The organism is Fibrobacter sp. UWH4 (assembly GCF_900142475.1).
Classification (GTDB): Bacteria; Fibrobacterota; Fibrobacteria; order Fibrobacterales; family Fibrobacteraceae; genus Fibrobacter.
Map to the genome: position 1 here is coordinate 57,672 of NZ_FRAY01000003.1, position 115,343 is coordinate 173,014.

Consider the following 115,343-nt stretch of genomic DNA (forward strand, 5'->3'; position numbering starts at 1 on the left):
TTTAAACTGCTTTTTATCGGCTGAAATTGCCGAAAATCAAGAAAATGAAAAAAACGACTCGCAAAACGAGTCGAGTTAGCGAGGCCGAGGTCGCATCTTGCAAATCTCGATTTGGGAACCTCTAAATTACCTGCATCAGGCGTTTTTTGGCGGGGCCTTCGGGCAATTCCAGGAACAGTTCCTTTGCAAAAGCCTTGGTGAGCATGGCACGGGCCTTGTCGGAGGGAATTCCGCGGCTCGTCAAGTAGAACATCTGATCCTTGTCGAGTTCGCCCACGGTATTGCCATGCGTGCATTCCACGTCGTCGTGGTAAATCTTGAGCACCGGCTTCACCGAAACGCTCGGGCCGTCGCTCAAAAGAATCGTATTTACCAGCTGGCTCGAATTCACCTTGCTGCAACTGTTGCCCACGACCACATGGCCGTCGTAACTGGCGTAAGCGTTTTCGTCAAGAATGTTACGAACAAATTGCGTGCTCACCGTTTCTGGGGCGTTATGCAAAATCGTCAGGCGTTGGTGTTTTGAAGCCGTACCCTTCAGAATGTTCAGGCTGCGGTAATCGAAGTTGGCGCCTTCGCCGTTCAATTCGACGCATGCACTGATGCGGCCAATGCCTGCGTCTTGCAAGACGTTCGCGAAATGCACCGTAGAATGCGCGGCCTGCTTGATGTCGAAATGCCTAAAGGTCAGCGGCAAGTCGTTTGCGGGGTTTGCAAAAAAGATTTCGAGCTCGGCGCCTTCGGCAACATTGATGTCGAAGCGCTCGGCGCAAATTTCGTGCATCACCTTGTTGTCAAGGATTTCGATGCTTGCCTTCGCATTCTTGCCGATGTTCAAGACCGTGCGGCCGAAGTCGTTGTTGCACTTGAGCATCGCCATTTCGTTTTCGCCGTCATCAATCGTCTTCACGAGCTCACGGGCGTTGCATACAATCGGCAAAAGGGCGGCAAAGTCTTCTTCGTATGTGAAGTCTTCGTTGCTGGAGCATACGTCTGCGATGCGGCAATTCTCGTCCGCACTCAGAATGTTCGGAATCTTGTTGACCGGGAAAAACGTCCACAATTCGTTATTGCGACGCGGCATTCCCAATTGTTTAATGCGGGTAATGGCGTCCATTAGTTTTCCTCGATCCAGTCGTAGCCTTGTTCTTCGAGCTTAAGCGCGAGTTCCGGGCCGCCACTCAGGATGATTTTACCGTGGCGAAGCACGTGCACGTAAGTCGGCTTGATGTAGTCCAGAAGTCTCTGGTAGTGCGTCACCAGAATCACCGCCTTTTCGGGCGACATAATCTGGTTGATACCGTGAGCCACAATGCGGAGAGCGTCAATGTCGAGGCCCGAGTCCGTTTCGTCGAGGAACGATACCTTCGGGTCCAGAATCGCCATCTGCAAAATTTCGTTGCGCTTCTTTTCGCCGCCGCTAAAGCCGTCGTTCACGCCGCGGTCGCGGTAACGGTCGTCCATTTCGAGCATGGCCATCTTTTCTTCGCAAAGCTTCTTGAAGTCGGCGTCGGCGAGCGGTTCAAGCCCCTGGTAAGCGCGCTTGGAGTTGAGCGCCATCTGCAAGAATTCCACGTTGTTCACGCCCGGAATTTCGGTGGGGTACTGCGTGCTGATGAAGAGACCCGAATTGGCGCGGTCGCAGATTTCCATCGAGAGCAGGTCCTTGCCGTCGAGAGTCACGGAACCTTCGTTCACGGTATAGGCGGGGTGGCCTGCGATTACCTTTGAAAGCGTACTCTTGCCAGACCCGTTCGGGCCCATGATGGCGTGAACTTCACCCGGTTTGACTTCCAGGTTGATACCCTTCAAAATTTGGGTTCCGTCTTCGATACTTGCTTTCAGGTTCTTGATGGACAGCATATTACCTCCGGCGCTTTTTGCGCTAGAATCAATTTTTACGGCACAAATTTAGAAAAACTTGCGGCTCGTGTCTTATCAATTTTTCTTATAATCAGACGAACGGTTTATCCGAAGTCGTCAAAGTCTTCGTTGAAGTTGTCGTCATTGCCGTAGGAGTAGGCTTCCTCGTCGTCATCGGAGGGCGGGGGAGGCTCGAAACCTTCGGGCGGTTCGTCATTGTTCGTGGCAGGCTCGTTTGCAGACATTTGCTCTTCGGCGTATTCTGCAGGGACCTGCTGGGGTTGCGGGGCGACAAACGGTGCTGCGCTAGGCTGCGTATTTTGCGGTGCTGCAGCAGGTGCGGCGACCTGCGTGGGAATGGACGGGGCAACTTCGGTCTGAACGGGTTCGCCGCTTTGAATGGCGGCCTGGAATTGCATCAGGGGAGTCCTGCTGCGTACTACCTGGTCGGCAAAGGCGTCGATGTTGATTTTTTCGGCGTTGAACAGGTTGTTCAGTTTCTGCATTCCCTGCGTAAACTTGGACATCTGCATACGCACCGAGACGGCCTCGTTGGTGTTCAGCGGAATCTGGTGCTTTTGACGGTCGCAGAGCTTGGTCGAAAGAACGGTGAGCGTCTGGTAGAATTCAACAATTTCCTGGGGCGGTTTCCACTTTTCTTCGGGAAGCCCTTCCAGGAACAGCTTGAGCGTGGGCGACACGTTGTCGTAAAGCAGCTGGGGCGACATGGCTCCCGTTTCGGCGTACAGGGCGATTGCGGAATTCACGAATTCTTCGACTACCGGAGATTCGAACATCTGGATTCCGCTTGCGGCCCAGTCCATATCGAAGTATTCCAGGGCGCGGTCCATCAGCGTCGGGTTGCGGAGCACCAGGTTTGCAAAGCGGATTTCCATCGGGGGAATTGAGGCCCAGTTTAGGGTTGCCGCTTGTTCCAGCTGCGGGATGACCTCTGCGTTTTCGCCGTTTGCGTTAGGAGTGCCGTTTCCGTGGGCGGGGCGACGTTCATCAAAACTTTTTTGTGGCTTTAGGGCCTTTACCTGCGAGAGTGAACGGTCCGTGTTGAATCGTTCCGAAATCAGTTTCACGTACTGGTTGCGCAGTTCGTGGTCGGGGATGCTCTTGACAAGCGACTTCGCGAAGGTGACGAGCTTTGCGCGTTCTTCGGGACTTTCCATGTCGCGAATTCGCATCAGGTAAGAAAGCCAGTCCTCGGATCCCTTGAGGGCTTCTCTGAATGCATCTGCTCCAAACTCGTTTACAAAGTTGTCGGGATCGATCTTGGTCCCGTCTGGGCGCGAAAGTGCAAAAATGCGTGGAGCGATTCCCTTGGGGAGTACGATAGCTAGGCTGTTGAAAGTCGCTTTTCTACCTGCCTCGTCACCGTCGAATACAAGGTATGCCTTTTCGGCGTAGCGGGCGAGAATGCCTGCGTGCAGGTCGGTAAGGGCGGTTCCCGAGGCGGCCACCACGTTGGTGACGCCCCCCTGAAAAAGGCTGATCATGTCAAAGTAGCCTTCGACAATAATCACTTCGCGTTCTTTGGCGATGCTTTGTTTGCTATGGTACAGCCCAAAAAGGATGTCTCTCTTGAGATAGAGCTCTGTTTCGGGGCTGTTCATATACTTGGCGTGGCTTTTCCCAGAGAGGTCGCGGCCGCCGAATGCAACGATGATGCCCGACATATTCTGGATGGCGATCATCAGGCGGTCACGGAACTTGTCCGAGATGCCACCATTTTCCTTTTGGACCGCAAGCCCCGCTTTCACGCAGTCTAGCGGAGAAAAACCGTTCTTCACGGCGTAACTGATAAAGCCTTCTCGTCCGTCGGGAGCGTATCCGATATGGAATCGCTTGCGAGTCTCGTCGGTAATGTGTCGGCTTGAAAGGTATTCGAGAGCCTTGGGAGAACGTGAAAGTTCCTGTTCGAACCATTCGCAGGCGAGTTCATTTAGCCTGCGGACCATGGCGCGTTCTTCGGTCTTTTCGTTGTTTTCGGGGGCGCCTAGCTGGGGGAGGGCAAAGCCGGTAAAATTGGCGACCCATTCAACAGCTCCCTTGAAGTCCATCTTTTCGTGTTCCTGTACAAACTTGAACACGTCGCCACCCGCGCCGCAGGCAAAGCACTTGTAAATGCCGAGGCTCGGGTTTACGTTCATCGATGGGCTGCGGTCGTCGTGGAAGGGGCAGACGCCAAGGAAGCGTCCGTTACCCGAACGTTTCAGCGGTACAAAGTTCTCGATGACCGATGCGATGTCTGCATGGGCCTTGAGCTGCTGAATGATTTCGTTTGAGTAGAACGCCACGGGGATAAATGTAAAAAAAATTGATTTTTTTTCATAAAAATAAATTGAAAAGGCTGCCCGATGAATAAAGTTGTTGAAATAATACAGAAAAGGCTACTTGCTGCTGTTGTTGCTTGAGTGTGCATGTGTGGCTGTTCTGACGGGACAGAGTGGAATAAGGGTTTCGGCGGGGTGGAAGTGGTTGGTTTTATTGATGCCTGCGACCAGATATGAACATCGTTATGCGATGATGGAAGAAGCATAGGAATTGAAGACTGTTATTACTCAGAAGATTGCATCTTTCAATCTGGCTTGACTTTGTTCTAAATATTGGATATATTTATGTGTGATAAAAATCACACCGGTGCTATTATGAAAGAAAGTTGTAAAGAGATTTCATCCATGATTGGAAAGTTTTGGCCGCTTACGGCCTTGATTCTCGCACTCGCATGCGTTTGCTTGTGTGGGTGCGAATATCTTGGGGAAGAGCCGAAACTCGTTGAATCGGGGTCGGCAAAGGATGAAAGTTTTGTCATGGTTAGTGATACGACCGCGCTTTTGGCGGTGCATTACTATGAACGTTACGAATGGAGCAGTGGAGCTGACAGGGAAGATTGTACCAAGATGGGAATGCGATTGGTAGATACGCGAGAGACGGAATATAATTATTGGGAAGGACTTATTGATTCGTGCTCCGGTTTGAAGATTGAGCCGCTGAGTGATTCCACAGTATTGTATTTGGGTAGAAATGGAAATGAGTGGCTTGAATATTATGTTTGGAAAATAAAAGAGAATCCTGTTCTGAAAAAGGCTAAATGGGTGAACGGACGATTGCCTATATCCCTTCACGCTGCGTTTATGCGCACTTGGGAAAATGGTAAGTTCCTATTTAAGTATTATGACAAATTTGCCCTGCTAGACACAGCTGCGAAAACTATCACGCAGATTACGAAAGAAGAGGCCGGTTGGCCCGATAGTGTGCAGGATGCACAATATTTTAAGGACGATTTGATGACTCTCAACTTTATCTCGGAGAATTACTGTGAATTTGGCATCATGAGAAACCAGACGGATACGGTCGCTGTGCATAGGGAAGATTCTTGCGAAGAGGAGTTTTATTCGACAAGATTTAATGGAAAATACATAAATGCAGGATATTCGAATTTTGAGGAAAAATACAATGCTTACCGCACGAACGATTTGATTTTTTCCACCGATAGTAATTGGCAGATTTCGGAAAAACCGGTAGCCAGATATCGCGATCAACGTTATTTTGCCCCTTTAAATCAAGAGTAAAACAAATATGAAAAAGAAAATAATCACCCTGTTCGCCCTGGTTCTGGCAAACAGCCTGTATGCCTCTTGGCCCATGGAAAGCGTGGACAGGTACAATATAGTGCTTGTCCACGGTGCCGCAGACAGATGGCAAGGACCTTTTCCCTTTTCTGAACGACGAATTTTTTGAACCCCCGAATGCTGCTTATCTCCAGCGACCCTTCGTGAATCCGGCGGTTTCCCCGGCGAACAATGCCGATGAAATCGGCAAGTCAGACTAATGTCTTCTATCCCAAATATGAGCGTTACTGGCAGTTTTGTGCCGGCTAAGTAGCACTTTGGAGTTGAAAGGCCGTTTTACGTTTAATTTTTTAAACAAAAGGACTGCGACAGGTCGTTCAACCATTCCTTATGCCAAATCCTGTTCACATTCCTTCCACAACACGAAAGTCATACTTTTCCTTAGCTATATTGCACATCCGTATATCATATAGGAGCGCTTGATGGCAAACATTGTAGATGGTGCAGTTCTTGATCGTGAATTAAACCCGGAGCAGGCGGCGGCTGCCAAGAAAATTGACGGGCCGATGCTGATTTTGGCGGGTGCAGGTTCGGGAAAGACGCGTTGCATTACCTATAAGATTGCCCACCTCGTTTCGCAACACGGGGTTGAGGCGGACCGTATTTTGGCGGTGACGTTTACGAACAAGGCCGCGCGTGAAATGAAGTCGCGTATCCAGAAGTTACTTGATTGTAATATGAACTTCAGTTGGATGGGGACTTTCCACTCCGTGTGCCTGCGCCTGTTGAAGCTTTGCCTTTCGAAGGAATCGGTGGTGGCCGCCATGGGCGGTCAGTGGTACGATGGCAATTTTTCGATTTACGACGATGACGACCAGAAACGGATCCTCAAGGAAATCTTGAAGGAAGACTTGGGCGACAACTTTGAAGCCTCCGAGGTCAAAAAGTTGCATGCGGCAATTTCGAAGTACAAGAATTCTGTTTTAAAGAAGGGAAGCCTTGCGCAATTACAGACGCCGGATGTTGTCATGCAGTTGGCAACATACCCTGATGAATTGAAAAATGCGGAGTATTATTCTCAATACCAGAAACGCCTCAAGGAATCGAACGCGATGGACTTCGATGACTTGCTGTTCAATACCGTCTATATGTTGCAAAAGATTCCTAAACTTGCGGAACAACTTGCGTATCGTTTTCGTTATGTGGTAGTGGACGAATACCAGGACACCAACGATGTTCAGTACGAACTGCTGAAGTTGCTGATAAACGAAAAAAAGAACGTGACGGTGGTGGGCGACGACGACCAGAGTATTTATGGCTGGCGCGGAGCAAATATTGATATTATCCGCAATTTCCACCGCGACTTTGCCCCGGTGACGATTGTAAAGCTTGAACGCAACTACCGCTCCACGGCAAACATCGTGAAAGGTGCCGGTTCTGTGATTGCGCACAACATCCGTCCGCAAGAAATGCAGAAGAATGTGTTCTCCAAGGAAGATGCGGGCGAACTCATTCATGTGCGTCAATTTATAGCAAATGATGATCCTGGTCAGAGATTTGTTCTTCCTTTGGAAAGTGCTGAAGCAAATGCTATTGCTGATACGATTGCGAAGGCAGGACCTGACTTTTATGCGAAGACGGCCGTGTTCTACCGCACGAATGCGCAGTCCCGCGCCCTGGAAAAGGCGCTGAATGACCGCCGCATTCCGTCGGTCATTTTCGGCGGCATGCGGTTCTGGGACCGCAAGGAAATCAAGGATGTTCTTGCATACTTGCGCCTACTTGCGAATGAACGTGATGATGCTGCTCATTTGCGCGTAATCAACACGCCTCCGCGAGCCATTGGCAAGACGACTGTAGAAAACATTTTGGAACGTGAACGCAACGGCGAAGGATCCTTCTGGGAAAACTTGCTCGCCGAAGCGAACAGTGTCGGCCGTACAGCCCCCAAGCTCAAGGGCTTCACCGATATGGTGCTTAGCTGGAAGGCGCTTGTTGCCGCAGGCGAGACCCCGCTCCCGATTTTGGCGGAACGCATCATCAACGATGTGGGCTACAAGGAATTCTTGCGTAAGGAAGATGAAGTTACTGCCGACGAACGTATCGGTAACTTGGACGAAATGGTGAATGCCATCCGTGAATTTGATGAAGAACACCCGGGGGCGACTCTCGATGCGTTCTTACAGGACATTTCTCTGTTGACCGATGCCGACAAGAAGGTGGATAATTCCAAGGGCCAGGTGACGCTTATGACGATTCATATGGCAAAGGGGCTTGAATTTAATACGGTTCATATAGCTGGTTGTGATCAAGGCATTTTCCCTTTGGTACGATCATCTTCTATGATGACGACTTCTGAAATGAATGAGCAGATCGAAGAAGAACGTCGCTTGTTTTATGTAGGCTGCACTCGCGCAGAAAAGAAGCTCTATTTATATCATATCGATGGTCGTTTTTTCCAGGGCTCTAGTCAGCGCTTTGCAAAATCAAAATTTTTGTCTGAAATGGATCCTTCTGTTGTGGATGAAAACGTTCGTCATCTTGGAGGATCTAGCTTCGGTGGCGACGACTTCAATCAGGATTTCTCGGGTCAACAGTTCTCGCGTCCGCCGCGCCCGAACATTCCGCCCAGTTTCCCGCATAGACCGTCGGGTAGCTTTGGCGGCAGTTCTTCGCGCCCGAACAACTTCGGCTCGCACGGCTTTAGCCGGCCTTCTATCCCGAATTCCGTGAAGAAGAACGACAAGCGCATCGTCTACCGTAATCCGATCAAGGTGGCGGCTCCGCCTAAGCCCGCGGAACCGTCCGGCCCGCGTGTAGTCTTCGACGAATTTAGCGAGAATCCGTTCCATCCGGGAGTCCGTGTACGCCACTCCAAGTATGGCGTCGGGACGATTGTCAAGTGCTACGGCTCGGGCGACAATGCCCGCGTGGATGTCCGATTCGGTAACGATCCGACGATTCGCACCATTATTTTGAAGTATGCGGCGCTGCAAATAGTCGGCTAACTTGGAATGCGGAATTCAAAATTCGGATTTTTAAGCTGAAAATTATAATTCCGAACTTCGAAATCTGAAATCCGAATTGATTATGCAACTCAGAGTTGCTTTTTGGGCTAGATTATTTGCTATTTTGTGGTCGTAAGAAAAGAGGTTTTATGCTCGAACGTGAAGAAGTTTTGAAACTCGCGAAGCTTTCTAGGCTCGAAGTCGCCGAAGAAGATATTGAATCCGTGAAGGGTCACCTGGACAAGATGCTGAACCATCTGGAAGCCCTTAAGGCCCTGAACCTTTCTGACGTGGAACCGATGACCGCCGTCGAAAACGGCGCGACCATTCTCCGCGAAGATGTTCCGGTGCAGGGTTTCTCGCTCGAAAAGGCTTTCATGAATGCCCCGGCGGTCGAAAACGACCACTTCGCCATTCCGAAGGTGATTGGCGGTTAGTCCCGAATCTGCTTTGGGGTGCGGAATTTTATGGCTGTGCATTGCATAGTTCCTGCCCGTATGGGGTCGTCCCGTTTTCCCGGAAAGCCCCTGGTTAAAATTCTCGGCAAAGAAATGATCGTGCGCACGATGGAACGTGCGGTGCGGGCGGAATGTTTCGACCGTATTGTCTGTGCGACCGATTCCGAAGAAATTGCCGGGGTAGTCTCTCGGGCGGGATTTGAGTTTGTGTTGACGGGGCCTGCCGCAACGGGGTCCGACCGCGTGTCCGCTGCGGCGCAGGCGCTTGGCCTGGACTTGGTGGTGAACTTGCAGGGGGACGAACCCCTGGTGGAACCGTCCGTTCTCCGAGATGTGGCGTCTGCACTCGAAAGTCATCCCGACGAATGGGTGACGGTCGCGTGCCCGCTGAATCCGGCCGAGGCTGAACTGAAGACGGTCGTCAAAGTTTTGGTGAAAGGCGATTATGCGCTGGATTTTACCCGGTCGGTAGCGGTTGAGGACGCTTCCCGCTGGTTCCAGCATCAGGGCATTTATGCTTATTCCAGGCGGTGCCGCGATGAGTTCTCGTCTTTGCCGCAAAGTGAAGTGGAAAAGGAACGTTCCCTGGAGCAGATGCGCGTTTTGGGCAAACGCCCGATTCGTATTGTCCAGAGCCCGTTTCCGTCTGTTTCGGTGGATGTTCCTTCTGACGTGGCGGCCGTAGAGGCTGCCCTGACGAGGGTGATTTAACAACAACTGGTGGTCGAGGGTAACCATGGAGGTTATCCTATGAATGGTCCCGAGAAAAACGTGGTCCGGCTGGCACTCTGTCTGCTGGTCCTTGGAATAGTGATGCGTTATTTGCCCTGGGGGCTTCCCTCCATCGACACCTTTGAGGTGGGCGATGCCCTGATTGTGTCCGCCGATTCGCTGGCCTTGAATGCGGGAGGAAATCTCTCGTCTGACTCTATTGTGTCAAAAATTGACTCCATTGGGTATTCCTCCGGACAAAAAACTCAAGAAAAACATCCTAGAATGCGAAAAACGGCTCCAAAAGTGGCTTTGCCTATTCACATTAATACAGCCTCTGTCGACGAACTTTGTGCCCTGAAAGGGGTGGGCCCGAAGCTTGCGGAGAAGATTATTGCGGCCCGGGAGGCCCACGGACCCTTCAAATCGGGTGCAGATTTGCAAAAAGTGCCTGGAATTGGTAAGAAAAAATTGGAAAACATGATTTCCGGTGTAAATTTTGATTAGTTTTAGGGTGTACATTTTTACATAAGTCGTTGATAATATGAGTGATACGAAGATTTACATGGGTGTCGAAGTGGGGGACGCAAACCTCAAAGTGGCTCTTGTGGACGGGACCGAACGTCGCGTTCTCAAGACGGCCGTCTTGGATACGGAGACCAGTCCGCTCGATGACGTTTACGCTTTTGAATCGGCCGTTCAGAACTGGTTGGAATACTGCCAGATTGAATCGGTCGATGCCGTGTCGGTTTCGATCCCTGCCTTTAGGTCCATTGTCCGTCAAGTTTTTGTCCCTCCCGAGGCGGCAAAGAACATGGACGACTACATCAAGTGGTATGTCTCGCTGATTACCAATGCCGAGGCGAGCGCCTATATCATCGACTATCAGATTTTGAGTGGCGAGGAATCGCTTGGCTTTACGGTCATGCTGATTGCCGTGCGTGAAAAGTGGGTTGATAACCTGCGCAAGGGCTTCCGTAGCAAGATGCTCGCTCCGAAGGCGATGGATGTCGACGTGCTTTCGATCATGAATCTTGTTGATTTTGCGGAAAACGTGACTGAACTGACCTGCGTGGTGAAGGCTGACTACGCCGGCGTGACGCTGCTCTGGCTCACCAAGGATAACCTCCAGGCGCTCCGCTGCGTCTCGACGCTTTCGCTGGTGAACAAGACTCAGGAAGAGGCTTACCAGTTCCTGGTGTCGGGCATTGCCGAACAGATTCGCGTTGCCCAGGAAGAAAATGCCGCCATCGTGACAAAGCAGATCAGGCTTTGCGGCGATATGGCAAATGACATGATGTTCGTGGAGGAGCTTCGACAGAAGCTTTCGGACTGTCAGGTGATCCCGATGGATTCCTTCTCGAACCTTAGACTGCCTACCGAGGCGGAAGATTCTGCCGCTGTGCTTTCTTGCGCCGGTGCGATTGGCGCTGCCCTGAATGTGATGGAGGGTGTATGATTCATTTGAATTTGATTGATGCCGCTGAACGTCTGGTCGAAGCGGAAAACGTCGCTCCGGTCCATGTGACGAGCGTTGCTGACTTGCAGAAGAAGTCTCGCAAGAAGGCCCTGACGGTGGCTCTGGCCGCCCTGTTCGTGGTTGTGGCTTTCAGCTGCTTCTTGAGTGTTGCTGGCGTTCCTGCTCCGTTGCAGGGACTTCTGCCGGCCCAGTATCTGTCTTTGATCGGTGCGGACGATCCTAGCCGCTCTGCTTTGATGATGGGCGAAGGACAGCGGACTTCCGCTGGTGGTTCGCTCGAAGCTCAGGCCGCTGCTGCCGAAGCGATCAAGCGCGACCGCGATGCCATTACGGTGAAGCAGGTCGTGGGTGAAATCAATCCGCAGGTCCTGTTCAACAACAAGCGTACGGATTACAACTCCTTCTTGCCGCTTGAAAAGCTTTCTTTCCAGAAGGCCGCGGTCGGACAGTTCGTTGCGTTCCTCAATACGACGACTCCCGATGATGTGGGTTTCTCGGATTGCATCTTCCAGGCTCCGAACTATTTCTACCTGCGTGGCGTAGCTGCGAAGTCTGAATCCCAGAAGTCTTTCTTGGAACGAATTCGTGCGGTGAGCTCCGACTTCAGGACTCTGCCTCTGCCTGAAAACGCTCCGGCGACGGACATTACTGCTTTTGGTAAGTACAACGTGAATAACGTGAATATGGCGTCGGTATCGAGTTTTGTTTCTTCTGCGGAAGTGGCTGGCGAAGTCAAGGCTCTCAAGACGCTGGCATCCACAAGCAAGGTTCAGTTGGCCGGGCTGGATAAGCCTGTCATCGAAGATTTCGGCGTCTACAAATGTTATACATACAAGGTAACGTCCTCGTCGGACTTCAGCGACCTGCAGGCGTTCTTGGTGGCCTTCTCGGCTTCTCCGGTGCGTATGGGTATCCAGAACATCGAACTGAAGCAGGCTAAGCGAGACATGTTCTCGACGACACGATTCGAAATGTTTGTTGTCAAGTAGCGGAATATGCCTATTCGCATTACCGGTGGACTCATGCGGGGAAGGAACGTTCCTTCTCCGGATACTTCCAAGACTAGACCGACGGCTTCCCGTACGAGGGAAGCTCTCTTTAATATCTTGCAGGGAGTCGAAAATTTCCGTGTGCTTGACCTTTTTGCGGGGACGGGCATTATGGGGATTGAAGCTCTCAGCCGCGGAGCCGCAAGTGTTGTGGCTGTAGAAATGGCTCATGCCCAGGCGCGGTTGGTGTTGCAGGCGTACAAGGCGCTTTCCTTGGAATCTAGACTTACTTTGTTAGAAAAGAACGCTCTTGCGCTCGACAAGGATTCACTTTGTGCAAACGAGGGGTTCGATTTGATTTATGCCGACCCTCCGTTCAAGGATATGGATTATCCTGACCTGCGACCCTATTGGGAATGGCTGAATCCGGGTGGTGTAGCCGTGTTCGAAGCGCCGAGCCATAATTTGCCTGCATGGGTGAAGGAAGCGGACGAGGCGGGAACGGTGCAGGTCCGCCGCTACGGCGAATCGTCACTTGTGATTTACAGGAAGTAGACTGTAGACGGAAGGAAGTAGATTTTTTTTGAATAAAAACTTCCTTCTTCCAATTTCTAACATTCTACTTTTCTAAATTGTAGTCATGAAGAAAATCGCCGTATTTGCAGGGTCGTTCGATCCGTTTACCTTAGGGCACCTCGATATCGTGAAGCGCGCCGCAGCGTTGTTTGACGAACTTTATGTGCTTTTGGCGGTGAATGCCTCCAAGAAATACTACTTCGACGAGGCTACCCGCGCCGAGATGGTGCGGAAAGCGGTTGCCGGGCTTTCGAATGTGAAGGTGGAATTTTTTGACGGCCTTACGGTGGAATTTATGAAACGCGTCGGGGCGAATTTCCTGGTGCGCGGAATCCGCGGGGCCGCCGATGTGGAATACGAACAATCGGTTGCCTGGAACAATAAGAACCTTTACCCTGAATGCGAAACGGTTTTCTTGTCTAGCGCTCCGGAACACTTGATGGTATCTAGCACCGTAGTGCGTGAACTCTTGAAAGTTGGCATCGCGGGCAGCGAAGAAGGCCGCACGAAACTTGCGAAATATGTCCCTGAAGATGTACTTCCTTTATTAATAACATCAACTATTGATTCCTCAACTCAGTCATTCTCGACCGAAGGGAGGGAATCCAGCGCTGGATCCCGTCTCCCCTCCGCTACGCTTCGAGGATGACACGCTCCAGGATGACACAATAATTATGAGACCTTTCAGATTTCTCCCCAAAGTCCTTCGAGTGCTGCTGATCATTAACGCGGTCGTTTTTGCACTGGCGTTCATTGGCGGCAACATTCTCGGGTTGCACCTGAATTTGCCCGGCCTCGGTTATGGTAGCATTTCCGAATACATTGCCTACTTTGGTGCCTTCTGGCCGTTTGCCCCGGAGCAGGCTTGGCGCTTTGTAACTTACATGTTCGTGCATGTAGATTTCTGGCATTTCCTCTTCAATATGCTGATGCTCTGGATGTTCGGTAGCGAAGTGGCCGATATGATGGGGACAAAGCATTTTACGGGAATGTATTTTTTCTGCGGAATTTTTGCGGCGGTGTTCAGTCTGGCTATGTTCTGGCTCGGTATGACGAATAGCCCGATTATTGGGGCTTCGGGAGCCTTGATGGGAATTTTCGTGGCGTACTACAAGTTCTTCCCGAACCGGATGCTTTTGATGTTCTTCTTTTTCCCGATGCGAATCAAGTACGCGATGTGGTTCATGGTCGCGGTAGACGTGTTCATGGCGCATTCGGGAGATGGCGTGGCGCATTTTGCCCATTTGGGCGGTGTCGTAGGCGGATTCCTTTATATGCATTTTTACGAACGTGGCTTCGGGAACCTCGGTAAGGCTTTTGAAAAAATGCGTGGCCCAAAGTTTACGGTGCATCAGGGCGGCCGTTCCGAAAGCAAGCCGCGTGAAGATTCCGATGCCATCGAGGGTGAAGTTTTTTATGTGGACGAAAACAAGCGGATGGATGAAATCCTGAAGAAAGTCAATCGCGAAGGAATCAATTCGCTGAACGAGTCCGAACGTCAATTTCTATTACAGGCGAGCGAAAAGTTGCGCCGTCGCAGAGGAGGCTTCTAATGAAGAAAGTTTTAGGTATGGGCGCAGCCCTTGTCGATATTTTGGCCAATGTAGATGATGCCTGGATTGCCGCTCAAGGAGTGCAGAAGGGTGGCATGAACATGGTGGACTGGCCTCAGATGGAAAAGTTCCTGGGTGCTCTCCAGAATCCGCTGCGCGTGCCGGGTGGTTCTACCTGCAATACCATGGTGGGCCTTTCTCGTCTGGGTGGCAAGGCTGCCTTTATCTCGAAAATTGGCAACGACGAACTGGGTGACATTTTCAAGAAGCACTTGGTGAATAACGGTGTGGAATCGAAGCTCGGCTTAAGCGACGCTGCCACGGGTTGCGTTTTTTCTGCAGTGACGCCCGACGCGCAGCGTTCCATGTGGACTTACCTGGGAGCCTCCGATTTCCTCGCTAGTGATGACTTTGTACCGGCCCTTTACGATGGCGTAGGCCTGCTGTATGCCGAAGGCTACCGCGCCTTTAATGCCGACTGCTTCAAGAAATCCTTCACCTTGGCCCGCAGCCTTGGTGTAGAAACAGCTCTCGACTTTAGCAGCTTTGGCGTGGTGGAAGCCTGCCGCAAACTCTTTGACGAACTCTTTGCCGAAGGCATGATCGATATCATCATCGCAAACGAAGACGAAGCCTATGCATACGCTGGTGTCAAGGAAGAAGCCGCTCTCGATGTACTTGCCAAGAAGGCGGAGGTTGCCGTGGTGAAAATCGGCAAGCGCGGTGCCCTGATAGCGAAAGATGGCAAGGTGGTACATGTGCAGGCGGGCCCTGCCAAGGCTATCGATACCACCGGTGCCGGCGACTTGTGGGCGTCGGGATTCCTGTACGGCTACATGAACGGCTGGGATATGGAACGCAGTGGAAACCTCGGCAGCGTCGTGAGTAACGAAGTGGTCCAGGTGATGGGCGCCCAGATTCCCGAAGACGGCTGGAAGCGCATCTTGGCTGCTCGCGGCTAGTGTATTTTTCCATTTTGATTAAAAAATTAGGCTAAGAGATTTCTTTTAGCCTTTTTATTTTGCAGGATTGTAAAGAAGTGGTTATATTTAGGGAAAAGTGGAGGTTTAACGTGATGAAACGAATTCTTTGCTTGGTAATGGTTGCAATGGCGTTCTCTTTTGCCGAAGCTGAACCTTACATTCGCAATATCTGCGATACGCTAGGTGCAAAGGAAGTGACTTTGCAATTGCAGCAGATTGAAGAAACCTTGTGGTACGGCTCGAAAGATCTGTCCAATTCTGATTCCGTCAAGAAAACGGTTTTCAAGGACTATCAAGATGTGAAACCGCTCAATGGAAAATTCATGGAAAAACTTCCTGAGTCCATAAAGGCTAGCTGCGTAGAAAGCCGAAACCAGTTGTTCCAGTATGCGACGTGGTCTATTGATAAATGGTCGTTTGTCAATAATGACAGTGGTTACGCAACCATGATTATGGATGTCAACCAATACCAATTTCCGGGTTTCGACGCAACGAATTCTTTCAACGTACTCGCAATTAGAAAAGGTTCGCTTCCCGAAAACAACTCTTATTCTAGTAAAGAATTGATGGTTTCAAGAACGTTTGAGCTCAATTTTGACTGGTGGTATTCATTAGCACTTTATTATCGAGGTCTTAAGTTTTCTTATACTGCTGTTGTTGCTATGGATTCCTTGTCGGCGGTGAAAAGCTCGATTCAATCTTTAAACATTCCAGACTCCATTTCGAAGGTCCAGCTGCAGATATTTCATGTTGTCTTGACGGATCCGAATAAGAATCAGCCGGTTTCTTCTTCTTCCGAGGAGTCGTCTTCGAGCAACGCTACTTCTAGTTCGTCTGAAAAATCGGTTTCGTCGAGTTCTTATAGCGGCGCCGGTCCTTGGAATTGTGGTGATAATCCGCTGTTGTCTTGCTCCTCGACTTATTACGGAAGTAGCAGTTCTACATCAAAAGAAAACTCTTCGAGCAGCTATGTGCAGACATCTAGTTCAGAACAGGAGTCTTCGTCTAGTGAGGAACAATCGACGATTATCGGTCGTCTTGGTGTTGCCCCGCGTGTGTTTAACGGTCCACGAGAGGTTCGTAGGCTTGATGGTTCTAAAGTCAAGGCGGGTGAATCGCTTACTCCGGGCGTGTATTACGTGAAGGGCTTGGACGGCCGTTGGAAAAAACAAGTCGAGTTGCCGTAATAAATCAAGTATTGATAATGAATGATGAATAATGTTTTTTAACATTATTCATTTTTCTTTTATTGATTGGGTTTTGTATATTTGAACTATGATGCGTATTGCTAAAATTCTTGCGGTTTCTCTTGTGCTCTGTGGTTCGTTTGCTATGGCCGAAGATGCTGTTGCCCCTTCACAGATTTCGACTGCAGAGACTGAATTGAAACAGGAACTTGCCGTGCGTGACAGCATCATGCAGGTGCAAGATAACGCTTGTACCGTAGAAAAGGATTCCTTGCGGGCCGTGATTGATACGGAAAAGGCAAAAAGTGAAAACTGGGAGAAAAGTTACAATACCGTCAAGAAAGACAATGAAACTTGTGCCCGGATGCTCAGTACATCGATCGAGGTGAACGAAAAGAAAAAGGAAAAAGAGGATGAAGAACACCGTAATGCGGCGATGATGACATCGTCTTCTTTCTTGGGGGGTATCGGTATAGGACTCCTGATTATGTGGCTTATTATGAAGTGATTGGGGTTACTTTTTTTGAGGCGAGAATGAATAAGTTTATAGCTGTTTGTGTGAGCCTGCTTTTGTGCGCAGGCTTTTGTTTTGCGAAGATGAGGGCTTCTTTGGCGGGGCCTTTCCAGTGGGGGCATTCTCTTGCTCCGCTTACGACGATTTCGATGAAAACCGCCGAGATATCGGCTTTTATGCCTTCTAAGAATAAATTGTTTGTGGTGGGCGATGGCGGTGTGGTTGAGGTGGTTGATTTAAGCAATCCTGGCGTCGCCAAGAAGATTTCCGAAATTTCGGTTCAGGGAAATGCCTCTAGCGTGACAGTCCATAATGACCTGGTTGCGGTTAGCATGCTTGAAGTTGAAGAATGGCGCGAAGGCCAGGTGCAGGTGATGCGCTACACCGATAGCCTTGAAGTGCTTGGAGTGTACAAGGTCTGCAGCCAGCCGGATATGATCAAGTTTACGCCCGATGGCAAGAATTTGCTGGTGGCTTGCGAAGGATCGCCTAGCTCGGATTTTGCGGTAGACCCCGAGGGTGGGGTTGCTTTTTTGTCGGTTCCCAAGGCAGATGCCGAATCTTGGAAGACTGCGGAACTTACTGTGGCCGGCTTTGACCATCTCGACACGAATGCGCTGAAAAAGGCTGGCGTACGCGCTCCTGGAAACCAGGGCTTTTTAAAGTCGCTGGAACCGGAATACATTACGGTGTCTGACGATTCCAAGGTGGCGTGGGTGAGCCTGCAAGAAAACAATGCCATGGCTGTTATTGATGTTCCCGCCAAGAAAATCAAGAAGGTTTTCCCGCTGGGTTTTGTGGACCATTCCAGAAATGGATTCTCGCTGGATGCCGTCAGTGACGGTGAAATCAATATCAAGAATTATTATCCGCTGCGTGGATTGCGTCAGCCCGATGGCATTGCTTCTTTCATGGCGGGGGACAGACACTTTGTGTTGACCGCAAACGAGGGCGCTCCTGTCAACGATTACAAGGCCTGGACTGATGTAACGAGCGTGCAGGAACTTGTGGCACAGGGCCGTTTAGATGAAACCGTTTTTACGGAAAAAATAACGACGGAACTGAAGGATTTGTCTGTCAGTTCGCTGGAACGCTGCGATGAAGGCAAATTCCGCACGCATAATGGCAAGTGTCCATACGCTTATACGTTTGGCTCTCGCTCCGTGAGTGTTTTCGATGGTGAAACGGGAAAACTCATTTGGGATTCCGGTGAAATGTTTGAACGTGTCTTGGCTAAGATTGCACCGGAATATTTCAATTGGAATTCCAAAAAGGGCAAAGTGAAAATGGACAAGCGCAGCAGTGATAAGGGCTGCGAACCAGAAAACGTCGCCGTGGGCGAGGTGGGCCGTCGCCGCTACGCCTTTGTCGGCTTGGAACGCACCAGCGGTATTGCTGTTTTTGATATTACCGAACCGGAAGCGCCGAAGTTGGTGGATTACTACTTGGATCCGCTGGACCGCGGCCCCGAAGGTATTTTGTTCATTCCGGCAGATCAGAGCCCGCTCGCGGATCAGGCGCTGCTTGTTGTGGGCTATGAATACAGCAAAACACTGACGATTTATACGGTGAAATAATTCGGAATTCAGAGTTCAGAATTCAGAGTTGAAAATAATTCCGAAATCCGAATTCCTAATTCTGAATTACCTGCTCGGGCCATGGGTGCTTGGGGTAGCGGCCGCGTAACTCTTTACGCACTTCGGCATAGGTGTTTTGCCAGAATCCGGTCAAGTCCCATGTTTTTTGGATGGTGCGGAAGTTCGGTGCCAGAATGTCGTAGCGGACTTTTAATTTTCCATCGGCAACCTTGTGTTCGCCGCGGAGCTGCATCAAGTCTTCGATACGGGCCGAGATTTCTACTAGGACGCCTTCGATGCTTTGAACGGATTTCCCGTCGTCGGTAACGGCGACTTCTTGGTAGCTGTAACGGGCGCGCTTGCCGTTGGGGAGCATGTAATGGTCGGGGAATGTCTTGCCGAGCCATTGCAGCATGGATTTGCCGAAATATTCTTCGACGATACTGCGGTAACGGTCTTCGTTGATGTCGCGGAGCAGGAACTTGCCACTTGCGAATTCGTCGAAGATGAGTTCCATGTCTTCTTCGTTGAATTCGGGGAGGCCGTATTCCGGGTAAAGTTTTGCAGCTAGGCGCATCTTGATGAGCTGCGTTTGCACTGCTTCGGTCAGGAACTTGCCGCTCCAGTTTTCCTTTTCGATTTTTTCGCGCCATGCATCGACGGTAAGTTTCTTGAGCTCTTCGAGAACCTTAGGCGATGCCTCTTGCGTGAGGATTTCTTTGCGGGAAAGTTCGGTGGTGCTACCGTCGGCGTTTTCGGATTCGCTGATTTCGACACCGATGAATCTTTCTTGACCGCTGCGCCACAGGAGCTCGTAGCGGGTCTTGGCGCTTTCTCCGCCGAGAAGTTCCTTGGCGATAGGTGCGTATAAATTAACTTTAAGTTCCGATTTGCTACCGCCGCCGGTACGGAGCATGCTGAGGGCGAGAATGGCGTAGGGCGGTTCTGCAACCTGCAGGCGAATCACGTTCTGGTTGGCGAGTTTGTAGGCGTTACCGCTCGGAGTAGCAAGCCTGTCCGGGAAAGCCTTGAGCAATTGCTTGCAGGTGAAGGCTTCTGTGGATTGCTTCGTCGTTGCACTCCTCGCAATGACGTGAGTGGAATAGCCGTTTTTGTCATTGCGCGTTGCGCCATGACAATGCGACTCGGCAATGAGCCCGCAAGCGGTCTCGCTGCACTCGACTTTTACGTCATTGCGAGCCGTAGGCGAAGCAATCTGGTCGCGGTAGTCGCGGAGCTGTCGGAGAGTGAAACTCACTTCGCGGGGAATGTCGCGGCTTTTAGACAAAGTATCGCTTGCGAGAGTCAGAATGTCGTAGGCGACTTTGGCCTTTTGCAAGAATTCGGTGCCGGAATGAATCCAGGCGAGTGCGGCGAGAAGTAAGTCGGGAAGGTCGGCTTTGCTTTTTGCCGATGCGAGGAGCAGCGCGAGCGGAATGCTGGAAACGGGTGTGTGGATTGCCTTGAGGCCAAGTTCGGTGATGGCGCCGCCCTGAAGCATCCCGAAATTTTCAAGGAGTGCGGTCGCCGTCTTTTCGCGAGCTTCCGGAATCGCCGTTGGTAGTGTGAGTCTGCTGTCACCCTGGAAGGAGTCCGTAGGACGACTGATAGGGTCCATAGATTCTAGAGCCGCTTTTTGCAGCAACAATTCCGAAGGTTCAATCTGCAGGACTTCGGGGACAATTCCTTGTGGCATGCGCTTTTCGGACTCTTCGCTCCAGAGGCGAATGGCGCAACCGTTTTGCGTACGGCCGCTACGGCCGCTGCGCTGAATCGCATTCTGCATCGAAATCGGAAGCGTGCGCAGGACGTTCACCTTTTCGCTGTCGTCGTAGATGCTTACACGTTCGATGCCGCTATCGACAACGCCCGTGACGTTCGGAACAGTGATGGATGTTTCGGCGATGTTTGTCGTGAAGATGACGCGGGGGCGTTCGGTGACTTCAAAGATGCGGTCTTGTGTTTCGCGGTCCTGTCCGCCGTAGAGTTCCAGGAATTCGGCACAGTTATTGCCTAATGCTTCGGCGGCGGCGGTGTGGCAGCGGGCGATTTCGGCTTTGCCCGGTAAGAATACCAGCGTGGTCTGCCAGATGTTGTTGCGGTAAAGTGTACGGAGCGCCCGCACCACTTCGGCGTCAAGTCCAACACCCGAAACAAGCGAATTCCCCGTGGCAGGTGTCTGGTTGATGATCTGGACGGGGTAGAGCGGGTGGCCTAGTTGCAGGCATTTCACATCGAGGGCGTTTTCCAGCTCATCGCGGTTGAGTGCAGCCGACATCACTGCTATACGAGTCTGAGGAGCGCCTGTCTTCGCCGCGTCCCTAAGAAAATACGCGAACAACAAGTCCATGTCGGCTTTGCGTTCGTGGTATTCGTCGAACACAATCCAGTCGGCGTCTAGCTTGCCGTGCAAGAGCTCTTGCAGAAAGTTACCGTAGGTCTGAAAGAGAATGCGCGTGTCTGCGCTTTTGCAGCTGTCTTGCCTGAACTGGTAGCCGACGGTCTTGCCGCAAGGTTCTCCGTGGAGCTTTGCCGAGAACTGGGCGAGTGCGAGTGCCGCAATGCGGCGGGGCTGCAATACGACCACGCGGCCTTTGCTATGCTTGCTTAAAAAGTAGGGGATGAATAGCGACTTGCCCGAGCCGGTGGGCGCTTCGATCAATAAATTGCGAGAAGCCGCTATCGCGGCTTCCAGTTTGCCTTCTTCTTCGGCGAGTGCTAAGTCTTTGTAATTCATATTGAGGCGTGAGGTCGCTCCCCTAATGGGTCGCTTTGAGGTGTGAGTCCGGTTTCTTGAAAGAAACCTTTGGGTTTAATAATTGCACCTTCGGTGCTTTTTGCTCAGAGCGAATGAAATGAGCGGCCTCATAGCTCAGAGGCGCTTTGCGCCGTGCTCGCTACTACCTTGGGAACTTGAGCTTTTCGCCAGTGGCAACGTCGTTGTAAGGCTTCTTGCCTTCGTGGAACTTCTGGTTGATGACCAGGTTGTCGATACGGCGACGCAGGCCCTGTTCGGTCTTGCAGAAGAAATAGGCGACCTTGTTGGTGCCGGGCACCAGGAACATGGCGAGCTTGTACTTCTGGGACACGGCGCGGCGGAAGAACTTGAGGTCTTCTTTCTTGGGAACCACGAGGTGCGAGCCTTCCTTGACTTCGCAAATCATGTCGGCATCGGCCAAGAGGGCGCGGGACTTCTGCTTGAGGGCGGCAAAGTTCGGTTCGGTATTCTTCTTGATGGTTTCAAGGCTGAAAGCGCCACCGCCTTCCTTGAGGGCCTTGCGGACGCCGCGGAAAGCGAATACGCCGAGCACGATCAGGACAAGGGCAACGATGAAGGGCCAATAGTTGGCGAGAAAATCTAACATAAAAACCTCTTTTCTTTACGAAAGAAAATATAGAAAAATAAATGATTTATGCGGGAGGGGACCCGGCTCGGAGTTTTTTCTATATTCGTGATTGTGATAAGTCTTTTGAAAAGAGTTTTTTTTACATGTGCTGTAACGGCATTTTTTTCGGGATTGGCTTTTGCTGATGTTGCGGCTTGTCCTGAAGGTACGGTCATTTCGTCTATTCAGTACGAAGGACTGGAGCATACCAAGAAACGCGTGGTGGATCGCGAACTGTTGAATAAGGCGGGGGAGACGTTCTCTGCCGAAAAGTTTGAACTTGAAAAGCGCCGCCTGCAAGACCTGGACTTGTTTACGAGTGTCTCGGCTAGGTGTGATGGCGGAACTCTGACATACTCGTTCGTGGAAATCTTCCGCTGGATTCCGTCCCCGGCAGGGAAGGAAACGGACCGCGACGGGCTGATGATCGGCCTCGCGCTCGCAAACCTCAATGTACTGGGCGAAGACATCCGGGCCGAGGTGCAGTATCGTACTTCGACAGATCCGTTCCTCGAGAATAACGAGTATGCCTTCTATGTCAGTTCGCCATACCTGTTCGGCGTTCCGCTCGGTTGGAATTTCGAGTTCCTGCGCACCGATAGCTACGATGATATCCATGGCTATCAGGACGACAGCTGGCTTGTAGATCTTGACCTGGATTACGAAATGTTGCCGCACCTGTCTCTCTTGGGAACGGTTGCCGGTCGCGTGCTGAAAAATGCTGATTTCTTGCCGGAATTCGGTCTGGGGTTTGCCTTCGATTTTCGCGACAGCAAACTGGATACCCGTAAGGGAGTCTACTACGAATACATGCTGACTCACGTAGGGCTTGGCGACGAATCCGATTGCGACATGTCTGTGGACAAGAACTGTAAGGATATGGGCGGCGAAAACTACTGGGAGCTTTTGACGGATGCTCGCGCTTACTGGACCTTGAGCCGTTTCGTGACCGGCGCGACTGCGCTTGCCCGTTACCGTCCGGGTGATGTGAAATTCTACGATTATTACTATCACGGTGGCCCGAATACTTTCCGTGGTCGTGGCGGCAGTGCGCTTGGCGGAAAAGAAGACGAGGCTGATTCGGTGCGTCTGGGCGTCCACGAAGTCCTGCTGACGCTCGAGGAGCGCTTTGTTTTGATGGAGCGCCACGCGGCCAGTGTCATGGGAGTCAACTTCTTCTATGGCGTGCAGCTGGTGGCGGGTTTCGACGGAAGCCTTTTGTGGGATAGCGGCCGACCCGGCTGGGACGATTACGAGGGGGCTGTCTATGGCGGTCTGCACTTGGTTATCCCGGCGCTAGATCGTATCCGATTCGAAGTCGGTTATAGGCCCGATAGGGGAGAGCCTGCGTTTTATTTTGGACTCTTTGACAAGGTGACTTCATCACGTTGGCGGAGCAGGTAGTTTTGGTAAACTGCCCTTTACAAATTTTTAATAAATGCTAAATTAGGACTTATATTTATATTAAAAAGATAATATGGGCTCAAAGTGGGCCTTTGGAGTGCAAATGGCTATTAACTATCTGGATCTTCCGATTGGACGCAAGTACCCGTTCGAAGTGGACTGCGTCGTGGAAATCGGCAAGGACACCAACCTCAAATACGAATATGATGAACGCTTGCACGTGTTCCGCCTGGACCGCTGCTTGCTGAGCTCCATGAGCTACCCCTGTACTTACGGCTTTATCCCGAGCACCAAGGCTGATGACGGCGACGCTATCGATATGTTGATTTATAGCCCGGCCTCGATGATGACGGGGACGGTCTGCACCTGCCGCGTGATTGGTGCGCTTGACATGACCGACGGCGGTCGCAAGGACTATAAGGTCTTGGGCGTACCTGTGTTCAATCCGCGCCCGATCAAGGACATTACCGATGTGGACCAGATGTTCCTGCGCATTACCAAGAATTTTTTCCAGAACTACAAGGAACTGGAAGGCAAGGATGTGCAGATTGGCGAATGGAAAGACGCCGCCTTTGCCCGCGAAAAGGTAATTGCCGCACATAAGGCCTATTTCCAGATGCAGGTTCAGGTTCCTGAAACTTGTTACCAGGAACCGGAAAGTGTTGACCACTTGCCGCCTGACGAACTGATTTAACGACATTCTCTTCACTATACGCTTTGAGCGGGACTCTATTTGGTAAAAAAAAGTTCTAAATAGAGTTTTTTTGTATCTATTGGCAAAAAAATGTTTATTTTTAGACCAAAAATAAGCAAAACCTCTTTTGGAGTAGATTTTTATGAAGAAACAGATGTTGGCTCTCTGTGCCGCTGCTTTGATGATGTCCGTTACCGGCTGTAACGACAAGATGGACCCGAACGATCCGCAGTCCGTGCGCAAGTACCTGACCAAGCAGCAGATTCCCTTTACCCCGAACCAGTTTGTTTCGTACGCCGCTAGTGGCGATACCGCCAAGATGACGATTTTCCTGCAGGCATCCTTCGAAATCGATGCCCCGGCAGACAATGGCAACAATGCCGTGGCTATTGCCGCCAACAAGGGCAATATGGTCGTGCTGAATTACCTGTTCGACCACGGTGCAAAGGCCGATGTCAAGAATGGCAACGGCGAAGCAGTGATTGACAATGCCGTAATGATGGGCAACAAGGATGTGGTCAACCGTCTTCTGACCCAGCTCAAGGCCGAAGGTGCAGACCTTCAGACTCTCGGAACCGCAGTGCTTCTCGCTGCAAAGACCGGTCAGGTCGATATGCTCGAAGTGCTCGCCGATGCCGGTGCTCCGCTCGATTCCCGTAGCGCAGACGGTTACCTGCCGATTCACTGGACTGTGAAGAATGGCCAGTATGATGCCATGATGTTCCTCATCAACAAGGGTGTCGACGTGAACGCTAAGTGCGGTCAGGGCTATTCTGTGCTCGACTGGGCGACCAACGAAGGCTATACTCGCTTGATCAAGGCACTGAAGAAGGCTGGCGCCAAGAATACTCCGCAGTATTTCAAGGATTCCAAGAAGTAACGTCTTCGACTCAGTTGGTAGAACTTAGTCCGCTGCGCCTGTAGAACTTAGACGATTTCAATATTTGATAATTCTAAGCTCTAGGTTCTTGCAACAAAGTTCTAATGCTCGTTTTTCAACTTATTTTGAAAGAAACCGTGGTCTAGTGGCTGCGGTTCTTTGTATTTTTCGCGTATGAAATTTCATTTGTTCCCTAAGATCTTTCTTTGTCTGTGCTTGGCGGGTGTGGTCTCGCAGGCTCAGGAAACGGTAGAGAGCGTACGCCGCCAAATCAAGTCGGTAGAAGCAGAAACGGCTCGCGAAAAGTCGCTTCACGACTCCGAAAAGAAGCGCCATTCCGAGTTTGTCGAGGTCGGTCGCAAGAAGGTGCAGGCCCTTGCTACGCAGAACAAGACCTTGAAGGCCGAAATCGATTCCCTGAAGGCTGAACTCAAGAACCTGGCGGATGCCCGGCAGAAGGCCATGGGTACGGTCAAGTACTTTGAAAACCGTAAGGCCAAGTATGGCGAATCGCTTGCAAAGGTGATTGATTCGCTGGTGCCCGTGTTCGAATCGGACTTCCCTTACCGGAACGACGAGACAATCAAGAGTGTCCAGGAGATTGCGAGTCAGCTGCATAAGGGACTCATCGAGGCCGACGACGGCCTCAACCGAACCCTCGAGGTTTTCTACGACCGAATCCGCCTCGGTTACACGACCGAAGTCTACAAGGGCTTTTTGCAGGTGGATGCCCGCAATGTTCCCGGTACATTCCTGCGTTATGGTGCGGTGTCTTCCGTATTCGTGAGCAACGACGGGAACGACGTGCTTTGGCTTGCCCGGACAAGCGATGGCGGTTACAGTTGGAAGAATGTATCTGACGACTTGAATATGCGATCGGTATTGAAGGATGTCATGAAGGTGGCCGAAGGTAAGACTGCCCCGAGGCTTGTGACGATTCCCGTTGCAATTCCGAAGGAGGGCAAATAGATGAAAATTCAGAATGCAGAATTCGGAATGAGGAATGCGAAAGGTGGAATGGTGCTGTGTCATCCTGAGCGAAGCGTGAAGCGCGAAGTCGAAGGATCTAGAACTCGAATTTTACTTCCGTTATTAGTTGCTGCTTTCGCAATTCTTGCTCCGCTCTCTTACGCGCAGCAGAATGCCGATATTGATGCCGTCAAACAACGAGCCGCGTTGAACAGTGCAAAGGCTGATTTGGAAGAAGCCCGCAAGAAGCGTGACATGGCCGTTGCAGCCCGCTGGAAGGACCGCGAGACGGCGAACCAGGAACGCGAACTCTTTAACGAAAAGTACAACGAAAGCAAGGAAAAGGTCGATGCCTTGATGTCGGAACGTGCACGCCTGTTCGAGGATGTGCGTGTAGCCCGTGAGGATTTGGCCCAGGTCAAGTTGCAGGCGGAAAAGGCGCGTGCCGAGTACCTGTCGCTTGCCGCAGGTCCCGAACGCTTGGAAACCCTTTCAAAATTTGCTGAACAGGGGATTCCTTTCAAGATTGCCGATCGTGTAGAAGCGCAGAACAAGGTGAAGAAGGAAATGGGCCTTTACCGCGACGACCCTGTTCGCATTGCGACGGCGCTCTTGAACGTGGCGAAGGGAGAACTTGCCTTTACCCGTGAAATCCAGTTGGAAAATGCGGAGCTTGTTTTCGGCTCGGCCGTGGCCCAGGGAAGCCGCTTACGTTTGGGTGGCCTCTATGCGATGCAGATGGCGAATGCCGTCGACATTAACGGTTTGCATCCGGCGGCGTTGATGCTCCCAGTGGCGGGCGAAAAGAAGCGTGCCTTCAGCTGGCAAGAAAATTTGACTCCCGATACGAAGTCTGAAATCAGCAAGGCCCTTACAAGTTCGAAGGATTCCGCCTATTCGATGGTGCCGGTCGATGTCCTCTTGAGTACGGAACTTTCGTCGGAAATGGCGAACCATCAGGAAAAAACCTGGAAAGACGAACTCCGCGAATTCTTCAAGAACGGCGGCATTTTGATGTATCCGATCGTGACTCTGTTTGCGCTCGGTCTGTTGGTTGCGCTGTGGCGCTTCGTGTGGCTTATGGTGGTGGGCTTCGGCGGACTTTCGACAAGACGCTGCATCAAGGCCTTGAAGAAGGGCGATATCGATACGGCCCGTCAGTTGTCGGCAAAGGTTCACGGCAAGGTGGGCAAGGTGCTCAAGACGGTGCTTGCCAAGAATTACGCAGGCCGCGAAGGTGCCGAGAAAGCGCTCGAAGAATTGTTCAGTGCTGATGTTCCTAAACTGGAATCGGGACTCACATGGATTTCCGTGTTTGCAGCGACGGCTCCGTTGCTTGGCCTTTTGGGTACGGTGATGGGTATGATCGAACTCTTTGACGTGATTACGATGCATGGTACTTCTGACCCGAAGCTTTTGGCGGGTGGCATTTCGATTGCTCTCGTGACGACTGAAGCGGGCCTTATCGTAGCGATTCCGCTGCAGTTGATTCATACCTTCTTGATGAACCGCGCCGATGCCTTACGCACCCGTATGGAAAGCGCCGGTCTTACTGTGCTGAACGCCCTCTGGATTAAGGAAAAGTAATTGGAAGCCGTCAATCAAATATCGGTTATCGAAGCGGCGATGGCTATCGTGTTTCGCGGTGGCTGGGTGCTTGCCCCTATATTTATTCTGGGGTGGTTCGGCTGGTTTTTGATGATTGAACGCTACGGTTATTACTTTATGCTGAGAGGCGGAAACATAAACGGCCTCGGCGGATTCTGGCGCACCTTGAAAAAGAACGGCGAAGACGCTGCTTTCAGGAAACTGGAACGCCGTCGCTACGGTTATTTTTACGCGCTCGCTTCGGATGTCCGCAGGTATCGCGATCAGGGCCCTGTTGCGGTTCGCAATGCGATGGAAGAAACGCGCCACCGCATTTCGGTGAGCTTGTCCCGGTCGCTCAGGACGATTTCCACTTGTGCGGCGATTGCCCCGATGCTTGGCCTTTTGGGGACGGTGTCCGGCATGGTGCATACCTTCGAGACGATTCAGCTTTTCGGTTTCGGAAACCCGGTGCTGTTGGCCGACGGCATTTCCGAAGCGCTTCTCACGACGCAGGCGGGGCTCTTGGTGGCATTCCCGCTGATGCTTGCCTACAACTTCTTGTCGAGCCGCGTTGAAAATGTCGAGAAACAGGCGTGGAGCGAAGCCCTTAAGTACGAGTCTTATGTGTTTTCCGCTGATGGAAGTCATCCTGGAGTGAATAATGCAACTGACGTGGCCGGAGAAAGTCATCCTGGAAAGCGCGAAATTGCGTTCGGAACTGAAAGGAGCAACGCAACTGAATCTTCCTTCCAAAGTCATCCTGGAGTGAGTGGAACGAGCGACGGGATCCATAGTGAAAATTCTGAGGTGAAATAATGAGCTTTATTCGTAAACGTTCGCAGGACGCAGGAAAAATAGACGTGTCGCCGATGCTCGACATGGTCTTTATCCTGCTCATCTTCTTTATCGTAACCTCGACTTTTACCCGCGAGACGGGTGTTGACGTGACCAAGCCCAAGGCCAGTTCGGCGAAGGACTTGGCGAAGGAAAGTATCCTGATCGGCGTGACGCGTCAGGGCACGATTCACATCAATGAAACTCAGGTGAATTTGACGACGCTCAACACGGTGCTGCGCCAGATGATGGCCGAAGCGCCTGACCGTCCGGTGATTATCGTGAGTGACCGCGATGCTCCTAACGGAGTCGTGGTGGATATCCTTGATGAATGTAACTTGGCCAAGGTCCGCAAGGTTTCCATCTCGGCAAATAAGGAGGAGTAAGAGGAACTTAGCACGCTCGTTTCACTCGCTTTGAGCGATGAGGTCGCCTTGCAAGCAAGGCTCTGGGCTAAAGATGGTGCCAATGGCGCGATACTGAAAGCTCAAAGGACCGTAGGTCCGTGCTCATACCTCAAAGGGCGATGCCCGACCCCATACCTCGTAGTCTTATGATTGATTTTCTCGCAAAATATTTTCGCTTCCCGCTGGCATTGGTGCTCTCCTTCGTGGTGAGTGCGGTGTTCTTCCTTGCGATTCCGGTCATCAATACGCTTTTCTTCGATAAGGGCGTCAAGACGGAAAAGGAACTGGAATCGGTGACGGAAGTCGAGGTTCTCGTGAGCGAGAAGAAACCCGAGGTCAAGCAGAAGGTGCTGCGTACCATGATGAATCCAAACCCGTTCAAGATTTCGGCGAATATGGGCGTGTCCCGTAGCCAGAATTTCCAAATGGATCTGTCGCTGGCGCGCGGTGCCGCCGGTGATGGCGTGGCCGTAGGGACGGGCTCGATGGAAAATGTCGTTTACGAAGCGGGTGAGGTGGATGAACAGGCGCAGGTGTTGCGTGAAATCCAGCCGAAGTTCCCCGAAAAGGCGAAGCGTATGGGCGTTTCGGGTTATGTGAAGGTCTTGATTGTGATTGATGTGTATGGCGACGTGGCGCAGGCCCAGGTGCTGACGCAGGAGCCGCCCGGATATGGATTTGACAACGAAGCCTTGAAGGCCGTAAGACAGTGGAAGTTCAGCCCGGCGCAGCTGGGCGGTTTCCCCGTGGCGCAGAAAGCCACAAAGGAGTTCCGCTTTGTTAACTAGGGTTCGAGGTACGAGGTGTGAGGTCGCCTTGCTCGCGACCTCATTACTATTATTGATTTTTCTACCTGTATTTTCGTATGCTGCTGAAGATTATTTCTTCAAGGCGAATGAGTTGTACGACCAGGGAAAATATAAGGAAGCGGTGCCGCTGTACCGTGCGGCGATAGACGAAGGCCGCTATGAGCCCTTTGCCTGGTTCAACTTGGGAAACGCCTTGGTGCTGCTTGACCGCAAGCAGGTCGCGATGGTGGCGTACAAGCGCACCGTGGAACTTTTGCCGACGTTTGAAAAGGCCTGGATGCTCCTGGGCGATCTTTATTATTTAGGTGGTGATGTGGGCGAGGCCATAGCGGCTTATAACCGCGCCATCGAACTCGGCGTGGAATCGGACCATGTGCATTTTGCCCTTGCGGAATGTTACCTTAAGGGTCGCGACTGGACGCTTGCGCAGAAGAATTTTGAACGCGCCCTGCAACTGAATCCGGACCGAATGGATGCGTGGTACGGCCTTGCCGAAGTCTACGAAAAACTCGGTGACTATGAGTACGCCATCAAGACGCTTCAGAATGCGCTTCAGATGACGGCTACCGCAGGCGCCGATGTGCACTTTACCATGGCCTACTATTACCGCAGCATGGATTCTACGCGGCAGTCCCTGAACGAGATGGAAAACGGACTCTTGATGGATCCGGAAAATGTTTCTGCCCGCCGCTACCTCGCGCAAATGTATGTGCAGAATAATTCTCCGTGGATGGCTATCTTTACTCTCGAAGAGGGTCTCCGTCACAATAAGGGAAAGGCGGACTTGAACCTAGATTTAGGACAAATTTACTTTACCCAGAAACGCTATGACGAAGCCTTTGATTGCTATATGAGGGCTTGGCTTGCGGGTAATTCGCAGGGGCGTATCGGCGCCGAAAATGTCGGCCACGTCTTCTCGAATGCGGGCGACACAGAAAAGGCTGAAATTCTGTACAAACGAATCCGCGAAAAGAAGTAGCTGCGATATTATATATTCTATATTTGCTTGTATGAAGGATTACAAGAGTTTTGTTCTGTTGTCTGCGCTTTGGGTGCTATCTGCATGTGGCGATACGGCATCTTCAAGTGTCGACGAAAGCTTTAGCCTGAAATCGCCTACAGAAAGTATCGAGGCTCCGATTAAGGATGCGAGGGATAATCGCATTTATTATTCAACCCAAATCGGAACCCAAGTCTGGCTTGAAGAAAACTTGCAGTACCAGGCGGAATCTAGCGGATGCTATGATGATGCGGATTCTAATTGCGTAAGATTTGGCCGTTTGTACACCGGTGGGCTGGAGGGACTCTGTCCCGAAAAGTTCCATATTCCCACTGAAGACGAGTGGAATGAACTGATAGGCTATGTCTCGGTTGTTCGACCGGATCAAGAACCCGCTAAAAGTTTGAAATCTTATTCCTGGTATCCGGGAACAGGTCTTTTCTCGTTTAATCTTCTTGGAGGGGGGTATCGCTGGCTGGATGGTTCTTACCGTAAACTTTATGAAGAATCCTATTTGGCGACATCGCGACCTGGTTGTTATTTACAGTTTTTACCGGGAAAGGACTATGGCTTTGTCTGCGAGGACTCCATTGCGGGGTTCTCGGTGCGTTGCCTGATGGATTCGACCAATGCAAAAGATGTATTGCCTTCTTGCGGGTCGTCGAATAAATATGAAATCGTTCACGAAGGAAATGGCTATTATGTCTGCGACGAGAAGGGCTGGCGCCCTGCTAACAAGGCTGAGTACAGCGCTTACGGCAATAAGTGCGTCAATGGGGTTGTTGTCGAAGGGAAATTTTATCAGGACCACTATTACGATCGGTATATCTGCGATGGTGGCTTATGGAGAGAAGCAACCGAAGTGGAACGCAATACTTACGGAAATGACTGCGTTGCGGGAAGTTCCAAAATTATTCAGGGACTTGTTGAAGATTTTAAGTATTTCGTTTGCACGGATTCCGGATTCCGCAGGACGACGATGTGGGATTTCCCGAAAGCGGATTATTTGAACCCATCTGTGGAGTACGGAACGTTTGTTGATGCCCGCGACCAAAAAAGCTACAAGACGGTTTCTTTGGGCTCGCAGGTATGGATGGCTGAAAACTTGAATTACTCGGATAGCATTAGTTCTCCCAATCTGAAGGGAAACAGCTGGTGCTATGAGGACAATCCGTCGAATTGTGAAAAGGTGGGACGTTACTACACTTTTCTCGCGGCAATGAATTTGGATGCATCTTTTGCGGCAGACAGTGTTGAATATCCACTGATGGAAATCAATCAGGGAATTTGCCCTGACGGGTGGCGAATCCCTTCTGAAGAGGACTGGAATGCTCTCGTAAATTACATTCTACCAACCTATGGAAAGGAGGCTAATGCTTGGTGGACGTCATCGATAACTGGTGATGTCACACCGAATGATTACTATACGTTCCCCTATGCGATGAAGTCGGTTACAGGGTGGAATTTTGATTCATGGACGGAGCCGGCTAATGCGTCTGGTTTTTCATCTATTCCTATGGGACATAGGACTGAAGAAGGATCCTTTGTCGAAGTCGGTGAAAGCGATGGTTTCTGGTTGGCTTCAATCCATAAGTCGCAAACCTTTATCGCGGGGGCTCCGGCGGGAATGGATGTTGCTAGCTTGAAATATGCTCCCATTGCCTCTGATATGAGGTCTTGGGAGCTTAACGGCTGGAACTTTAATTTGAGAACCCGGAAGTCCGGATATCCTATTCGTTGCGTCAAGAATTAGCAAGGTGTCGCGGCTTTGAATCGGTCCGCGACTTACACAGATTGTTTGAGAAAAGAAAAAAGGCACGGAATAATCCGCGCCTTTTCTAATGTTTGTCTTTGCCGAATTACAGCAGGTTCACGATCGTTGCGAACAAGTTGTCTGCCAGCGGGTTCGTTTCGAGGCCTTCGAATACGTTGAACTGGTTGAACATGATCTTGCCCTTGCCGAACGGGTAGAGCTGCAGGTCTGCACCGGTCTTGACTTCGCCTTCTTTCAGCGTGACGGAGCGGGCGAATACGGTTGCTTCGGGGAGTTCGTTCAGCGAGATGCTTGGCATGATGGCCGCCGCATTGTGGTCGAGAACGTGAGCTTCGCCAAAGACCGGGGCGAGTGCGGAACCCTTGGGCAGGTAGTGCAGGCTGAGTTCGTTTGCACCGGTGCTCCAGTGAGATTCAATGTTGCAATCGAACTGGTGACTCTGGTTCAGGTAGTCAATGTCTTCCTGGGTGAGGTCCGAAAGCAGGAGCGTCTTGCCGCCGTTCTTCACGACGTCCACGAGCTTGTCGAGGATTTCGTCGGGCCAAGAACTCAGGTTAGCCGTAAAGATAATCTGTTCGGGGCCGGTGAGGGCGGCGAGGGCGTCGCTCGATTCTTCGCTGTTGTCAAGGAAGCAGACCTTCTTCATGGCGCTCTTGACGTCGGCTTCGGCGATAACGATCAAGTCCTCGTAGGAAGTGTGGATTTCCTTGCCGTCGTTCTTGAGCGTAATCTGCAACTGGTACTTGCCTTCGTTGCGGGGTGCCATGGTCGTGTAGATGCCCATCTGCGTAAGGCTGGTCTTGCCTGCGGCTTCTTCCGGAGAAATCTTGTCGCAGGAAATTTCCTTGCCATTTTCGTCAATCAGTCGGATTTCGACGGATACGTCTTCGTAACGGCTGTTGTTCAGGAGCGTTACCTGGAAGCTGACTTCGCTCTGCGGAGCGACGACGTGTTCAAGTTCACTGACGAGAGCGCGACTCGGGGTCGTGATTTCCTTGATGAAACTGTCGAAGCCCTTGCTCACGCGGTTTTCGTCGCACAGGCCGTAGAAGTCCGTGCCGCAGTCTGCCCACTGGTCCAGGAAGAAACCGGCGATTTGCGGGTTGCTCTGGAAGGCGGTAATCTGGTCGAGCTTGCTCTTCAGCGCGATGCGGTTTGCGTCGGCGATAAAGCTCTTGTAGTCCTTCCAGATAGAAAGGTCGCTTTCGACGAACGTTTCGACAGCTTTGATGAAGGTCTTGATGTTCTTTTGTGCCTTGCCGCTGCGCGGACCTGCGATGTTTGTCGCGTTGGCGGGCAGAAGCGTGTGGTTCTTCAAGGTCACGAGCATCTTGTTGTTGATGTCGCTTGCCACGTTTTCTTCTTCGTCCTGGAAGTGGCTGTCGCCGAGGCCCGTATCGGGAACGGACAGCGGTTCTTCGGCGTCGCGGTCGAAGCTGTGGGCGAGGTAGTGGCTGTAGGCCGCGTTCGGTGTCATGCGCGGGTTCACGCGGAGCGTCGCGTAGGTAGAAATCTTATCGACCGAGACGGGCAGGAGCTTGCCGGTATCCTTGCGGAAGTTGCCTTCGTTGTCGAGGTAGATGCTGTTCAGGTTGCTGATGACCGGACGCGTCATGTCGACGGGGCTGATGGCGTTCAGGAGCTTGTTACCGTTCTGCAACAGGAGCGTGCCGTTTTCGGCGCCCATGACCCAGATGCCGATGCAGGGGTGGTGGTGCTGTTCTTCGACGATGTCGTTGATCAGCTTCTTCACGATTTCGAGACCCTGCGGGGTAGACCTCATGGTGTGGATGGGGAATTCCTGGAAAACAATCAGGCCAATCTTGTCGCAGATGTTGAGTGCTTCTTCGGGAAGCGGTGCGCCGCAGGAACGGATGGCGTTGAAGCCTGCATTCTTGACTGCCAGCAGGTCCTTTTCGAGCTTCGGGTTGTTGAGTGTCCAGAGGCCGCCTTCGCTCCACTGCTGGTTGTAGGAGATGCCCTGGATCTTCAGAATTTGGTCGTTCAGGTAGTAGTCACCCTTGAGGCAGTCGAACTTGCGGAAACCGAAGGTGCGTACGACCGGGAACGCGTATTCGGCGCGCTTGATTTCCTTGCCGTCCTTTTCCTTGCCGGCCTTGATTTCCAGCTGGAATTCGATGGCGTAAAGGTTCGGGTGTTCAAGGCTCCACTGGAACTTGTGACGCTGCTGTTCCTTGACTTCGAACACGAAGCGTTGCGTCATGTTTTCCTTGTCGAGCTTGATGTTGTCCACGAAGTGCTCGTACACGTCGCCGTCGGGATTCTTCATCAGGACGCGGAGTCTGGTCTGGTAGTTGCGCGGGTTGTTGAAGCTGATGTCGCAGGCGATTCGCTGGGTGTCCGCGTCGGGTTCGAGGCGCACGTCAGAAATAAAGGCGGTCGTGCCAAGAATCAGGTCCACGTGACCGAAAATGCCGCCAAACGGGTATTGCTGCCACGGGAGGCCAACCGGCATTTCACTCGGGTGGGCATAGCGGTCGTCGGCGCCGTCTTCGCTTTCGCGGCCGAAGTCGATACGGCCGTTGGTGGTACCCATGTTCGCGACACGGATGCAAAGGATGTTCTCTTCGCCGATTTTCAGGGCTTTCTGCGGTTCAATGATAAAGGGAGTGTAGGCTCCGAAATGAGTTCCGAGGAGCTTGCCGTTAAGCCATACGGTTGCGTGCGTTGCAATTCGTTCAAAACGGAGGAAAATACGCTTGGTGACTTGTTTTTCGTCTTCGATAGTGAAACGCTTGAAATAGAAGGCGCAATCTTGCGACATTAGGAGCTTGTCAAAGGCTTTTTCCCAGATATGTGGAACTTGTACAGTTTCTGTATCCTGGGGATAGGTGGCATACCAACGGTTGGAAATGCCGGCATCTTCAGTGTCCCACTTCATCTGCCAGTCGCCGTCAAGGCTCAAAATCTTGCTCATTCGAGTGTCCTTTATGAAATTTTGGGTGAAAAGATAGAAAAAGTGATTAGTGGTTAGTGGTTAGTGGTTAGAACTTAGAGCTTAGAAAAGCTTGTTTTTGGTGCTTGCCAAAGGGCCAACAAAGTTCTATTAACTAAGTTCTACCAACTATTTTTCCACAATCCCTTTACACCGAGTGGATTTTTTCTATATTTGGGGTCCCAATAGCAACCCAAAAAGGATTACAAAAATGTATTCTATTGTTGAAACAGGTGGTTTCCAGTATAAAGTTGAGCTGGGCAAGGCTTACAAGGTCCCCACGCTCGATGCCGCTGTTGGTTCCGAACTGGAGCTCAAGTCCGTTCTTCTTTTCGCAGGAAAAGAAGTGCAAATCGGCACCCCTGTCCTGAACGACGCCTCCGTGAAGGTTGAAGTGCTTGCCCACGGCAAGTATGACACCGTCATCGTTTACAAGAAGAAGCGTCGTACCCGTTACGAACGTCGTAACGGTCATCGTCAGGGCTATACCGAGGTGCTGGTTACGGAACTTCGCTCCGGCGCAGAATCCGCAAAGGTCGACTCCAAGGTTATCGAACGCAACCGCGCTCGCGTGGCTGCCCTCGCCAAGCAGAAGGTGCAGTCTGTGCCTCTGACTCGCAAGGAAAAGATTGCCCAGGGTCTCCCGAAGCCCGCCAAGGTCAAGAAGAACTCTCTGCGTAAGGCTAAGGAGGTATAATCCATGGCTCATAAGAAAGGTCAAGGTTCAGTACGTAACGGCCGCGACAGTAACGCCAAGTACCTTGGTGTTAAGAAGTATGCGGGCGAAACTGTCAAGGCTGGCAACATCATCGTTCGTCAGCGTGGTTCTCACTTCCACAGTGGCAACAATGTGGGCATGGGCAGGGACTTCACTCTGTTCTCCCTCATCGATGGCAAGGTGAAGTTCGAACGCCTCGATGCAAAGCGTCAGAAGGTTTCTGTCTACCCGGAAGAAAACTAATCGGTTTTGAATCGTTTAGAGCCGACGGTACCACAAGTACCGCCGGTTTTTTGTTTTAGCCCGCTACTGCCTACTGTCTACTGCCTACTGTCTACTTCCTACTACTATTTTTTGCTATTTTATGTGCGTGATGTCAAAGTCCTTGCTGTACTATTTTTCTTTTGTGGCGTTCCTGCTTTCTTTGGCGGGAACCTTCTCTGCGTGTTCCGACGACGACAGTTCAACCGAGTTCCTTTTAAACCGTGAAATTTCGGACTTGTCGGTGATTCGTGAATGTGGCAAGGATGCCGATAGCGGGGCTTATTGTTTTAAGGTGCGTTTCCGTTACCCGATCGATACGGATAAGCTTAAAAAGGTCTATATCTGGGTCGATGACGATGTTGTCGGCGATACGGCAAAGACTGTGAACGAGGACAAGCTTGCGAAGGCGACTACGAGCTTTGAGTATGCGTCCGGTTCGGCAAATTTGTTCGATACGGTGGACGTGACTCCTTATATTCAGGATTATGTGGCGGAACGCTGCAGCCTGCTGGTGGCTTTCTATTGCGAGTATTCGAGCGGTCGTCCGGGTTCTGTCCAGCGAGTCTATCTGCATTTCTGTGACGATATGGATCCATCCTTGCTCGGCAATATCCGCGATTCCGTATGGACGACGGGTGTCCGCTTGAGGTGGTTGCGTCCAACGGACCAAACGGTTTATTACAAGCCGAACGAACTTTCTGGACCGATTCTGGGTTACAATATCGTGTTGCATACCGATGACAAGGACGAAGACCTGCGAAATCTTAAACTCAGGGTAGAAACTCCCGACGGAATCGATTCTACGGGTGGAAGCCTGTTCAAGCGCCATGCAAGATTTTATTCCAACAACGATTCGGTTTGGGTAGATACGGTTGCCCATAGCGCCGATTCCAAGAAGAATGAACTGCGTATCGCTATCTTTGACGGTAAGGGTTACAATGTCGATAATTCGGATTCCAACGAATTCCGCCTGATTATCGAGGGACTCCGCTCCGAAAGCGAGTATTCGGTAGGGTACAGTTCCTGGGACACCAGCGGAAACTATTCGGGAACCGACGGTAACGCTGCCGCATACGAACTTATCTCGACGACGGATTCGGTGGCCCCGCTATTGGCAACGAAGCTTTATACAATCGAAGATACTCTGTATCCGGGAATGGCGCGTCTCGACAGCAACAACCATTTGCGAATTTTCTGGAATAGGAGCATTGACCCCTATACAAAGCACCATGGCGTCGTGGTGGATTCCGTCTTGTTCATTCCGGATTCCTGCCTGTATTCGCTTTGCTACGATACCGTGAAGACCTATATGGTCGAGTATTGGGACCGCATTGAAAAACAGTGGGTTGCCTACAGCAAAAAACTTGATGAGTCTGGCCGGTATGGCACCCATTATGGCGTTTCCGCCGATACGTTTGCCGTGTCTACGGTTGGGACTTTCGTAGCGGATACGATCCGCTGGGTGGCGCCTGGCGACACGCTGATCTTGCGAATCCGTTCTGTCGACAAGTCTGGCTATTTTTCGGCGGCCTTGATTGATACTGTTTATGTTTCGCCGGGGGCACTGGCGAAAGAACTGGAATGCCCCGAAGGATTTGTCGCGGTACAGGCTTCAGATTCGCTGAAGTTCTGCATGGAACGCACGGAGCACCGAAACGATTCGGGTGAGTTCGTGACAAATGTTTTGCATTCCGAGGCGCTTGCGGCTTGCGAGGCGGTCTCGGCGAGCGGCTTTAAGGTGAGCCTTTGCAATGAACGCGACTGGGAACTAGTCTGCCTTTCGGGCGGAACGCTCGCTTACGGTGTCGTCCAGGATACCCTGGAAATCTCGGATGTCTTGTTCAGGGATTGCAACGTGGCGACCAACGATTCCGCCTCGGCGTCGGATATAACCAAACGTAATCCTCACTGCATGAATCCGATGGGCGTGCGTGACCTGCCGGGACAGTACCAGGAGTGGGCGATGGGTCGCTCCGAGGATTCCGTTGCCGTCATCAAGGGCGGCTCCTACATGGTCTTGAGCGGGATTGACCTTGAGACGCAGGCGCTTTGTACCCGGCGTAGTTTCCCGGTGTTTACGCGACTGGCCTATACGACAGATTCTATCTACCTGTATCGCGAAGGGACCAAGGTGGATACCGTGTTCCAGGCAGATACATCAAGGACTCTCTTCATGGTGTTGACGCAGAAGGATTTCAAGGATACTTTGCAGTTCTTTGATGTACAAGATTCTAGTGGAAATTCCGTGGGGACGGATTATTCCCTTTATTCGGAATACAAGAAAGGCGGCGATGAATGGCTTGAAAAGATCGGTAATGGCATGAAGTACGTGCCCGACCACATCGAAGTCGTGTTCCTGACGGGCGAGCGGATTTCTTACCGCGGCGCGGCGAATTTCTACAAGTCGCCGAGTATCGGATTTAGGTGCTGCGCATACAAGGAATAATTCGGATTTCGGATTTCGGAATTCGGAGTTGATTACAAATGGAATATCAAAATTATTTAAAAGTGGCTGAGGCGCTTGCTAAAGAAGCGGGCGCTCGTTGTCTTGAAATACAACAGAACCTGGGCGATGTCAAGTACAAGTCCAAGAAAGACGTGGTGACCCGCGCCGATATCGCGAGTGAAAAGTTGATTGTGGAAGGACTCCGCAAGGCGTTTCCCGAACATTCGATTCGTACAGAAGAAGCGGGCGTTATCGAGGGGACCGACCCGCGTTTCCGCTGGATTATCGATCCGGTGGACGGTACGGTGAACTTTAGCCGCGGAATTCCCTTATGGGGAATTTCCGTTGCGCTCCACTTTGAAGGCAAACCGTTGGTGGCTGTAGTGAACTTGCCGAAGCTCGGCGAACTCTATACCGCAGTGAAGGGCGGGGGAGCGTTCATGAACGGCAAGCCGATTCACGTGAGCGATGAAGCGGATCCTGTGCATGCCATTGTCAGTAACGGCGACTTTAATGTGGGTGTTGCCGAAAAAATCAATGCGCAGAACTCGAAAAACTTTGCAGCCGAAGCTGAAACGTTCGAACGCGTGAAATGCCTGGGTTCGGCGGTGATCGAAGGTTGCTTTACGGCTTGCGGACGCATCGACTGTTTCGTGATGACGATGAGTTACCCCTGGGATATCGCGGCGATTGCGCTCCTGGTCGAGGAAGCGGGTGGAAAATCGACTCGTATTGACGGTTCGACGATGCAATTCGTTGATGGAGAACAAGTTGCGTTCTCTAACGGCGTTTTGCACGAAATTTTGTTGGGTTGCCTTAAATAGACTTGTTTCTTGTAAAAAGAATTTTACTTTAATGCAAAATAAATGAAAACCTACATTTTTGTAGGTTTTTGTTGTTTACGCCCTTTAATTTTAACGAAAAAAGGCAATTTTGAAAACTTGCAAAATACTAACTTACAAAAATGTAAGTTTTTGAAGATTTTTCCCGTTTTTTCACTATTTGTGATAGCTGTTTGCTATCTTTACAACCGTTGAAAACATTAACAATCCAAACTCTCAACGGAGATATATAAAATGGCAATCAAGAATGCTTACCTTCATAAGGTTTATGACAAGGTCGTCGCCCGTGATCCGGACCAGGCCCTCTTCCACCAGGCTGTCCGCGAATTCCTCGAATCCCTCGACCCCGTCCTCGAACAGGACAAGTCTTGGGAAACCAACGGCGTGATCGACCGCCTCGTCGAACCGGAACGCGTGATCACTTTCCGCGTACCTTGGCTCGATGACAAGGGTAACGTTCAGGTGAACCGTGGCTACCGCGTGCAGTTCAACTCCGCTATCGGCCCGTACAAGGGCGGTATCCGTCTCCGTAACGAAGTGACTCTTTCCATGCTGAAGTTCCTCGGCTTCGAACAGATCTTCAAGAACAGCTTGACCACGCTCCCCATGGGCGGCGGCAAGGGCGGTTCCGACTTCGATCCTAAGGGCAAGAGCGACAACGAAGTGATGCGTTTCTGCCAGTCCTTCATGACTGAACTCTGCAAGCACGTCGGTGCCGACACGGACGTTCCGGCTGGTGACCAGGGTACTGGCGCTCGCGAAATCGGTTACATGTTCGGTCAGTACAAGCGCATCCGCAACGAATTTGTGGGCGTTCTCACCGGTAAGGGCCTCTCCTACGGTGGTTCTCTCGCTCGTACCGAAGCTACCGGTTACGGCCTCTGCTACTTCACTCGTGAAATGCTCAAGGACCTCGCTAACGACTCCTTCCAGGGCAAGACCGTCGTGATTTCCGGTTCTGGTAACGTTGCCCAGTTCGCTTGCCAGAAGGCTACTCAGCTCGGTGGCAAGGTCGTGACCATGTCCGACTCCAACGGCTACATCTATGACCCGAACGGCATCAACCTCGACATCGTTCTCGACCTCAAGAACGTGAAGCGCGCTCGTATCAGCGAATACGCTAAGCTCGTTCCGGGTTCTGAATACCACGAAGGTTCTAAGGGCGTTTGGACTGTCAAGTGCGACATCGCTCTTCCGTGCGCAACTCAGAACGAACTCGACCTTGAAGGTGCCAAGGCCCTTATCGCTAACGGCGTGAAGGCCGTTGCCGAAGGTGCAAACATGCCGTCTACTCCGGAAGCTATCGAAGCCTTCCAGAAGGCTGGCGTTCTCTTTGGACCTGCCAAGGCTGCTAACGCTGGTGGCGTGGCTACCTCCGGCCTCGAAATGTCCCAGAACTCCGAACGTCTCTCCTGGACCTTCGAAGAAGTGGACAAGAAGCTCGAAGGCGTCATGAAGAGCATCTACGCCGCTGCTTCCTCTGCCGCTGTCAAGTACGGCCAGAAGGGCAACCTCGTGATGGGTGCAAACATCGCCGGCTTCCTCAAGGTTGCCGATGCCATGAAGTGGCAAGGTGCAGTGTAATTAATACACGCCACGCGAAATGTCATCCTGGAGCCCCGTAGGGGCGATAGGATCCATAAAAGTCCTCGGTCAAAAGCCGGGGGCTTTTTTGTTAAAAAAGCTATATTTGTATGGAAACAAAATGAGGTTAGGAAAATGCATTTAATCAAAGTTTGTGTAGCAGTTGTTTTATTCCAATTGTCTGTGTTTGCCGCTTCGGATGTGTGGACGGGCAATGTGGCAGAGCGTTTTAAATCTGGTATAGGAAAAATTGAAAATCCCTACATTATTTCAACGGCAGAAGAGTTTGCCTTGATGGCTAAGCGTTATTCTGATTCGGCCTATTACCGCTTGGATGCAGATATTGTTTTGAATACGGGTGACGCCAAGGATTGGGCAACGTCTGCGCCAAAGAACAAATGGACCGTTTATGGGGATACCACTAAATTTGCCCGAGTTCACTTGGACGGTAATGGGCATTCTATTAGCGGCCTTTATATCAATAGTGATAAGGACTATCAGGGCTTGTTCGGTGCTTGGAGTGGAATTGCCACGAATATCGTAATTAAGAATTCTTATGTCAAGGGGCGTGATTTTGTGGGAACCCTTGCCGGTTCTTTTGAATACGAACGATCAAGAGATTATTATAATCCGTTTGGAAATAGGGCGGGTGGAAATGTTGAAAATATTGAAGCAGATGTGATTGTTGAAGGACGCAAGTTTGTGGGCGGCCTAGTCGGTTTAGCAGGGGCAACTCGGCTAAATTCAGTAGTTCTTGGAGGATTAATTACTCAAAAAAAGAACGTATTTCAGAATATGATTTTAATGTATTGAATATCGACGTGTCGGGAAGTGTTAAGGCAGACTCTGTTGTCGGAGGTGTATTTGGAAGCGTGTTCGAAGCAAGAAAAAGTATGGGGTTAATAAATCGGGCTTCTGTGACAGGATCTTTGAAGGTGGGAGGGATTTGCGGTGAGCTTGCTTGTAGATCAGGGCTGATTCAGCATAATTTTAATTTCGGAACAGTTAAAGGTTCCGATGCGGTAGCTGGATTAATAGGTTATTTTGAAATTTCCGATAGGTATAATTTCAATGAATTGGAAAATCTTGCTAATCTGGGAAATGTATCGGGAAATAGTAGGGTGGCTGGATTATTGAATTCAAGTCGCGGACGGGTTTCCAATTCTTACAATGCGGGCTCGGTTGTTGGGGAAGATAAGGTGTCGTCACTGTTTTTAAATGATACCTGTTCTCGCAAATGCCTAGACTCTTTGCATCTATATGACTTTTCTGAAGAACATATAGATTCTATTCATGCGTATGCGGACTCAATGGGGGCATACTTCTTCCCAGATACGGGGGCAAAGCCTATCAATAGAGGTTATCCCTTGTCGGCTTATTTTTATTCAGACATGTTGTTTGACCATGGGCGTGGTACATTCGAAGATCCGTTCTTGATTGGATCGTTACATGATTTACGCCGCTTTGAACGTCATGCTGGAGTGAATCTAACTCGCTATACAACGGAAAAATCTTTTTTTAGACAAACGGCCGATATTGTTTTTCCGAAGGAGGATAACGAATGGACTCCTGTAACAGCAAACAACATTGTTTATGATGGCGACGGTCATTCTGTATCTGGTTTTGCTATTCATGATACATGGCTGGATTTAGATGCGTTGTCTTCAATTGATTCGTCTTTGCTGTTTGGTGATTATTGGTCTAAAAATTGGCGCCAAAGCTTTCCTCAAGCCAATTATTGTTCTGGATTTTTCAAATATCTAGAAGAATCAACGATTGATAATTTAAAACTTAAAGATATTGATGTCGAAGGTGATTTGGCTGTCGGAGGTCTCTTAGGGTGTACAAGTTCTAATACATCAGATAATGTCATTTTGTCACGCGTTTCTGTAGATGGAAGTGTGAAGGGTCTTGTTATGGTTGGCGGTATTGGCGGAAACTTACGTGCCAAGTTATATGATGTTGCAAACTTTGCGACTGTAACAGGATCAAAATATGTTTCTGGAATAATGAATGAGGCTGATCCCGGATTAGGAATGTATCGCTTTGTCCGAAATCATGGTGATGTGACTGGATATGCTTATGTGGCTGGAATTGCGAGCGAAAGGCAGTCTCGTTCATGGCTTATGTATGCTCCGGAATACTATGTCTATAACAGGGGGAATATTTCTGCACAAGAAGGACCTGCAGGTGGGTTATTCGCAGAAGCCACTATTAGAAACGAGGGCCATGTATTACATGGCGCCTACAATGCGTCCAATGTGTCAGCGAAAAGAGTATATGGAGCATTTTATGGTGATTTGTATACCGATATGGATTTAAAAGAATGTTTAGATTCAATGCTTTATGATAAGAATTTGATGTCTGACCCGAGGAATGTGTACTTGATAAGCTTTAGTTCTGATACTACGATTGTATCTGATGTTACTGTTGCTTCTGTTGATTCAAAAACGCTTAAGTCTGCTGGAGCAAAGGAATTGGGTGTCTTTTATGGCGTTGATGAAAATAATGAAAATGACGGATATCCTGTATTTCATTTCCTTAATGGCGACGGCTCTTCTGAATCTCCGTACATTATAGCTACGGCAGAGGATTTTTGGAAACTATATGATTTGATTTATAGGGATCCTCGTTCACCTAATCATTACAGTAATTCGAATTATAAGTTAGTTGCTGATATCAATTTGAATGCATCGGCAAAGAGGCCTTGGATGCCAGTAAGTTTGGGGCCGTGGGGCACTTTTGATGGTGGAGGACATACTGTTTCGGGAATTTATGTGGATACGACCGTGAAAACGTACAGTAATGATGCTGTTTATGCTGGACTATTTAGAGAAAATCTTGGAACAATCAAAAATTTAGGTATTGCGGATTCCTATATCTTTGGTGATACGGCGGGTGCTGTTGTTGCTGTAAATGCTGGCATTATTGAAAACTGCTGGAATAAAAATGCTGTCGTGGAAGCTACTGATGTTGCGGGGGGTATTGCTGGTGTAATGAGATCCGGTCATATTCATCCTGTTTCAACTCGTTGGCCGGAAAGTGATGAGGAACAACGGGCTATTGCAAATCATGATGTTTTTATAAATAAAACATACAACGGAGGTGTTGTTCGCGGAAATTATAGTGCTGGGATTGTTGGGTATGTCCTGTTTGATGATTTTAAAGATGGCTATATATCCCGCAATGTTGTGAAGTCTCGTGTGGCAAATAGTTATAATGTGGGCGAGGCTTTGAATGGTATTGTAGGTTCTATTTATGGAAGTAAAAATTTCTTGTATTATCACGACATTCATTTCGAAATTGTGAATGTTTATAATGCTGACAAGAGATGCCATAAAATATCAAGTGACGATGCAGAATTTGCTGTAAATGCATATTATGTAGTAATGGGTCAAGAAGAATGTAAAGATATTGGGATTTCTCAAGCAATCGATGAAATGAAAACCAAGAACTTTGCGAAAAAAATGGGGGAGGCGTTTAAGTATGATGCCGATGGAGTGAACAACGGTTTTCCGATTTTTTCAGACAAGAGGGGGCTTGATCCCGATGCTCCTATTAGCATCGGACAGCGGCCTTTTATCTACAAGGCGCTACAGGTGAGTGTCATTGACCGCGAAATTCATCTTAATAATTTAGTTAATGGCGCAAATACAGCTCTGTTCGACCTGAGCGGCAAACGCGTGTGGAATGGAACGGGAAAATCTGCCGTAATTCCTGTCCAGAAGGCGGGCGTGTATATTGTCCGGAACAAGTACCAGATAAAAAAAGTGATTATTCGTTAGTACAGTCGCCTAATAAAAAAGTTTACGCTTATTTGTCCTTTAGGCTTTTTTGAGTATATATTGCTTGGTAAGAGGGCGAAAATGAAGATACAGGCGTTTTTATTGGTGATGTTGTTGGGCGGAGCGGGACTTGCGAGTGCGCATGTCCTGAAAATGCCCGATTTTAAGGACATCCGCGATGGTCGCACCTATAAGACGGTGCAGATCGGGGAGCAGCGTTGGTTTGCCGAAAATTTGCGCTTTAATGTGAAGGGGAGCTGGTGCTACGACAAGAAAGACTATAATTGTGAAAGGTATGGCAGACTCTATGATTGGGCGATGGCCATGAGGATGAGTGACTATTACAATAGTCATTTCATTAAGAAATTTGATTTCTCCAAATTGAAACCGGGGCAGTACCATGATGCGTGTCCGGTCGGTTGGCATGTACCAACGAATAAGGACTGGTACAAGCTTAAATATTTTGTCGCTAAAAAAGGGATTAGCGATGGAGTGGGAATAAGTCTGAAATCAACCGAATTGTGGGAGAAGGAATTGCGTATACCGGCGGCATCCGACGAATTTGGTTTCAATGCCATTCCGGCCGGCATTAAGCAACCTTATAGCGGCTTTATGGACTTGGGTCGAACGACGCAGTTTTGGTCTTCAAATGAGATTGATGACGGTGGAGCTTATTATTGGAACCTGATGTATGATTCAAGAACTTTAGAAAAGGTTTATTCCGGCAAAGATGACGGAATCTCAATCCGATGTGTAGAAGATAAATTATACGAAGTCAAGGAACCTCCTCCGCCGCCACGCAAGGTGGTTCCGCAGGTGGTAAAGGTGAAGAATAAGGTGCTTCGGACTGTTCACATTGGTGACCAGGTTTGGATGGTCGATAACTTGAATGTGAATGTGCCGGGAAGTTTTTGCTATGAGTACAAGGAAGAAAATTGTGAAAAATATGGCAGGCTTTATCCGTGGACCGTGGTAATGAAACTTGATGAAAAGTTTTCTAAAACGGTTGCGCGAGATTCTGTTATGAAACGCAAGCCGAGAGGAATTTGTCCGAATGGTTGGCATATTCCGACGGTTTTCGATTTTCAGAACTTGATTGCGTATTTAAAGGATATTGATGATGCCGTAGGTGCGGGAACGAATTTGCGTGCTCGCGAAGGATGGCAAGAAAGCGACGATGTCCTGTTGGGGGAGGACGGTTTTGGTTTTACGGGGCTTGCCGCAGGATATCGCGACACGATGGGTGTCTTTGTTGGCCGGGAGTTCTTTACGGGTTTCTGGTCTGGGACAGAGGGGGATTCCCTGCGGGCTCTTGCTTGGACATTGCCTTATGATAATGATGATTTTGTGATGGAGTCTGCAATTAAGGACAATGCTTATTCTGTGCGTTGCCTGATGGATCCGCCGGATGACGATGAATTGTACGACAGTACATCGCTTACGGATATTCGCGATGGAAATCGTTACAGGACGGTTGCTGTTGGTGAAGATGTGTGGATGGCCGAAAATTTGCGCTTTGCAGCCCTAGGGAGTTTCTGTTACGAGGACAAGGATAATCGTTGTCGCAATTATGGAAGGCTTTATCCGTGGCATGTGGCGATGCGCCTTCCGGAAGATTTTATCGAGAGTTCGCTAGACAGTGCTTCGCTAGAAGCGGTTGCGCAGGATCATCAGGGAATTTGTCCCGATGGTTGGCATATTCCGCGGCAAGAAGAATGGCTGCGTCTTGGAAAGTACGCTGTTGGCTTGCGCAAGGGATTGGGGGCGGCGCTGAAAAGCCGTGATGGCTGGGTGCAGGGCGGAGAACCTGTAAACAATGCTAGCGGATTTAACGCACTTCCTGCAGGAAGCCGCTATATTGATGGCGAGTATGCCGAGCTGGGGTCAAGTGCTTATTTTTGGGCTGCCGAAGGTGGCGCCGGTATGGGCGCCGTTTATTGGAACCTGATTAATTCCAAGGATGATTTTGCAACGGCGGAAGATTTTGAACACTCAGCATTTTCGCTTAGGTGCGTGAAAAATAAGACGGGGAGCGCCAAGGCTCCCGAGTCTGCAAGATAGGTTAGAATAAACTAATCTGTTCGCCAGCGTTGGTTGCGCCCTTGGTGTCGGCACTACCAGTGGGATTTTCTTTGCCCTCGGTTGTCGTTTCGTCTGCGTTGGCGGCAATCTGCGCCAAAAGCCACGCTTCGTCGTGTACGGGGATTCCGAGTTCGTTTGCCTTGGTGAGTTTGCTTCCGGCGGCTTCGCCCGCGAGGACCCAGCTGGTCTTCTTGCTTACGGAGCCACTGACCTTGCCGCCGTTTTCTTCGATGAGTTTGCGGGCTTCGTCGCGGTCCATGCTCGGGAGCGTTCCGGTGATGACTGCGGTCTGCCCCTGGAACAGCGTCTTTACGACGCCCTTGAATTCGGTGGGGCAGCCGAGTGCGATAAGTTCGTCGATTTCTTGCGTGTAACGTTCGGTGTGGAAGAAGTCGTAGACGGATTTCCCGATGCGTTCGCCCACGTCGGTCACGTTTTGTAAGTCTTCGACGGTGGCTGTGCGGATTTTTTCCAGCGTGCGGAAGTGCTTCGCGAGGTTCCTTGCGCTGGTGCGACCCACAAAGCGAATGCCGAGGCCGTGCAACAGGTTCTCGAGGCTACGTTCTTTCGAAGCGGCAATGGCGTCGAAGACGTTTTTGGCGCTCTTCTTGGCCATGCGCTCCTGCGATTCCAAATCCTCGAGGGTAAGGCGGTACAGGTCCGGAATGCGCTTGATTTTTCCTGTGGAAATCAGGCTTGCGATAAGGGCGGGGCCGAGGTTCTCGATGTTCATGGCCTCGCGGCTCACGAAATGTTCGAACAGGCATTGCACCTGCGCCGCACAGTGCATGTTTTCGCAGCGGAGAATGACTTCGTCGTCGATGTGGGTGAGCGGTTCTCCGCATACGGGGCATTTTTCGGGGGCGGTCACGGGGACGGCCCCCGCCGGGCGGAGCTCCTTCTTGACGTCGGTGATTTTCGGGATGATTTCGCCGCCCTTCTCGACGCCGACGGTGTCGCCGTAATGCAGGTCCAGGCGCGAGACTTCGTCGAAATTGTGGAGGGTGGCGCGCTTGACGGTGGTGCCCGCGAGGCGCACGGGGGCAAGGTTCGCTACGGGCGTGACGGCCCCGGTGCGGCCCACCTGAAATTCCACAGAAAGGAGCGGTGTGTAGGCGCGCTCGGCCTTGAACTTGTAGGCGATGGCCCAACGCGGGCTCTTACTCGTGGTGCCGAGGGCGCGCTGCATGGCAAGGTCGTTCAGCTTTACGACCATGCCGTCAATTTCGAAGGGGAGGCTGTCGCGGCTCGATCCAATCTGCTCCGAAATTTTCATGATTTCGTCGGTGGTGTCGGCAGTCCAGTAGTCGTTCGTGTGGAACCCGAGCTTCTTGAGTTGCAGCAGGTTTTCTTCGTGCGTCTTGTTGTTACTCTGCGGAATGTGGTAGGCAAAAAAGCGCATCGGGCGCGTTTTGCATTCGGCCACGCTCTTGAGCTTGAGCGAGCCCGAAACCGTATTGCGCGGGTTCTGGAAAATTTTCTTGCCTTCCAAGATGAACTGCTCGTTCAGCCGTTCGAAGGCTTCACGCTCCATGTAGACTTCGCCGCGGACTTCGAAAGTGCCCTGCGGGATTTCGCTCGGGTCGATTTTTAGTTTCTTTGCATCTAACGTTTCGGGAATGTCCGCAATCGTGAGCGCGTTTAAGGTCACATCGTCGCCCTGGGCGCCGTCGCCGCGGGTAGCCGCCTGCTTCAAGCGTCCGTTTTCGTACACGATGGAAAGACTCACGCCGTCAATCTTGCGTTCGCAAATCCAGCGGGCACCGTCATTGCGAGCGGAGCGAAGCAATCCATCTTGATTTGCTGCACTCTCGTCTAAGCCTGCAATTCCGTCCTCGGCGGCTTTCACGAACTCCGCCATCTCTTCGGCGCTGTACACGTTCGCGATACTGAGCATGGGCACGGCATGTGCGACTTTCGCAAAGTCGTTCGTCAAGTCGCTGCCGACCCGCTGCGTGAGCGATGCATTGCCGCGCAGTTCCGGGTATTTCGCCTCGAGCGCTTCCATCTCCTTGAGCCCAAAGTCAAAATCCTGGTCGCTCATGGGGGAGACGCCTTCCTTGTAGTAAAGGCGGCTCGCTTCTTCTAGCTGTTTCTTAAGCTCAAAATACCGGGTGCGGTCAATGTCTTTCTGGTCCATTTTTATTGTCTCTTTTCGTTTTAAATATAAAAAAGATGGGGGAAAATTATATTTTTTAAACAAACTATGCGAAAGATTTGCCTGCTGATTGTATTTCTTTGCGCTTTTGCCGGATGGGCGGACGATTATGTCGTCCTGTCGCCCAGTTTTGTTCCGCAGGCGCTTTTGGCAAGGCAGATTGCACCGGGAACGCAGCGCTTTTTCTCGTTTACGACAAATATCGGGGCCTGCGACGAGTGCAATATTTCGGGAAAAATCGTCAGTACCAGCGAAGATCCGCAGCGGCATTATTCGAATGACAAGATTGACGGTTCGGGCTACCGTTTTGACATGAAACTGTATGATTTCAGGTGGCCCAAAACGGAAAATACGTCAGGTGCGGAATATTGGGAGGGAAACCGTCTCGGTGGAGGCTTTTTCTTGAACGCCTCCTACTCCGCCTTTTTCAAAGTCGGGCTTTATCCCATGGTTGTCCAGTGGCTGGGACCGATATACCTAGCCGCAACGTACGACTTGACTTTCGGATGTTATCTGGGCAGGGACGAAGATGAAGCCACGACAATCGACATCCGCGAAAACCTGCTGACAGGGAGCCTGAATGTCGGGGGTGGAACCATGGTGTTCATGAATAACCACGGTCTTGGCTTTGGACTCCATGGCGGACTCCGGCAGATGCACATCATCAATCCCGGTTTCCGTGAGTATACCCGTACGGATTATAGAACGGGGAATCATATAGACCCGGCCCTCCGGGATGGCTACCACGTTGAGGACTGGATTTATTACTATGGCATCGATTTTGTGGGATATACGAACATACCCCTGTTAAAGGAATCCAATACCAGGAGTCATCAGGGGTATATGTTCTCGTTTGAAATGGGGACGCGTCCGGACGACAATCCGCTTATTTACTGGTCTTTTTCAATGAGCCTGCTATTATGATTTTCTTGCTGAAAAATAAAGTGGGCTCCTTGTTGCTCTTGTTGGTTGCAGTCTGCCTTGCGGGGTGCAGTTCCGTGATGCGTCCGCCTCCGGCGGCAGCCTACATGGACAGCTACGCGAAGGACGGCGCAATCGGGAGTTTAGGACTGTCGTATTATGCGGGCGACCTGGAAAACGGCAAGCACGAGAACAAGTCCTATAGCCATTACAGCTATGCCGAGTGGTGGGGTGACGTGAACCTCGCCGGCTATATCAGCGGAGGGTATTTCACCTTCGGGATGGGCTACCAGACTTTTTCTCCCTTCATGCAGATGGGCTTTGTCTCTCCCTATTTTGGGTTTACGGCCTGGAGCGACATGAATGCGCTTGCCATTCCCGCGATAAAATCCAGTGAACGCGGCGCTCTGTGGCGTTATTCCGGTGGCGGCATGGCGATTGAACAGATTCCGCTCAATGATAGCTGGAAAATTGGTTTTACGGAACACCTTTCCAGGAACGGCCGCGAAGTTTATTTTGTCGATGACGACTGCATTTCGATTGGTTGCGGTTTCCCGAGCCCGCGGCACCGTTTCTACACGGAAGTCGGCGGCGGATTCTATGTGTCAAGGAAAATCGGGAACGAGAGCAAGGTGTCGCTGGAATTCCGCTATGGCCGCGACTTGGATGAAGACCGGAACCGCTTTGCTCTGACTTTGGATATCTGGACGTCCACCACGGCTACACTCGGCGGAAACGACGTGATGCGTTCGATGGCGAAAAAGAATGCCAAGAAAATGAGGGGAATTGATGCAGTATATGCCGACAGCTTGCGGGATGAAAATGGGAAAATCGATTCGCTGCATGCCATCAAGCGTCAGTGGTTCCGGATTCCGGATTCCTCGAAAACCATGTCGCTTGCGGAACACCCGAGTGATTCCGTGACTGCGGTTACGTCCAAGGGGATCTGTTATGACGAAGGTTCCAGGAGTGTATGGCTCAAGCAGGATTACGGGAATACGGCCTACAGGGTGCCCGTCGATTCTTTCGATTATTGTCAACAGATGGAACGCGAAATTCTCTTTTGGCCTTCTCTGCTTGTTGGGGGTGCATCGTTCTTGCCGGGAGGGATGGCCACCAATAGCACTATGGGAGGGCTTGCTGTTGCCCTTGGTGTAGCCGTTGCTTACTGGACTGTAACGAATTTTGTGCTTGATCCCGAAGACCTTGTGCCGAAGGTCTATCCCGAATTGTGCTCCGAAAAGCATTCCAGGGAAGAAGTTCTTGCCTGGTTGGAACAGTACCCCTGCCGTGTCGACAAACAACCGAAGGATGCTGCGAAATGAGGATGGGCGCGAAATACTTTCTGTTTGCCGCATGCGCCTTGCTGTTTGCGGCCTGCATCGACGAAGGCGTTGCGCCCAGGGACATCCGCGGGGATAAAAGGTACGATATCCCGGTCTCCAGTTCGAGCGTTGCTTCGAGTTCATCTGTGTCCCAGTCGTCGAGTTCAAAAGAATCCTTGTCGAGCGCCGAAGAAACTTCATCGAGTTCCCAGGAATCCTCGTCGAACTCTGCGCATTATACCGTCGGATATATCGCCCATAGCATTGATGCGCATTACAAGTTCACGTCATTTAGGGGTTTCACCTGGATTGCGAAAAACGAGGCTTCGGACTGTTACGATTTCTGGAAATCGGACTGCGCAGATTCGCTAGGGGTCTGCTACGACATCGATGAGGAGAATTGCGCACAGTACGGAAGGCTCTACACCTGGGCCGAGGCGATGCACCTGCCGGATTCGTGCAATTACACGCAGTGCGAATATTCGGAGAAGCAACGGAGCGTATGTACCGCTGGCTACCATGTTGCGACCTACCAGGATTGGCAGAATCTGGACTTTGTACTGGAAGAATCATGGGACTTTGAGAATATGTCCTATTATCTGAAATCTTCTGACGAGTGGAACGGCGTAAATCAGTTCGAGTTTAACATATTGCCCGGCGGCTACCTGCAAGACGATGATCAGTTTGTGGGGCTAGGGGAGAAAACCCGGTTCTGGGCTCCGTATGATGGTGGCTTGTCGGGCTTTATGTTATTTGACAGTTCAGATGCCGCGACATTCATTACCGAAACTCGACCGGGAAACGCCCGCGCCTATATCCGCTGCGTTCACGATTAAAGACTTGCAAGAGTCTTTACGGAAAATGTAATATTGTTGTGTCTTTTTACAATTTATGGAATTTAAAATTTTCCTGAACTTGTAGGTTTTCCTTATTATTTTACATATTCTTTCTGCCTTTTCAATAATTGGCGGGTTGTGCTGAGATTTGGCACGGTTTTTGCATAAACAGAGCGCAAAAAACAAGAAAAGGAATTTTATGAACGCTCAAGCACTTTACGATCCGGCCAACGAACACGATGCCTGCGGTGTCGGCCTGGTCGCCAATATTAATAATGTTGCCTCGCACCAGATTGTGCTGCAGGGCATTACCGTTTTGAAGAGGCTCATGCACCGCGGTGCAGCAGGTGGAGACCCGGAAACCGGCGACGGTGCGGGTCTCTTGCTTTCGATGCCCCACAAGTTTTTCCGCAAGGTGAATCCGGAACTCCCTGCCCGCTACGGCGTGGCGATGTCCTTTGTGGACAATACGCTGGATGCCGATGCCTTTGATGCGAAGATCAAGGAGATTGCCGCTGCCGAGGGCGTGAAGGTGCTGAACTTCCGCGAGGTGCCGGTGAATCCTGAAAAGATTGGCCGCACGGCCCGCGAAACCTTGCCGCATATCCGCCAGGTGTTCTTTGACGGAACTGCGTTTGAAAACGACGGTGCGTTTGATATTAAGTTGTATGTGGTTCGCCGCCTGATGGAAAAGGCTTGCAATGGCTTATATGTTTGCAGTTGCAGCCGCCGTAGCATCGTCTATAAGGGCCTGCTTCTGGCGAGCCAGATTGAAGGCTTCTACAAGGACTTGAACGATCTCGATTTCGAGAGCCCGATTGCCCTTGTTCACCAACGCTACTCCACGAACACGTTCCCCACATGGCCGCTGGCGCATCCGTTCCGCTACCTCGCTCACAACGGCGAAATCAACACCCTGCGCGGTAACCTCAACAGTCTGCGCGCCCGCGAACCGCACCTGAAGAGCGAAATTATCGGTGACGATTTGCAGAAGCTTTTGCCGCTCGTTCCGGCGGGGCAGAGTGACTCGGCCAGCCTTGACAACATGTTTGAGCTCCTCGTCGCTGCGGGTCGTAGCCTTCCGCATGCGATGATGATGCTCATGCCTCAGGCCTGGGGCAAGAAACATTACCTGGGCCGCGACGTGCGCGGGTTCTTTGAATACGAATCCATGCTCATGGAACCGTGGGATGGCCCTGCTGCCGTGGCGTTCAGCGATGGCGTGAATGCGGGTGCGATTCTCGACCGCAACGGCCTTCGTCCGGCGCGTTACACTCTGTGTAAAGACGGTCTTTTCGTGATGGCCTCCGAGACGGGCGTGCTCGACCTCCGCGATGACGAGGTGGAAGAAAAGGGCCGCCTCAAGCCCGGCGAAATCATTTATTTGGACCTGGAAAACCACCGCATTTTGAAGAATGCGGAGATGAAGGCGCAGGTAGCCCGCGCCAAGCCTTACCGCCGCTGGGTTGCCGAAAACAAGATGAGCGTTCGCGGGCTCTTCAGTGAAATCAACCCGTCCGACGTTCCCGACGACATTCTGGTGCAGCAGAAGCGTTTTGGCTATTCTGCCGAAGACCTCTCCATCATTTTGCAGCCCATGGCGAAGAACGGTGCAGAGCCGATTGGCTCTATGGGTAACGATGCCGCGCTGGCCGTGCTTTCGGACAAGCCGCAGCCGTTGTTCAACTACTTCAAACAGCTGTTCGCCCAGGTGACTAACCCGCCGATTGACCCGATCCGCGAAGAGCTGGTGATGAGCCTTACGACCTACATTGGGAACCACGGCAACATCCTGGAAGAGACTCCGGAGCAGGCGCACCTCATCAAGATTCCGCGCCCGATTGTGAGCGAAGACGAAATTCGCCGCTTTGAAAATATCGGCGACAAGGCTTTCAAGGCGAAGGTGCTCAAGATGCAGTTCCCGCTGGGCGGTGACGGTTCCGTGCTGGAAGCGGCCCTGCAGAACTTGGCTGGCGATGCCGTGCGCGCCGTGCAGGACAACTACGATATTATCGTGCTTTCGGACAAGAATATTGACTGGGGCTACGTGCCTATACCTTCGCTTCTCGCGACGGCTTGCGTGAACCGCGCCCTGGTGGAAGCGGGTGTTCGCCCCGAAATCGGCTTGATCGTGCAGAGCGGCGAAGTCCGCGAAGTGATGCACTTTGCCCTGCTCCTCGGTTACGGTGCCACGGTCATCAACCCGTATCTCGCGTTTGAAAGCATCACCAACATGTGTCACAACGGAGACCTGGATGTGGATCCGGTGACGGCTGCTGCAAATTATGTAAAGGCTGTCGATAAGGGCCTGCTCAAGATTATGAGCAAGATGGGTATTTCTACCCTCCGCAGCTACCGCAGTGCACAAATTTTCGAAGCCGTGGGCCTGAACCGCGAACTCATCGAGAAGTTCCTGCCGGGTACCGCAAGCCGCATCGAAGGTATCGGCCTCGAAGAGATTGCCCGTGAAGTGGGTGAGCGCCAGAAGATTGCGTTTGCCGATGCAAGTAAGGTTCTGCAGTCGGGCGGCCAGTATGCATTCCGCAAGGAAGGCGAGAAGCACCTGTGGACTCCGCAGTCTCTTGCCGCATTCCGCCAGGCGGTGCAGGGTGGCGACTATGAGAAGTTCAAGGTCTACAGCAAGCTGATTAATGACCAGTCCGAACGTCAGGCGACTTTGCGCGGGCTCTTCAAGTTCAAGGCTGCAACGCCGATTGATATTTCTGAAGTTGAATCTCGCGAATCTATCGTGAAGCATTTTGTGGCTGGTGCAATGAGCCTGGGTTCCTTGAGCCCCGAAGCCCACGAGACGATTGCCATTGCGATGAACCGCATCGGTGCCATGAGCAACTGCGGTGAAGGTGGTGAAGACCCTGACCGCGATACGCCCGCCCCGAACGGCGATATCCGTAGTTCTGCCATCCGCCAGGTGGCATCGGGCCGCTTTGGCGTGACCATCGATTACCTGCGCCATGCGAAGGATTTGCAAATCAAGATGGCCCAGGGCGCAAAGCCCGGTGAAGGTGGCCAGCTGCCGGCGCACAAGGTGAACGAGTTCGTTGCACGCATCCGTCACTCCATTCCGAACGTGTCGCTGATTTCTCCGCCACCGCATCACGATATTTACTCCATCGAAGACCTGGCGCAGCTGATTTACGACCTGCGCAACGCCAACCCGAAGGCCCGTGTTTCCGTGAAGCTCGTATCCGAAGTAGGTGTGGGCACGATTGCCGCAGGTGTGGCGAAGGCCCATGCCGACGTGGTGCTGATTTCCGGTCACGATGGCGGTACGGGTGCATCTCCGCTGACATCCATCAAGCATGCCGGCCTCCCGTGGGAACTGGGCATTGCCGAAGCGGAACAGACGCTGGTGCTGAACGATTTGCGCGGGCGCATCAAGCTCCAGGTGGATGGCCAGCTCAAGACGGGCCGCGACGTGGTGGTGGCCGCCCTCCTCGGTGCCGAAGAGTTCGGATTTGCGACGAACCTTCTCGTGAGCCTTGGCTGCGTGATGGACCGCAAGTGCCATACGAACCAGTGCCCCATGGGTATCGCTACGCAGGATCCTGAATACCGCAAGCGTTTTGCGGGCAAGCCCGAATACGTGGAAAACTTCCTCTACTTCATTGCCGACGAAGTTCGCGAGATTCTCGCAAGCCTTGGCCTGCGCTCGTTGGCGGAAGCCTGCGGCCGTAGCGATTTGCTGGAACGGGACGAGGCGATTGCCTTCTACAAGGCGCACAACCTGGACTTCTCCAAGATTTTCGAAACTGTTGATGGCGGTATAAAGTCCTTCGACAAGAACTTCGTGAAGGAACCGCTTGAAAACTTCGACCGTCGTGAACTCCTGCCGTTTGTGGTCGACACTCTCAAGAGTGGCGCTTCGGTGGAACTTTGCACGGTGGTGCACAACGTTGACCGTACGGTGGGTACGGAACTTTCCGGCGAGGTGGATGAACACTTCGGTGTGAAGGGCCTCCCCGAAGATACCATCAAGATTCACCTGCAGGGTGTCGCGGGCCAGAGCTTCGGTGCATTCCTCGCTCCGGGTATCACTCTCGATTTGCAGGGCGAAGCCAACGATTTTATGGGCAAGGGTCTTTCGGGCGGTAAGATTATCGTGCGCCCGCCTAGCAATGCAAGCTTCAAGGCCGAAGACAACGTGATTGCGGGTAACGTCATCGGTTACGGCGGAACCTCGGGCAAGATTTTCATCAACGGCCTCGCGGGCGAACGCTTCGGCATCCGCAACTCGGGCATGCTTCTGGTCAGCGAAGGCGTGGGTGACCACGGCTGCGAATACATGACTGGCGGTCGCGTTGTAGTGCTTGGTCGCGTGGGCGTGAATTTCGCCGCAGGTATGACAGGTGGCTTTGCCTATGTCTATGATGAGACGGGGCATTTTGACCTGAGCTGCAACGTGGATTCCGCCGACCTGGAAAGCGTACTTCCGGGCACCGAGAGCGAAAGCGAACTGCTCGATATCATCAAGCAGCACGTGGAGGCGACTGGCAGCGAGAAGGGCAAGCGCATTCTCGAGAACTGGAATAGCGAACGTCCGAAGTTCGTGAAGATTTTCCCGGTGGATTACAGGAACGCACTTTTGAAAGGAGGTGAGCGCGCCTTGCAAGCAAGGCTTTGAGGGATGAGCTCGCTCCCTTCGGTCGCTTTGAGTAATGGTTTGGCGCCTTTGGCGCGATTATAATACTCAAAGTGCCCCTGTGGGGCACGACCCCATACCTCAAAGGCGTGTAACGCCGACCTCATAGCTTTTACGGAGTTATTATGCAGCAAACTAACCGAATCGCAGACATCTACCGCCCTGTCGAAGAGCGTGTCAAGGACAACAACGAAGTCGAGCGCAAGCTCACTTCAATCGAAATCATCGGCCAGGCGGAACGCTGCCATACATGCGGTATTCCGTTCTGCCATGGTGCAGGTTGCCCGCTCGGTAATCTCGTCCCTGAATTCAATGCGGCTATTGCCGCCGGGAATGCGGAACGGGCCTACGATATCATCAGCAAGACAGCGTTTTTCCCTGAGTTTACGGGCCGCGTTTGCCCTGCGCTCTGCGAATCCGCCTGTACTGGTAACGTGCATAACGATCCGGTGATGGTGCGCCAGATCGAGAAATTCATCATCGAGACAGCCTTCGAGGAAGGTCGCGTGGTACTCCCGACGGCTGAACCGAACGGGAAGACTGCGGCAGTTATCGGTTCTGGTCCTTCGGGGCTCTTTGCTGCCGAGGCCTTGCGCCGTAAGGGTTATTCTGTTACCGTTTATGAAAAACGCGAAAAGGCGGGTGGCCTGCTGCGTTACGGCATCCCGAACTGGAAGCTTGACAAGTCCATTATCGACCGTCGTATCGCCCTGTTGGAATCCGCTGGAATCAAGTTTGTCTACAATACCGAAATCGGTAAGGACATCGCGGCGGAATACATCCACAAGAATTTTGACGAGGTGTTCCTCGCCATCGGTACACCGAACGCCCGTGACTTGAAAATCCCGGGCCGCGAAGCCGAAGGTATTTTCCTTGCTCTAGATTTCTTGCACGGTGCCGAAATGCCGGGCGAAACCAATCCCGAAAAGTTCAGCGCCAAGGGTCGCAAGGTTCTGGTGATTGGCGGTGGCGATACGGGTAACGACTGCGTGGGTAAGGCCATCCGCGAAGGATGCGAAAGTGTACTCCAGGTGGAATTCATGCCCAAGCCGCCTGAGGAACGTTCTCCGTCTACGCCGTGGCCGGATTGGCCGTACATGCTGCGCACGAGCTATGCCCAGCACGAAGGTGGCGAACGCCGCTGGAATGTGTCGTCCAAGCAGTTCATCGTGAAGGATGGTCGCGTGGCCGGTGTCGAAGCTGTCCGCGTGGAATGGGAAATGTCCCCGCAGGGCCGTCCGCTTAAGCCGAACGAAGTCCCGAATTCTACCGAGGTCATCGATACCGACCTGGTGGTGCTTGCCATGGGCTTTACCGGAGTGCCTGCCGAGGGCCTGGTGAACGACCTTGGCCTGCAGCTCACTCCGCGAACAGCGATTATCCCGGACCCCGCACGGCACATCTATGCGGTGGGCGACTGCGCCAACGGTGCTTCCCTCGTGGTTCGTGCCATGGCCGATGCGAAGCGAGTCGTGATTTCGTTGTAGAAAAAAGTATCTTGACTCCACAAAAGACAGGTTGTCCTAGCGACGACTTGTCTTTTTTTAGGGGCAAAAAACAGCTTATTTGTTGTTTTGTGGTAAAAAAGTAATAAAAATGTCATATAATTCTACAAATTAAGGATAAAATACTAGAAAGTAAGTTTGCTTTTTTTCTATATTTGGGCGCATTATGGAAGAAGTCGTAATCACTGGTATGGGGTGTGTTTCCGCCCTCGGCAATACGCCGGAACTCCTTTGGAACAACCTGCTGGAAGGTAAATCCGGACTCGCAACGATCGATCGCTTCGACGTGACCAACTATCCGATCAAGATAGCTGCCGCCGTCAAGGAATTCGATGGTTCTGAATTTATTTCCCCGCGCGATTCGTCCCGCCTCTCTAGGTGCATCCAGTACGCTGTGTATGCTTCTTTCCAGGCTCTTAAGAACGCCGGTATTTCTCCTGAAAACGAAGATCCGACCCGTTCTGGCGTGATTATCGGTTCCGGTATCGGCGGTATGCAGATCTATAGCGATTCCGTCGTTTCGCTTTCGAACCGTGGCCCGAGCCGCGTGTCCCCGTTCTTCATTCCGATGTCTATCGTGAACATGCCCGCTGGTGAAGTTTCCAACCGCACCGGCTGGATGGGCCCCTGCTACGCAGTGGTTTCCGCATGCGCAACCTCTAACCACTCTATCGCCGCCGCCTACGACCAAATCCGCTTGGGCCGCGCCGATATCATGCTCGCCGGTGGTACCGACGAAACCGTGAACAATGTCGCTCTCGCTGGCTTTACCTCTATGAAGGCCTTGAGCAAGCGCAACGACGATCCGACGACGGCATCCCGCCCGTTCGATAAGGACCGCGACGGTTTCGTGATCGGTGAAGGTTCTGGCATTCTCGTTCTCGAAAGCCTTACGCACGCTAAGAAGCGTGGCGCCAACATTCTCGCTCGCGTGGCTGGTATCGGCGTGAGCGCTGATGCTCACCATATGTCTGCTCCGCGTGAAGACGGCGAAGGCGTCCGCCTCGCTATCGAAATGGCTCTCCGCGAAGCCGGTATTTCCCCGAAGGATGTGGGCTACGTGAACACCCACGGTACTTCGACTCCGCTCGGCGACGTTGCTGAATGCTCCGCACTCGAAAAGGTCTTTGCCGGCGCCACCGACAGCCTCAAGGTGAACTCTTCCAAGTGCATGATCGGCCACGCTCTCGGCGCCGCCGGTGCTCTCGAAGCCATCATCACCGTGAAGTCCTTGCAGAATCAGATGATTCACGCGACCACGAACGTGTTCAACCAGGACGAACGCATCCACCTCGATGTGTGCGCCAACAAGAACACCAGCCACTCGTTCAACTACGCCATGTCCGACAGCTTCGGCTTCGGTGGCCAGAACAGCGTGCTGCTCCTCGGCCGCAACTAGTCGCATCCCACATTCCACATTTACAAAAGCCTTCTGGAGATTGTCCTCCGGGGGCTTTTTTATATTCTATAACGATTGTTATGTCGGCTGTAATGGGTATACAAACTTTTAAAGGCGGAAAATGATTTGTCCAAAATGCAATCGAAAATATGAAGACGATATGCCCCGTTGTCTGTGGTGTGACGCTTTGAATCCGAATTACGGTAAGGCCCCGTCATTGCAGAAGAAAAAAAAGAATGTTAAAAAAAGAGAAATTTTTGATGATGAATCTTTTGAAGACGGAACAATCTTTAAATTAGAAACCGACAAGTTTGTTGTAAACGTTATGGCGATCCTCTATATGGTAAGCCTTATGATATTGGGCGTAGTAGCATGGTGCATGATAGAAGAGAAAGGCTTTCTGTGGTTCTTTTTCGTGCCGATGGAACTTTTTTTGGCGTTCTTTGTTTATACTTTCTCAAAGAAAGTTTTGAAAGTAAAATGGCTCAAAGATAAATTTGTATTGGTTACGCGCTATGGGAAAAAGGAATTCTTGTTAGGTAAACAGGCAATCTATAAGTCTGAAATAACGAATTTTGGAAATCATTACCTAATTTTCAAAAAAGGATGGCAAACATTTCGACTAGATGAAAGTGACTACCCAAAGGTTGTGAAAAAGATAATCAAAAATCAAAGTGAATTAACTGAAAAAAACATAAAATGTGATGAAAAAGGAGACGAACAAGTCGTTTATTATCCGATGGCAACTTCTGGAGGAAAGCCTCTAATCTTTGTAGAATTTTTTTGTTCGCTAATTTTATTAATTCTAATTTTTTTGAAAATTCCTGAAAGAGATGGATATTCTCCGGCAATATGTTTTCTGATTGCATCATTTGGCTTTTTTCGTGCTTATATTCATTCCTTGGCAATACTTGAGATAAAGTGGTTTAAAAACGGTTTTGTCCTTAGAAATCATTATGGAGAAAGAACTTTTTTCTTTGATGAAACCATCCCATATAAAAAGGAAACAGATAAAAATGGAATTGTTCGATTTGTTTTCAAAAAAGGATTTCAATTATTTGTAGTGAATGAGCTTGATTTTCCTGAAATTGTAAAAAAAATGAAGATACTTTATAATGTAGACTGATGTAGAGAGCCTTGATGAGTTGAATGACACAAGTAATTAAAAAGCCCTCAATTTAGTCCGCAAATTAATTAGTCTGCCTGTTTTTTTCTATCTTTGTCCCCGTGAAATTTTTTCGTTCCCTATCGATTGCGCTGGTGACGCTCCTGTTTGCAAGCATTTCCTTGCAGGCCGCCCCTTACGATCCGCCGACCTGGCGCGATTCTACGTGGGATTACCGCAGCGAAGACCCCGGTGATACGACCGAGCTTTCGATTGCCAAGGGCGTGGGCGTGGCCTCGACGGTCCTGATTGCCTACGGTGCAGCCTACTGGCTCGTTTTCCACAAGGGATGGTGGGACGAACAGGGGAACGATTTCCATTTCGAGAATGACTTTGACTATGCCCTGAACCTGGACAAGCTCGGACATTTCGCTTCGGGTGTCATGATGGGCGAAACCTTCTACGAGGCTTACCGTTGGGCGGGAATTTCCGAGTTCAACTCTTACCTTTTTGCGGGACTTTCTGCTTTTGCGACGCATGTGGCGATTGATGTGAAGGACGGCTTTGCGCCCAAGTGGGGCTTTAGCGTTTTCGACGTATTGTCGGGTACCTTGGGAGGCTTTCTGCCTATGGCAGAGCGCTATGTTCCCGTGTTCAAGTATGTGGATCTCAAGTGGAGTTACTGGATCAATTCCAAGGCGTATTACAGACAAAGTGATACGGGCGTGTTTACGGATGATTACTGCAATCAGACCTTCTGGGCTTCGTTCAAGGTTTATCGCCTGTTGCCGAAGGCCGCCCGTGCGTATTATCCGAGCTGGCTTGCCCTGGCGGCGGGTCTCAGTATCGACGAGGGCGTGTTTACGGGGGATCCGCACCCGCATCGTGAAGTCTATATTGCGCTGGATTACGACCTGGAAGCTTTCCGCCCGCAGAGCCGTATGGCGCGCACCATCGTGAAGTACCTGAATTACTTCAAGCTGCCGGCCCCGACCGTGCAAGTTTATCCCGAATTCCACTGGTATTTGCTGTACCCGATTAAGTTCTGAGTTCGGAATTCGGATTTCAGATTTCAGATTTCAGATTTGTATAAACTTCAAATGCTTGCCTAAATTATAGGTTCGCAAGTAACTGTACAATGTTCGGCTTACTTATTTGTAGGAGTTATATCCTACTTATAACACTCCGAATTCAGAATTCTGAATTCTGAATTTCTATATTTGTGCCGTATGTTTACGGGAATTATTCAATCTACCGGTGAAATCGTTTCTATCGAAAGTAGGGGCGATGCGCTTACCATGCGCCTTAAGTCACCGGGCTTTTTTAAAAATTGTAAGTTGGGCGACAGTGTCGCCAACGACGGTGTTTGTCTTTCCATTGAATCTTGCACCGATGACGAAGCTACTTTCTGCCTGATGCACCAGACAGTCGAAAACACGGCTTTTAAGCAGGCCGCTGTCGGCAAGTTGGTGAATCTGGAACTTCCGTGCCGTGCAGACAGCTTTATGGGCGGTCACTTTGTGATGGGCCATGTGGACTGCATTACCGAAGTCATCAAGGTGACTCCGCGTGAAACGGGTGTGGAAGTGGATTTGAAACTTCCGGCGGATTTGCGTCGCTACGTGATTCGCCGCGGTTCGATTTCGCTCAACGGAATCAGCCTGACGGTCGCTGAAAAGTTCGAAGATTCCATTCGCGTGTGTATTATCCCTGAAACCTTGGCCCGCACGAACCTGCGCAACTGGGTTCCGGGAACCATCGTGAATGTGGAAGTCGACATGCTCGGCAAGTATATTGAAAATTATCTGAAGGAACGTGACCTTGCTTAATACCATTGAAGAGGCCATCGAAGATTTTAAGAACGGCAAGTTTTTGATTGTGGTCGACGACGAAGACCGCGAAAACGAAGGCGACTTTGTCATCGCTGCCGAAAAGATTACGCCCGAAAAGGTGAACTTCATGCTTCACGAAGGTCGTGGCGTGCTTTGCGCACCGCTCCCGATTAAGCGTTGCCATGAACTGAACCTCACGCGGCAGACCGCCGAGAATACCTCGATTCTCGGGACTCCGTTTACCATCATGGTCGATAAAATTGAAGGCTGCACCACGGGTGTATCCGCTCACGACCGTGCGGCGACGATTCTAGCGCTTTCGGACCCGAATTCCAAGCCCAGCGACTTTGGGCGGCCGGGGCATATTTCGCCCCTGTACGCCCAGGAAGAGGGCGTACTCCGTCGCGCAGGCCATACTGAAGCCGCAGTCGATCTCGCAAAGCTTGCTGGACTAAGACCTGCAGCCGCCCTTATCGAAATCATGAACGAAGACGGCACCATGGCTCGCATGCCGCAACTTCAGGAAGTGGCGAAGAAGTTTAACCTCAAGATTATCTCGATCCACGACCTCATCGATTACCGCCTGAAAAATGAAAAGCTCGTGCAGCGCGTAGCCGCTCCGCATGTGCAGACCAAGTACGGTGATTTTACCGCTTACGCTTACCGCAGCAAGACCGATGGCGTAGAACATGTGGCCTGGGTTGCCGGAAACCCCGACTTCAGCAAGCCGGTTTACGTGCGCGTTCATAGCGAATGCCTTACGGGCGATATCTTTGGCAGTCTTCGCTGCGACTGCGGCGAACAGCTGGCCGCCGCCATGAAGTTCATCGGCGAGCACGGCGGCGTGTTCCTTTACATGCGCGGCCAGGAAGGCCGTGGAATCGGTCTTTGCAACAAGCTCCGCGCCTACGAGTTGCAAGAAAAGGGCATGGACACGGTCGAAGCGAACCTGCACCTTGGGTTCAAGTCGGACCTGCGTCAGTACGGTACGGGCGCCCAGATTTTGGCAGACCTCGGCGTCAAGGAAATGCGTCTCTTGACGAATAACCCGAGCAAGATTTCGGGCATTACGGCTTATGGCCTTAAGATTGTGGAACGCGTGCCAATCGAAATCAAGCCGAACAAGGAAAACCTGTTCTACCTGCTCACGAAGCAGAAAAAGATGGGGCACCAGCTGCATGTCGATGAAGCTGCCGGTGCTGCAGGCATTGCGTCCCAAGAGAATTTGAAAGAGGAAAAATAAATGGTGAACGAAATCAAGAATTCCCTCAATGGTAGTGGCCTCAAGGTGGCAATCGCCGTTGCCCGCTTTAACGAGGTCGTGACGGACAAGCTCCTGGAAGGGGCCGTGCGTCAGCTGGAACTTCTCGGCGTTGCCGACAAGGATATCACCGTCGCGCATGTGCCTGGCGCATTCGAACTTCCGGGCGTGTGCCGTCGCCTCGCTGACAGCGGCAAGTACAGTGCCGTGATGGCGCTCGGCGCCGTGATTCGCGGCGAGACCAGCCACTACGACGTGGTAGTAAACGCTTCTACCGGCGGTATCGCAAACATCGCCGCCGAAGGCAAGCTCCCCGTGATTCTTGGAATCCTCACCACCGACACCGTGGACCAGGCGATGAACCGTGCAGGCCTCAAGGCCGGCAACCTCGGCGCAAGCTGGGCATCCACCGCCGTCGAAATGGCAAATTTGTATAAAGAGGTATGAGTAATGAGCGATGAGGACGCCTTGCTAAGCAAGGCTTTGAGCTAAAGAATGGCGCCTGCGGCGCGATTAAAATGAACTCAAAGGGAACCACAGGCGACCGTGCTCAAACCTCAAAGCGACCGTAGGGCGCGACCTCATACCTGAAACCTTAAACCTGAAACCTGATTATGAAGATTAGTTACAGACCCGCTCGTGTATTTGCGATGCAACTGTTGTACGCGATGGAAATTGCCGGTGTTACGGCGGGGGAGGCTCTTCCGGGAGTTCTCGAATCCCAGCCCCTTCACGCAGAACAGAAAAAGTACGGAATGAAGCTGGTGGACCTGGTGCAGGCCCATCGCGAAGAACTTGATGACAATATCAAGACTGCCGCCGCCCATTGGGACATCGAGCGTATGGCGAGCCTTGATCGCATTATTCTCCGCATTGCGATGGTGGAACTTTCCTATGTTCCCGAAATTCCGATGAAGGTCGCCATTACCGAAGCGGTCCAGATTGCCGCCAAGTACAGCACCGACAATTCGGATTCCTTTGTCAATGGCCTTTTGACCGGCTTTATGCGTAACCGTGGCATGGTTGTCACCGAACCCAAGGAAAAGTAAGATGCTCAAGGAAAAATGGATGAAACATATCTTCGCTGGCATTGCTGCTCTCGTGGCTCTGGTCGTGTATGTACTCACGATGGCCCCCACGGTCAGCTTCTGGGACTGTGGCGAATTTGTCGCTTGCGCCAATACGCTTGGCATTCCGCATCCTCCTGGAACGCCCTTCTTTGTGTTCCTTGCCCGCGCAGTCATCGTGCTGCTCCCGTTCGTGGGTGAAATTGCGAAGCGCGTGAACTACATCTCGGTGGTGAGTTCCGCCGCGACCGTCTATGTGACGGCTCTCTTTGCCTGGGAACTGTTGGCGACTGTCCTTAAGACTGATGCTTTGGCCGAAAAGATTACCGGTAAGGTCCGCACGGCTGTGCTTGGCTCTGCCGCTCTCGTGGCCGGTTTCCTCCTGACTTTTTCCGACACCTTCTGGTTCAACGCTGTCGAAGCCGAAGTCTACGGCATCGCCATGCTTATCTTGATGCTCGTTTCTTACCTTGGCCTCGTCTGGTACAACAAGCGTAACGAAGAATACAGCGACCGCATCCTCATCTTTATTTGCTACATCGCGTTCCTCGGCGTGGGCGCTCATCTTTACACCATGCTTACGGTGCCTGCTGTGTTTGCACTCCTGCTCGTGGCGGAACCCAAGAAGATTGTGGAACGCATTCCTATCTGGATTACGGGTACGCTCCTTTGCTCCGTCATCTACATGGTGTCCGCCTTTATCGAAGTCTCGTTCATCTGCCTGATTGCTCTTTCGATCCTTTGCCTTGCAAAGCCCATCAAGAACAAGGGTGTTCAGCGCAGCATGCGTCTTTCCCTGGCTTTCGCGTTCTTCGCCCTGATCGGTTACAGCACGCACCTCTACATTCCGATTCGTTCGGAACTGAACCCGATTATCGACGAAAACGATCCTGAAATCAACATCCGCGACGAGCAGGGGAACTTCCAGCTCGGTAACCTGTTCAAGGACGAAAACTGGGTCGCCTTCAATAACTTCATCGAACGTAAGCAGTACGGCTCCGAAAGTATGATTAGCCGTGCCTTCTACCGTCGTGCCCGCGTGAGCCACCAGTTCCTCTCGTTCCCGCATATGGGTTACGGTGGATACCAGATGGCGCAGTACCTGCCTTACAAGGTTGGCGACGTGAACTATGCTAACGGCATCTATACCTTCGATGCTGCAGACAACCAGCCGGTGGAACGTTTCGGAATCAAGTTCCCCACACAGATGAGCTTCATGGGCGATGCGACACTGCCGCAGTTCCTCATGTTCCTGATCTTTAATGGCCTTTTGATCATGGTTTGCGTGTTCGTCTGGAAGCGTAACCGCAACATGGGCGTGTTTGTTTCTGTGCTTTACGCCCTTTGCTCCCTCGGCTTGCTGTTCTACATCAACTTTGCCGACGGCACCCGTATGGAGCAGCGTGAACACGATTACTGGGTCTCCGTAATGAGCCGCAACGTTCAGGACTTGAACAGCCGTGGTATGGGCATTACGGCCCTTCCGGATCCGAACGAACTCATCGACATGCGTCAGAATATCGAGCATGCCAAGATCCGTATGGAAACGCTCAAGGCTCGCGGTGCAAGCGATGCTCAGCTTGCAACCCTGCAGCGTGAAATCGACGATTACTCCAATTCTGCCGTCTGGCAGAACTGGCAGAAAATCGAGAACGGTTTTGCCCAGGTGGGTGCCCGCGCTCCGTTCCCTGATGCCGTGCATTTGGAAGTCCGCGAACGTGACTATTTCTACACGCCTGCCTTCATTTTCATGAGTATGATTTACGGTATCGGTGCTGGTATCCTCGTGTTTATGGTGGCGACATCCTCCTTTGCCGCCTTTGCAAATCCGGTGGCCGCCGCCTTGGTGGCTGTGTCCTTCCTGGTGCCCTGCATTTCGAACTACAAGGAACATGATCGTTCCGGCCTCTGGGTACCTTGGGATTACGCTTTCAACCTGCTCAATAGCTGCCGTCCGAACGCCATCCTCTTTACGAACGGTGACAACGATACCTTCCCGCTTTGGTTTGCCCAGGAAGTGGCTGGTGTGCGTAAGGATGTTCGCGTGGTGAACCTCTCGCTCGGCAATACCGACTGGTACATCAAGCAGATGCTCGACAACGAGCCGATTCTGAAGCTCAGCTACGACAAGGCCGCTATCGACCGCGACATGGTGCTCGACAATAGCTCTGCTTCTAACCCGAACCATCAGGTGTCTACTTGGGTGAAAAACGCCCAGCGCCTGATGCCGCAGCTCAAGAACCGTATCGATGCTATGGAAGGCCAGCAGCTTTCTGCGGCCGATTCCGCTAAGCTCATGCAGTTCAAGGTGCATTACCAGGTGTGGGATGCTTTTACCGAATGGGCTAACCGTACCCGTAGCGGCATGATGCTCACGCAGCATAAGCTGGTGATTGACCTTGCTCTCCAGAATATGGACAAGCCGATTGAAATTTCGACGACCGTCGGTACGTCCAACTTCATGGGTCTTGAAAAGTACATGGTGCAAGAAGGCATGGTCTACAACTTCGTGAAGGGTGACCTGAACCCGAAGCGTAACGCCTTCGATGCAAAGTACACGGCAAACCTGATTGATTCCGTGTTCAAGTTCCGTGGCCTTGGCGATGGTACCGCTTATATCAACAGCGAAACGGAACGTCTCCTTTCGGGCTACGTGTCGCTTTACCTGCAGATTTCGTTCGATACCCGCGACAAGATTTCGAACCTCCGCAACAGCCATCCGTTTACGGCCGAAAAGAAGGCCCAGGTGGATAGCCTTGCCGCCTCTGCTTCCAAGTACCTTGAATTGGGTATGAAGCAGTTCCCCTCGGAATGGCGTAATTACTGGGCTGCCGCATTTGTCTACGAAGCTGCAGGCCAGAAGGCCAAGGCTCAGGAAGTGCTGAACCGCGGTCTCGAAAACGTGCCTGCCTACGAAGAAGGCGGTCGCGCACGTCTCCTCATGAGTGGTCGCCAGATCGAGATGATGTCCGACGAACCGCTCAAGGTCGAAGCTCCGGCTGAACCCGCTACGGATTCCGCCGAGAAGGATTCTGCAAAGGAACCTGCGGTGGTTGCTGCCGCAGAATAATCGAGCTTGAAAATAAATTAAGGTAATTTCATGGATTTGAGTCTTGTCATTCCGGTCAAGGAAGAAAGTGAAAATCTTCCCGAACTCCTTAAGGAAATCGTCGACGCTATCAATCCGACGGGTTTCGAGTTCGAAGTAATCATTATCGATGACGGTAGCCGCGATAATACTTGGGACGTGATTGAGAATTTGTCGAAGGAGTATTCCTTTATTCGCGCTTTCCGCTTCCAGTTCAATTGCGGAAAGGCGGCAGGGCTCGCTTTCGGTTTCTCCAAGGCGCGTGGCAAGTACGTGGCGACCTTGGACGGAGACTTGCAGGACGATCCCCTTGAAATTCCGAAGATGATCAAGATTCTGGAAAGCGGCTACGACCTTGTTTCGGGTTGGAAGATTCGTCGCCTGGATCCGTGGCACAAGACTTGGCCTTCCAAGTTGTTCAACTTGACGGTTTCTATCGTCTGCGGCCAGCGTCTGCACGATTTTAACTGCGGCATCAAGGCTTATCGCAGTTCCGTGGTGCGCTTTATCCACCTGTACGGTGACTACCACCGTTTTATCCCGGTGATGGCCAAGTGGCAGGGCTTCCGCATTACCGAGATGCCCGTGGCGCACCGTGCGCGTGTTCACGGTGTTTCCAAGTATGGCGTGTCCCGCCTGGTGTCCGGTTTCCTTGACCTGGTGTCGTTGATGTTTATGCGGAGCTTTGCCTCCAAGCCGCTCCACTTCTTTGGGCTTCTCGGCCTGATCTTCATGCTCATCGGTTTTGGCGTTTCGGGTTACTTTGGCTATGAATGGCTGCAGACGGGAGCTCTCCATGTGCGTCCGCTCCTTTTGGCGGGCGGATTCTCGCTGGTGATGGGCGTGCAGTTCATGTCGCTTGGCCTTTTGGGCGAAATGATGAACGGAAGCAAAAAACAGAGCTATCCTGTGGCCGAATCCATTCGAGAAATTGTAGATTTAGGTTAGGAGAAGTTTGTTTATGGCGTATCCCAAAAGTTTGGTCATTGTGCCTACCTATAACGAGAAGGAAAATATCCTGCTCATTATGGAGGCCATTTTAAAGCAGAACGAATGCCTCGAAATTCTCGTGGTAGACGACGGTAGCCCCGATGGAACGGGCGATATGGTGGAAGCGGAGGCGGCTAAGAATCCGCGGATTCACCTGTTGCGCCGTAAGGGCAAGATGGGCCTCGGCTCCGCTTACGTGACGGGCTTCAAGTGGGCTCTCGAACGCGACTACGAACGTGTGTTCGAAATGGACGCCGACTTTAGCCATGCGCCGACCGACTTGAACCGCTTTCTGGAAACAGCCGAAGAAGCCGACCTGGTGCTCGGCAGCCGCTACCAGAATCACCGCATTAGCGTGGTGAACTGGGATTTGCGTCGCCTGATTCTCAGCTACGGTGCAAATGTCTACACTCGTATTGTGACGGGGCTCCCGATTAGCGATGCTACGGGCGGCTTCAAGTGCTTCCGTCGCGAAGCCCTGCAGGCTTTGAACCTCGACAAAATGAAGAGCGATGGTTACTGCTTCCAGATCGAGACGACCTTCAAAATTTGGAAAAAGGGCCTCCGCGTCAAGGAAATTCCCATCATCTTTACGGACCGTACCCGCGGTACCTCCAAGATGAGCGGCGGCATTATCTCCGAAGCGTTTTTCCTGGTGCTCAAACTTCGCCTAGGACTTGCGTGATGAATTTGGAAATTTTTTATTCCGAACTCTGAAATCTGAACTCCGAATTCTGAATTATTATGTATTCCTGTTCCATTATCATTGTTGCTTATAATTCTTGCGATTTCATTCCCGCATGCCTGAAGTCCGTTCGCGATGCATGCGAGGGTATCGATGCGCAGGTTATTGTGCTTGATAATGGCTCGGTCGAGCCGATTCTGCCCGAAATCAGACAGTTCTTCCCCGAAGTGGAATGGATTGATTCCAAGGAAAACCTCGGCTTTGGAAAGGGCTGCAACCTCGCCGAAAAGCGTGCAACCAAGCCCTACCTGTTCTTTATCAATCCCGATACGGTCGTTTCCCACGATTCCTTTACCAAGGTACTCGACTTCATGGAAGAGCACCCCGAATCGGGAACGGTGGGCTGCCGCATTCTGAATGAGGATGGCTCGCTCCAGTGGGCCTGTCGCCGTTCGTTCCCGACGATTGTTTCCGCGGTTTCTAAGACGATTGGCCTTGCCGCTCTCTTCCCGAAGAACAAGACCCTTGCAAGTTACAACATGACGTATGCCGACCCGGATGAAGTAACCGAGGTGGATGCCATCAGTGGCTCGTTCTTCTGCATGCGTCGCGACCTGTACGAAAAGCTGGGCGGTTTCGACGAAGACTTTTTCATGTACGGCGAGGACTTGGACCTGTGTTTCAGGGCGAAGGTTGCCGGATGCAAGAACTACTACACGCCTTCGACGAATATTCTGCATTTCAAGGGCCAGAGCTGCCGTACCCGCCGTTGGGATTCCTACCTGGACTTCTACAAGGCGATGCTTATCTTTGTGCGTAAGCACAAGGATCTTTACTTTGTCCCGAATTTTCTCGTGTCGTTCGGCATCATGTTTGCGGCCTTCGTGGGCATGTTCTCCCGCCTGATTCCGAAGTTCTGGAAGATGTTCCTGGACTTGGGCGTGGTGGCGCTGTGGACGATTGTATTTTTGCCCGGTTTGGGAAACGAAGAATACATTTTTTCTTCCATTAAGAAATCCATAGAGGTTATAACTAAGTTTGAAGACTGGTGGCTTGTCGGCTTGGTCGCCATTATTAATATGGTCTTTCTTGTTTTCCGTGGGGAATACACAGAATCCAGCCTCAAGGGAGAAAAGTTCTTGCGGTACCTTGTGCCGCTGAACCTTCTTGCTGTTGGGGGGTATGAGGCGTTCCGTTACTTTGCACAATTTTCTTATGACCCAGGAGACAGGTCTACAATTTATCCCAATATTGGCTGGTGCGTCTATGTCGTTTGTTCCAGCCTCTTTATTCCGCTCGTTCTCCTTGCCTGGCGTCGTGTCGCATTTTGGATAAACTATTTCTACCGCATCTTCGCGAAAAAACGCCATCGCTCCATCTTGCTTGGTGGCCGCGAAGATTCTCTAAACAACTGGTTCGATCGTTACAACGTGATTCCCGGCATCGAAATTCTTGGTTGCGTGAGTTCGGAACCCGAAAAGATTTCCGAAGAAAACCGTCAGCACCTGCTGGGGAATGTTTCCGAGATGGAGTCCATTTGCAACCGGACCGGCTGTCGCGAGCTCCTGGTGGTCTCCAATTTCTCGGGATACCGCGAACCGTTTGACATCAAATGGCTCGATAGCCTCGGTTTACGCGTGTTTCTGTTGATCGGTAATGCGGCCGAGGGCAATTTTGCCCTTGTAAACCTGAAATATTTGCACTAAAAACGGCAATTTCCAACAAAAACTTTACACGTTGCACAAAAATGAGTTATTTTTTGTGTAAGTATTTGATTATTAAGGTTTTATGTTCGATACAAATCTTTTGGATATTCTTTGCTGCCCCGAAACCAGGGGAAAGCTCAAGTTGGCATCTGACGAAATCATTGCCAAGGTGAATAATGCTATTTCTGCCGGTTCTGCCAAGAACGTTGCCGGTGAAAAAGTTTCTGAACCCCTGACCGAGGCGTTGGCCACCGAAGACGGTTCCAGGGTGTATCCGGTTCGCGAAGGAATACCTGTCCTTTTGGCGGACGAAGCAATTTTGCTCTAAGAGGTGATTATGGCGGTGACGTTGGATTCCCTTAAAAAGACGATTGGCAAGAAGAATGTGAACTCTAGGGCGTTCGCATGGCTTGCTGACCTTGAACGAGAGGCGGGCAACTTGGACCAGGCTCTGCAGAGGGTCGATGGCGGCTTGACGCTCTATCCGAACGATGTGTCGGCAATGCTTGTCCGTTCCAAGATCCTGTTCCAGAAGGAAAGCTACGATGCCTGTATCCAGGAATGCGAGAAGGTCCTTGTTGCTGATCCTTTTAACTTGGCTGCCCAGCAGATTATGGGCGATGCCTACGATAAATTGGAAAACATTGGGGAACGCAACGTCTGTTATCGTCGCTTGCACGATATGGACCCGCTGAACACCTTCTGGAAAGAAGAATACGATGTCGTGGTGGGCGCCGCCGCTGCCGCTCCTGCCGATGAATTCACGCTGAACGAACCGCAGGCGGAGGAAGCCGATGCTTCTGCAACCGATGTGGTTGAACCTGCTGGTGACGATCCGTTTGCAGCCCTCGCCTCCATGCTTCCGGGCAATGACGATGCCGATGATTCGGCGATGGAAGACCTGTCCGCTTCGCTGGATTCGGCGATGGATGCCATCAATAACGAATCTGCTGCCGATAAGCCGCTTGAAGAATTGAGCGAAGACGAGAACATTTCCAGTAGCGATGTTGGTTCGGCCCTGTCCGATATGTTCGGTCTTGAAGATGACCTTGAACCGGAAGAAGCTTCCGCTCCTGCCGCCGAGGCTTCTTCTGATATTCCTGCAAGCATTGATGACAATGCCGAAGCGAATGCGGCGAGTGTCTTTGGTGCCGCAGCTCCCGAAGCTCCCGCGGAAGACAAGCCGCAGAGCATCGACGATGCGTTCGGCGACATTTTTGGCGAAGACGAACTTCCCGAAGAAAAGCCGCAGCAGGCTTCGATTGACGCTCCTGCCGATGAACCGGCTCCCGCGGAAGACAAGCCGCAGAGCATCGACGATGCGTTCGGTGATATCTTCGGTGAAGATGAACTCCCTGAAGAAAAACCGCAGGCTTCTGAACCGATCGCCGATATTGCCGCTGAATCCGCCGCAGAACCCATTGCCGATGACCTTGAACTGCCGTCCGAGGACGGAGGCATTTTTGAGAAGTCCGCTGACGCCGATATGAATTTGACGGCTGGTACGGCAGATGAACCCAAGGCCGATGAACCGACCACGATCGACAACGCCTTCGATTCGATCTTCGGCGAAGATGAATTGCCCGAAGAAAAGCCGCAGACTGCCGAGTCTTCTGCCGATGTTGCCGCGGATCTTTCCGATGACCTTGAACTGCCGTCTGAAGAAGGTGGCCTGTTCGAGAAGTCTGCCGATGCCGATATGAACCTGACGGGCGACTGGACTCCGGATGGAGCTCCGGTGAAAGAATCTCCCGCCATAGAAGAAGCTCCCGCCGAGGAACTTCCTGCTATCGAAGGAAACGCTTCTATTTTTGATGAACCCGCTCCTGTCGAAGAGGAATTGTCTCTTCCTGAAGAACCGGTAGCAGATGAAACCCTGAACTTTACGGCTGAAGAAACAGCACCGGTTGCCGAAGAGGCCGCTCCTGCTCTTGACGAACCCGCCCCTGTCGAAGAGGAACTGCCGAGCGTTGCCGAAGAGGCTGCTCCGGCTCCCGCATCCGACGTTGACTTCAGTGTCGACAACGCTTTTGATTCTCTGTTCGGTAGCGACGATGACCTGCCCGAAGAAAAACCGCAGGCATCCGAACCTGAAACTATCGCCGAAGCTCCGGCGACGGAAGATGAATCGGTAAGTCTCGCGGAACAAGTGGACCAGGCCGAGACTGAACTTGAAATGCCCGAAGTCAAGTCTGAAAATACGGACCTTGCCAAGGAAATGGGTGGCGCCTTTGCATCGATGTTCGGTAACGAAGACGATGACTTGGACCTGCCGGCTGCAAAGACGGAAGCTGTTCCTGAATCTGTGTCTAATGACCAGGAAGCGACTGGTGCCGCTATCGAAGAATCTTTCGGCAATCTGTCTGAAGAATCGATTTCCAAGGACCTGGACGATTCGTTTGATAGTTTGTTCGGAAAGGATGAAGTTGCGGAGGACGCCGAAACTTTGGATGAATCCCTGACGATGCCGACCATCGAGGCTGCCCCTGCCGAAGACACTTTTGCTGCTGCTCCGGCGGATGCTCCTAAGGACTTGGATTCCCTTGAATCGGAGGTTTCCGGTGCTTTCAAGGGACTGTTTGATATGGATGACGATTCCTTGACCGAAGAAGACAAGCCTTCTAACAAGGGTGTCGATTTTCTGATGTCTGGTGATTCTGACGACGAAATTTCTGCGGGACTGATCAACAATCCTGACGCTCCGTTGGATCGTGGTGCCTACGACTTGGACGAAAGCCTGAATACACCGACCTTGGCCGAAATCTATTTTGATCAGGGCAAGTACGGCAAGGCTCTTGAAATTTACAAGGATCTCGCCCAGAAGGAACCCGACAACGAAGAAATTGCAAAGCGCAAGGACGAAATTGAAAAACTCTATAACGACAAGTTCGGAGGCAATGCCTAATGGCTGATCAGCAACCGCAACTTCGTATTGAAAAGCTGCTTCGTGAAATGGTGAACCGCAATGCGTCTGACTTGCATTTGCGCGTAGGGGTTCCTCCAGTCTATCGTATCAACGGTGCGCTGCAGCGTCCGTTTGATATCCGAGTTGACTCCTTGATGATGGATTCCTTCTTGGATGATATCATGAACCGCGACCAGAAACAGCGCTTTGAAGCGAACAAGGAATGTGACTTTGCCGTGGGAGCCCGCGACATGGGTCGTTTCCGTGTGAACGTGTTCCGCCAGCGTGGAACGATTGCAGTCGTGATTCGTCATATCAAGGCGAAGATTCCTGCTTTCGAAGACCTGCATTTGCCCGAAGTGATTCGCGACATGTCTCTGACCAAGCGCGGACTTGTGCTAGTTACAGGTACTACTGGTTCGGGTAAGTCGACGACATTGGCCGCCATGCTCGATTACATCAATCAGAACGAAGCGGTGAATATCATTACGGTCGAAGACCCGATTGAATACCTTTACCGCGATGACAAGGCCATTATTTCGCAGCGTGAAATTGGCGTGGATACGCTTTCGTATGCGAACGCCCTTCGTGCGGCGCTCCGTCAGGACCCGGATGTGCTTCTGGTGGGCGAAATTCGTGACCTGGAAACGATGCAGATTGCCTTGACCGCTGCTGATACGGGTCACATGGTGTTTGCGACGATCCATACCACGAACGCGACCGAAACGATTCACCGAGTGCTTTCGATGTACCCGCCGCACCAGCACGACGAAATCCGCTTGCTGCTTTCCGAAGTGCTGGCGGGCATTATTTCGCTCCGCTTGTTGCCGACCAAGGATGGTAACGGGCGAGTGCCTGCTGCCGAAATTTTGGTGAATACGGCTGCTATCAAGGAATACATCGAAGACAAGGACAAGAACGACTTGATCGAACAGGCTATTGCTGAAGGTCACATGCAGTACCGCAGCCAGACCTTCGACCAGGCGCTCCTGAAACTCTACGAAGAAGAAAAGATTTCGTTGGAAACGGCGATGAACGCTGCAACGAACCCCGATGACTTCGATCTTAAGATTCGCGGTATTTCGGGTACTTCTGAACGCAGCTGGATGTAGCCTAGGCGAAAGACGCAAGTCCCGAAGGGCCTTGCATCGAAGCATCTTGAATATAAGTGATAAAAGTCCCCCGCATCCGCGGGGGACTTTTATGTGGTTGGGTTGGAGTAGGATTTTTAGTTGTAGTAGACCGTACTGCCCGACGGGAACGTGACGCTATTGCTGTAGCTGGAGACGTTGCTAATCTGTGAGGGCTGACCCGTGGTGGTCACCATGTACCTGCCGGAAATGGTGGGCTTGAAGGCAACATTGGAAGTTCCATAGTAGCCGCTGGTGCTGAAGGAAATGCTGTAATTGGAGCCCTTTTCCGAAGATCCGCTGCTGAAACCGAGAACGGTCTTGCTCGTAAGGCTTGCAGTGCCGTCGGAATCGAAGGAACCGCCCATTCCGCCGCTGATCTGGCATTCTACGATGACGACGCCGCCGGAAATCGTGAGTTCTCCGTTACTGTCGATACCGTCGGTGTCACCGGAACTGGTCTTTGCGTGGTGAACGCCGCCCGTAATGGTCAAGAATCCGCTGCTGCTACCCATGCCACCCATGCCGCCTCCGGGGCCGAATCCCCAGCTGGACTGGCCGCTTTGATTGGTGTTGCCCGAGCCGTCGTTGCCACCGGCTGCATTCCAGGCGTCATTGGTTCCGTAGACATCGGTGACACCTCCGTTTGCCTTGATGTACCAGGCTACGAGGCCTTCGTAGGAATTGGTCACGTAGATGGTTCCGTCGTTGATCATGAGCGTGGAGTCGGCGTGTACACCGTCGTTCTTGGGTGCGGCGATAGTCGTGTAGCCTCCGTTGAAGTAGACGTTCATATTGGAGTGGACGCCGTCATCGCCAGAAGAAATATCGATCTTACCAGCGTTGATGTAGACCCTGTTATCCGAGACGATTCCCTTGCCGGTAGAGGTAATGTTGATGGTCGGTGCAGAAATGGAGTCGCGGACAAAGATGTAGTTGTAAGCCTGGATTCCGTCGTCGCCGGCCTTGGTGATGGTGATGTTGCCACCCTTGATGTCAACGATTCCCTTGCCTTCGGTGATGGTGGTGTCGGAGCTGTTCACGGTGCATTCGTCACTCTTGATGCCATCGCCGCTTGTCGCCGAGATAGTGATGTTGCCGCCTTCAATGTCCACAAGTCCCTTGCCCTTGAGGCCGTTGTTCTTGGCGGTCACGTTGATGGTCGGATTGCCGCGGACACGCAGGTCGTTGCTGGAATGGATGCCGTTATTGTAGTTTCCTGTTACCTTGAGTGTACCGCTACCCTTGATGGTGAGGTCATCCTTGGCGTAGATTGCCGCTCCCGTGGTATCGAGGCTGCCGTCGGCCTTGGCGTAGGATGTCGTTCTGCTAGAACCGTCGGTAAATGTGTTCGTGGTGCCGCTTTCGAGGTTGATGATGACCTTGTCTGCGTTGCGGACGTAGAGCGGTGCATCGCTTGAGTTGGAAAGCGTTAAGTTGTTCAAGTAGAGTTCCACCTTGTCGGTGCTTGCGGCGTTCACCTGGATTTGTCCGTTACCGTTGCCGTTGAAGTAGTAATCGCCAGCGCAGGTGATGGTGACTGTTCCGCCATCGATACCGACGCATCCGTTGTCGTTTTCAAGGGTTGCGGTTGCGCTTGCGTACTTGATGGTGGGCGTGTTGCCGTTAGAAGTGGAGGCGCTGCTTGTCACGGTTGTTGCGGAGGAACTGTTGACATCCGGAGTGACAGAGGAACTGCTTACGGTCGGTTGCATATCGTGGCTGCTTTCAACGGGCTGCGTTGCGGAGCTGCTGGAAGTTGCTGTTTCCACCTTGATCCGGTTGCAGGATTCGTCGAAGTAGTAGATGTAGCCTTGGGCGCTCTGGTAGTACGAAACTCCGTTGATGGTATAGAGGGCCTTGCTGTCGGTGCAGCTTGCTGGAGTTTCATTGTCGCTTGTTTCGGAGGAGCTCGATTCGACATTGCCTGTAGAAACACTGTCGGAGGAGGCGGGCGTCTCTACGTCAGGTTCGTTGGCGCTTGAATCCGTGGCGGGAACGGTGACGGATTCCTGGGCGGCTTCCGGAAAGCCGTAGCTTCCGTCAGAGTTTATCCAGAAGGCAAGATTGCCTGCCGCGTCCATGCAAAGGATTTCGCCCGTGGCACCCTGCATGGCGGAGTAGCCGTCATAGAGACAGATGTTGGTATTATCGGTTGCACCATCGATTGCCCCTTCGATACTCGATTTGAGGTCGTTAGTGGCGGAGGTGGTAGAAGAGTCGCTGGAGCATCCCGCGAGGAGGGCCAGGAGCCCTAGCGAGAGGTGCGAAGAAATTCCCAAACAATTCCTTGATAGCATTTTGTCGTCCTTTTTTTGCGCGGTATAGCCGCTGGTTTCTTTTTTTAAAGATACTTTGCTGACTACGGCTTTTCACTATGAAAAATGCCCTTCCTGAAAAAACTCGGAATAAAAATTGGGACGAATCTTCCCGTTCGGAACAAAAGGCTCCAAAAAGGAACATGTTCTTATTTGTCTTCATTTTTTTCTATTATTAGCCTAAATGAAAATCCGTTTGACCCAAGAGACTTTGAATCGCCTGAAGCGTTTCCGCAAGAACAAGCGGGCGTTCTGGTCGTTAGTGGTACTTGTATTGGCGTATCTACTTTCGCTCACGAGTCCATGGACTGTCAATGATGAACCGCTCGTGTTGCGTTACGAGGGCAAGACGTATTTCCCGGCATTCGTGCGTTACAGCGAAAAAGATTTTGGTGGGGAATACCAGACGGAACAGGATTATGCAAAACTTTTTGCAACGGTCCGGGAGTGCGAAGAAGATGCCGCCGAGGGCTTTACGCGTGCTGGAGGCTGTCCTGTTTTTTGGGCGCTGATGCCTCCGATTGCGCATGACCCGTTGAAGGCGGACTTGAGCGAAGACGGTGCCCCGCCTTTTGCTCCGAGTGCAAGGCACTGGCTCGGGACAGATAGCAACGGTCGCGATGTTCTTTCCCGCCTGATTCATGGCTTTCGTATCTGTATTAGCTTCAGCCTGCTCTTGACGGTGCTCGGGACTTTTCTCGGGATTGTCATCGGCGGAATCCAGGGGTACCTCGGTAAGTTCTGGGACACGGGTATGCAGCGTTTTATCGAGATTTGGTCCTCGCTTCCGATGCTCTATGTGGTGATTTTGATTGGGAGCGTCTACGGGCGCAGTTTCTGGCTCTTGATTCTGATTATGGCGGCATTCAACTGGATTTCGCTCAGTTACTATATGCGCGCGGAGTTCCTGAAGCTCCGTGGCATGACCTACGTGCAGTCCGCGAAAGTTTTGGGCATGGGACACCGCCACATATTTTTCAAGGAAATTTTGCCGAATGCGATGACCCCCGTGGTGACGCTTTTCCCGTTCACGCTAATCGGCGGTATCGGAAGCCTTACCTCGTTGGATTTCTTGGGTTTCGGCCTGCAGCCGCCCACGCCCAGCTGGGGCGAACTCATGAGCCAGGGGCTCAACAATTTGTATGCACCATGGATTTCGGTGAGCACGGTCGCTGCGCTCTTTGTGACGCTGCTTTTGACCACGTTCGTGGGCGAGGGCGTGCGGGATGCAATGGACCCGAAGTCGGGGGACAGGTATGTCTAACCTGTGTCGACTGAAGGGTCCATGCCAAGCGAGAACGACTCGTATTGACGAGTCGTGGGAGCGCGGAGCAATCGAATGTAACTTTTTAAGTCGACAAAGATCGATTGCGGAGTCGTGTGAAGATCCGAAGTCGGGAGATAGGTATGTCTAAAAATGGTCTTGTTCTTGAAGGTGGCGGTATGCGTGGGTTGTATACCTGCGGTATCCTCGATACTTTTATGGAAAAGGGAATCGACTTTGACGGTGCCGTCGGTATTTCAGCCGGGGCCTGCTTCGGATGCAATCTCAAGTCCAGACAGCCGGGACGCGCCTTGCGCTACAATCGGCGCTTTGCGAGGGACAGGCGTTTTTGTAGCTTCCGTTCGTGGATCATGACCGGCGATATCTACAATGCCGAATTTTGCTACAAGACGATTCCGCAGGAACTGGATCCGTTCGACTTTGAAACACTCAAGGCGAACCCGATGGAATTCTATATGGGCGTCACGGATATGGAAACCGGCAAGGCCCTTTTCCCGAAGTTTATCGACGGTAACGACAAGGAACTCGCCTGGATGCAGGCTTCTGCCTCGATGCCGCTTGCCGCAAGAATCGTAGAAATTGACGGGGGCAAGTATATGGACGGCGGCATTGCCGATTCGATTCCGCTTGCATTCATGCAGTCGCAGGGGTACGACCGTAATGTGGTCATCTTGACCCAACCGCGTCATTATGTGAAAAAGCCGAATAGCCTGATGCCATTGATTCGACTGGTCTATCGCAAGTACCCGAAGTTTATTGAGGCGACGGCACACCGCCACGAAATGTACAATGAAGAGACCCGCTATGTATTCGAACAGGAAAAGGCGGGGAATGTACTGGTGATTTGCCCCGAGGAATCTCTCAACATCAGCCGCATCGAAAGAAATGTGAACGAACTGCAGCGAGTCTACGATATCGGCCGACGGATTGCGGAATCGCGATTGGATGAAATCAGGGAGTTCCTGGGACGATGAATTCTGTCTTGCAAGTAAAGGATCTCTCGGTTGCTTTCGGTTTCGACAAGAACGGTAAGCCCCGCGATGGAAAGACTCCGCTGCAGGTGACCGACAAGGTCTGTTTCGAAATTGCGGCGGGAGAATTCTTCGCGTTGGTGGGCGAGTCCGGTTGCGGAAAGAGCGTGACGGCAATGAGCATCTTGCGTCTGTTACCGCAGCCGAGTGCAAAAATTGTGGAAGGCTCTGTCCTTTACAATGCAGATGAAAATGCCGCTCCCGTTGACCTTGCAAAGTTACCGCTTGCAGATTTGCAGAAAGTTCGCGGTTCGGAAATTTCATGTATCTTCCAGGAACCGATGCAGGCTCTGAATCCGGTGGTGACCATCCGGAAACAGCTGATGGAAGTGTTCAAGTTTTGCAGGCGTCCGAAGGGAGAATTTCTGTCCGTCATCCGCGAACAACTGGCTCTTGCGGGATTCAAGGATGTCGAACGAGTCTTGAATTCTTATCCGCACGAACTTTCGGGTGGAATGCTCCAGCGCGTATGCATTGTAATGGCGCTGCTGTCCAAGCCCAAGCTGATTATTGCTGATGAGCCGACGACTGCCCTGGATGTGACAGTGCAGGCGCAGGTGCTCGCTGTTCTCAAGGATATGGCGAGCCGCACCGGAACGGCGGTTCTCCTGATTACGCATAATATGGGAATCGTGTCGCAGTATGCGGATCGTGTGGCGGTGATGTATGCGGGCCGCATCGTAGAAACCGGCTGTGTCCGCGACGTGATTGATAACCCGATGCATCCGTATACACAGGGGCTTTTGGCCGCTATTCCTGAAAATCACAGTGACATGCGTTCCATGAAGTCTATTCCTGGCTCCGTGCCGCATCCACGAGACTTTGCAAAGGGTTGCCGCTTTGCCGACCGCTGCGAAAAATGCGCGAACGCTTCTGCTGAAATGCGCGAGAAATGCAAGTCTGCGCAAGTTCCGCCCAAACAAAAAGCTCCGGATTCTGCGAATCACGAAGCTAGCTGTTTTATGGAAATATAAGTTTCTTGGTGGATTGCTTCGCCCCACGGGGCTCGCAATGACGTGATTACCGCACGTTTCACATGTCATGCCGGGCTTGACCCGGCGTCTCCTCTTGTAGCCTGCTATTACTTAAAATCCTTGCACCACTTGGGAACGATTTCTGTCGCTTTACCTTGTACGAAAATGTCGGTGTAGGGGTCGCTGGTCGGAACTTCAAGATTCAGGCAGGTGACCTTGGCGCCAAAGCTCTTGGCGAAACTCTTGAAGCCGGCGGCGGGGTAGACGACGCTGCTCGTGCCGATGTAGACGAATTCCTTGCAGTGCTGCAGGGCGTCCTGGATTTCTTCCATGTACAGTGGCTGTTCGCCGAAGAACACGATGTCCGGACGGGTCATCGCACCGCAGAACGGGCAACGGGTTTCGAGCGTTTCTTCACCGTCGAACATGAATTCATGCTTCGGATTGTGTTCGCAGGTCAGGCGCATCAGATCTCCGTGCATGTGCAGGACGCGCTTGGATCCGGCGCGTTCATGCAGGTTGTCCACGTTCTGTGTGACGAGCAAAAAATCATCGCCAAGGCGTTTTTCAAGTTCGGCGAGAGCGAAATGCGCTGCATTCGGTTCGTGTTCTTTGAGCCCCTTACGCAAGAAGTTATAGAAATCCTTCACGCGTTTCTTGTCGCGGTAGTAGCCTTCGGGCGTGCACACGTCGTCGATGTTCTCATGTTCCCACATGCCGTCGTTGCCACGGAAGGTGCGAAGGCCTGATTCGGCACTGATGCCGGCACCGGTCAGAACAACGAGTCTAGGAAACTTATTCGTTCTCATTAGCAAATTTCTCCAAAGAACAGGGTTTCTGCCACGATGCCGTGTTCAAAGTCGGGCAGGTAAAGGCTTTCGTTTTCGCCGTGGGCATTGCATTCGGGGTCCTCGAGACCGGTCAAGAGGATAGGAATTTCGCCGAAGGTGTTGCGGAAAAGTTCCGCACCGGGGATGCTTGCGCCACAGCCGATGAACTTGGTCTCGGCATTGTAGGCGCGAGCCATTGATTTGCTCATCTTCTGGAAGAACGGGTGCGTCGTGTCGGTAACGAAGGGGTTGGCTCCGTCTTCGGTGACGATGCTGCATTCAAGGCCGTAGGGCACTTGCGCCTGCAGGAATTCTACCAGCTGTTGAGTCGCAATATCGGCTTCCATGCCGGGGGCGAGTCGAATGCCGATGCGGGCGTAGGCGGAGTCCTGTAGAACGTTTCCTGCGTTAGTGCGGTTGCCGACTTCCATCGCGGTTACCACGATCGATGGCCTGCGCCATAGCGACAAGAGGATTTCGTCTTCGGGAACCTTCAGCTGGACGCTTTCCAAAACGCCACCGTCATTGCGGAAAATTTTCTCGGTCATGCCGAGGCTCTTGTAACTTTCGAGTTCCGCTTCGGTCGGAGGAATGAGCGTGTCCTCGAAATTCGGAATGAGGATGTTTCCCTTACCGTCACTCAGGCTTGCAATCATATGGCAAAGCACCTGGCCCGGGTCGGGAATCGGACCAGACCAACTTCCGGAATGGAGCGGAGCCTTGGTGGCCTTGAGTTCCACGCTTACGGCGCTCATACCACGAAGGGTCGTGGTAATCGAGGGCGTTCCCTTGGCGAAGTTGCCTAGGTCTGCCACGATGACGGCGTCGCACTTTAAAAGTTCGGCGTGCTTTTTAAGGATTTCGGCGAAGCCTGCGCTGCCGGATTCCTCTTCGCCTTCGATCAAAAACTTGAGGTTCGGTCCGTCATTTTTCTTCAGGGCTCGCACTTGTTCGAGTGCGGCGAGGTGCGTGACGATTCCCGCCTTGTCGTCGGCGGTGCCGCGGCCGTAAAGGCGGTCCCCTTGCAGGTTGGCTTCAAACGGCTTGGTATTCCAGAGAGCTTCGCGCATGGGCGGCTGTACATCATGGTGCGCATACAGTAGAACAGTCGGCTTGTCGGGGCTAGTGAGGCTTTCTCCGTACACGGAAGGGCGCCCGCTGGGGGGCAACAGGAATTGCACGTTGCTGAGCCCTGCCTGCAAGAAAAGTTCCTTGACTTTTTCGGCGGAGTCCAGTACGAATTTCTGGTCAAAATTGTCAAAACTGATCGAGGGAATGCTGACCAAGTCACTCAGGGTCTTGATATAGACAGGCATCTTCTGGTGGATGGCGGCGACGACTGAATCAATAGTACTCTGTTCCATAATTCAACTCAACAGATGATAAAAGCGGACATATCCATTTCTACTCAATAAAATAGTAAACCTTGTAAAAATTGGTCACTGGTGATAGATATTTTCTATTTTTTGAAGAGTAAGTTTTGGCAAAAAGGATTACCCATGTCTTTCAACTGCGTGAATCACGAGTATTACCTGAACTTTGGTGACCGTGTCCTGGCGCTCATTCGCCGTATTTTCCATAACAATCCGGAATTTCGTCACGATTCGTTGAAGCATGCCGCGCGATTGGCTCCCTTTATTCCGTTTATGGGTGGCCGCCCTGACCTGAGCAAGACTCTCAAGCGCGTCATCACGTTCCCCGATCACAGCAATTCCCTGTATCTCGGTTGCCCTATCATTTTGGCGGCTGGTGCGAACAAGACGGCGAAAAGAATTTGTGACTATGCGAACATGGGCTTCGGCGGTATTACCGTAGGCACGGCCACCCGCAAGTTCCGTGAAGGCAATACGCACCGTCCTCGTATCGGTTTCCTGGAAAACGACCGTGCCATCCACAACAGCATGGGGCTCAATAACGAGGGTGTCGAAGTCATCGCTCGCCGTACCGATGAACAGCTGACCAAGGCGCACAAGGTCGGGCTTTGCGTGGGGGTGTCCGTAGCAGAAACTCCGGGGCTTACCAATGACGAAGATAAGCTGAAGGACCTGCTTGAAAGTTTTGCGATTGCCTACAAGGCCGGCGACTACATCGAAATCAACGTGAGCTGCCCCAATACCGGCGAGGCCCGAGTCGATTTGGATTTATCGCTTACCGAACGAATCTTCGGCGAAATCATGAAGTACAGGAATGCTCAGGCTATCCGTAAGGCCGTGTATGCCAAGATCAGCCCCGACCTTTCTGAACGCCACTTGGTGAACATCATGGATATGCTCGTGCGTACGGGCGTAAACGGGGTAGTGGTGGGCAATACTTACCCGACCAAGAAAATTAGCGAACTTCCTGTAGAGGCGAAGTACGAGGACCTGACTCCGCTCCGCGCCGACGGAGACTGTGGAGGAATGTCTGGCCGTCCTCTTTACGAGAACATGATGTGGAACGTGACCTACATCCGCACGCATTATCCGGAAATCAGCGTGATTGCCTGTGGTGGCATTGACCATGGGTTCAAGATTTTCGATCTCATCAAGCTTGGGGTCGATGCTGTAGAATGTTACTCGGTGGTTGCCTTCCGCTGGATGGCCGCACATGCGATGCGCAAGGAACTCGAAGCTGCCCTGCTGGAATCGGGGTACTCGACGCTCACGGATTACGATGACCACAATCCGAAGCAGACCAAGTCCGTTTGATTTCTCATAAAATGAAACCGTTATTTCGTAATACTCTTTTCGCTTTGCTTCTTGCAACAGGGTTTTCCTATGCGGTTCCCTGGCTCGGAGTCACTTTCAAGAAGACTTCCTTCGAGAACCATCTTGCTCTCAACGTAATCGGTGTTCACCCGGAGTCCGGCTGCTTTGCGGCGGGTATGGTGGCTGGTGATTTGATTGTCGGGGTGCAGGGGAGCCCGCTCTCGGATATGTCGCAAATCCAGTCGGCTGTCGCAGGGCACAAGGCGGGGCAGAAAATCAAGATTGAAATTTCGCGCGAGGGCAAGAAGAAAACTCTGACGGTTGCCCTGACCGAACGCCCCGACGATATCAGCAACTTGACGGGATCCGCCATCGGCAGCAAGATCGCCAAGTTCGGCGAAAACTTTTACAAGAATGGTGAAAAACGCAAGGAAAAGCCGAAAGCGACATTGCTCGATTTCTGGGCGACCTGGTGCGGCCTTTGCCGCAAGACGCTCCCGGTGCTTGCGAACATTTACAATAAGTACAGTTCCAAGGGGCTCGAGGTTATTGGAATCGCCGACGAGTCCGTGGATGTCCTGAACGATTTCTACGCACACCAGCACGCATCTCCGTATCCGCTCTATCGCGATGCTAAAAAAGAAATGTGGATGCGCTATGGCATCCACGCTGTTCCGACACTGATGCTGTTGGATAAGGATGGCTACATCAAACGCGTCTGGAGCGGTGCCCCCAGCGAGTACATGATAGAGCAAATCCTGAAGGACGTAATCGAGTAGAAGCTACTGTACGGCCGCTTTTTTCTGCGAGGCGAAGATATCTTCGTATTCTTCCTTGCTGATGCGTGCGTAACCGGTGGTGATACCACCGAATTCGTAGTAGGCGGAGTCGCCCTTGACGCTCATGCAGTAAGGCATGTCGAGCGAGTTCTTTCCACAAAGCTTGCCGTCTTGGATGGTGGCGCTCAGGTCGCCGTTCACGTTGCGGATGGTGTAGTCCTGGTTGTTGTCGGTCAGGACTTCAAAAATCATATTGGCTTCGCCTTTCCAACAACCGGTATAGTTGGCACTATTGTTGCCGCAGCCGAAAAGGAACATCGAGGAAATAAGTGTTGCGGAAATAAGAATTGCTTTCTTCATGTCCATAAAATAGTATTTTTGAATGCGAGAAAATGCAATTTTTTGTTAAACATTTGTATTTGTTGGCCCCGATTCTTGCCCTGTCCGCTCTTTTCGGTGTTTACAAGTTAATTCAGGCGAATAGCCGCCCGATTCCGAAGTACGAGCCGCAGCAGTTTGTGGAAACCTGGTCTGCTGAAGAATATATGCGCCATTTGAACCTTAAGCCCTTTAACCAGCGTGAGGTCCATCGGTTGCTCCTCAAGCGAACCCGCCAGAAAGAAGGCGTTTATCTGGAAAGCCTGCTTCCAGCCATGGATACGGCGGGTATCGAGGTTGTCCATTGCTTCCATAAGGTAATGGGCGATGACTATGTTCCCGTGATTACGAGTGGTAACGACTATCCGTACCATAAGCCGAATTCGAAGCATTACAAGAACGCGGCGATGGATTTCCGCATCAACGACGTTCCTGTGACGAAGCGTCGCGAAATTGTCGAGATGATTCAGGATCGATTGGGCGAACGCTTCAGGGTGCTTTGGGAAAAGGGCGAGATGGAGCACCTTCATGTCGAAATGAACGACTGATTTGTCTTTGGGGAATACTAAAAATCTTGTATTATACGGTTTGTATAATTTAATGAAAAATGTTTTTAAATAAAGTACAAAATTTGTGATTTTGCATTAAAATTCTAAATTATGTATAATTTGCGTGTTGACTAGGTGACTCAAATTAGATATATTCCTTAGTATGAAATCGGTGTTTGAATACAAGGACTATCACCTCTTTATGCAGGATTACTACGACGAACGCAAGCGTCTGGGTGCGTTTTCGTGGCGCGAGTTCTGCAAAAGTGCCGGATTTACTTCGCCGAATTTCCTGAAGCTTGTGTGCATGGGCCAGAGCAAGCTCAGCAAAGTCAAGGTGGGTGATGTCGCGAAGGCGATGGGCCTTGCGGGCGATGACGCGGATTACTTCCGCGAAATGGTTACGTTCTGCAATGCCGAAAAGGATGATGCCAAGAAGGCGGCCCTTCTCGAAATGCAGAGGATTGCGTTGGAACACAAGGTGCGTGTGGTTGATAGCGATGCGTTCCAGTATTATGAATCCTGGAAGTACCCAGTGCTTCGTGAACTCGCCCCGATGATGCCGGGGGCCTCTCCCCGCGATTTGGCCGATGCGTGCAAGGAACATGTGTCTGCCGAGGAAGTGCGCGACGTGTTGAATTTCTTGGTGAAGGCAGGTTTCCTGAAAAAGGATGGCGAAAAGGTCTATTCGCAGACGGAACAGACGGTCATTGGTTCGAAAGAGGCTTTGCCCATAGCAATACGGGCCATGCACAAAGAGATGGCGAACATGGCGGCGCGTGCCGTAGATCGCTATTCCGCAAACGAGCGCCATTTTACAGGCGTCACGCTCAGCGTAAATCAAGTGGCGAGCGAACGGATTGCCAAAGAACTGGACGCCTGCTGCAGAAAGGTACTTGCGATTGCGAACGAATACAACGACCAAGATCAGGTTTGTAGAATCAATTTCCAGTTTTTCCCTGTCACCGAAAAAATCAAAGAGGTGCATCATGCTTAAGAAGTTTGCTTTTGTCGTTACGACGCTTTCGTTTGCCTTTATGGCGGCCTGCACCGACGATCCCGCGAGCGGTTCTTTGGCGGGTGGAACAATCGATCCCAATACGATTGCGGAGGGCAGCAGTTCGTCTAGTGTACCAGATGAACTCCCGATAGAAATGAGTTCGTCGTTTGTAGATTTAAAGGAAGTCAGCAGCAGTTCGATTGAGGATAAAGACATTTTGCCGGATCCGATCCCCGAGTCTTCTTCTGCGGAGAGGATTCCGGAACAGTTGGCTAAGGAAATCGTTGCGGAATGTCGTGATGATATGGATAAGAACGAAGATGCTAACCAAAACGAGGCTGTAGATGGTCCAGGCGGAAAACTTCCTGTGGTATATCAAATCGATGGTGAAGACGGCTTTGTGACCTATTTGGTAGAAACAGTTCTTTTGCCGTGTGGCATTGTCCTGGAGAGTATTACGGTGTCTGCCGAAGATGATACTTTATTCGTGAATCTCCGTCAAGCTTCAGATTTTCCGGTTACTAACTGCATTTGCAAAACACGAGTTTCGTTCAAAATAGAGAAGGATGACCGCTTCGCTCAGGCAACTCATTTGGTGATGAACGACGATCGTTATCTTGTTTACAACATCATTTCGGAAAGGCCGGAATAAATCTAAGGAGGATGAACATGAGAAAACAAAAAGTTTTTACAGGTTTTGCAGCTGCGTCGATCACGCTAGCGCTCTCGTTCGTACTGCTCGCCTGCGGTGATGATTCATCTTCGACGGCGCCTGAGCCTGTTTCTGGCGGCAACAGTTCCACGGTGGAGGAGTCGTCTTCTAGCGAACTTCCTCCTGATACCACATGCTGCAAGGTGACGGTTTCTTCGTCCAGCGAGGAACAGAGTCCGTCTTCGGTGTCATCGTCTTCGAGCTTTGATGTTCCCCTGTCGAGCGAGACTTGTTGTATCGAACTTTCGTCTTCTTCGCAAGGAGAAAAAATCGTACAGCGGATTGATGATATCTTTGGAACATGCCGCGATAAAAAGGTGGACCCTATGATGGATGCGGCTTTGCCTCCTATAGCCTATATGGGTTACGAGGACGGAGACGATTCGGCAACGGTCGTTGTCGAGAATGTGTCGATGAATTGTAGGTCTATCAGCGGAACGACAAGTATCATAAGGAAACCGAATGTCGGAAACCTTCACCTCTCGGCATCTGGTGATACTCTTTATATGATACAATATTCGCTTGATACCGTCAGTGCAGAACCGGATTGCATTTGCGATTCCCGACTGATTTTTAAGGTGAAGGCGGACCCTGCATTTATCAATGCCAAGCTGTTAGTTGCCGTTATCGATGGAGATTATGGCAACAGAATGGAAATTATTAAGGCGTTTCCACCTGATGAACAGGAACCGCGGGATTCTATTCCTGCCGCGCAGGATAGTGTTCCCGAATCGACCCCGACGGATTTGGAATTGAAGGGGTTTGAAAGAGGTAAATGCATGAATGATGATCTTGCTGCTAAGCCCGTTGCAAAGTCTGCCGCTACCGGTCTCCCCGAAGCAAAGCAGATTACTTATTTGAACGGCAAAACTGTTCTGACTTTGGAAAATGTGATAGACTATTGCGGAATAGAAGCGAAGGTTTCTCAGAAGATGGTTGGCGATACGCTAATGCTTGACTATTACGATGAAACCAGTGTAACCAAGTGCATTTGCAACTTTGATAAAATCGAATTCCTGATTGAACCGGAAAATGCGGCTGCCCGATATGTCAAGTTCAAGGATGTTCTGTACTGGGTCAATGTGATTATGTACGAAGTTGACCCTAATTGGAAAGGGTAATTACTCCTTGTTACTCACGAAAAACAGGCGCCCCAAGGTCCCTGAGCTTGTCGAAGGGTGGAGCGCCTGTTTTGCTATATCCTGAAAAACGGAGCTTATTAGTATTGCGAAAAATGAAAGAGGTGAGTCGTTGAGCGAACATTCGTTGGCCGAAGGCCAAGGCCATGTGAGCGAGATGTGCTCACCTCTGAAGCTGTAGCATGTCCGTGAGCAACAAACGCCCGGTGTTAACCGGGCGTGGTTGCGAGAGCGAGGCGATATCACATTTTTAATCTGCGATAGAGCCGAGCGGTCTCATTAATAAAGCAGAGCGAACACCATGCCGGGGCGGAAGTACTTGCCGGCGGTGTACTTGAGGGCCGTGCTGTGGAGCAGCATGAACAGCGCGCTTGCTTCAACCTTGTTGGCCTTCGCGATGCTACCGAATGCCTTGGTAAAGGCGGGCAGGTTGCGCGGGAGCTTCGGGCTGATGCGGGAGTCTGCAAGCAGGGCGCCCTTCTTCAGGAGTTCCTTGTGCATCTTGTCGGCGGCGGTAGCGCTGAGGCCGAAGGCCTTCACGAGCGCTTCCGGGTGCAGGCGGCAGGAACCGTTGAATCCTTCCGGTGCGGCGAACGGGATGCGTGCTTCTTCGTAGAGGTTGCGGATCATGGAATCGCCCATGTCGGCAGCTTGCTTTTCCAATCCGTGGTGCATCATGGCGCACATGATGCTGTACTGGATGCCGATCCACACGTCGTGAGCCTGGAAGTTGAATTCATCGAGCGGGCTGCCGTCCTTGCGAACGAGGTTTGCGGCGCCGATGAGCGGGCTGTTGGCCTTGTAGTTCGTGTTGAAAATGCGCAACAGGTTGGCCTTGGCCTTCTTCTCGTCGCTGATGGGCTTGAGGCCGAGCAGACGGAGGTAAGTGTCGGCGAGCATCGTGTCGGCGAATACGTCGTCGCAGTCGTTGGCAATCTTTGCGTTCCAGCTGGCGGTGAAAGCTTCCTTGCACTGGGCAGTGAGCCATGCCTTCTTGAGGCCGCGGAGTTCGTTCTTCGAAAGTTCCACGTCGCTCGGGATTTCGCCGGAGTTCAGCCATTCGTTGATGGTCTTGAGGGCGGCCTTCACGTTGTTGCTGTCGATGACGAGCGTTTCCTTGATAGCGTCGGCCAGCTGCGGGAGCTTGTCAGCCACAATGTCCTTCGCTTCCATCGGAGTCACGAAGAAGTGGTAGTAGCCTTCGGCTTCGTCCCACAATGCTTCATCGAATTCCTTATTGGCGGCGTCGGCCTTGGCGTTCCAGGTGTCGGCCTGAGCCTTGTCGCCGAGGATTTCGGCAATCTTGGCCGCAGCGCGGAGGCCTGCAATCCAGAGGCTACCGCAGTACACGGAAATGCCGTGGCTGGAGAGGTTGTCGAACGTGTCGTCGGTACCGTGGGTGAGCGGGAAGTTTTCGCCTTCGTTCACCATCTTTTCGAGGTACTGCATGGCGGCATAGACTGCTTCCTTGCAATCCTGCAAGTTCTGCTTGTCCTGCGTCTTCACGTAGTGGCGCAGCACCATCAGCACATACTTCGGGGCCAAATCCTTCCATTCCTTCACGTTGTGCCAGTCGTAGGCATCGGGTTCAGCGTCAAAGGGGCTTCCGAGGTCGTGAATCACGGCGCCACGGACGGCGCGGGGGCCTTCCAGTTTCGGGTCCGGGAGGTCGGCGAACGGGTGGTTCACATATTCGTGGTGGCGGCGACGGTTGTCGTTCACGGCGAGAATCGCATCACCGAAGCGCTTCATCACCACACCGTCGAGGCGCGGCATTAGAGCCATCAGGCTGAAGCTGCCGTAGAAGTAAACGTCCAGAGAGTTGAAAAACGGATAGTCGGCGCATTCGCGGACGAGGAAACGGTCGTCCTTGTCCCACACGGTGGCTTCGGCGAGGAAGCTGAGCGTGTTGAGGGCGAGGCTCTTGAATTCGTCCTGCTTGGCGGCAGTCTTGTAGAGCTTGGCGACGGCCTTCTTCGGCACGAGCGCTTCGAATGCCTTGAGGCGAGCGTCAAAGTTCTTGTCGGCGGCGAGGGCTTCTTCGAGGATAGCGCCCACGCGGCCATAAGCTTCGGGGAAGAAGGCTGTGTACTTCTTGGCAGAAGTAAGCTTGTTCAGCTTGATTTCGGGGAAGTCGAGCACCAGGTTGAACTGGAAAGAAACCTTCTGCTTCGGCTTGAGAACCGCAGTAACGGCGACGGCACCGGCCATCGTCTCGCGGCCGCTGTAAACGTTCTTGACCCAGGCTTCGCAAACGCGACCGCTGCGGAGAGCGCCCTTCAAAACAGAGGCGGCGTCATCCTGGTAGAACATCGGCTTCACGGAAACGTTCAGGTTATCCTTCTTGTTCCAGGCGACGGACACGCCCATGCAGCCGTTGAAGTCGCTTTCGGCGAGCGGCTTTTCGTTGTAGAATTCGAGACCGCGGACTTCGCGGCCGTCCTTGGCCTGCTTGCTGAACTTCACGCCCTTCGGGAAACGTGCGGACGGGACGAGCACGAAGCTGGAGTCCTGAACGCCCTGGCGGTCCTTCTTGGCCATGTAACCGGCGATGCAGTCCTGCACCTGCACAATCGTGACTTCGCGGGTTTCCTTGGTGGTGTTTTCGAGAGTGAACACGGTGGCGTTCACGGGGAGGCTGGAGAGGCGTTCGTCACCCGGGGTCACGTAGCTGGACTGGGTCTTGGTAATTTGTACGCCTTTGCCTTCGTACTTGGTTTCGCTCACCGGGTAGAGGGCGGCGTACTGCATCTTGGCGGCATCGTAACCGGCCTGGCCCAGGAATTCAGTGTCGTTTGCCCAGGCGGCGGTGAGGGCGCCCTGGCGCACGGCCTTTTCGCCCACGACACCGTTGAAGAAATCGATGACGGCGCTGCGGTTGAGTTCGGCACCGACCTTGTTCAGGAGGGCCGCGGTGCGGTCGCTCCATTCGATGTGCCAGCGTTCAAAGTCGGCCAGGTTGTTCTTGAAAAAGTCCTTCTCGGCGATGGCCTTGTTGAGCTTGGCCTCGGCCTTCTTCTGGTTTGCAAGTTCTGCGGCGCTGAAGAGTGCTTCGCCCTTTGCGTCCACGAGCGGGTATTTGGCGAGCATCTGCGTAAATCCGGCGAAGTCGACGATTTCGAGGGCGGCCTTCGCGTCGATTACGGATTCGCGGAAGAAGAAGTTGTTGAAGCGGAGGTCAGCGGGCTTTTCGGTGCGGACCTGCACGCCCGGCATCACGTTCATCACGGGTGTGGTGCCTGCAGGCGTTGCGGTGAATGTGGAGCCGATACCGCCGACAGCAATACCCGTGGTAGAAGGGGTCGTAGAAAGCGGGGTGTACCAGGGCTGGATAAATTCCACGGCGAGGCCCGGGGTCATCAGCTTCTGGACGGAACCGGCCTGTTTTGCGCCGGCAAGGTATTCTTTGATGCTCATAGTTATTTCCATAAATTGGGGTTAAATTTTTACGAGTATAAAGTTACAAATTCTGGGGGCTTACGAATAGCGAAACCTTGCGAAAAGTGTTTACAAAATGGAGCTTTTGTAAATCGAAGCGGGGCGTTACGGGGCCGGCGCCTGAGGCCCCGTTCGAAGGGGTGACGGAAGACCCGGCGGGAATGTTGACTGGAGATTGCTTCGCCTTTGGCTCGCAATGACAATTTGGAGCCGGGGCTGAAGGCAGGGGGAGACTTCCCCCTTTGCTGTATTTTTTTATATTTGGCTTGAATTTTTAACAAGTGATTAGGATTATGAACAAAAGAATTCTTTCCGTCGTGCTGTTATCCTTGGTTGCGCTCGTTAGTGCCCAAACTGCTCCAAAGCTTAGTTCGCCTGCGCCCATGGAACACCGTGGTTTCTATAACAGCGTTTCTTTCGGAGCTGCCTACAACTGGTATGAAAACAGCAAGAATGAAAAGACGAATACAACAATGGACGCACGAATGTTGTTAATCGCGAAATCAATACCTTCGAGTATAGCGGCGGCACGTTCCCGATGATTGAATTCAAGTTCGGTGTGGCACTCGCCAATTTGCTGGCGTTCCATACTGTTTTTAACATGGGTTTCTTCTCGGGTACGATAGAGGAAGGTTTTTCAGAGTACCGTAAGGAATGCGGTGAAAATAAAATCTGTATAGAGGAAGAACTGGAAAAGAAAAGGGTTAGGGATAAGTCTTCGGACGCTTACAGTTTCAGGTCATATATTGGTTTCGGCACGACCATTTACCCGATTCAGGACAAACAGTCCATAATGAATGGCCTCTTTGTCGGAGGTTCCATCGGTTATATGCTCTTTGCGACAATGATTAATGACGGCCTTGAAAATGCATCGGCGAATGCGGGGGCGGCTTTTCAGGTGGAACTCGGCAAGGACTGGTGGGTGAACGATCACCTGTCTATCGGCGTGGGTCTCGGTTATGCGCGTAGTGGTTTGGTCTGGAACACGGTCAAGTCCTACGATACAGATAACGTAATTTCACTTTCGTTCAGGCTCACTCGAGGATAGACTATGAAGATAGGTAAAAGTCTATTCGTGGCGATGGCGGTGTCTGTCGCTGCGTGGGCTCAGGACGAGATGGGACCGGTTGAAAGTCCCGCGGCGGAAATGCCGATGATGAGCGCTCCGCAAAATCCGAACCCGGCACTTGCGGCAGAACCTGTCGCTCCGGCGAAAAAGACTCGTGCGAAAAAGGTGCGCCCGCCCCATGAACATCGCGGATTCTTTTTCAGTATGGGCATGGGTGTCTCGTATGTGACGACATCCGTAGACGAATCAAATGTGGAGAACAGTTCGAGTGGGGGGTATACGGACTCGGATGGAAACTTTATTCCTCAAAGCAAGTATGAACGTGAAAGGATACTCCATGAGGAATTTTCCGGTTGGGCCACGCCGATTATCGAATTTCGCTTTGGAAAGTCTATCGGAAATTTAGTGGCATTGTATTCCATCTTCTCGACGGGTATCTACCAGGGGGAAGGTTCTCATAAAAAACTGAATAGGGACCTTTCATATCGTTACGACCGCTCGGGCACCCTGGCATCAATTGATACGATTCCCAATGGAACCAAAAAGAAGAAGGACGGCGCTTTAGCTTTTTTTGAATCCTTTGGCCTGGGCCTTTCCGTTTATCCGTTCCGTGATCCGGAATCGGTTTTGAATGGGTTGTATATCGGTGCTTCCGGGGGCTTCGAGGCTTTTGACTCTCATCTGGACGATTCTTTTTCTCTTATTTCGAATGGCGGTGTCTATACACGTTTTGAATTGGGCAAGGATTGGTGGGTGAGCGATATCTGGTCGCTCGGCGTGGGCTTTGCGTATGTCAATGTCACCGTCTTTGAAGATGGAAACGACAAGGAAGAACATGAGCGCAATTCCATTAGCTTCTTTATAAGGCTGACTCACGGATAAAAAGGATTCTGCGAAATCCCTGTGAATATGCAAACGCCCCGAAAAATCGGGGCGTTTTGACGTAGGAAAATTGGTCGCGAGCGGTCTTACCGTGAGCAAAAAGCGACCCGTATTAACGGGTCGCGATTGACGCCTTTGGCGTCCGCAGCTTCGGCTCAGCAATAAAATTAAACAAGTTTAATTTTGCTGCATTCGCCTTGCATGCTTTTGCGAGAGAATCGGCTTCAGAGTAAGGATTCTGTTGAATATAGCCGATTCGGTCTAAAAAGTAAAACCAGCGAAGATATTGTCGCTCAGGAACGGCAGCACTCCAAGCACGATCACTGCCACGGTCAGGAGGACGATGACGCCGCGCTGACGCTTGGTCATACGCAACGGATTCAGGTGCATTTCGGCGGTGTCCTGTGAGCCGGAGCCATCAAGCGTAAGCTGATGGTGTAGGCGAGAGCGAGACGATGTCGTAAGTTCTTGCTGCGATAGAGTCGAGCGGTCTGTAGGATCGATCCAGGCGCTCTTAATGAGCTGCAAGTAGTAGTACAGCGCAAGCACGTTGTTCAGCACGGCGAATGCCACGATTCCGTAGTGGCCGGTCGATGCGCCACTGAAGAAAAGGTGGAACTTTCCGAAGAAACCAGCAAGCGGCGGAATACCTGCGAGGCTGAACATAGCGACGGCAAGCGCAATCGCGAGTGTCGGCTTCTGCTTGGAAAGTCCGCGCAGGGAATCGAAGGTTTCTTCGCGGTGGTGACCGATGATGCCGAAGATGAAGAACGCGAGATAGTTCGAAACGGCGTATACGAACAAGTAGTAGATAATGGCGGTCTTTCCCATGACGGCATCACCGAGGAGCGCCACCATAATATAGCCCGCCTGCGCAATGGAGCTGTAGGCCATGAAACGGCGCAGCCTGCTCTGCTTGAGGGCGCCGAGGTTTCCGACGAACAAGGTTGTGCCGGCAAGAAGGGCGATGAACGGGGCAATCTGTTCCTTGATGGGGGAGAGCGGACCATAGACCAGAACGACGAGGAATGCGATTGCGGTCGCCTTGGAGGTTACCGAAAGAATGGCGGTCACGGGCGTAGGTGCACCTTCGTAAACGTCGGGGGCCCAGGTGTAGAATGGGAACAGGGTCAGCTTGAAACCGATTCCTGCAAACAGGAACAGCACGGCAATCCACAGCAATGGAGAACTTCCGCTTGCAACTGCCTGCTGGATGGAATCAAAGTGGATGGAACCTGAGAAACCGTAAAGGTAGCTGAATCCGAACAGTTCGAAGGCTGTCGCAACGGAGCCCATCAGGATATATTTGGTGGCTGCTTCTGAACCGTATTGGTCGCGCTTGTTCCATGCGGCAAGGGCGTACATCGGGATTGTTGCGATTTCAAGGCCCAGGAAGAACGTGAGCAGATCGCAGGCCGACACGACGGTGAATCCGCCGAAGGTGGCGAATGCCACGGTGCCGATAAATTCTGCAATTTGGTGCATGGCGGGCTTGCCGTCGCCGCCGTGTTCAAAGTAATCCTTCGCAAGCCAAATGCCGAGAATGGCCGAAACCATCAGCACTTCGCGCATGAGCACGCCGAAATCGTCGATGTGCCAGTTCGTGATGAAGAACCGGCCCACTCCGCCCGAAAGCGGAATGAAGTTCAACAGGACAAAGATGGCAATGAAACCGATGTTCGCAATGCGCCAGGGCACCTTGGAACGGTCGGTGCAGAAGAGCCTGCTTCCGATCACGATGAACGGAAAAAGCAGAAGCAGTAAGTCGGGGATAATAAAATTGGGAATATACATAGTTGGTAGAACTTAGAACTTAGTTAGTAGTTGAAATAAATAAAAGTGGTCATTGCGAGCGTAGCGAAGCAGTTATAAGGTGGAGTTAATCTTCTCAAAAATGGGAGCAATACTTTGGTCGAGCATGTCGGCAATCCATCCGGGGAACACGCCAATCAAAAGGAGACAGAGCACCAGAACCACGACCACGAGCTTTTCGCGGAAAGTCGCGTCGGTAAGTGTCTCGTACTTGGCGGGCATATTGCCGTGCAGCATGCGGTTGGCCGTCTGCAGAATGTAAACGGCGGTCGTCGTAATCGAGAGAATTGCAAGCACGGTCACGATGCGCGTAAGCGTAGAATCCTGCTGGAAGGCGCCGATAAAGATGTTGCTTTCGGCGATGAACCCGCTGAAACCCGGCAGACCAAGGCCTGCAAAGCCTGCGATAACAAAACCTACGCCGAGGAATGGGAGCTTGCGCATGATGCCGCCCATCTCGGTGATGTCACGGGTATGCGTGCGTTCGTAGATCATGCCGATGGTCGCAAAGAAAAGTCCCGTCAGGAATCCGTGAGAAATCATCTGGAGAGAGGCTCCGCGAAGTCCCACCGGAGTAAGCGCCGCGAGACCGAGGAAAATCAGGCCCAAGTGGCTAATGGAACTGTAAGCGGTAATGTACTTGAGGTCCTTGTGGCGCAGTGCAATGAAGGGGCCGAGAACCACGTTGAAAATCAGGAGCGCCACCACGTACGGGAGCCAGATCTTGGCTGCTTCCGGCATCAGGAACATCGCGACGCGAAGACAACCGTAAGCGCCCATCTTCATCATCACGCCGGCGGCAAGCATCGAGACTGCCGTCGGAGCGGCGGAGTGACCGTCCGGACTCCAGAAGTGGAACGGAAACAGGGAACTCGAAACGGCAAATCCCATGAACATAAGCGGGAACGCCCACATCTGGAAATCCATCGGGAGCGTCACCTTGGAAAGTTCGACAAGGCTGAAACTGTAGATCCCGCTTTCGAAGTAGAGTCCGAACAGCGTCGCCAAAATCATCGAGGAGCCGAACGCAAGGGTCAAGGTCAGCTTTTTACCGCCGTAGTCCTTGCGGCCCGAGCCGTAGCCCGCGATCATCAGGTACATGCAGAGTGCTTCCATTTCGTAGAACACGAAGAACAGCACCAGGTCCATGCTCATGAACACGCCGTAGACGCTCGTTGCCAGGAGCTGGATGAGCGCGAAGAAAACTTTCTGGTTGCCCTTGATGTTCCAGCTGACAAGAATGCCGCCCCAGACGATGACCGCCGTAAGGAACAGCAGGAACATGTTGAGTCCGTCCGCACCGACAATGTAGTGGGCGTTGAACATGTGAAGCCAGGGGATGTCCATGTAGTAGTGCAACAGGAGCGGGGCCGATTCCTTGGCGGCCGAATCCACTCCAAGCGTGTATAGCCTGTAAGTAAGGTAACCGACAAGCAGAAGGACGATCGTTCCCGATGCAGCGTGGATGGTCTTGAGGAGCGTTTCCTTTTGAGCGGAAATCGGAGCGCAGGCCAAAACCGTAATCAGCGGGAGGATCCAGATAAGGTTAAAAAGCAAAGTATCCATAGTTAAACCTTTCGCCTAGAAGGGGAGTTGTCCCAGGAAACGCCACAGCAATACGCCGATAATCAGCGTGCCCAGATAAAAACTCAGGTTGCCGCCCTGCGCGTAACGCACGAGGTCGCCCAACTTGTGGATGAACCAGATGCAGAATGCGAGGATCCCTTCGATAATGTAGTCCTGGATGAAACGGGCCACGCGGGCGATGCCGCCAATCACGAATTGACGCACCACGGCGTAGTACATTTCGTCGAAGTAGAACTTGTGGTAAACGACCTTGTAGAGTGCGCTGCGGTTGGATTCGTCGAGGGCGCGTTCCACTTTTGCCTTCGGGCTTGCGTAGAAGAACCAGGCGATTAAAAGAGCGACAGCGGCAACGGCTACAGCCACGTACGGGATCCATTCGGCGTGGGGGAGCAACACCAGTTGCGGCACGCGGAGTCTACCCGGTACAAAGTAGTGTTCGAAGATGCCCTTGCCCAGGAGGCCGCTCAACAGGGCCGGTACGGCAAGAATCACAATCGGGAGCGTCATGAAGAAGTCTTCGTGCACATGCCCTTGCTTCACCGATTCGGAACGCGGAGCGCCGTGGAACGCGAGGAAGAACAGACGGAACATGTAGAAGGTGGTGAGGCCGCTCGTGAGAATCGCGAGGCCGAAAACCACATAATGATGCCCCTGGAAGGCTGCCAAGATGATTTCGTCCTTGGAGAAGAATCCAGAGAACGGCGGAATGCCTGCGATGGCGAGTACGCAAATAAGGCAACTCCAGTAGGTGAGCGGCATTTTCTTGCGGAGCCCGCCCATGGCGTCCAAATCATTCGTATGTACCTGGTGAATCAGGCTACCGGCGATGAGGAACAAGGCGCACTTGAAGAAAGCGTGCGTAAAGATGTGGAAGGTGGAGGCTGTCCAGCCGGTGGCAATGACGGCATCGCCGGTTTTGCAGGCGCCAAGAGCAAACATCATGTAGCCGAGCTGCGAAAGCGTCGAGTAGGCGAGAATGCGTTTGATGTCCTTTTGCGTGCAAGCGATGACTGCTGCAAAAATCATGGTGAAGGCGCCGACCCACATAATGAGCGTGAGCGAGTTGCCGCACACGGCGAAGAACGGGAAGAGTCTTGCGACCAGATAAACGCCTGCGACCACCATGGTGGCACTATGGATGATCGAAGACACCGGAGTCGGACCTTCCATCGCGTTCGGAAGCCAGATATGCATCGGGAACATGGCGGACTTGCCCCAGCCACCCGTAAAGATAAGGATGGATCCGATGATGAGCGCGTCAGCCTTGCTTACGACCATAAGGCCGAGGTCTATCGTTTCTTTCTTGAAGGCGGCGAGCGTAAGGCCGTTCAGGGTAAAGAAGTCAAAACTTTGCACCACGTAGCTCACGATCACGATACCGAGCAGGAAGAAACTGTCGGCAAAGCGCGTGAGGATGAACGCTTGCTTGGAGGCGCTCACGGCCGAGGGCTTGTGATACCAGAAACCGATGAGAAGGTAGCTAGATACACCCACGAGTTCCCAGAAGATGAACATCTGGAAAAGGTTCGTGGCGGCCACGAGACCGAGCATGCTGAAGCTGAACAGCGAGAGAATCGAGAAGAAACGGCCGGCGCTGCGGTCGCCCCTCATGTAACCGATGCTGTAGATGTTCACGAGGAAGGATATCACCGTGACCACCACGAGCATCATCACCGAAAGCGGATCGATGAGGAGGCCAATCTTTGCGGCGAAATTTTCCGCAAAACTCAGGAACGGGAAGTCGAACAGGACCGCTTTCTGCGGGGCGAAAGTGGAGCTGAAGTAGTGTACCGCGACAATCAGCGCGGAAACCATGGCAATGCCGTTTCCAGCAACGGCGAATGCGGCAGCAGCCTTGTCGGATTTTCGTCCGAGGAAAAGTCCATTGACCGCAAATACGATAAGCGGCATCAAGAAGATGAGATAGCTGATGGAAACGTCGTTAATCATGGAGGTCCCTCAACTGTTCTACGTCCAGACTCTTATAGCGGCGGTACATCGACACGATGATTGCAAGGGCGATTGCCATTTCGCAGGCGGTCACCGCAATCACGAAGATGCTGAAGAGTGCTCCCGCTGTGGAGTCGCTGGCGCTGAAGTAGGCAAAAGAAATAAAGTTAATGTTCGCTGCATTCAGCATGAGTTCAATCGAAATCAGCATGCCGATCAAGTGACGGCGGCGCATCAAGCCCCACACGCCAATGCCGAAAAGCAGGAATGCGAGAATGAGACAATTCATCAGGGTCATTTTTCTTCTTCCTCCTTGCCTTTGCGGGCGATGGTGATGGCGCAAATGAGCGTCATCAGGAGAAGGATACTCACGACTTCGAACGGAATCACGAATCCGTCTTCGCCGTAGCCCAGCAGTCTAAGAGCGAATGCCTTGAGCGAAGCGTAACCTTCGGGGGCGGCAACGACGCCGTTTGAAAGCCCTTCGATGGGAAGCAGGCACTTGACCATCACGAGCACAAAGATAATCGAGAGCGCGAATGCGGCAAAGATTCTCGGAATCTTCACCGAGAAAGCGTCTTCGCCGAGGCGGCTTGTCAAGAGAATCGTGAACACCACGAAAATCACGACGCCGCCCACATAGACCATCACCTGGGCGAGTGCGGTAAATTCCGCATGCAGGAGCAGATAAAGAATCGCTGTCGCGACGAAGCTGAAAATCAGGAACACGGCACTCTGCAAGATGTTCTTGACGGCGACCGTGCAGACGGCGGTTACAAGGATAATAAAGGCTACCAGATAGAACGCCAAGTCCATTCCACCCATCGGGAAGGCGACATTCTGCGGAATAAGCCCTGCTAACAGATTCTGGATCATTAGCCTTGGCCCTCCTTTTTATTAAGAATCATTTCGAGCGTATTCGGGTCGGTCGTGGCGACTTCGAATGCCTGGCTCATGCGGATAGCGCCAAACGGGCAGGCTTCCACGCAGAGCCCGCACTGGGTGCAGCTTGCGAAGTGGTAGACGTAGCGACCGAGCACCTTTTTGCCCGCGATGTTCTTGGTCGAAAGCACGTTGATCGAGGCGTTCGGGCAGGCGCGTTCGCACATGCCGCAAGCGGTGCAGTGGTTGTTCCCGTCGGCGTCTTCGATCATTTCGAGGCGGCCACGGTAACGTTCGTGCATCTTGAGCGTCTTCCTGTTTTCAGGATACTGCTCGGTTACGATGCGTCTGGGATCAAAGAAATACTTGAGCGAAACGGACAAGCCGCAAATCAGGCTCCACGGGCCCGTAATGCAGCGCTTCAGGTAACGCTTGATGTACTTGCGTGTTGAAAGTCTTTCTTGCATATTATCCTACAAAAATCATCCACACGGCGCCGGCGGCGAGGAGCACCAGGTTCACCGGCAAAAGAAATTTCCATTCAAAGTCCATGAGCTGGTCCACACGCGGGCGCACAAAAGTCCAGCGCACCATCATGTAGCACCAAATCATAAAGTAAATCTTCGCGAAGAGCCACACGACTCCGGGCACCATCTGCAGGTAAGTGTCGATAGCGGTAATACCGATGCAGGGTGCATGGAATCCACCCAAGAAGCAGGTGGCGGCAAGTGCCGAGTTCGTCACGAGGGCGATGTATTCGGCCAAGTAGAACATGGCAAACGGGGTGCCGTTGTATTCCGTGTGGTAACCACCGGTCAATTCCTGTTCTGCTTCGGCGATGTCGAAGGGAGCGCGGTTCATTTCGGCGGTACTGGAAATAAAGAAGAGAATAAAGGCGATAAAGCCGAGCACCGGAATCTTGAAGATAAACCAGTCTAGCACCGTACCGTCCTGGGCCTGTGCGATATCCATCAGGCTCGTGGAACCCGAAATCATCACGACGAACAAAAGAATCATCGCGAAAGAGATTTCGTAGCTGATCATCTGGGCGCCGCTACGGAGAGCTCCGAGCAAGGAATACTTGTTGTTGCTGCTCCAGCCGCCAAGCAAAATGCCCAGCACGCCAAAGCCGTTCACCGCGATAATCATCGGAATGCCCATGTCGATGTCAGCGACAATCAGGTTGTGGTCGAACGGAATCAGGGCTGCGATAATGAACGGGGCAATCAGCACAATCATCGGTGCTACGTAGAACATCAGCTTGTCGGCGCCGCTCGGGGAATAGACTTCCTTGAAGAGCATCTTGATCACGTCGGCGATAGTCTGGATGGTTCCGTGCCAGCCGAGACGCATGGGGCCCAGGCGGCATTGCACGTGGGCGCAGACCTTGCGTTCCATGTAAATCAGAATCGGGGCAGAACCGATGTTCACGGCGCAGACTGCGATAACGCAGAGGAGCGCGTTAATCAAGAAGGCGGCAATGCTGTCGAGGGTTGCGTTGTGCAAAGCGTCCGGCAAATAAGCGGTAAGCTTCGGAACCCATTCGCGAACGAAGTCGCCTACAGGATGTGTAATGGAAGGTACAAACATATATTACCTGTCAATCTCTGGAATCACCGGGTCAAGAGTAGCCATAATGGTCACAAGGTCCGAAATCTTGTGGCCCTGCGCCATCTTGTTGAGGGCGGCGATGTGCGGGAAACTGGGCCCACGCGTGTGAATGCGGTATGGCTTTTCACCGGTCGTGGCAGCAACCACGTAAGTGGCGTACAGCCCCTTGGCCGTTTCGATTTCGCTGTAGTAGCGGCCGACCGGAAGGCGCACGGGCTTTTCCTTGGCTCTCCACGGTCCTTCTTTAGGGAACTTTTCGATGCACTGGTACAGAATGCGCATGGATTCGTGAATTTCGGCAATGCGGACCGTGTAACGGTCGTAGCAGTCGCCGGTGTAGGTCACGGGCACGTCGAACTGCAGCTGGTCGTAAATGCTGTAGGGGTTCGCCTTGCGGACATCGAAGTCGACGCCGCTTGCGCGAAGCACCGGGCCGGAGCATCCGTAAGCGATGGCGTCTTCGGCGGAAAGGATGCCGATTCCCTTGCTACGTTCGAGCACGATGATGTTCTTCGAAAGGAATCTTTCGTAGTCCTTCATCGCACCTTCCAAGTGCTTGAGGAACGCCTTCACGCGGTCAATAAAGTTTTCGGGAACGTCAAAGCGGCTGCCACCCGGTCTAAAGAAGTTGGTGGTGAGGCGCGACCCGGTGACTTCTTCAAGGATGTCGTGGATCATTTCGCGTTCCTTGAAACCGAACAGCAAGCAGGTCTGGCCGCCCAAGTCGCCGCCGAAGCAGCCGAAGAACACCAGGTGGCTCGCGATACGTCCAAGCTCCGAAAGCATCACGCGGATGTATTCGGCCTTTTCGGTAACGCCAATGTTCATGCCTTTTTCAAGTGCAATCACGACCCCCAGGTTGTTCTGGATGGCCGTCAGGTAATCCTGGCGGTCGGACATCGCTATGTACTGCAGGTAGCTCATGGATTCCGCCTGTTTTTCCATGCCGCGGTGGATGTAGCCGAAATGCGGTACGATTTCTACAATCGTTTCGCCGTCCATACGCAGGGCGAGGCGCAGTGCACCGTGGGTACTCGGGTGCTGCGGACCCATGTTGATGAAAAATTCTTCGGTATTGGTATCGCTGGTAATCTTGAATCCCGGCGGGAGTCTTGTCATACTCATACGGGCCTCTTGATCATTTGCGGGTGGGTAAAGTCCTTGCGCAAGGGGTAACCTACAAAGTCCTTGTCCAGGAAAATGCGGCGCAGGTCGGGGTGCCCTTCAAAGTTGATGCCGAACATGTCGTAGACTTCGCGTTCCTTGACTTCGGCACCCGGGTACAGGTGGCTGATGGTCGGAACGCTTCCGAGCAGCGCTGTGGGGCGTTCTTCTTCGGGGATGTCGAAGTTCTTCTTGATTTGCACGCAGAAGAAGACCTTGTGACCCTTTTCGATACTGCGGAGCTGCGTCACCATGTCAAAGTGGTCGTCGTAGTCGATTGCCGTGACGTCGATCAGGTAATTCATCTTGAATTCGGGATCGTTCTTGACGTATTCCACGGCGGGCAAGTAGTCTTCGACGCTGATCATCACTTCGAGCGGACGGTCGGCGGGCATGGCGGCCACCACATCTTCGATGGGGTCTTCGCTGTGTGTATGCACGGTGATGTCCGGGAACTTAGCCTTGAGTTTCTTGTAAATGTCGAGCTGGCTTAAACCAAAGCGCTTGCAGGCGACACGCTCGACTTCGGGGAAGTCTTCCTTTTTCACGCGCACAGGCTTGAAGCTGCTCTTGTAATCGGGATTTTCTTCCTTGAACTTCGCGCGTGCCTCGGCCATTTCCTCGTCCTTGATGCGTTCAAGGGCGGCCCAGGTCTTTGCGGCTTCGCGGTAGCGGTCCATGGTGGACACATCCTTCGGTTCGCCTTCGTGCCAGGGATCGCGGCAGGTTTCCTTGAGAATCTTTTCGCGGAGCGTGAGTAGACCGTGGAACAGTGCTTCTGGGCGAGGCGGGCAGCCGGGAACGAATACGTCCACCGGAATCAGGTTCTGCGCCCCGCGCACCACAGCGTAGTTGTCGTAAATGAAGGGGCCACCGCTGATGGTGCAGGCGCCCATCGCAAGAACGTACTTGGGACCCGGCATCTGTTCCCAGAGCATCTGGAGAGCGGGCGCCATACGGCGGGTAATGGTTCCTGCGATAATGAAAAGGTCCGCCTGGCGGGGCGAAGCGCGGAACACTTCGGAGCCGAAGCGGGCGATATCGTAGCGGGCCATGGAGCTACTCATCATTTCGATGGCGCAGCAGCTGGTGCCGTAGGTGAGGGGCCAAATCGAGTTTGCTCGGGCCCAGTTTACAACGTAGTCTATCGCGTTGACGACATACTTGCCGCCCGGGATAGGATCTAAAATCTTAGGAGCTAGGTTTATAATTCCCATAGGGCTATTCCCACTTAAGGATTCCTTTCTTCCATGCGTAGGCAAGACCCGAAACGAGAATTGCCATGAAAATCACAAGGTCAATGACAACGACTTGAGGTGGCAGCGGCGTGTTACCGGCCATAATCTCCTTGAAGTTCGCCATGACGGGGAACAGGAATAGCGCTTCGATGTCGAAAACGAGGAAGAGCAGCGCAAACAGGTAGTAACCCACCTTGAACTGGATTCGAGCGTTTCCGATGGTTTCCATACCGCATTCGTAGGGCGCCATCTTGTTTTTGGTGTTCTTGGTGCGGTAGCCGAGCAGAAGCCCCGTAACGGTAGCCGCTGCCGCGATAAACGCGCCCAGGAAAAGGAAGATTGAAAGTATGATGTATTCTGACATATTATTTCTCGCGGCTTCGCCGCAGTTGGCAGAACTTAGTTGGTAGAACTTAGAAAAAATGATTTGTCTAAGTTCTAAGCTCTAAGTTCTAAGTTCTCCTCTAATAGAAATTCTGCAGCTCCTGTACGGTTCCAAATATCGTGTTGCCAATCTGGAATCGGTCAAGGACGTGCCGTAACAGGTCCTTGAATTCATCCATGGTCGCTGCGTTCATTTCGTTCAGTTTTTCTTGAATGGCGTTCACGTAGCCCGAGGCGACTGGTTTGGTCTTGAGGTCCTGCATTTCGCCAGCCCACCGTTGCAGCATCTGGTCGGTATCAATACGGGCGATAACATAGTGTGTGGTCGAAAGCATCTCCTGCAAAAAATGGACCAGGAAGATTTCTTCTTGCAAAATACCCCAGCGTTTGTCCTTGGAATACATCGCCTTGTTTTCGTTTTTGCCGTAAAAGATTGCCGCCTGGGCATATTCGAGGCAGGTCATGATCAGCCTTTCGTAGCGCTTGATTTCCTTGCTCAGGCTCTGAAACCAGATGGTGTCCGCCACCGGATTCGGTTCCTTGCGGTCTGCGATTTCGTTCGGGAAAATCGCCCTGAACGCGTAGTAGACTTCTTCGTAATAGCGGTTGCGCATACGGCAGTTGAAGGCGCGGTTCTTTAAGGTGTAGTCGCTATGGTGGAGTTTGCTAATCATGATTTGACCACCTGTTTTACGCCGTTAATGTTCTTGATGGCGGTGATAATGGAATCGACCTGTTCCTTGCGGAAAGCCTTGAACACGAGCCTAATGCGGCCTGAATAATGCTTGCTTGCCGAGGAGACCCTTTCGAGGAACACATTCGCGCGCTTGAGTTCTTGCAGCACGTCGAAGGTGATGTTCTTGCGGTTCTCGGTCTCGATGGTCAGGTGCGCCTCGAAAGAATGCTTGATGTCTTCGCTCCATTCGACGGCGATGCGCTGTTCCATGGGCAGGTTCTTGAGTTGCGGACAGTCCGTATTGTGGACTTCGATACCGATTTTCGGGCGCAATACGCCGACAATCGGGTCGCCGGGCACGGGGCTGCAGCACTTGGCGAAATGTACCACCAAGCTGGTTTCCTGGCCAATTTGCAGGGGCATTTCATCTTTGCGGTCGGCCTTCATGTCCTTGTTGAACATGGGGAAGAACCTAAGCGAGTTCGATTCCTTGGTCGTGGTTTCGCCACCGTTTAAGAATCGTTGGATGTCCGCCAGCGGAAGTTCGCCCTGGCCGAGTCTTTCGTAGAAGTCGTCGATCGTGGGCGTTCCAAAATACTTGCAAATGCTTTCTTCGGAAGGACGCTTGACCTTTTCGATCTTTTGTAGGCGGAGCTCGCGGTCCCAGATTTCCTTGCCGAGGTCGAGCGCCTGTTTCATGATGCTGCTTTTCATCCAGCGGCGCAGTTCCTGCTTGGCCTTTACGGTTTTCACCATGTCGAGCCATTCGGGGCTCGGTTCTTGGTTCGGGCTCTTGAGAACCTGGATGGTGGCGCCGTGTTCGACGACTGTATCGAGGTTCACCACCTCGTCGTTGATTTTTGCGCCGATGCAGTGCAGGCCGAGCTCGGTGTGGACCGCAAAGGCGAAGTCCAAAACGATGGAACCCTGCGGGAGTTCAATCGAGGTGCCCTTGGGGGTAAACACGGTCATGCCGGTGGGCTTCAGGTCCACCTTCAAGAAATCGAGGTATTCCTTGGAGTCCGAAATTTCGGACTGGAGCTTTACCATGTGGTTCAGCCATTCCAGTTCCTCGCCCTCGTGCTGGGTTTCCATCTTGTAGGCCCAGTGGGCGGCGAATCCCTTTTCGGCGGTCAGGTCCATGTCCTTAGTACGGATCTGGACTTCGACCATCTTGTTTTCGGGGCCGATTACGGTGGTGTGGATGCTCTGGTAAAGGTTCGGTTTCGGGGTCGCGATGTAGTCCTTGAAGCGACTCTGCAGCGGGGTCCACAGGTTGTGGACGTAGCCCAAGGCCAGGTAGCATTCGGGAATCGTCTCTACAATGATGCGGATGGCGAAGATATCAAAAATGTCCTCGAACTGGCATCCGCGGCTGAGCATCTTGTTGTAGATGCTGTAAATGTTCTTGGTGCGCCCCTGGATGGTGCAGTCGAAGTCTTCGAGAGCCATCTTGATCTGCAACGGGCCGATGACCGACTGGATATACTTTTCGCGGGATTCCTTGTTCTCGATGAGCAAGTCCACCAGTTTCTGGTATTCGTCGGGATTGACATATTTGAAACTTAGGTCTTCCAGCTCGTTTTTCAGCTTGTAGAGGCCGAAACGGTGGGTGAGCGGAATGTAGATGTCAAGCGTTTCCTGCGCAATGGCTTGCCGTTTTTCGGGCTTCATGTAGCGCATGGTGCGCATGTTGTGGATGCGGTCCGCAATCTTGATCATGATGACCCGGGGGTCTTTCGCCATGGCGATGATCAGCTTACGGTAGGTTTCCGCTTTCTGGGCGGTCTTGCTCGATTCCTGGGCGGCCGTGATCTTGGTAACGGCATCGACCATGAAGGCGGTGTCGTTTCCGAATTTTTCAGCAATTTCTTCAAGGGAGTGGTTGGTATCTTCAACCACGTCGTGGAGTAGCCCTGCGAGGACCGTTGACTGGTCTTGTTTTAGGTCTGCAAGAATTTTGGCTACTTCGTAGGGGTGCTCGGTGTAGGGCATTCCGCTCTTGCGGTACTGCCCCTCATGAGCCTCTGCAATAAAGGCAACAGCTTTTTCAAGAATCCCACGATCCAGATTAGGATTCTTCTTTAGAAGCACATCGATAATGTGCGTTTGATTTGATGTCAGGCTCGTTTGATCCATCACCCTAAATAATATCTAAAAATCGGTGCGTTGATGTATGCAAATTTGCGAAATAAGCGAAAAATAAGGGTTTTTTGAGTATCGATTCTTTCTTTTGCGAATGAATAAACTGTTGTAATGGCGAACAACACTTTGTCTTTACGAAGTATTTGATATTGGATGCTAAAAACCTATTTTATTTACAGGCCATAACGCCCAATAGCTAGGGAGTGGTTTGGAAAATAGATGACCGTTAGGGATTGTTTGGGGGTTAAGAACAATACTGCGGTCATGCCCTAGCCCCAGCAGGAAATCCTGTCGGGAAAAGCCGTGTCCGACTTGCGGGACACGGCTTTTTTTGTATAATGACCGCACGAGCTGCAAATGAGTGTATTCTTATACTTGGCTCGTGCTCTCGCGACCGTCCCAGCTTAACGCGTGGAGCTTTGTCGCTCACGGTAACGACCGAATCGGCTACATTCAACAATGTTCTTACTCTGAAGCACGAGTGCAAATGAGTTGTTTTATGCGCCAGCGTCTTCGAGGCGTTTTACGTGGCAGTAGGCGAGTTCCTTGGTCTTCTCGTCGCGCAGGTGCAGGCTGGAGCCTTCGCAGTAGCGCCAGTACTTGCAGGTCTTGCAGTCGCCAATTTTTGCCCAGCTGCGGTCGCGCATCACTTGGTAGCGGTTCTGCCAAACGTCCCAGAGGTCGTCCTTGTAGATGTTGCCCTGGATATAGTCACCGCGCAGGCTCGGACATGCCGAGACGCTCCCGTCACAAAGCACGGAAGAGACGTTCACGCCGGCACGGCAGAAGAACGGGTAGTTGCGGGCGTCCTTCTCGTAGCTCCCGAGGAAGCCTTCGCAGCCGTAGTTCACGCTGATGACGTTCAGTTTCTTCACTTCACGGATGAAGTCGAACACCTGGCGGAATTCCTGGTTCGTGAGCTGGAACAGCGGATTGTCTTTGGCGCGGCCCTTCGGGAACACCGTCGCGATGCGCCAGCGCTTCACGCCGATTTTTAGGAGAATGTCGAGAATCTTCGGGAGTTCCTTGAGGTTCTGGCGGTTCACGCAGGTCATCACGTCGAAGGTGAGGCCTTCGGTGTGGGCGGCCATGTCGATGGCGCGGAGCGCGTTGTCGAAACTTGTGGGGGCGCCGCGGAAATGGTTGTGGCTTTCCTTGAGGCCGTCCAGGCTAATCGTGAGTGAGCGGAGGCCTGCATTCAGCAGCTTGGTGTAGCGTTCGGGGGTCATCGCAAGGCCGTTGCTGACCATTCCCCAGGGGTAGCCGCGCTTCTTGATTTCTTGCCCGCATTCCTCGAGGTCCTGGCGCATCAAGGGTTCGCCGCCGGTAATCACCACGATAAAGTGCTTCGGGTCGATGTGCGGGGCGAGTTTATCCAGCACGCCCATAAAATCTTCGCGAGGCATGTCGGGGATGGCGTCCTTCACGCAGTCGCTACCGCAGTGCAGGCAGTGCAAGTTGCAGCGGAGCGTGCATTCCCAGAAAAAGTAGGTGAGGGGGTGTGCCTTGATTTCGTTGTGGCGGTAAAGGCGGTAAGCTTCGAGAGCGAGTTTCTTTTTGAGAGAGAGTTGCATAATCTAATCAACTTTTATATAGGTAGCATCCGACTTTTCGGGGCAGTCGATGATGGGGTGGCAACCTGCAAGCGAATCCAGTTCTTCGGAAATATTCGGGTTCCGTTCGATGCAGACGTCACCATTTTCTGTGCAGTTCGGGGCTTTATCGCTACCAGCCTTCGGGGCGAACACCTGGACTCCTTCGGGGAGCTCGACGCCTTCTGCACCTGCAACGGAGGGGTCCCTCAGGTATTTGTTGCCGTCAATACAGTCAATAATCTTGAACACCCTGCCTTCAGTATTTTGCACGCTATCGTTAAAGCAAAGTGTCTTAAGGGTAAGAACCGTGTCTCTGTCGTCAAGGTAGTACGGGACACCATAGTCGAGAGCCATTTGCATAAGTTCGTTGCTGGAACTTTCTTCTTCGGTCCCTGAGCTAGTCGAAGGGGCGCTGGAACTGGACGTCGTCGCATCATCCGTACTAGAACTGGAAACCGGGTTTTCGGTGGCGCTGCTATAATTGGGGTCGGGACCGTAAAGACACACTGCTTCAGAAGCAGAGTCTTCACAACCTGCCCAGAAAAAACCGGTCAGCGCAAGTGCAATTTTTTTCCAATGCTTATAGAACAAGTTTCCTCCGTTTGGCCTGTTGGGCCTCCATTTAGACATAAATATATACAAAATAAAACCCGATTGCAATCATCGGACGAAAATGTGTGATAGCAGCTTTTTTTATTTCTTAAACTTTACAGCGGTGCCGTAGACGATGATTTCTGCGGAACCTGCCATCACCGAGGCGGTCGCGAAGCGCACATTCACGATGGCGTCTGCACCAATCATCCCGGCCTGGTTTTCCATACGTTCGATGGCGATATTGCGGGCGTCGTTCAGCATCTCGGTGTAGCCGGCGATTTCGCCGCCCACAAGCGTTTTGAGTCCTGCAAACACGTCGCGCACCACGTTCTTGCTAAAGACAACGCTCCCGCGCACCATCTGAAGAGTTTCAATTTCTTTGCCGGTAATAAAGTCTGTTGTAAAGAGCTTCATAAGTCCTCCTTTTTTGCGATAATATACAAAACAAAATCCCTGAATAAATTAAATTTGCCATGAAAAAACATTTTTAGGGATAACGGAGAATTTATGAAACAGAGTGTCATCCTGAGCGTAACGAAGTGGAGTCGAAGGATCTCCATTTATTTTGCCTTGTTCCTTGTCGCCTGTAGCGGTGACGGTTCCTCGACTGCTGCAAACGGAAATTCAAGTAATTCAGGCAACAGCGATTCTGGCAACGGCGCCAACAGTGAATACGAATCCTCCTCGAATACCCTCAAGGACTCGCGCGATGGCAAGACTTACAAGACCGTGAAAATCGGCAATCAAGTCTGGATGGCCGAAAACCTTGACTATGAAACGGGAAACGCAGTCTGCGGCGAAAAGGAATATATGACCTTGTTCGGTTGCCTTTATTCCTGGGATGAGGCGAAGACCGTATGCCCCGGCGGCTGGCACTTGCCGAGCCAGGCTGATTGGAAAACGCTGATTGAATTTGTCGTGGATTCCTCGACGGCAGGGAAGATTCTCAAGGCCTCGACTACCTGGAGCGATAAGGGGCATTACGAAGACGGTACCGACGATTACGGCTTTACTGCATTGCCGGGCGGCGTGCGCCTTCCGCAACGGGGCAAAACGCATCAGTCCTTTGTGAATTCGGGAGCCTTCTTCTGGAGCGCCACCGAGGTCGATGACGACGAGTCAATCACCTTGGTTTTGCGTTACGAAAACGATGCAGCGACATTGTTCGAAAACAACAAGGACGCCGGTGTCAGTGTCCGCTGCGTGAAGAATTGAGTTAGAAAAATACCCTGTAGGGAACGATTTTCTGCTGCTTCCGCCCCTTGGTGTCAAAGTAGAAGTCGCGGCGGAATCTGTTTATCTTTGCTGCAGGCCGTTTTGCGATGGATGTTGTACTCGTATTTGAGTAAACAATATACCATTGGTGTATTTCCTCTTTTTGAACTTGCTCAATTACAAAGCCTTTTTCTGTTTCTGTGATAGTTTGGTCGTAAGATTGACCTATGTCACCTTTTTTGACGGAATTTCCTTTTTGTCGGAACATGAATTTGACCAACAGTCATAAACTTTATAGTATTCATGGCATATGTGTTTGTTGTCCTTCTCGGCAACATAAAAATGAAAATCGACTGTGTCCATCGGTGCTCCGTCTTCTGATCCGAGATTTAATCTGAACAGAGTGTCTTTTCTCAGGATGATTTCTGTGTAACCTTCGTAAGAGTCGTTTTCTCCATTAGATTCCCAAGATCTATTAACTACGCCGTTCTTAAACATCTTGATAGATTGTTGTGAGATGCGTGAATCTTCTTCGTAATCTGGTTCATCGACGATTGCTTCGATAACTACAGTGTCGCCAAGAAAACTTTTTTTATAGGCTATGCTACTGTCGGCTGGGTTTGAGATATCGTTTATTAGATAGAAAAATAAGCTTGTATCTGAATTGAAATTTCCTTGATTGAAAGATTCATTTATTTTTAAGATTTTCTCTTTTTCATATATTAATTTCTGTGATTCAAAATCTTCACTGTTTATGTAATTCACTCGGAAACCGTCAAAGGAGGCGTCTTCATTAAAATAAAGTCCGAATATACTTTGTTGAAGCATCAGCAGTCCTTCTGTGCAGGTGATGGCGTGGACTGTAGGGACTAGGAAAAGCAGAAAAAGAAGATAGCGTATCATTGGAAGTCTGTTTTTTTTGTAACCTAATATAAAAAAAAGAATATGCTTGTCAATGAAAGTGATGCTGCGTACGTTTTGCAGAAGCTGTTTGTGCTCGGTCATTCTCAAGCCCGCATAGATGCTACTTTCGCTTACAGGGGTTTTAGGGGGCGGACAGCACTTAGAGTAAGGCTCTTTAGTGCGCATGACCACCAGGGTGGGGAGGCCCCGCCTAGGGGCCTGGCCCCTAACCCCCAAAGAGTTGTAGCGACTAGATTCTTAAAGCGATACCGCCGCTCATGAAGCCGCGGTAGCCTGCGCCCAGTTCGACGTACAAGCTTACGTACGGAAACGGAAGTTCCAGACCCACAGGCGTCAGCTGGACAGAAGGCAATCCGACGCTTTCCAGCCCGCTGTCAAATTCAAGCAAGGATTTATATACAAAATTAGTCCTTTACGCAGCGGACTGACAATCCGTCGCTTTCGTTGTCGCTACAGACGCTAACCATTCCTTCGGAACCGTCGCCAACATGAATCATTTTAGGACAATTATGATTGAGTTTGTCTATTGTGGATGTCCAAAAGAATGCTAAAAGGCCCGGCTCAAGAAAATTTTGGAATGTTGCGGAGTAATTTCCTGCGGGCAAAATGGCGAACCCGTATTCGTCTTTTGCATTTCCCCAACCTTCGACTCCATAAGCGTAAAACGCCGAATAGCCGCCGTTCCCCTTTGTAGGCCACTCATCAACTGAAGGCAAGTGCCAATCGGGTGGGCAGGCTGTCTTTGCGGCGGCGAGTGTGTATAGACGACCGTACTTATCGCAGTTTTCGCCTTTATTTCCGTTGCACCAACTCTGTACTCCGTCTTCAATTTCAAAGTTGAGATTTTCGGCCATCCAGGTCTGTTCGCCGAGTTGAATCGTCTTGTAAACTTGTCCGTCTCGGGCATCAGTCAGTTCAGGGCCTTCGTCTGCTTTTTTTACTTTTTTCGAAGGTTCTGGAGCGGGGCCGGGGTCAATTTCGTAGATTTTTCCGCTGAACTTGAAATACTTGATGTCCTTGTTTTCGGGGGCAATATCGAACCAGTGGTCGCTATAGCACGTGCATGCCGATTCCACACGGTCGGGGCCATATTCGATTTTCAAGGTGTCGCCCGAACGTTTTGTCAGGAGATCCGCCTCGACATAGCATAGGTCCATTATGTTTAAGACGAATACTTGGTAATTTCCGTTACCGTCGTTAAGAATATACGCCTTGGGTAAACCATTGGAAGAGTATTCTGCGATGGTTGCTGCTTTGGCGGCTCGCTTTGCCAAAGAGGGTGAATCTCCCAAGCCGGCGAGACAAGAGCCTAACTTCAATCCGTTTTTCGTATCCGTGGCGAACGCTTCTGAAGCTTGGCCGCTGTCGTCCGGTGTCGAAATCTCGCCGGGGTTTCCTGCCATCGTGTTCTCAATTTCAGTGGTTCCCGCTTCGTTTGGCTTTTCGGTGCAAGCCCAGAACAAAGTTGTCGATAATGCGATTAGGAGTTTTGTCGTGTTCATTTGCGTCTCCTTTTATCTGAGGTGGTCGCCTTGTCTGTAAGGGGAAACACCTGCAAATTCATTTGATAGACCTGATCAATATCTCGGCATTCGTTTGCGATGTCAATAATCTTTTTGCGGAAGATGTCAATTTCCTTGGTAATGCGGTCGTAAACAGATTTGTTTATCCCCATGGTAATTCCTGAAAAGTTGCGCTCTTCCACGGAATCCTTGGCTATGGATTGAAACGCCAATTCGGACATTTTTCGGTTCATCGTGCGGATGACCAGGGGAATCGTTTCCTTGGAACCCTTGACGGCTTTTTGTGTTTGCTCGTAAGTTCCATCGTCGTTCTTTTTGAGCAAATCCGCCTTGACAAGAAATTGGAGAATGTCGCGGACTTGTGCAGCCGTAATTTCATGTTTTACTTTGGACGCAATTTCTCCAAATGAAGCGTTTGGCATAAGGGGTGCGAGTTCGCGAATAATCGGGTAGGCAGGATTTTCGTAATAGCGGAAGGCGTCTGCATCGACGATGCGAATCTTGTTTATTCGCGCTTCGCGTTCGAGTTCCCGGAGAGCCGATTCTTTTTCGCTGTCGTTTTTAGCGTTTCCGAATTTCACAAGCAAGGTAAAATAGGTGTAGTCAAAACCTTCGAGTCCCATTGCTCGTGCCACTTTGGCTATGCCCGGCTTACTGAGACTCGTTTTCCCATCGCTGACCAGTTTTAAGTATGCGGGAGAAGCAAACCCGGCGAGACTTGCAAACTTCCGCCAAGTGAAATACGAATTTTTCTTGCGCTCGGCATAGAAATCTCGCATATACTCACGGTAATCCTGATATTCGGTAATAGGCCTCATATTCTTAAAAATAAAACAAAAATGCCGAATACGCAATAAAAACGGCGTTTTTTTACAAATTTTTCATCTGAATTTAAAATATGATACAAATGTGTTTCATAAACACTCCCTTGAAAGGATGAATCTAAAAAGAGGGGGAGTCGTCCCCCTTTAAACAATCTATTTCTCCACCACGTTCCCGAGGATGTGGTGGATTTTTTTATGATTGTGTTGTATGGCAATCTATTCTGAACCGTTTGACAAGAAAATTCTGTTGGAATTGCAGACGCATTACTTTGGCGATATGGTCAAGGGTGTCGTCGATGTTGCCGAAGGAAACAAAGTTTTTCTAATGAGGATTATGCTTCTTATGACGCAGCCTTGGTTTCATTCGGTTTTGTAAAGTCAGAAACACTTCCAGGATCTCCAACTTACACAAAGATTCTTGATGATGCTAGCGTTTTGACGGTAGGGGTGACTTATGCAAATGAAACGCAGATTCTTTCTGCGACAGTAACGAAACAAGAAAAAAATTATCTTTATGAGCCATAGAAGAGTTTGGAGAATTGTTGGTCAAACCATTGTTCCGTTCTCTTGGAGTGACGATTGAGTGGAATTATACAGCATCAAACTCCCTGAATTTTTTGTATTCTCACTTGGTGTTCAAGGGGTTATGGAGTATAAAAGTAATGTATATAA

Annotated in this window: 96 protein-coding genes and 1 pseudogene; 65 read left to right on the plus strand and 32 right to left on the minus strand. The window is 51.6% G+C overall.

The window, feature by feature from the left end; genetic code table 11:
• Positions 1-121: 121 nt before the first annotated feature.
• The 3 genes from BUA93_RS05610 to dnaG form a co-directional block, all read right to left on the minus strand.
• Positions 122-1,117 carry a SufD family Fe-S cluster assembly protein gene (locus BUA93_RS05610; RefSeq protein ID WP_072978196.1) on the minus strand — a complete coding sequence of 332 codons (996 nt, stop codon included), beginning with the start codon at positions 1,115-1,117 and terminating at the stop codon, positions 122-124.
• Positions 1,117-1,863, minus strand: a complete 747-nt coding sequence (gene sufC / locus BUA93_RS05615) for a Fe-S cluster assembly ATPase SufC (protein WP_072978197.1) — start codon at positions 1,861-1,863, stop codon at positions 1,117-1,119. Before sufC ends, BUA93_RS05610 begins: the two co-directional genes overlap by 1 nt.
• Before the next feature lie 104 nt (positions 1,864-1,967).
• Complete coding sequence (dnaG, locus tag BUA93_RS05620) at positions 1,968-4,169, minus strand: DNA primase (RefSeq protein WP_072978198.1); 2,202 nt, start codon at positions 4,167-4,169, stop codon at positions 1,968-1,970.
• A 321-nt stretch (positions 4,170-4,490) separates the two neighbouring features.
• Here dnaG and BUA93_RS05625 point away from each other — a divergent pair, with 321 nt between their 5' ends.
• The 15 genes from BUA93_RS05625 to BUA93_RS05690 all read left to right on the plus strand — a co-directional run bounded on the left by BUA93_RS05625 (position 4,491) and on the right by BUA93_RS05690 (position 18,480).
• Positions 4,491-5,444: a hypothetical protein gene (locus tag BUA93_RS05625; RefSeq protein WP_139257811.1), complete on the plus strand. Its 954-nt coding sequence runs from the start codon at positions 4,491-4,493 to the stop codon at positions 5,442-5,444.
• A gap of 113 nt (positions 5,445-5,557) precedes the next feature.
• Positions 5,558-5,704, plus strand: coding sequence for a hypothetical protein (locus BUA93_RS16185; RefSeq protein ID WP_175547376.1), 147 nt, complete (start codon positions 5,558-5,560; stop codon positions 5,702-5,704).
• 222 nt (positions 5,705-5,926) lie between these two features.
• Positions 5,927-8,452 (plus strand): ATP-dependent helicase, encoded by a 2,526-nt coding sequence (locus BUA93_RS05630; protein ID WP_139257813.1) that lies wholly within the window; start codon positions 5,927-5,929, stop codon positions 8,450-8,452.
• A gap of 149 nt (positions 8,453-8,601) precedes the next feature.
• Positions 8,602-8,889: an Asp-tRNA(Asn)/Glu-tRNA(Gln) amidotransferase subunit GatC gene (gatC, locus tag BUA93_RS05635; RefSeq protein ID WP_072797429.1), complete on the plus strand. Its 288-nt coding sequence runs from the start codon at positions 8,602-8,604 to the stop codon at positions 8,887-8,889.
• 30 nt (positions 8,890-8,919) lie between these two features.
• Positions 8,920-9,621, plus strand: a complete 702-nt coding sequence (locus BUA93_RS05640; RefSeq protein WP_072978200.1) for a 3-deoxy-manno-octulosonate cytidylyltransferase — start codon at positions 8,920-8,922, stop codon at positions 9,619-9,621.
• A 39-nt stretch (positions 9,622-9,660) separates the two neighbouring features.
• The gene (locus BUA93_RS05645) at positions 9,661-10,128 is read left to right on the plus strand and encodes a ComEA family DNA-binding protein (protein WP_072978590.1); all 468 of its coding nucleotides are present in this window, start codon (positions 9,661-9,663) and stop codon (positions 10,126-10,128) included.
• A gap of 37 nt (positions 10,129-10,165) precedes the next feature.
• Positions 10,166-11,080, plus strand: coding sequence for a type IV pilus biogenesis protein PilM (pilM, locus tag BUA93_RS05650; protein WP_072978201.1), 915 nt, complete (start codon positions 10,166-10,168; stop codon positions 11,078-11,080).
• Complete coding sequence (locus BUA93_RS05655) at positions 11,077-12,090, plus strand: hypothetical protein (protein ID WP_072978202.1); 1,014 nt, start codon at positions 11,077-11,079, stop codon at positions 12,088-12,090. The genes pilM and BUA93_RS05655 overlap by 4 nt, the downstream gene beginning before the upstream one ends.
• Positions 12,091-12,096: 6 nt before the next feature.
• Positions 12,097-12,645, plus strand: a complete 549-nt coding sequence (gene rsmD / locus BUA93_RS05660) for a 16S rRNA (guanine(966)-N(2))-methyltransferase RsmD (protein WP_072978203.1) — start codon at positions 12,097-12,099, stop codon at positions 12,643-12,645.
• Positions 12,646-12,730: 85 nt separating this feature from the next.
• Positions 12,731-13,315, plus strand: coding sequence for a pantetheine-phosphate adenylyltransferase (coaD, locus tag BUA93_RS05665; protein ID WP_072978204.1), 585 nt, complete (start codon positions 12,731-12,733; stop codon positions 13,313-13,315).
• Between the two features lie 61 nt (positions 13,316-13,376).
• Positions 13,377-14,219 carry a rhomboid family protein gene (locus tag BUA93_RS05670; RefSeq protein WP_254793874.1) on the plus strand — a complete coding sequence of 281 codons (843 nt, stop codon included), beginning with the start codon at positions 13,377-13,379 and terminating at the stop codon, positions 14,217-14,219.
• A complete protein-coding gene (locus BUA93_RS05675) occupies positions 14,219-15,181 on the plus strand; it encodes an adenosine kinase (RefSeq protein ID WP_072978206.1) in 963 nt (320 codons plus the stop codon). Before BUA93_RS05670 ends, BUA93_RS05675 begins: the two co-directional genes overlap by 1 nt.
• Positions 15,182-15,294: 113 nt before the next feature.
• Complete coding sequence (locus tag BUA93_RS05680) at positions 15,295-16,389, plus strand: hypothetical protein (RefSeq protein WP_139257815.1); 1,095 nt, start codon at positions 15,295-15,297, stop codon at positions 16,387-16,389.
• 88 nt (positions 16,390-16,477) lie between these two features.
• On the plus strand, positions 16,478-16,897 hold the full coding sequence (locus tag BUA93_RS05685) for a hypothetical protein (protein ID WP_072978208.1): 420 nt from the start codon (positions 16,478-16,480) through the stop codon (positions 16,895-16,897).
• Positions 16,898-16,923: 26 nt separating this feature from the next.
• A complete protein-coding gene (locus BUA93_RS05690; RefSeq protein WP_254793875.1) occupies positions 16,924-18,480 on the plus strand; it encodes a choice-of-anchor I family protein in 1,557 nt (518 codons plus the stop codon).
• A 55-nt stretch (positions 18,481-18,535) separates the two neighbouring features.
• On the opposite strand, the gene BUA93_RS05695 is transcribed toward BUA93_RS05690, so the two are convergent.
• On the minus strand, positions 18,536-21,217 hold the full coding sequence (locus BUA93_RS05695) for an ATP-dependent helicase C-terminal domain-containing protein (RefSeq protein ID WP_072978210.1): 2,682 nt from the start codon (positions 21,215-21,217) through the stop codon (positions 18,536-18,538).
• Positions 21,218-21,380: 163 nt separating this feature from the next.
• On the minus strand, positions 21,381-21,845 hold the full coding sequence (locus tag BUA93_RS05700; RefSeq protein WP_072978211.1) for a hypothetical protein: 465 nt from the start codon (positions 21,843-21,845) through the stop codon (positions 21,381-21,383).
• Between the two features lie 153 nt (positions 21,846-21,998).
• On the opposite strand from BUA93_RS05700, the gene BUA93_RS05705 reads away from it, so the two are divergent.
• The 10 genes from BUA93_RS05705 to BUA93_RS05750 all read left to right on the plus strand — a co-directional run bounded on the left by BUA93_RS05705 (position 21,999) and on the right by BUA93_RS05750 (position 32,206).
• Positions 21,999-23,270, plus strand: coding sequence for a BamA/TamA family outer membrane protein (locus BUA93_RS05705; RefSeq protein WP_072978212.1), 1,272 nt, complete (start codon positions 21,999-22,001; stop codon positions 23,268-23,270).
• Between the two features lie 103 nt (positions 23,271-23,373).
• Entirely contained in the window at positions 23,374-23,964 is a 591-nt protein-coding gene (locus BUA93_RS05710) for an inorganic diphosphatase (protein WP_072978591.1), read from the plus strand.
• A gap of 142 nt (positions 23,965-24,106) precedes the next feature.
• Entirely contained in the window at positions 24,107-24,844 is a 738-nt protein-coding gene (locus BUA93_RS05715) for an ankyrin repeat domain-containing protein (RefSeq protein ID WP_072978213.1), read from the plus strand.
• A gap of 174 nt (positions 24,845-25,018) precedes the next feature.
• A complete protein-coding gene (locus BUA93_RS05720) occupies positions 25,019-25,813 on the plus strand; it encodes a DUF3450 family protein (protein ID WP_072978592.1) in 795 nt (264 codons plus the stop codon).
• Positions 25,814-27,400, plus strand: coding sequence for a MotA/TolQ/ExbB proton channel family protein (locus tag BUA93_RS05725; protein WP_254793876.1), 1,587 nt, complete (start codon positions 25,814-25,816; stop codon positions 27,398-27,400).
• 39 nt (positions 27,401-27,439) lie between these two features.
• Positions 27,440-28,219 carry a MotA/TolQ/ExbB proton channel family protein gene (locus tag BUA93_RS05730; RefSeq protein WP_083597239.1) on the plus strand — a complete coding sequence of 260 codons (780 nt, stop codon included), beginning with the start codon at positions 27,440-27,442 and terminating at the stop codon, positions 28,217-28,219.
• On the plus strand, positions 28,219-28,623 hold the full coding sequence (locus BUA93_RS05735; protein ID WP_072978215.1) for an ExbD/TolR family protein: 405 nt from the start codon (positions 28,219-28,221) through the stop codon (positions 28,621-28,623). Before BUA93_RS05730 ends, BUA93_RS05735 begins: the two co-directional genes overlap by 1 nt.
• Before the next feature lie 167 nt (positions 28,624-28,790).
• Positions 28,791-29,432 carry an energy transducer TonB gene (locus BUA93_RS05740; protein WP_072978216.1) on the plus strand — a complete coding sequence of 214 codons (642 nt, stop codon included), beginning with the start codon at positions 28,791-28,793 and terminating at the stop codon, positions 29,430-29,432.
• Positions 29,433-29,484: 52 nt separating this feature from the next.
• Positions 29,485-30,432: a tetratricopeptide repeat protein gene (locus tag BUA93_RS05745; protein WP_254793877.1), complete on the plus strand. Its 948-nt coding sequence runs from the start codon at positions 29,485-29,487 to the stop codon at positions 30,430-30,432.
• A gap of 31 nt (positions 30,433-30,463) precedes the next feature.
• Entirely contained in the window at positions 30,464-32,206 is a 1,743-nt protein-coding gene (locus BUA93_RS05750; RefSeq protein ID WP_072978217.1) for an FISUMP domain-containing protein, read from the plus strand.
• Between the two features lie 106 nt (positions 32,207-32,312).
• Here the strand turns inward: BUA93_RS05750 and BUA93_RS05755 are convergent, their stop codons facing one another.
• Positions 32,313-35,165, minus strand: coding sequence for a glycoside hydrolase family 2 protein (locus BUA93_RS05755; RefSeq protein ID WP_072978218.1), 2,853 nt, complete (start codon positions 35,163-35,165; stop codon positions 32,313-32,315).
• 229 nt (positions 35,166-35,394) lie between these two features.
• Between BUA93_RS05755 and rplU the strand changes: the two genes are divergently transcribed.
• From rplU to BUA93_RS05795, 8 genes are all read left to right on the plus strand, one after another.
• Positions 35,395-35,880: a 50S ribosomal protein L21 gene (gene rplU / locus BUA93_RS05760; RefSeq protein WP_072978219.1), complete on the plus strand. Its 486-nt coding sequence runs from the start codon at positions 35,395-35,397 to the stop codon at positions 35,878-35,880.
• Positions 35,881-35,883: 3 nt separating this feature from the next.
• Positions 35,884-36,144, plus strand: a complete 261-nt coding sequence (rpmA, locus tag BUA93_RS05765; RefSeq protein WP_072978220.1) for a 50S ribosomal protein L27 — start codon at positions 35,884-35,886, stop codon at positions 36,142-36,144.
• 130 nt (positions 36,145-36,274) lie between these two features.
• Entirely contained in the window at positions 36,275-38,611 is a 2,337-nt protein-coding gene (locus BUA93_RS05770) for a hypothetical protein (protein WP_072978221.1), read from the plus strand.
• Between the two features lie 38 nt (positions 38,612-38,649).
• Positions 38,650-39,435, plus strand: coding sequence for an inositol monophosphatase family protein (locus BUA93_RS05775; protein WP_072978222.1), 786 nt, complete (start codon positions 38,650-38,652; stop codon positions 39,433-39,435).
• Positions 39,436-39,687: 252 nt separating this feature from the next.
• Positions 39,688-41,037, plus strand: a complete 1,350-nt coding sequence (gene gdhA / locus BUA93_RS05780; protein WP_072978223.1) for an NADP-specific glutamate dehydrogenase — start codon at positions 39,688-39,690, stop codon at positions 41,035-41,037.
• Positions 41,038-41,172: 135 nt separating this feature from the next.
• Positions 41,173-41,850: a hypothetical protein gene (locus BUA93_RS05785; protein WP_072978224.1), complete on the plus strand. Its 678-nt coding sequence runs from the start codon at positions 41,173-41,175 to the stop codon at positions 41,848-41,850.
• Positions 41,851-41,909: 59 nt separating this feature from the next.
• Positions 41,910-44,822 carry a T9SS type A sorting domain-containing protein gene (locus tag BUA93_RS05790; protein WP_139257817.1) on the plus strand — a complete coding sequence of 971 codons (2,913 nt, stop codon included), beginning with the start codon at positions 41,910-41,912 and terminating at the stop codon, positions 44,820-44,822.
• An 81-nt stretch (positions 44,823-44,903) separates the two neighbouring features.
• Positions 44,904-46,883 (plus strand): FISUMP domain-containing protein, encoded by a 1,980-nt coding sequence (locus BUA93_RS05795; RefSeq protein WP_083597176.1) that lies wholly within the window; start codon positions 44,904-44,906, stop codon positions 46,881-46,883.
• A 1-nt stretch (position 46,884) separates the two neighbouring features.
• On the opposite strand, the gene ligA is transcribed toward BUA93_RS05795, so the two are convergent.
• Positions 46,885-49,044: an NAD-dependent DNA ligase LigA gene (gene ligA, locus BUA93_RS05800; protein ID WP_254793878.1), complete on the minus strand. Its 2,160-nt coding sequence runs from the start codon at positions 49,042-49,044 to the stop codon at positions 46,885-46,887.
• 66 nt (positions 49,045-49,110) lie between these two features.
• On the opposite strand from ligA, the gene BUA93_RS05805 reads away from it, so the two are divergent.
• From BUA93_RS05805 to BUA93_RS05895, 19 genes are all read left to right on the plus strand, one after another.
• Positions 49,111-49,986, plus strand: a complete 876-nt coding sequence (locus BUA93_RS05805; protein ID WP_072978227.1) for a hypothetical protein — start codon at positions 49,111-49,113, stop codon at positions 49,984-49,986.
• The gene (locus tag BUA93_RS05810; protein WP_072978228.1) at positions 49,983-51,308 is read left to right on the plus strand and encodes a hypothetical protein; all 1,326 of its coding nucleotides are present in this window, start codon (positions 49,983-49,985) and stop codon (positions 51,306-51,308) included. Before BUA93_RS05805 ends, BUA93_RS05810 begins: the two co-directional genes overlap by 4 nt.
• A 2-nt stretch (positions 51,309-51,310) precedes the next feature.
• Complete coding sequence (locus tag BUA93_RS05815) at positions 51,311-52,144, plus strand: FISUMP domain-containing protein (RefSeq protein WP_072978229.1); 834 nt, start codon at positions 51,311-51,313, stop codon at positions 52,142-52,144.
• Positions 52,145-52,343: 199 nt separating this feature from the next.
• Positions 52,344-56,786, plus strand: a complete 4,443-nt coding sequence (gltB, locus tag BUA93_RS05820; RefSeq protein ID WP_072978230.1) for a glutamate synthase large subunit — start codon at positions 52,344-52,346, stop codon at positions 56,784-56,786.
• Positions 56,787-56,929: 143 nt separating this feature from the next.
• The gene (locus tag BUA93_RS05825) at positions 56,930-58,291 is read left to right on the plus strand and encodes a glutamate synthase subunit beta (RefSeq protein ID WP_072978231.1); all 1,362 of its coding nucleotides are present in this window, start codon (positions 56,930-56,932) and stop codon (positions 58,289-58,291) included.
• 184 nt (positions 58,292-58,475) lie between these two features.
• Positions 58,476-59,708 carry a beta-ketoacyl-ACP synthase II gene (fabF, locus tag BUA93_RS05830; RefSeq protein WP_072978232.1) on the plus strand — a complete coding sequence of 411 codons (1,233 nt, stop codon included), beginning with the start codon at positions 58,476-58,478 and terminating at the stop codon, positions 59,706-59,708.
• Positions 59,709-59,868: 160 nt separating this feature from the next.
• Complete coding sequence (locus BUA93_RS05835; RefSeq protein WP_139257819.1) at positions 59,869-60,834, plus strand: hypothetical protein; 966 nt, start codon at positions 59,869-59,871, stop codon at positions 60,832-60,834.
• Positions 60,835-60,935: 101 nt separating this feature from the next.
• Positions 60,936-61,862 (plus strand): DUF2279 domain-containing protein, encoded by a 927-nt coding sequence (locus BUA93_RS05840; RefSeq protein ID WP_254793879.1) that lies wholly within the window; start codon positions 60,936-60,938, stop codon positions 61,860-61,862.
• Positions 61,863-62,042: 180 nt separating this feature from the next.
• Positions 62,043-62,642: a riboflavin synthase gene (locus BUA93_RS05845; RefSeq protein WP_072978235.1), complete on the plus strand. Its 600-nt coding sequence runs from the start codon at positions 62,043-62,045 to the stop codon at positions 62,640-62,642.
• Positions 62,629-63,888 carry a bifunctional 3,4-dihydroxy-2-butanone-4-phosphate synthase/GTP cyclohydrolase II gene (locus tag BUA93_RS05850; protein ID WP_072978236.1) on the plus strand — a complete coding sequence of 420 codons (1,260 nt, stop codon included), beginning with the start codon at positions 62,629-62,631 and terminating at the stop codon, positions 63,886-63,888. The genes BUA93_RS05845 and BUA93_RS05850 overlap by 14 nt, the downstream gene beginning before the upstream one ends.
• Before the next feature lie 3 nt (positions 63,889-63,891).
• Complete coding sequence (ribH, locus tag BUA93_RS05855; protein WP_072978594.1) at positions 63,892-64,353, plus strand: 6,7-dimethyl-8-ribityllumazine synthase; 462 nt, start codon at positions 63,892-63,894, stop codon at positions 64,351-64,353.
• 167 nt (positions 64,354-64,520) lie between these two features.
• Entirely contained in the window at positions 64,521-64,955 is a 435-nt protein-coding gene (nusB, locus tag BUA93_RS05860) for a transcription antitermination factor NusB (RefSeq protein WP_254793880.1), read from the plus strand.
• 19 nt (positions 64,956-64,974) lie between these two features.
• Positions 64,975-68,043: a glycosyltransferase family 117 protein gene (locus tag BUA93_RS05865; protein WP_254793881.1), complete on the plus strand. Its 3,069-nt coding sequence runs from the start codon at positions 64,975-64,977 to the stop codon at positions 68,041-68,043.
• 30 nt (positions 68,044-68,073) lie between these two features.
• Positions 68,074-69,009 (plus strand): glycosyltransferase family 2 protein, encoded by a 936-nt coding sequence (locus BUA93_RS05870; RefSeq protein WP_072978239.1) that lies wholly within the window; start codon positions 68,074-68,076, stop codon positions 69,007-69,009.
• A gap of 13 nt (positions 69,010-69,022) precedes the next feature.
• Entirely contained in the window at positions 69,023-69,736 is a 714-nt protein-coding gene (locus BUA93_RS05875) for a polyprenol monophosphomannose synthase (protein ID WP_072978240.1), read from the plus strand.
• A 59-nt stretch (positions 69,737-69,795) separates the two neighbouring features.
• Positions 69,796-71,442: a glycosyltransferase family 2 protein gene (locus tag BUA93_RS05880; RefSeq protein ID WP_072978241.1), complete on the plus strand. Its 1,647-nt coding sequence runs from the start codon at positions 69,796-69,798 to the stop codon at positions 71,440-71,442.
• An 82-nt stretch (positions 71,443-71,524) separates the two neighbouring features.
• A complete protein-coding gene (locus BUA93_RS05885; protein ID WP_072978242.1) occupies positions 71,525-71,770 on the plus strand; it encodes a Trm112 family protein in 246 nt (81 codons plus the stop codon).
• Between the two features lie 9 nt (positions 71,771-71,779).
• On the plus strand, positions 71,780-74,347 hold the full coding sequence (locus BUA93_RS05890) for a hypothetical protein (RefSeq protein ID WP_072978243.1): 2,568 nt from the start codon (positions 71,780-71,782) through the stop codon (positions 74,345-74,347).
• Positions 74,347-75,459, plus strand: coding sequence for a type IV pilus twitching motility protein PilT (locus BUA93_RS05895; RefSeq protein ID WP_072978244.1), 1,113 nt, complete (start codon positions 74,347-74,349; stop codon positions 75,457-75,459). Before BUA93_RS05890 ends, BUA93_RS05895 begins: the two co-directional genes overlap by 1 nt.
• A gap of 116 nt (positions 75,460-75,575) precedes the next feature.
• Here the strand turns inward: BUA93_RS05895 and BUA93_RS05900 are convergent, their stop codons facing one another.
• Positions 75,576-77,777 (minus strand): carbohydrate-binding domain-containing protein, encoded by a 2,202-nt coding sequence (locus tag BUA93_RS05900; RefSeq protein WP_083597180.1) that lies wholly within the window; start codon positions 77,775-77,777, stop codon positions 75,576-75,578.
• 202 nt (positions 77,778-77,979) lie between these two features.
• Here BUA93_RS05900 and BUA93_RS05905 point away from each other — a divergent pair, with 202 nt between their 5' ends.
• From BUA93_RS05905 to BUA93_RS05915, 3 genes are all read left to right on the plus strand, one after another.
• Complete coding sequence (locus BUA93_RS05905; protein ID WP_072978246.1) at positions 77,980-79,059, plus strand: ABC transporter permease; 1,080 nt, start codon at positions 77,980-77,982, stop codon at positions 79,057-79,059.
• Positions 79,060-79,202: 143 nt separating this feature from the next.
• The gene (locus tag BUA93_RS05910; protein ID WP_072978247.1) at positions 79,203-80,054 is read left to right on the plus strand and encodes a patatin-like phospholipase family protein; all 852 of its coding nucleotides are present in this window, start codon (positions 79,203-79,205) and stop codon (positions 80,052-80,054) included.
• Positions 80,051-81,085: an ABC transporter ATP-binding protein gene (locus BUA93_RS05915; protein WP_072978248.1), complete on the plus strand. Its 1,035-nt coding sequence runs from the start codon at positions 80,051-80,053 to the stop codon at positions 81,083-81,085. Before BUA93_RS05910 ends, BUA93_RS05915 begins: the two co-directional genes overlap by 4 nt.
• Before the next feature lie 107 nt (positions 81,086-81,192).
• Here the strand turns inward: BUA93_RS05915 and BUA93_RS05920 are convergent, their stop codons facing one another.
• Together BUA93_RS05920 and BUA93_RS05925 are read right to left on the minus strand one after the other, a co-directional pair.
• Complete coding sequence (locus BUA93_RS05920) at positions 81,193-81,894, minus strand: SIR2 family NAD-dependent protein deacylase (RefSeq protein WP_072978249.1); 702 nt, start codon at positions 81,892-81,894, stop codon at positions 81,193-81,195.
• Complete coding sequence (locus BUA93_RS05925; protein ID WP_072978250.1) at positions 81,894-83,279, minus strand: M20/M25/M40 family metallo-hydrolase; 1,386 nt, start codon at positions 83,277-83,279, stop codon at positions 81,894-81,896. The genes BUA93_RS05920 and BUA93_RS05925 overlap by 1 nt, the downstream gene beginning before the upstream one ends.
• A 135-nt stretch (positions 83,280-83,414) precedes the next feature.
• Here BUA93_RS05925 and BUA93_RS05930 point away from each other — a divergent pair, with 135 nt between their 5' ends.
• The gene (locus BUA93_RS05930) at positions 83,415-84,602 is read left to right on the plus strand and encodes a beta/alpha barrel domain-containing protein (protein ID WP_072978251.1); all 1,188 of its coding nucleotides are present in this window, start codon (positions 83,415-83,417) and stop codon (positions 84,600-84,602) included.
• Between the two features lie 11 nt (positions 84,603-84,613).
• Positions 84,614-85,381 carry a redoxin domain-containing protein gene (locus BUA93_RS05935; RefSeq protein ID WP_072978252.1) on the plus strand — a complete coding sequence of 256 codons (768 nt, stop codon included), beginning with the start codon at positions 84,614-84,616 and terminating at the stop codon, positions 85,379-85,381.
• 3 nt (positions 85,382-85,384) lie between these two features.
• Here the strand turns inward: BUA93_RS05935 and BUA93_RS05940 are convergent, their stop codons facing one another.
• Entirely contained in the window at positions 85,385-85,741 is a 357-nt protein-coding gene (locus BUA93_RS05940; RefSeq protein WP_072978595.1) for a hypothetical protein, read from the minus strand.
• 32 nt (positions 85,742-85,773) lie between these two features.
• Between BUA93_RS05940 and BUA93_RS05945 the strand changes: the two genes are divergently transcribed.
• The 4 genes from BUA93_RS05945 to BUA93_RS05960 all read left to right on the plus strand — a co-directional run bounded on the left by BUA93_RS05945 (position 85,774) and on the right by BUA93_RS05960 (position 89,140).
• Positions 85,774-86,307 carry a hypothetical protein gene (locus BUA93_RS05945; protein WP_072978253.1) on the plus strand — a complete coding sequence of 178 codons (534 nt, stop codon included), beginning with the start codon at positions 85,774-85,776 and terminating at the stop codon, positions 86,305-86,307.
• 163 nt (positions 86,308-86,470) lie between these two features.
• The gene (locus tag BUA93_RS05950) at positions 86,471-87,304 is read left to right on the plus strand and encodes a TIGR02147 family protein (protein WP_072978254.1); all 834 of its coding nucleotides are present in this window, start codon (positions 86,471-86,473) and stop codon (positions 87,302-87,304) included.
• On the plus strand, positions 87,297-87,959 hold the full coding sequence (locus BUA93_RS05955) for a hypothetical protein (RefSeq protein WP_072978255.1): 663 nt from the start codon (positions 87,297-87,299) through the stop codon (positions 87,957-87,959). Before BUA93_RS05950 ends, BUA93_RS05955 begins: the two co-directional genes overlap by 8 nt.
• A gap of 17 nt (positions 87,960-87,976) precedes the next feature.
• Complete coding sequence (locus tag BUA93_RS05960) at positions 87,977-89,140, plus strand: hypothetical protein (RefSeq protein ID WP_139257821.1); 1,164 nt, start codon at positions 87,977-87,979, stop codon at positions 89,138-89,140.
• Positions 89,141-89,437: 297 nt separating this feature from the next.
• Here BUA93_RS05960 and BUA93_RS05965 read toward each other — a convergent pair whose 3' ends face one another.
• Positions 89,438-92,575 (minus strand): GH116 family glycosyl hydrolase, encoded by a 3,138-nt coding sequence (locus BUA93_RS05965; RefSeq protein ID WP_072978257.1) that lies wholly within the window; start codon positions 92,573-92,575, stop codon positions 89,438-89,440.
• Positions 92,576-93,134: 559 nt separating this feature from the next.
• On the opposite strand from BUA93_RS05965, the gene BUA93_RS05970 reads away from it, so the two are divergent.
• Positions 93,135-93,644: a hypothetical protein gene (locus BUA93_RS05970; protein ID WP_083597182.1), complete on the plus strand. Its 510-nt coding sequence runs from the start codon at positions 93,135-93,137 to the stop codon at positions 93,642-93,644.
• A gap of 3 nt (positions 93,645-93,647) precedes the next feature.
• On the plus strand, positions 93,648-94,547 hold the full coding sequence (locus tag BUA93_RS05975; RefSeq protein WP_139257823.1) for a hypothetical protein: 900 nt from the start codon (positions 93,648-93,650) through the stop codon (positions 94,545-94,547).
• A gap of 261 nt (positions 94,548-94,808) precedes the next feature.
• On the opposite strand, the gene BUA93_RS05980 is transcribed toward BUA93_RS05975, so the two are convergent.
• The 16 genes and pseudogenes from BUA93_RS05980 to BUA93_RS06050 all read right to left on the minus strand — a co-directional run bounded on the left by BUA93_RS05980 (position 94,809) and on the right by BUA93_RS06050 (position 110,599).
• Complete coding sequence (locus BUA93_RS05980) at positions 94,809-96,341, minus strand: NADH-quinone oxidoreductase subunit N (protein WP_072978259.1); 1,533 nt, start codon at positions 96,339-96,341, stop codon at positions 94,809-94,811.
• Between the two features lie 72 nt (positions 96,342-96,413).
• Positions 96,414-97,925, minus strand: coding sequence for a complex I subunit 4 family protein (locus BUA93_RS05985; protein WP_072978260.1), 1,512 nt, complete (start codon positions 97,923-97,925; stop codon positions 96,414-96,416).
• 15 nt (positions 97,926-97,940) lie between these two features.
• On the minus strand, positions 97,941-99,896 hold the full coding sequence (nuoL, locus tag BUA93_RS05990; protein WP_072978261.1) for an NADH-quinone oxidoreductase subunit L: 1,956 nt from the start codon (positions 99,894-99,896) through the stop codon (positions 97,941-97,943).
• On the minus strand, positions 99,889-100,194 hold the full coding sequence (gene nuoK / locus BUA93_RS05995; protein WP_072978262.1) for an NADH-quinone oxidoreductase subunit NuoK: 306 nt from the start codon (positions 100,192-100,194) through the stop codon (positions 99,889-99,891). Before nuoK ends, nuoL begins: the two co-directional genes overlap by 8 nt.
• On the minus strand, positions 100,191-100,772 hold the full coding sequence (locus BUA93_RS06000) for an NADH-quinone oxidoreductase subunit J family protein (protein ID WP_254793882.1): 582 nt from the start codon (positions 100,770-100,772) through the stop codon (positions 100,191-100,193). Before BUA93_RS06000 ends, nuoK begins: the two co-directional genes overlap by 4 nt.
• Positions 100,772-101,245 carry a 4Fe-4S binding protein gene (locus BUA93_RS06005; RefSeq protein WP_072978263.1) on the minus strand — a complete coding sequence of 158 codons (474 nt, stop codon included), beginning with the start codon at positions 101,243-101,245 and terminating at the stop codon, positions 100,772-100,774. Before BUA93_RS06005 ends, BUA93_RS06000 begins: the two co-directional genes overlap by 1 nt.
• Before the next feature lies 1 nt (position 101,246).
• Positions 101,247-102,368, minus strand: coding sequence for a complex I subunit 1/NuoH family protein (locus BUA93_RS06010; protein WP_072978264.1), 1,122 nt, complete (start codon positions 102,366-102,368; stop codon positions 101,247-101,249).
• A 3-nt stretch (positions 102,369-102,371) separates the two neighbouring features.
• A complete protein-coding gene (locus BUA93_RS06015; RefSeq protein WP_083597184.1) occupies positions 102,372-103,514 on the minus strand; it encodes an NADH-quinone oxidoreductase subunit D in 1,143 nt (380 codons plus the stop codon).
• Positions 103,511-104,233: an NADH-quinone oxidoreductase subunit C gene (locus BUA93_RS16740; RefSeq protein ID WP_371359298.1), complete on the minus strand. Its 723-nt coding sequence runs from the start codon at positions 104,231-104,233 to the stop codon at positions 103,511-103,513. The genes BUA93_RS06015 and BUA93_RS16740 overlap by 4 nt, the downstream gene beginning before the upstream one ends.
• A gap of 54 nt (positions 104,234-104,287) precedes the next feature.
• A pseudogene (locus BUA93_RS16745) lies at positions 104,288-104,770 on the minus strand (NADH-quinone oxidoreductase subunit B); the annotation flags it as partial.
• 4 nt (positions 104,771-104,774) lie between these two features.
• Positions 104,775-105,155 carry an NADH-quinone oxidoreductase subunit A gene (locus tag BUA93_RS06025; RefSeq protein WP_072978267.1) on the minus strand — a complete coding sequence of 127 codons (381 nt, stop codon included), beginning with the start codon at positions 105,153-105,155 and terminating at the stop codon, positions 104,775-104,777.
• Between the two features lie 100 nt (positions 105,156-105,255).
• Complete coding sequence (locus BUA93_RS06030; RefSeq protein ID WP_072978268.1) at positions 105,256-105,849, minus strand: hypothetical protein; 594 nt, start codon at positions 105,847-105,849, stop codon at positions 105,256-105,258.
• On the minus strand, positions 105,846-107,990 hold the full coding sequence (locus tag BUA93_RS06035) for a RelA/SpoT family protein (protein ID WP_072978269.1): 2,145 nt from the start codon (positions 107,988-107,990) through the stop codon (positions 105,846-105,848). The genes BUA93_RS06030 and BUA93_RS06035 overlap by 4 nt, the downstream gene beginning before the upstream one ends.
• Positions 107,991-108,493: 503 nt before the next feature.
• Positions 108,494-109,570, minus strand: a complete 1,077-nt coding sequence (locus tag BUA93_RS06040) for a TIGR04133 family radical SAM/SPASM protein (RefSeq protein ID WP_072978270.1) — start codon at positions 109,568-109,570, stop codon at positions 108,494-108,496.
• 3 nt (positions 109,571-109,573) lie between these two features.
• Complete coding sequence (locus tag BUA93_RS06045; RefSeq protein WP_139257825.1) at positions 109,574-110,221, minus strand: hypothetical protein; 648 nt, start codon at positions 110,219-110,221, stop codon at positions 109,574-109,576.
• A gap of 63 nt (positions 110,222-110,284) precedes the next feature.
• Positions 110,285-110,599, minus strand: a complete 315-nt coding sequence (locus BUA93_RS06050; RefSeq protein ID WP_072978272.1) for a YbjQ family protein — start codon at positions 110,597-110,599, stop codon at positions 110,285-110,287.
• A 93-nt stretch (positions 110,600-110,692) separates the two neighbouring features.
• Between BUA93_RS06050 and BUA93_RS06055 the strand changes: the two genes are divergently transcribed.
• The gene (locus tag BUA93_RS06055) at positions 110,693-111,400 is read left to right on the plus strand and encodes a fibrobacter succinogenes major paralogous domain-containing protein (RefSeq protein WP_072978273.1); all 708 of its coding nucleotides are present in this window, start codon (positions 110,693-110,695) and stop codon (positions 111,398-111,400) included.
• Between the two features lie 225 nt (positions 111,401-111,625).
• Here BUA93_RS06055 and BUA93_RS06065 read toward each other — a convergent pair whose 3' ends face one another.
• From BUA93_RS06065 to BUA93_RS06075, 4 genes are all read right to left on the minus strand, one after another.
• Positions 111,626-112,489: a hypothetical protein gene (locus BUA93_RS06065; RefSeq protein WP_139257826.1), complete on the minus strand. Its 864-nt coding sequence runs from the start codon at positions 112,487-112,489 to the stop codon at positions 111,626-111,628.
• A gap of 64 nt (positions 112,490-112,553) precedes the next feature.
• On the minus strand, positions 112,554-112,712 hold the full coding sequence (locus tag BUA93_RS16190; RefSeq protein WP_175547378.1) for a hypothetical protein: 159 nt from the start codon (positions 112,710-112,712) through the stop codon (positions 112,554-112,556).
• Positions 112,713-112,728: 16 nt separating this feature from the next.
• Positions 112,729-113,826: an FISUMP domain-containing protein gene (locus tag BUA93_RS06070; protein ID WP_083597186.1), complete on the minus strand. Its 1,098-nt coding sequence runs from the start codon at positions 113,824-113,826 to the stop codon at positions 112,729-112,731.
• Complete coding sequence (locus tag BUA93_RS06075; protein WP_072978277.1) at positions 113,823-114,665, minus strand: TIGR02147 family protein; 843 nt, start codon at positions 114,663-114,665, stop codon at positions 113,823-113,825. Before BUA93_RS06075 ends, BUA93_RS06070 begins: the two co-directional genes overlap by 4 nt.
• Before the next feature lie 214 nt (positions 114,666-114,879).
• Here BUA93_RS06075 and BUA93_RS16195 point away from each other — a divergent pair, with 214 nt between their 5' ends.
• Positions 114,880-115,047, plus strand: coding sequence for a hypothetical protein (locus tag BUA93_RS16195; RefSeq protein ID WP_175547379.1), 168 nt, complete (start codon positions 114,880-114,882; stop codon positions 115,045-115,047).
• The last annotated feature ends 296 nt before the right edge of the window (positions 115,048-115,343 follow it).

Coding starts and splice junctions, on each gene's coding strand:
- BUA93_RS05915 (WP_072978248.1), top strand. CDS start 80,051: ATGAATTCTGTCTTGCAAGTAAAGGATCTCTCGGTTGCTTTCGGTTTC.
- BUA93_RS06000 (WP_254793882.1), bottom strand. CDS start 100,772: ATGATCCAGAATCTGTTAGCAGGGCTTATTCCGCAGAATGTCGCCTTC.
- BUA93_RS16740 (WP_371359298.1), bottom strand. CDS start 104,233: ATGGACCGCTACCGCGAAGCCGCAAAGACCTGGGCCGCCCTTGAACGC.
- BUA93_RS05785 (WP_072978224.1), top strand. CDS start 41,173: ATGCATTTAATCAAAGTTTGTGTAGCAGTTGTTTTATTCCAATTGTCT.
- BUA93_RS06010 (WP_072978264.1), bottom strand. CDS start 102,368: ATGTTTGTACCTTCCATTACACATCCTGTAGGCGACTTCGTTCGCGAA.
- fabF (WP_072978232.1), top strand. CDS start 58,476: ATGGAAGAAGTCGTAATCACTGGTATGGGGTGTGTTTCCGCCCTCGGC.
- BUA93_RS05680 (WP_139257815.1), top strand. CDS start 15,295: ATGAAACGAATTCTTTGCTTGGTAATGGTTGCAATGGCGTTCTCTTTT.
- BUA93_RS05825 (WP_072978231.1), top strand. CDS start 56,930: ATGCAGCAAACTAACCGAATCGCAGACATCTACCGCCCTGTCGAAGAG.
- BUA93_RS06065 (WP_139257826.1), bottom strand. CDS start 112,489: ATGCGCACTAAAGAGCCTTACTCTAAGTGCTGTCCGCCCCCTAAAACC.
- BUA93_RS05775 (WP_072978222.1), top strand. CDS start 38,650: ATGGAATATCAAAATTATTTAAAAGTGGCTGAGGCGCTTGCTAAAGAA.
- BUA93_RS05835 (WP_139257819.1), top strand. CDS start 59,869: ATGCCCCGTTGTCTGTGGTGTGACGCTTTGAATCCGAATTACGGTAAG.
- BUA93_RS05810 (WP_072978228.1), top strand. CDS start 49,983: ATGATTTTCTTGCTGAAAAATAAAGTGGGCTCCTTGTTGCTCTTGTTG.
- BUA93_RS05870 (WP_072978239.1), top strand. CDS start 68,074: ATGGATTTGAGTCTTGTCATTCCGGTCAAGGAAGAAAGTGAAAATCTT.
- BUA93_RS05710 (WP_072978591.1), top strand. CDS start 23,374: ATGGCTATTAACTATCTGGATCTTCCGATTGGACGCAAGTACCCGTTC.
- BUA93_RS05975 (WP_139257823.1), top strand. CDS start 93,648: ATGAAGATAGGTAAAAGTCTATTCGTGGCGATGGCGGTGTCTGTCGCT.
- BUA93_RS05865 (WP_254793881.1), top strand. CDS start 64,975: ATGAAACATATCTTCGCTGGCATTGCTGCTCTCGTGGCTCTGGTCGTG.
- BUA93_RS05905 (WP_072978246.1), top strand. CDS start 77,980: ATGAAAATCCGTTTGACCCAAGAGACTTTGAATCGCCTGAAGCGTTTC.
- BUA93_RS05985 (WP_072978260.1), bottom strand. CDS start 97,925: ATGGATACTTTGCTTTTTAACCTTATCTGGATCCTCCCGCTGATTACG.
- gltB (WP_072978230.1), top strand. CDS start 52,344: ATGAACGCTCAAGCACTTTACGATCCGGCCAACGAACACGATGCCTGC.
- BUA93_RS05730 (WP_083597239.1), top strand. CDS start 27,440: ATGGCTATCGTGTTTCGCGGTGGCTGGGTGCTTGCCCCTATATTTATT.
- BUA93_RS06070 (WP_083597186.1), bottom strand. CDS start 113,826: ATGAACACGACAAAACTCCTAATCGCATTATCGACAACTTTGTTCTGG.
- BUA93_RS06075 (WP_072978277.1), bottom strand. CDS start 114,665: ATGAGGCCTATTACCGAATATCAGGATTACCGTGAGTATATGCGAGAT.
- BUA93_RS05880 (WP_072978241.1), top strand. CDS start 69,796: ATGTATTCCTGTTCCATTATCATTGTTGCTTATAATTCTTGCGATTTC.
- BUA93_RS05690 (WP_254793875.1), top strand. CDS start 16,924: ATGAATAAGTTTATAGCTGTTTGTGTGAGCCTGCTTTTGTGCGCAGGC.
- BUA93_RS05920 (WP_072978249.1), bottom strand. CDS start 81,894: ATGAGAACGAATAAGTTTCCTAGACTCGTTGTTCTGACCGGTGCCGGC.
- BUA93_RS06055 (WP_072978273.1), top strand. CDS start 110,693: ATGAAACAGAGTGTCATCCTGAGCGTAACGAAGTGGAGTCGAAGGATC.
- gdhA (WP_072978223.1), top strand. CDS start 39,688: ATGGCAATCAAGAATGCTTACCTTCATAAGGTTTATGACAAGGTCGTC.
- BUA93_RS05895 (WP_072978244.1), top strand. CDS start 74,347: ATGGCTGATCAGCAACCGCAACTTCGTATTGAAAAGCTGCTTCGTGAA.
- BUA93_RS05930 (WP_072978251.1), top strand. CDS start 83,415: ATGTCTTTCAACTGCGTGAATCACGAGTATTACCTGAACTTTGGTGAC.
- BUA93_RS06050 (WP_072978272.1), bottom strand. CDS start 110,599: ATGAAGCTCTTTACAACAGACTTTATTACCGGCAAAGAAATTGAAACT.
- BUA93_RS05950 (WP_072978254.1), top strand. CDS start 86,471: ATGAAATCGGTGTTTGAATACAAGGACTATCACCTCTTTATGCAGGAT.
- BUA93_RS06040 (WP_072978270.1), bottom strand. CDS start 109,570: ATGCAACTCTCTCTCAAAAAGAAACTCGCTCTCGAAGCTTACCGCCTT.
- nusB (WP_254793880.1), top strand. CDS start 64,521: ATGAAGATTAGTTACAGACCCGCTCGTGTATTTGCGATGCAACTGTTG.
- rpmA (WP_072978220.1), top strand. CDS start 35,884: ATGGCTCATAAGAAAGGTCAAGGTTCAGTACGTAACGGCCGCGACAGT.
- BUA93_RS06025 (WP_072978267.1), bottom strand. CDS start 105,155: ATGTCAGAATACATCATACTTTCAATCTTCCTTTTCCTGGGCGCGTTT.
- BUA93_RS05910 (WP_072978247.1), top strand. CDS start 79,203: ATGTCTAAAAATGGTCTTGTTCTTGAAGGTGGCGGTATGCGTGGGTTG.
- BUA93_RS05770 (WP_072978221.1), top strand. CDS start 36,275: ATGTCAAAGTCCTTGCTGTACTATTTTTCTTTTGTGGCGTTCCTGCTT.
- BUA93_RS05740 (WP_072978216.1), top strand. CDS start 28,791: ATGATTGATTTTCTCGCAAAATATTTTCGCTTCCCGCTGGCATTGGTG.
- BUA93_RS05655 (WP_072978202.1), top strand. CDS start 11,077: ATGATTCATTTGAATTTGATTGATGCCGCTGAACGTCTGGTCGAAGCG.
- BUA93_RS05640 (WP_072978200.1), top strand. CDS start 8,920: ATGGCTGTGCATTGCATAGTTCCTGCCCGTATGGGGTCGTCCCGTTTT.
- BUA93_RS05885 (WP_072978242.1), top strand. CDS start 71,525: ATGTTCGATACAAATCTTTTGGATATTCTTTGCTGCCCCGAAACCAGG.
- nuoK (WP_072978262.1), bottom strand. CDS start 100,194: ATGACCCTGATGAATTGTCTCATTCTCGCATTCCTGCTTTTCGGCATT.
- BUA93_RS05925 (WP_072978250.1), bottom strand. CDS start 83,279: ATGGAACAGAGTACTATTGATTCAGTCGTCGCCGCCATCCACCAGAAG.
- ligA (WP_254793878.1), bottom strand. CDS start 49,044: ATGGACCAGAAAGACATTGACCGCACCCGGTATTTTGAGCTTAAGAAA.
- BUA93_RS05875 (WP_072978240.1), top strand. CDS start 69,023: ATGGCGTATCCCAAAAGTTTGGTCATTGTGCCTACCTATAACGAGAAG.
- BUA93_RS05750 (WP_072978217.1), top strand. CDS start 30,464: ATGAAGGATTACAAGAGTTTTGTTCTGTTGTCTGCGCTTTGGGTGCTA.
- BUA93_RS05805 (WP_072978227.1), top strand. CDS start 49,111: ATGCGAAAGATTTGCCTGCTGATTGTATTTCTTTGCGCTTTTGCCGGA.
- BUA93_RS05815 (WP_072978229.1), top strand. CDS start 51,311: ATGGGCGCGAAATACTTTCTGTTTGCCGCATGCGCCTTGCTGTTTGCG.
- BUA93_RS05695 (WP_072978210.1), bottom strand. CDS start 21,217: ATGAATTACAAAGACTTAGCACTCGCCGAAGAAGAAGGCAAACTGGAA.
- pilM (WP_072978201.1), top strand. CDS start 10,166: ATGAGTGATACGAAGATTTACATGGGTGTCGAAGTGGGGGACGCAAAC.
- BUA93_RS05675 (WP_072978206.1), top strand. CDS start 14,219: ATGAAGAAAGTTTTAGGTATGGGCGCAGCCCTTGTCGATATTTTGGCC.
- BUA93_RS05685 (WP_072978208.1), top strand. CDS start 16,478: ATGATGCGTATTGCTAAAATTCTTGCGGTTTCTCTTGTGCTCTGTGGT.
- BUA93_RS05725 (WP_254793876.1), top strand. CDS start 25,814: ATGAAAATTCAGAATGCAGAATTCGGAATGAGGAATGCGAAAGGTGGA.
- BUA93_RS05935 (WP_072978252.1), top strand. CDS start 84,614: ATGAAACCGTTATTTCGTAATACTCTTTTCGCTTTGCTTCTTGCAACA.
- nuoL (WP_072978261.1), bottom strand. CDS start 99,896: ATGATTAACGACGTTTCCATCAGCTATCTCATCTTCTTGATGCCGCTT.
- BUA93_RS06030 (WP_072978268.1), bottom strand. CDS start 105,849: ATGATTAGCAAACTCCACCATAGCGACTACACCTTAAAGAACCGCGCC.
- sufC (WP_072978197.1), bottom strand. CDS start 1,863: ATGCTGTCCATCAAGAACCTGAAAGCAAGTATCGAAGACGGAACCCAA.
- BUA93_RS06005 (WP_072978263.1), bottom strand. CDS start 101,245: ATGCAAGAAAGACTTTCAACACGCAAGTACATCAAGCGTTACCTGAAG.
- BUA93_RS05890 (WP_072978243.1), top strand. CDS start 71,780: ATGGCGGTGACGTTGGATTCCCTTAAAAAGACGATTGGCAAGAAGAAT.
- BUA93_RS06015 (WP_083597184.1), bottom strand. CDS start 103,514: ATGAGTATGACAAGACTCCCGCCGGGATTCAAGATTACCAGCGATACC.
- BUA93_RS05980 (WP_072978259.1), bottom strand. CDS start 96,341: ATGTATATTCCCAATTTTATTATCCCCGACTTACTGCTTCTGCTTTTT.
- BUA93_RS05735 (WP_072978215.1), top strand. CDS start 28,219: ATGAGCTTTATTCGTAAACGTTCGCAGGACGCAGGAAAAATAGACGTG.
- BUA93_RS05625 (WP_139257811.1), top strand. CDS start 4,491: ATGTGTGATAAAAATCACACCGGTGCTATTATGAAAGAAAGTTGTAAA.
- BUA93_RS05970 (WP_083597182.1), top strand. CDS start 93,135: ATGATTGAATTCAAGTTCGGTGTGGCACTCGCCAATTTGCTGGCGTTC.
- BUA93_RS06035 (WP_072978269.1), bottom strand. CDS start 107,990: ATGGATCAAACGAGCCTGACATCAAATCAAACGCACATTATCGATGTG.
- rplU (WP_072978219.1), top strand. CDS start 35,395: ATGTATTCTATTGTTGAAACAGGTGGTTTCCAGTATAAAGTTGAGCTG.
- BUA93_RS06045 (WP_139257825.1), bottom strand. CDS start 110,221: ATGTCTAAATGGAGGCCCAACAGGCCAAACGGAGGAAACTTGTTCTAT.
- BUA93_RS05845 (WP_072978235.1), top strand. CDS start 62,043: ATGTTTACGGGAATTATTCAATCTACCGGTGAAATCGTTTCTATCGAA.
- BUA93_RS05700 (WP_072978211.1), bottom strand. CDS start 21,845: ATGTTAGATTTTCTCGCCAACTATTGGCCCTTCATCGTTGCCCTTGTC.
- BUA93_RS16195 (WP_175547379.1), top strand. CDS start 114,880: ATGGCAATCTATTCTGAACCGTTTGACAAGAAAATTCTGTTGGAATTG.
- BUA93_RS05645 (WP_072978590.1), top strand. CDS start 9,661: ATGAATGGTCCCGAGAAAAACGTGGTCCGGCTGGCACTCTGTCTGCTG.
- gatC (WP_072797429.1), top strand. CDS start 8,602: ATGCTCGAACGTGAAGAAGTTTTGAAACTCGCGAAGCTTTCTAGGCTC.
- BUA93_RS05755 (WP_072978218.1), bottom strand. CDS start 35,165: ATGAGCAAGATTTTGAGCCTTGACGGCGACTGGCAGATGAAGTGGGAC.
- BUA93_RS05965 (WP_072978257.1), bottom strand. CDS start 92,575: ATGAGCATCAAAGAATACCTTGCCGGCGCAAAACAGGCCGGTTCCGTC.
- BUA93_RS05715 (WP_072978213.1), top strand. CDS start 24,107: ATGAAGAAACAGATGTTGGCTCTCTGTGCCGCTGCTTTGATGATGTCC.
- BUA93_RS05630 (WP_139257813.1), top strand. CDS start 5,927: ATGGCAAACATTGTAGATGGTGCAGTTCTTGATCGTGAATTAAACCCG.
- rsmD (WP_072978203.1), top strand. CDS start 12,097: ATGCCTATTCGCATTACCGGTGGACTCATGCGGGGAAGGAACGTTCCT.
- BUA93_RS05900 (WP_083597180.1), bottom strand. CDS start 77,777: ATGCTATCAAGGAATTGTTTGGGAATTTCTTCGCACCTCTCGCTAGGG.
- BUA93_RS05795 (WP_083597176.1), top strand. CDS start 44,904: ATGAAGATACAGGCGTTTTTATTGGTGATGTTGTTGGGCGGAGCGGGA.
- BUA93_RS05940 (WP_072978595.1), bottom strand. CDS start 85,741: ATGAAGAAAGCAATTCTTATTTCCGCAACACTTATTTCCTCGATGTTC.
- BUA93_RS05610 (WP_072978196.1), bottom strand. CDS start 1,117: ATGGACGCCATTACCCGCATTAAACAATTGGGAATGCCGCGTCGCAAT.
- BUA93_RS05945 (WP_072978253.1), top strand. CDS start 85,774: ATGCAATTTTTTGTTAAACATTTGTATTTGTTGGCCCCGATTCTTGCC.
- BUA93_RS05960 (WP_139257821.1), top strand. CDS start 87,977: ATGAGAAAACAAAAAGTTTTTACAGGTTTTGCAGCTGCGTCGATCACG.
- BUA93_RS05720 (WP_072978592.1), top strand. CDS start 25,019: ATGAAATTTCATTTGTTCCCTAAGATCTTTCTTTGTCTGTGCTTGGCG.
- BUA93_RS05955 (WP_072978255.1), top strand. CDS start 87,297: ATGCTTAAGAAGTTTGCTTTTGTCGTTACGACGCTTTCGTTTGCCTTT.
- coaD (WP_072978204.1), top strand. CDS start 12,731: ATGAAGAAAATCGCCGTATTTGCAGGGTCGTTCGATCCGTTTACCTTA.